Source organism: Lysobacter sp. Root983, from assembly GCF_001429345.1.
Classification (GTDB): Bacteria; Pseudomonadota; Gammaproteobacteria; order Xanthomonadales; family Xanthomonadaceae; genus Lysobacter.
The window spans coordinates 458,879-571,946 of record NZ_LMJO01000012.1 but is presented as its reverse complement, the minus strand read 5'-3'; the positions used below and the strand labels follow the sequence as shown (position 1 = coordinate 571,946).

Below are 113,068 nucleotides of genomic sequence, written 5' to 3'. Positions count from 1 at the left end.
CAAGGCCAGTCAGGGCTTCTACGAGGCCGTATTCAAGACGCTGGACATCCCCATCGGCGGTGCCGGCGACGATTTCTTCTGGGCCGACGAGCTATGCGTGTCCACCGCCGACAGCCCGATGGCGGACGGCAAGCTGACCGGTCGCCACCATCTGGCGTTTCAGGCCAGGGATCGCGCCAGCGTGGACGAGTTCCACAAGCAGGCGCTGGCCCATGGCGGCAGCGACAACGGCGCGCCCGGCGAACGCACCTACCACCCAGGCTATTACGCGGCCTTCGTGCTCGATCCGGACGGCAACAACATCGAAGCCGTGTACCACGGCGAAGGCCGACGCAGCGCCGCTTCGATCACGGTCGACTTCGAGGCTTAGGGATCGTCCGAATCGCGATGCGCACGCGGCGCCCGGCTCAGCTCTTGTAGTTCATCGCCCGGTTGATGCCCAGCGCGGCGAGCGTGCCGATCGCGCCCGACAACAGGTAGGCGCCCAGCCAAGCCAGGCCGAACTGCGAGCACAGGCCCAGCGCGACCAGCGGCGCGAAGGCCGCGCCGATCAGCCAGGCGAGGTCGGAGGTGAGCGCGGCGCCGGTGTAGCGGTAGCGGCGGCCGAAGTTGGCAGTGACCGCGCCCGCGGCCTGGCCGTAGGACAGGCCCAGCAGCGCGAAGCCGATCAGGATGAAGGCATCCTGGCCCAGCGAACCGGCGCCCATCAAGGTGGGCGCGAAGCCGCTGAACATCGCGATCACGATGGCCAGGCCGCCCAGGGTGCGGGCGCGGCCGACGCGGTCGGCGATCAGGCCCGACACGATGATGCCGCCGGCGGCGATGAAGCCGCCCAGGATCTGCACCATCAGGAAGCCGACGATGGACTGATCCGAGTACAGCTTGATCCACGACAGCGGAAAGATCGTGACGATGTGGAACAGGGCGTAGCTGGCGAGCGCGGCGAACGCGCCGACCACCACGTGCTGGCCCTTGGCGCTGAACAATTCGCGGATGGGGGTGGGCTCCAGTTCGAGCTCGCCCATCTTGTCCTGGTATTCCTCGGCCACGACCAGGCGCAGGCGCGCGAACAGCGCCACCACGTTGATCGCGAACGCGACGAAGAACGGATAACGCCAGCCCCAGGTCAGCAGATCCTGTTCGCCCAAACTCGCGTACAGGAAGGCGAACACGCCGGAAGCGACGATGAAGCCGACCGGCGCGCCCAGCTGCCCCAGCATCGCGTACCAGCCGCGACGTTCCTTTGGGGTATTGAGCGCCAGCAGTGACGGCAGGCCGTCCCAGGAACCGCCCAGGGCGATGCCCTGCAGTACGCGGAAGAACGCCAGCAGCGCGATCGAAACCCAGCCCAGCGTGGCGTAACCCGGCAGGAACGCGATGCCGGCGGTGGCGGTGCCGAGCAGGAACAGGGCCACGGTCAATTTGACGCCGCGGCTCCAGCGCGTCTGGATAGCCATGAACAGCATCGTGCCCAACGGGCGCGCCAGGAACGCGAGCGCGAAGATCGCGAAGGCGTACAGCGTGCCCTGCAAGCGATCCATGAACGGGAAGAACACCGACGGGAACACCAGCGCCGAAGCGATGCCGTAGACGAAGAAGTCGAAGTATTCCGAGGCGCGCCCCACCACGACGCCGACGGCGATTTCGCCCGGGGCGACGTCGGCATGCGCCTTGACGCCGTGGTCGTGCGTGGATGCGGTGGGGCCGTGAGCGGTAGCCATCTGGAGTGCGGGAGTCGACGTCGGGCAGGGAGTGTTCGAGCCTAGGCTGACAGAGCCGGGGGCCGGACGCGATAGGACAAAACGTCCAATACTCGGCGCGCGGCGTGGGGACTAAATTGTCGCCCAACATTTAGGACTCCGCCCTCCCCCATGTCCAACGTGCGCAGACTCCTGCGAACCGCCGCGCTGCTGGCCGCCCTCGGCCTGCTCTCCGGCTGCAACCTGGTGGTGCTAGACCCCGCCGGCGACATCGCCGCCCGCCAGGGCCAGCTGATCCTGGTGGCCACGGCGCTGATGCTGCTGGTGATCGTGCCGGTGATCGCGCTGACCTTCTGGTTCGCCTGGAAGTACCGCGCTTCCAACCGTAGCGCCAAGTACACCCCGGATTGGGACCACTCCACCCAGCTGGAGCTGGTGATCTGGGGCGTGCCGCTGCTGATCATCATCGCGCTGGGCGCTATCACCTGGATCAGCACCCATCTGCTCGATCCCTACCGCCCGCTGGACCGCATCGCAGCCGGCCGTCCGGTGCCGGCGCAACTGGAACCGCTGGACATCCAGGTGGTCGCGCTGGATTGGAAGTGGCTGTTCCTGTATCCGAAGGAAGGCGTGGCCTCGGTCAACGAAGTCGCGGTGCCGGTGGATCGTCCGGTGCGCTTCCACATCACCGCATCCTCGGTGATGAATACCTTCTATGTGCCGAATCTGGCCGGAATGATCTACGGCATGCCCGGCATGGAGACCAAGCTCAACGCCGTGATCAATGCGCCGGGCGAGTACGAGGGCTTCTCCGCCAACTACAGCGGCGCCGGCTTCTCGCACATGCGCTTCAAGTTCCACGGCATGTCCAACGCGGACTACGACCGCTGGATCGCGGGGCTGCGCGGCAGCAAGGACTCGCTCACGCGCGCGGCCTATCTGGAGCTGGAAAAACCCAGCGAGCGCGAGCCGGTGCGCCACTACGCCAACGTCGACGCCACCCTGTACAACGCCATCCTCAACCGCTGCGTCGACTCCGAGCGCCTGTGCATGGACCAGATGATGGCGCTGGACGCCGCCGGCGGTCTGGGCCTGGAAGGCCTGAACTCGCTGGCGATGCCGCGCCGCGGCGATCCACGCCTGGGCGCCTACGTATCGGCGGACGTGTGCACCGTCGATCAACCGCCGCTGTCGCCGATGCTGGCCGGCATGAAGTCGCCCTGACGCGCGCAAGCGACGACCCGAATCGTTTCTGGAAGTTCTCCGATGTCTCTCGAAAGCGGCACCATCCCGACCTCCCCGATCTTCGGTCGCATGACCTGGGACGCCGTGCCCATGCTGCACGAGCCCATCGTCGCGGCTACCTTCATCGGCACGGTCGTCCTGGGTCTCGCCCTGGTCGCGGCGATCACCAAGTACCGGCTGTGGGGCTACCTGTGGAAGGAGTGGTTCACCAGCATCGACCACAAGAAGATCGGCATCATGTACATCGTGCTGGGCCTGGTGATGCTGCTGCGCGGCTTCGCCGATGCCCTGATGATGCGCCTGCAGCAGGCGATGGCCTTCGGCGACAACCTGGGCTACCTGCCGCCGCACCACTACGACCAGATCTTCACCGCCCACGGCGTGATCATGATCTTCTTCGTGGCCATGCCGCTGGTCACCGGCCTGATGAACTATCTGGTGCCGCTGCAGATCGGCGCGCGCGACGTCGCCTTCCCCTTCCTCAACAACTTCAGCTTCTGGATGACCGTCAGCGGCGCCGTGCTGGTGATGATGTCGCTGTTCTTCGGCGAGTTCGCCGCCACCGGCTGGCTGGCTTATCCGCCGCTGTCGGGGGTGGCCTTCAGTCCCGGGGTAGGCGTCGACTACTACATATGGGCGCTGCAGATAGCCGGCGTGGGCACCCTGCTGTCGGGCGTGAACCTGCTGGTGACCATCATCAAGATGCGCGCCCCGGGCATGAGCCTGATGAAGATGCCGGTGTTCACCTGGACCTCGCTGTGCACCAACGTGCTGATCGTGGTGTCGTTCCCGGTGCTGACCGCGGTGCTGGCGCTGCTCGGCCTGGACCGCTACGCGGGCACCAACTTCTTCACCAGCGATCTGGGCGGCAACGCCATGATGTTCGTCAACCTGATCTGGATCTGGGGCCACCCGGAGGTCTACATCCTGATCCTGCCGCTGTTCGGCGTGTTCTCGGAGATCGTGTCCACCTATTCGGGCAAGCGCCTGTTCGGCTACTCGTCGATGGTCTACGCGACCGTCTGCATCACCGTGCTCTCCTATCTGGTGTGGCTGCACCACTTCTTCACCATGGGCTCGGGCGCCAGCGTCAACTCGTTCTTCGGCATCACCACGATGATCATCTCGATCCCGACGGGCGCGAAGATCTTCAACTGGTTGTTCACCATGTACCGCGGCCGCATCCGCTTCGAGGTGCCGATGCTGTGGACCATGGGCTTCATGGTCACCTTCGTCGTCGGCGGCATGACCGGCGTGCTGCTGGCGGTGCCGCCGGCCGACTTCGTGCTGCACAACAGCCTGTTCCTGGTCGCGCACTTCCATAACGTGATCATCGGCGGCGTGGTGTTCGGCCTGTTCGCGGCGATGACGCATTGGTTCCCCAAGGCCTTCGGCTTCAAGCTCGACGACTTCTGGGGCAAGGTCTCGTTCTGGTTCTGGCTGGCCGGCTACTGGTTCGCGTTCACGCCGCTGTACGTGCTGGGCCTGATGGGCGTGACCCGCCGCATGAGCCACTTCGACGATCCCTCGCTGCAGATCTGGTTCCAGATCGCCGCGTTCGGCGCGGTCCTGGTCGCCATCGGCATCGCCGCCTTCCTGATCTGCATCTACGTCAGCTTCCGCAAGCGCGCGCAGTTGCGCGACCTCAGCGGCGATCCCTGGAACGGCCGCACCCTGGAGTGGTCGACCTCGTCGCCGCCGCCGGACTACAACTTCGCCTTCACCCCGGTGGTGCACGACAACGACGCCTGGTGGGACATGAAGCAGCGCGGCTTCCAGCGCCCGACCTCCGGTTTCCTGGCGGTGCACATGCCCAAGAACACCCCGGCCGGCCTGGTCCTGGCGGCGGTGAGCACGGCTTGCGGCTTCGCCCTGATCTGGCACGTGTGGTGGCTGGCGATCGCCTCGTTGCTGGGCATCGTCGCCTACGCGATCTACCACAGCTTCAACTACGACCGCGATTTCCACATCCCCGCCGCCACGGTCGCCGCGACCGAGCAGGCGCGCAGCGAACAGCTGAAGGCCGCCCATGTCTGAGCCCATCGCCATGACCCGCCAGGACGGCTCGCCCGTGTTCCTGGACACCGCCGGGCGCCACCATCCGCAGAACGGCACGCTGTTCGGTTTCTGGCTGTACCTGCTCAGCGATCTGATGATCTTCGCCTGCCTGTTCGCCACCTACGGCGTGCTGGGCCGCAGCTACGCCGCCGGCCCGTCCGGCGCCGACCTGTTCGACCTGTGGCTGGTGGCGCTGAACACCGCGATCCTGCTGCTGTCGTCGATCACCTACGGCTTCGCGATGATCGCGATGCAGCGCCGCGACAAGCGCGCCATGCTGCGCTGGCTCGCCCTGACCGGCGTGCTCGGCCTGTCCTTCCTGGCGGTTGAAATCTACGAGTTCGCGCACCTGATCCATCTGGGCGCGGGCCCGCAGCGCAGCGCCTTCCTGTCCTCGTTCTTCGCCCTGGTCGGCACCCACGGCCTGCACGTGCTATTCGGCGTGATCTGGCTGGTGGTGCTGTGCGTGCAGGTGCAGCGCCACGGCCTGACCCGCGCCAACACCCGACGCGTGGCCTGCCTGTCGATGTTCTGGCACTTCCTCGACGTCGTCTGGATCGGCGTCTTCACCTTCGTTTACCTGATGGGAGTGCTGCCATGAGCCAGCACGACACGCACGATCACGACGACCACCTCGAGGACGGCATTCCGCACGTCTCGGCGCGCGAGTACCTCACCGGCTTCATGCTGTCGGTGGTGCTGACCGCGATTCCGTTCGGCCTGGTGATGGGCAAGGTGATCCCGAGTTCGGGCCTGGTCGCGATCGTGCTGCTGGCCTTCGCCGCGGTGCAGGTGGTCGTGCACATGATCTACTTCCTGCACATGAACACCCGCTCGGAAGGCGGCTGGAACGTGCTGGCCCTGATCTTCACCGTGGTGCTGGTGGTGATCGTGCTGACCGGTTCGCTGTGGGTGATGCACCACATGAACGCGAACATGATGCCCGGCGCGCACGACATGCAGGAAATGCTCAAGAACGCGCCATGAGCGATGAGCGCCACGCAGCGGCCGCAGCACCGGCGCGCGGCCGCCGTCCGCTATTGTTGGCCGTGTTCGCCGCGTCGTTGGCGGTGGCTTTGATCGGCTTCCTCGCGCTGGGCGTGTGGCAAGTGCAGCGCATGGGCTGGAAGCACGCGCTGATCGCGCGCGTCGAGGCCCGCCTCAAGGCCGCGCCGGTGGCGCCCCCCTCCCGCGCGCAGTGGGCGCAAGTCAGCGAAGCACGCGACGGCTATCGGCGCGTACGCCTGTCCGGGCGGTTCCTGCCCGACAAGCAAGCGCGCAGCCAGGCCGTGACGGCGCTGGGCGCGGGCACCTGGGTGCTGGTGCCGCTGCGCACCGACGCGGGCGACTACGTGCTGGTCAATCGCGGCTTCGTGCCCGCGCAGGCGCAGGCCGCGCCCGCACCCGCGGGACGCGTCGAGATCGAAGGGCTGCTGCGCATCAGCGAGCCCAAGGGCGGCTTCCTGCGCAGCAACGATCCGGCCCACGGGCGCTGGTACTCGCGCGACGTCGCCGCGATCCTGCGTGCGCAGGGCTTGCCCGCCGAGGCCAGCGCGCCCTACTTCATCGATGCCGCCCGGGACCCGTCCAGCGACGCCTGGCCGCGCGGCGGCATGACCGTGGTGGCGTTCCGCGATCATCATCTGTCCTATGCCCTGACCTGGTTCGGCCTGGCCGCGCTGACCCTGGTCGCGGGCTATTACCTGTTCGCATCGGAGCGTCGTTTGCGGCAAGATCGTGCGCAGCGAGGAGGCTCCCCCGGTCATGCAAGCCCGATCCAGCGCTCCTGAGGCCGCCGCGGACGTCGTGACCCGCCAATTGGGCGTGAGCGGTTCGCAGGACCGCACCGGGCTGCGCAACATGCAGCAGCTGATCCAGTTGCGATGGATCGCGGTGGTCGGGCAGATCGTCACCATCCTGGTCGTCCACTACGGCATCGGCATCGCCCTGCCTTTGGGCCCGATGGGCGCCGTCCTGGCCGGACTGGTCGCGTTCAATCTCGGCAGCCAGCTGTGGTGGAAACGGCGCGCGCAGGTGTCCAACCGGGCCATGCTGATCGGGCTGCTGGTGGACGTGGTCTCGCTGAGCCTGCAGCTCTACTACAGCGGCGGCATCACCAACCCCTTCGTCTTCCTCTACCTGCTGCAGGTGGTGCTGGGCACCGTGCTGCTGCGCTCGCCCGCCAACTGGATCATCGCCGCCGCCGCGGGTTTGTGCTTCACCGCCCTGGCGGTGTCGCCGACGCCGCTGCGGATCGCGGTCGAACCCGGCAAGGGCCTGGCCGATCACTACGTGCAGGGCTTGCTGATCTGCTTCCTGCTGGTGGCGGCCTTGCTGGTGGTGTTCATCACCCGCATCGGGCGCATCCTGCGCGAACGCGACGTGCGCCTGGCCCAATTGCGCCAGCGCGCCGCCGAGGAGGAACACATCGTGCGCATGGGCCTGCTCGCCTCCGGCGCCGCGCACGAACTGGGCACGCCGCTGTCGACGTTGTCGGTGATTCTCGGCGACTGGCAGCACCTGCCCACGATCGCCTCGGAAACCGAGCTGCACCACGATGTGGCCGAGATGCTGGCGCAGGTCGCGCGCTGCAAATCCATCGTCACCAATATCCTGCTGTCGGCCGGCGAAACCCGCGGCGAATCGCCGGTCGAAACCACCTTGCACGAGCTGCTCGACGATCTGGCCCAGGAGTGGCGCACCGCGCGCGCGCCGGAATCGTTCCGCTACCAGCGCCATTGCCAGGACGACCCCAGCATCGTTTCCGACGACGGCCTGCGCCAGATGGTGTTCAACGTGCTCGACAACGCCCTGGAGGCCTCGCCGGCCTGGGTGGCGCTGGACGCCGACTGCCGCGACGGCCAGCTCGTGATCGAGGTCAGCGACGTCGGCCCCGGTTTCGCCGCCGACGTCCTCGAGCGCCTGGGCACGCCCTACAACAGCAGCAAGGGCCGCCCCGGCGGCGGCCTGGGCCTGTTCCTTTCGGTCAACGTCGCCCGTACGCTGGGCGGCAGGCTCACGGCACGCAACCGGCCGCAGGGCGGCGCAGTGGTCACCCTGACCCTGCCGCTGTCGGCCATTGCCATCGAGGAGCACGGCGATGACGAGTGAACGCAGGTTGCTGATCGTCGAAGACGACACCACGTTCGCGCGCACCCTGGTGCGTTCGTTCGAACGCCGCGGTTACAGCGTGCGCCACCTGCCCGGCGAAGCCGGCTTGCCGGCGCTGCTGGAAGAATTCGCGCCCACGCACGCCGTGGTCGATCTCAAGCTCGCCGCCAACGCCTCCGGCCTGTCCTGCGTGAAGCACCTGCACGCCTTCGACCCGGACATGCTGATCGTGGTGCTGACCGGCTACGCCAGCATCGCCACCGCGGTCGAGGCGATCAAGCTGGGCGCGCGCCACTATCTGGCCAAACCCTCCAACACCGACGACATCGAAGCCGCGTTCCAGCGCGCCACCGGCGACGCCGAGGTCGAACTCACCGGCCGCACCACTTCGATCAAGACGCTGGAGTGGGAACACATCCACGAAGTGCTGGCCGAGAGCGACTTCAACATCTCCGAGGCCGCGCGCCGGCTGGGTCTGCACCGGCGCACCCTGGCGCGCAAGCTGGAGAAGCGGCGCATCAAGTAGGCGCGGCGCTTCGCCAGCCCGCTTACCTCGTCCTGCGGTGTCCTCGAACGCCCTGGGTGGCGCCATGCTTTCGCCCTGCGCAGCGCCCGCTTGACGGCCATGGACCGTCCCCACAACGATGGCGGGCCCAAGGAGACAGCGCCATGCCAGGTACGGCCCCGGACTCGCACACCCTGATCCAACGCTGGCGCGACGGCGACGCGGGCGCGCTGGAATCGCTGCTGCCGTTGATCTACGCCGACCTGCGCGCGATCGCCGCGCGCGAGCTGCGCGAGCACCGCGGGCACGACACGCTGCAACCGACCGCGCTGGTCAACGACGTGTTCGTACGCTTGCTGGGCCAGCAGAGCGTCGCGTTCGAGAACCCGGCGCATCTGTTCAATACGTCGGCGCGGATCATGCGCCAGATCCTCGTCGACCGTGCCCGCAAGGCGGCCAGCGAAAAGCACGGCGGCGCCTGGCGACGCGACGACTTCACCGAAGCCTTGCAACTGCCTATTCCGCAAGAGACCCATCTGCCCGAGCTCGACGCCGCGCTCGCGGCCCTGGAACAGCTCGATGCGCGCATGGCCCAGGTCGTGGAATTGCGCTACTTCGTCGGTTTGAGCGTGCCGGAGGTGGCTCGCGTCCTCGAACTGGACGAGCGCACCGTGTATCGCGACTGGGCCGCGGCCCGAGCCTGGCTGCGCGATCGCCTGCAGGCCTAGTGTCAGGAAACGGGACCGGATCCCGTACTCCCGCTGTGTGTTCCGATTCTCTGATCGAACGATCCCCGCCATGAATACTCTCGACCGTGCGGCGCTGCCTTTGCTGCGCCAGCTGCTGGACGCGTCTCCCGAGCAACGCGACACCCTGTTGCGGGACGCCTGCGCGACGCAGCCCGAGCTCGCCCAGCGCGTGCGCGCCCTGCTGTCGCATCTGGACGAAGGCGACACCGACGCGGACCCCCCCGTCGAAGAAGCGAGCGGCGCCATGGTCGGCCCCTACCGCCTGTTGCGGCGCATCGGCCAGGGCGGCATGGGCGAGGTGTTCCTCGCCGAACGCGCCGACGGCGCCTGGCAACGCCAGGTCGCGCTGAAGCGTATCTGGGGCGGGTTCTCGCCGCTGACCGAACGCTTTCTGCGCGAACGCAAAGTGCTGGCGCGCCTGCAGCATCCGCACATCGCCCAGCTCCTGGACGGCGGCCTGGCGACGGGCGGCCAACCGTGGTTCGCGATGGAGTATGTCCCCGGCGAATCCATCACCCAGTGGTGCGACCGCCGCAAGGCCACGCTCGAACAGCGCATCGCCCTGTTCCGCCAGGTCTGCGAGGCCGTGCAGTTCGCCCACGGCAACCTGGTCGTGCATCGCGACATCAAACCCGCCAACGTCCTGGTCGACCCGGCCGGCCAGGTCAAACTGCTGGATTTCGGCATCGCCAAACTACTGGACGAAGCCGACCCGACCCAAACCCAGACCCGCTCGATGACGCCCGCCTGGGCCGCACCGGAGCAACACCGCGGCGAACCGGTCACCACCGCCACCGACGTCTATCAACTGGGTCTGCTGCTACAGGCCTTGCTGCTGGGTTCGCCCGCACAGAGCGGGGAGTCGCCGCCGCGGCTGAGCGCGCGCTGGGCCGCCCTGCTGCGCGAGCATCCGGCGGCGGCCGCGGACATCGCCGCCACCCGCGCCATGAAGCCCTCGCGCCTGGCCGCGCGTTTGCGGGGCGACCTGGAGTGCATCGTCGCCCATGCCACCGCCACCGACCCGCGCGAACGCTACCCCAGCGCCGAGGCCCTGGCCGACGACCTGCTGCGCTGGTCGCAACACCTGCCGATCCGCGCGCGCCGCCACGAACGCGGTTACCGCCTGCGCCGCACGCTGCGCCGTCGCTGGCCCGTCTTCGCCACCGTCGCCGTCGGCATCGCGTTCGCCGCGTTTCATATCTACAGCCTGGACCGCCAGCTCGAACGCACCGAACGCGAGCGCGAGAAGGCGCTCGCCGTGGCCGACTACTTCGTCAGCCTGTTCCGCGCCAGCACGCCGAGGGCGACCGCCAGCGGCGAAGTCACCGCCCGCGAGCTGCTGGAGCGCGGGATGAAGCAGCTGCAGGACCAGCAGGGCCGCAGCCACTCCCCGCAGGCCCTGGCCGCCTTGCTGCACGCCCTGGGCCAGGTCCACACCGACCTGGGCATGCCCACGCAAGCGCGCGACGCCTACGCGCGCGCGGTCGCGGCCTTGCGCGATCAGGACGACCCCCTCGCTCTGGCCGACGCGCTGCGCGGCTTGGCGACCGCGCATTACGGGCTGGGCCAGCCGCGGCAGTTCCTGCGCTACAGCTCGCAGGCCGCCGAGGTGCTGGAGGGCGCCGGTGCAACCCAGGACCCGCTGTACCCGCGTCTGCTCGGCAACGTCGGCCTCGGCCACTTCGCGCTAGGCGACAAGGCCAAGGGCTGGACTTATTTGGACCGCAGCCTCGCGCTGCTCAAGGCCGGCGGCCCCGATACCCGCAAGGACTACGTCCGTGCGCTGGTGAACAGCGCAGGCATCGCGCTGACCGACGGCGACGCGGCCAAGGCCTATCCGCTGCTGCGCGAGGCGGACGCGCTGGTGCGCCAGCTGGTGCCGCGCAATCCGGACGAAGAGCTGCTGATCGGCCGCAACCTCGGCTTCGCCGCGCTGAAAACCCAACGCCTGGACGAGGCACTGCGGCAGTACGACCGCATGGTGGAGCGCTCACTGGAGTTCCACGGCGAAGAGCATCCGGCTGCGGTCTCGGCCTTGCTGGGGCGTGGCGAGACGCGGCTGGCGCGCGGCGAATGGGCCTTGGCCGAACGGGACCTGGAGCGGGCACGGCGCCTGTCGGCGCGGCGCAACGCGGAAGGCCATGGCCAGCTGCTGGACATCGATGGCTTGCGCGCCGTGGCCGGGCTGCAACGTGGCCGGGTCGCCGCCGCGGTCGCGATGCTGGAAGCCAATGCCGCCCGCCGCACCGGCGAAGTCGTCGTCGAATCGCAACCGCGCTTCGAACAGGTCGCGCTGGAGCGCGCGCGCTGCGAGGGCGCCGACCGTCGCCGCGAACTCGCCGCGGCGCTGCGGCAACTGGAGGCGATGCCCAACGCGTCCTCCTGGCAGCGCCAGCTCGGCCGGCGTTGGATGGCCGAATGCCAGCCCCGAGAAAAAACCCATAACTGAATGTCAGGGTTCCGCACCCTCTCTCGTACGGGAATAGGCACGGACGCTACAGGACGTGCGTGCGCCCCATACCACTAAGGAAGGATAGAGAACCCATGAATGCCACTCACACCGGCGCGGCGCTGGCCGTATCGCTGTGCGCGATGCTCGCACCCGCCATCGGCCACGCCGCCGAGCCGCAGACCAACCCGATACCGGCCGCCATGCGCCAGGCCTTGCAACGCGACCTCGGCCTGAAGCCCTCGCAACTTCAGGCCTATCTGGCCACCGAACATCGTGCGATGCGCTTGCAGGCCGAAGCACGGGCCGGGCTGGGCGCGCACTATGCCGGCAGCTGGCTGGAGCGCGACGCGGCCGGCGACTATCGATTGATCCTGGGCGTGACGGATCGCAAGGCCGTCAGCCGCATGCGCCAGAGCGGCGACGAAGTGCGCGTGTTCAAGCACAGCGCGGCCGAGCTGGACGCCGCCCAATCGCAGCTGGATCAGGCCCATCGCGGACTGACTGCCGGCCTCATGCGCAAGGACGGCCCCCGCGTGCAGGCCTGGAACGTCGATCTGCCCAACAACCGCATCATCCTGACCATCGACCCCAACGCGCAGGAAGCGGCGATCGAGCTGATCGCGCGCAGCGGCATCGATGCCAGGATGGTGCAGATCGTGACCTCCGCGCAGCGCCCCAAACCCCAGCACGACCTGCGCGGCGGCGATCGCTACCTGACGCCCGATAGCTGGTGCTCGACGGGGTTCTCGGCCTTTCGCGGCAACACGCCCGGCTTCGTGACGGCGGGTCATTGCGGAACGGTCAACATGGCGGTGCGCGGCACCAACCAATCCCCTATCGGCCATTTCGCGTACTCCACCTTCCCCAACGCCGACCATGCCTGGGTGCAGAACACGCAACCGAACCTCTGGCACATCCTGCCCTGGGTCTACAACTACGCCGGCGTCGATATCGACGTGCGCGGCGGCCTGGAGGCGCCGATCGGCGCGGCGGTGTGCCGGTCGGGGAACAAGACGGGTTACCACTGCGGCACCGTGCAGGCCAAGCAGGTGACGGTCGACTACGGCCCGCAGTACGGCGTCGTCAAAGGACTGACCCAGTCCAACGCCTGCGCCGGCTTCGGCGATTCGGGCGGCGCGGTGATCACCCCCAGCGCCGAGGCGCAGGGCGTGTACTCCGGCGGACATTTCTCCGAAGGCCGGGACGACAACTGCGGCGATCCGGCACCGCAGGGCTACTTCCAGCCGTTGCAACCCATCCTCAACGCCTACGACCTGGTGCTGCGCACCGTGCCGAGCTGCGGCCGCCTGAATCCGCGCGACTGGCGCGAGACCAACGGCACCCTGACCTCCTGCGACCAGCGATTCACGCTGGCGATCCAGGGCGACGGCAACCTGGTGCTGTACAAACAGAACGTAGGCGCGATCTGGGCCAACCACGTCTACGGCAGCGGCCACACCCTGCACATGCAGACCGACGGCAACCTGACCGTGCGCGACGGCGCGGGACAGACCCGATGGGCGAGCAACACCGGCGGCAAGCGCGGCGCGGTGCTGTTCGTGCAGAACGACGGCAACGTGGTGGTGTACGACCACGAACGTAAGCCGCTTTGGCAAACCAATACCGCCGGCCGCTGACGGCGACGCGGGCGGCGCTGGAAGGCGCCGCCCGTATTGAGCGGTGACCTATGTCGAAGCTCGGCAGGTCCAGAGGCGGGTATGTCGCGACACAGCGCCGATCAAGCGGGCTTTCCCGCCAGATAGACAACGCTGCGCTCGTATGCGGCATCGGCGTCGATGCGAGTGATCTCGGAGAGGCTGAGCCACAGCCTGCTCCGATCCCGACTGGAATAGGTTCCGAAGGTTTCCAGAAGCAAGGATTCCGCATCCAGCTCCGCGATTTCGCCGATGAACGTGACCGAATCGTCCATGCGCTCCGTGAGCACATTAACGTAGCCGAAGGTCGCCGACACCGACTCCAGCAGCGACTGCAGGGAGTCGAGGGACAGCGCAGGCGCGGTCGGCTTGGCTCCCGTGGCCTCAATCATCTGCGACAAGGCTTGACGCTCGTTGCCTTCCCAACGGATCCGGGTGATGTCGCTGCGGAAGCAGACCGCGATGCCGTTGGCCTGGCCTGCTTCGGTGAAGAGGCTGAGGTATACGAAGTCCTCGGAGTAGTCGGTGACTACACCGGACAGCGACTCGCTGGAAAGATGGTCCCGATACAGGTCCACCAGCGCCTGACGTTGCTTCAGTATTTGTAGCGTCTTCTGCATGACTCTCATGGGGCATCTCGATCGGTATCGGCTCACCTATCTTGCACCGATAGCCAAGCCTTGCGGATAGCCCCGATCCCTGATGCCGATCCTCCGGCCTGGGCACTGAATCGGATTGATCAGCGAGGCATCATTCGGCCACTGGGACGGTCCGTGCGACCGCCCCGGCTGGTGCCAGTGCCGGCGCGGGCTTAAGGTCTGCCTCGGCGGCATCGATGCCGCAAGCCTTCAGGAACGCCATGACCGTCGCGACCGTCCGCGCCAGCACCCAGCCCACGCCCTACGTGGTGACCTTCATCGACGACGTCGGCCATACCTGGCAGGCCGACGAACCGGCCGACCTGGGCGGCGGCGACACCGGCCCCACGCCCGAGTACCTGCTGCTGTCCAGCCTGGGCGCCTGCACCGCGATCACCGTGCGCATGTACGCCGCGCGCAAGCAATGGCCGCTGGCCGGCGTCGAAGTCGCGCTGCGCTTCAACCCGGACGGCAAGCCGGCGGCGGGCACCGACATCGAGCGCAAGATAACCTTGCAGGGCGAACTGAGCGACGAACAGCGCGAGCGCCTGCTGCAGATCGCGAACGCCTGCCCGATCCACAAGGTACTAACGGGCGAAGTACGGATCGCGACAACGTTGCAGGCCTAAGCCGCGCGACGCCCGTGCACGCAACGCCAGCGGTTGCGCCGCATCAGCCCCAGCACGGTGCGCCCCATGTCGAGAGCGTGTTTCGCAAGCTGGAGGCTGGCACGCGGGCGGCAGCTACGTTGAACGCGACTCAACTGGGGCTTATCTAGCTGGAGTCGCGCAAGCGACCGAGACGAGGTCCGTCATCGGCCGCATCTCGCCTAGGTGCTGTTACCGGCTCGAATCACAGGCGTCTCCGCTGTCGTGAGCCGCTCCGCGCGCATGCGACGCAAACGACGCGCGGTAAGCGTCAAGCCATCCACCGTGCCCGAAGGCGAGCGCGTGAAGGTCACCGTCCATGCGCCGCTGACGAAGCGATCGCCGCCGACGGCTTCAAGCACGAGATCGGTCTGGCGAGGCCATCGCATGGTCAGCTTTCCGTCCGCCATGAGCACCGTATAAGTCATATCGACCTCGTCGATGCGGTACCGCCCCGCGAACGATGCCAGCGCCGAAGCCGAGGGCACCGATGCGTTGACGCGGGTAAAAATTCTTGGCGTAGGCCAGGCATCCCAGATCCGCAGCTCGGGCGCTTTCAGCGCATCGTCCGCGGAGGCGTCGAATTGCCATCGCGCCGTCTCGCCCAAGCGGAATAGCCCGTTCCCGAGCGGTTCTAGCGGCGTCGATGCGCCAGTGGGGCGCAATGCACCGTCCTTCACCTCCACTCGTACCACTTCATCCGTCAGCGAACTCCAATAGACGCCGGCCAGCGCCGACAACGCCGGCTCCGGCACTTTCACCGCGGGCGCCATGGGCGTCATGCGATCACCCAGATACACGGCCGCGATCTTCTGCGTGAGCTCCGGCGGAGCAATCGTGGCGCCGTTGCACAAGGTCACGATAGCCAGCCGCTGATCGGGGAAGCTAACCGCGTCCGCACGATACCCGGCATGCACGCCGTCGTGCCCTACCGTGCGCAGGCCTCGGTAGCTGCGGACGAATACTCCGCCGCCGTAGCCGCTCGCCACGCCGTTGTCCGATATGGCCGATGTCTGCATGGACGCCACCAGCGCTTGTCCACCGACACGCGCGTGGATGAAGTTGTCCTGCCACTTCAGCAGGTCGCCCACCGTAGTGAACAGGCCGGTCGGTCCGTAGTAGTCGGACGCGGGGATGCTGATACGCCATCCGCCGTCCGGGTGCGCTTGATATCCTGCGGTTCGGCGCCGCACGATCTCGGTGTGGTCGTCCTGGAAATGCGTGTCGGTCATGCCCAGTGGCTGGAATATCCTCTCTTGGGCGAAGATCGTCAGCGGCTTGCCGGATACGCGCTTCACGATGATGGCCAGCAAGGTGTAGCCGAGGTTGTTGTAAAGCGTCTCGGTCCCCGGCGCGAAGTTCAGCCCTCGCTGCTTCGCAGCGACCGCCAGCATATCGGCCTCGGTCATCATGTCGTCGCCGCGCCATCCGGCCAGATACAGCAGCTGCCCCTGCTCGCGCAGGCCACTGCTGTGATGGATCAGGTGCGCGATGGTGATCGTCTTACCGAAGTCCGGCATCTCCGGCAGGTACTTGCGGATGTCGTCGTCCAGCGACAATTTTCCGTCCTGCGCCAGCAGTGCGATCGAGAAGGCGGTGAACTGCTTGGAGACGGAACCGACCTGGAAGATCGATTCCGGGGTGATGGCGATGTCGTACTCGAGATTCGACATCCCGTAGCCGCGCGTGTAGTCCAGCACGCCGTCGCGGGAAATTCCCACCGCGCAGCCTGGCGTATTGGTGCCGCTCCACGGCGCGAAGATCGCGTCCACTTGCTTGTGGCGTTCGGTGGCCGACGCACTCGCCGACTGCGCTCGCACGACGAAGGGCTGCGTGGCCCAGGCGGCGGCGATGATCGTTATCAAGAAAACGGATCGATTGACACTCACAAGGGCCTCTGGTTTTTTTGCACACGGCAGCGTGGGCCCGCGCAAGCTAACACCGTCCCCTTACGAACGGATATAGGCCAGAAGTGCTCTCCGGGGACGGCGACTCATCCGCCCATCGAAGGAGCATTTCCAGCACCCACCAGCCCACTGGCGCCAACCCTCCCTTTTTTTGCGCTAAGTTTGCCTCGCAGGCCGCGGACCTCTCCGCTGACAGGCTGCGTTGAAGACCACGCAGTGGGACTGACCCACAAGCGCATCGCGCAAACCTGTCGAAAAAATGGCTTGTGCGCATACGGTCGATCGCGGAAATGCGCATCCGCACTCAGGTATTTCACGCGCAAAAAACAAGGATTGGAGTGGACCTTCTAGAAAGTCCACTCTGACCCCTGCCCCCCCTGCGCTTGCATGTGGACTCCACTTGCTCCCGGATCCGTTCACAGCGAGCCGGGGCATCATGCGCCCGGTTTCGGGGTCAGGTCAGGCGGTGGAGAGGGTCCGGATTTGGACGGGGATATTAGCCGTCCCGGTGCGCTCCGGCTTCCCACTCGGTCCAGTACGCCTCGCTCGCGGCATCGAGTTCTTGCAGCGTGATCGGTGCGCCGCTGTCGACGAAGAGTTCGACCGAACGGTACTGGAGCGTGAGCGTGCCCCCCTCGCAAAAAATCTTGAGCGGCGGACCCGGCTCGGCGCTCAGGATCTCCGGCTTGATGTAGCGAATGTCAGCCAGCGCGATGACGCTACCGCCCCTCATCACAAGGGACAGCTTCGAGCACTCCGACAGCACCACGTCGAACCCGGCGCCCTTCCCTGGGAACTTCGCGCGCAGGTACGGGATATCGATGAACAGACGGACCTCTCCCGGCACGGCACCCTCGGCGCGCGTCAGCACACCGTCGTGGAAGAGGTTCCATAGCATCGGGTCCAAGGCAGTACTCCCGGCTTGATGAGCCATCGAGATGATGCCAGACCGGCGCAAGACCGGGCCGGCAGGCGCTCTCTGCAACGAATACACCCGGACACCACCTTGCGGCGATGCCCGGGCGCCTCCGCCTGTGCGGAGTCAGCTCATCCGGCGCGTCCGGCGCCGGGGTGTTGCGTTGCGCTTACTTCGACAGCCGCTGATAGACCGGATCGGCCAGAGGGCTGGCGACGCGCCTGGCCTCGCGGCCGTATTCCAGCGCGCCGCTGGTGCTGGGCAGGAACTCGCTGTCCTTGGCCGGCACGTACTCGGCGATCACGCTTAGGCCCTTGATGGCGCTTTCCGATACGGTCCAGTTGGCGCGGCCGGTCTTGTCCAGCCCGGCGGGCTCGGCGATGTCCTTGCCGTCGACCAGCAGGCGGGCGGCGCCGGTGGGCACTTCCTGGCCGCGCGCGAAACGCGCGACGGTGGCGGTCAAGATCAGGCTGTCGCCCTTGGCGTTGGCGCCCAGCGAGGTCTTGGTGCCGCCGCGCTGCACGTCCTGGCTGACCTTCGCGCTTTCGGCGAAGATCTCGTCGCCGGTGGTGCCGACGTCGAACTCGCAGTCGCCGCGGATCTTGCGGTCCTTCAGCGGTTCGCAGACGCGGCGCGCCAGCTCGACGTTCTCGGGCTTCATCGGCGGGATCTTGTCCTCCGGGAAGGGATCCTTGCGATAGTTGCCGGTCGAGTCTTCCTTGGCGTAATCGAACAGCGAGGTCTTGTCGGTCACGCGCCAGGAGTCGACGAAGCCCGGACGGGTCCATTCGTTGGCCGTCAGCACGCCCATGATGCCCTCGGTGGCGGGCGTGTGGTACGCGCGCACGTTGATGTACCACTGGCTCTGGTTCGACCACCAGTTCGAGGTCGCGATCAGCGTGGTGCCGTCGGGGAAGTCGATCTGGATGCCGTTGCTGCCGTACTTGCTGACGCGGCCGCCGACACCGAGGGCGATGCCGCCCGGACCGGGGCTGACGAGCGTACCGTTCACGCGCAACTGCAGCCCGCTGGGATCCGGCACGCCGCTCAGGTTGGGCACCCAGGTGACGCGATAGCTGCCCACGCGCGCGGCGATGGCGGTGTTGACGCTGACCCACGGTGCGCTGGGAACGACCGTCTGGCGGGTCTGGATCTCCATGCCCATACCGCCGAGCAGGGCCACGAACTCACCGCCCGGCTGGAAGTCGTAGTACAGGCCGTTGACGGTGGTGATGTGCGGGTCGCCGTCGTTGAAGCCGTCGTTGAGCGAGCCGTAGTGCAGTTGCTCGTTCGGCGAACCCACACCGCGATTGATGACGCCGGGCCAGCCCGGAGTCGCCGCGGTGTTGTCGGCGTTGTGGATCGCCGCCCAGACCGCCGCCGGCGTCGATGCCGGGTGGATCTGCAGATAGCGCGCGGCCACGCCGGCCACGTGCGGGGCCGCCATCGAGGTGCCCGACATCACCGCCGTCGAGGCATCGTTGGCGATACCGGCCGACAGGGTGCTCACGCCAGGTGCGAACAGATCGACGCAGGTGCCCCAGTTGGAGAAGCTGGCACGGGTGTCGTTGTTCGGATTGATCGCGCCCACCGTGATCGCCGTCGGCGCGCGCGCCGGCGAGATGTTGCAGGCGTCGCCATTGTTGTTGCCCGCCGCGACCGAGTAGGTGACGCCGGAGGCCACCGAGTTCGCGATCGCCGTGTCCAGGGTGGGACTGGGCGAGAAGCCGGAACTGAGGTTGGCGACCGCGGGCAGCACCCGGTTGGCCGTGACCCAGTCCACCGCCGCGATCACCGGCGCCAGATAGGTGTTGGCGCAGTCGCCGGCGCGTACCGGGTGCAGCAACGCCTGCTTGGCGATGCCGAAGGTGGTGCCGCCGATGGTGCCGGCGACGTGGGTGCCGTGACCGTGGCAGTCGTTGGTGCCGGCGGCCAGGTTCATGGTGTTGGTGCCGCCCGACACGCGTCCGACCATCTCGTTATGGGTCGGGCGGATGCCGGTGTCGATCACGTACACGTGCACGTTGTTGCCGGTTTCGCTGTAGGTGTAGCGCAGATCCAGCGGCAGCAGGCGCTCGCTGGTGCGGTCCAGGCCCGCGGGCGGGTTGTTCTGGACGACGTTGAGATCGCCGACCTGGTCGACCTCGATGTAGGCGACGTCCGGGTTCTGGCGCAGGCTGCGCACGGCGTTGTCCGGCAAGGTCGCGCTGAAACCGCGCAGCGCGCTGGTGTAGACGTAACCGATCTTGCCGCCTAGCGCGCGCACGCGCTCCTGCGAGGTTTGCAGCGACCTGCTGGCCACGCCCTGCTTGTAGACCACGATGTACTGGCCCGGGATGCGCTTGGGCGCGTTCTCGTTGATCAGCGGCGCCATCGGCGTCTGGGCCATGCTCGCGCCCAGCGGCAGCATCGCGGCGATCAAGCCGGAGGCCACCCATACCGCGGCCCGCACGCCGCGTCGCTGCGGCGGCGTTCCTGTCCGCCCTAGATTGTCGTTCGTCCTTTCCATGATCTCGTACTCTCCATGATGGTTCGGGTTTGCCTGGTGACAGGCGTCCATCGTCGGTACACGACGATTCGGCAGCGGGACGGCATGGCTTCGCCCATCCGGGCTTGAAGCCGGTCTCGGATGCATAGCGGGGGTTCGGTCTGACGACCCGATGCGTACTGCGGACGACACCGTCGACGAACGACGATGGCACTACGATAGGCGCGGTTACGTTGCGCTAGCCTCCATGGCTGATGCACGGTCCCTGTGTAACGTATTCAACGCGTAAGCCGACAGCGACAGGTCATCGCGGCGTTACGCGTGCGTGGAGCGCATGGAAAACGGTTGCTACATGAATTCGTTCGGCTTTGCGCGACTAGGACATTCTTGTCTCACCGTCGCCGGCCATGCGGCACGGCGTGGGCTGCGCACCGGAATAGCCGAGACGGCGCCCGAGTTCGCGTCGAACGAACGCGAACACGGCGGGCTCGTCATCTCCCTTTCCCTCATCGCGACGGGTGCTGCCAGCACTTGTAGACGAACTCCAGACTGTGCCCATCGGGATCCAACACATTCGCGGCGTAGTAGCGCGGATCGTAGTGCAATCGCGGGCCCGGTGCGCCCCGATCGGTCGCCCCTGCCGCGATCGCTGCCGCATAGGCCGCATCGACCTGCGCCTCACCCGCCGCCACGAAGCCGATATGCACCGCGTCCGGTTGCACGGATCCATGACGTAACCAGAAGAACACCCGGCCGTCGGCACCGAAGCCCTTGAGATCGGGATGCCCCGGAGGGCCATCCTTGCCGTCGTAGTCGTGTTTTCGCTCGATACCGAGCGGGGCCAAGGCGACCGTGTAAAAGGCGACCGAGCGGCCGACATCGCTTACCGACAGGAAGAGGTGATCCAGCATGGCGCGACTCCGTTCGGGGGCGTTCTTGCACTCTATTCCAGATCGCGCAAGGCAAGGCCTTGGGGACCAACGATAAGCCCGCCATCCATGCGACGTGGCCCGCGCTTTCCGGCACCGCAGCGCTGATCTTTGTGCAGGTCCGCCCCTCTTGGACTAAGCCTGCGACTTGGCTACCAAATCCCGAACATAGGCTTCGAGCGTGGTCGTGCCTCGCAGCGGGTCGTCCGACACGTCGAAGCCGCTATCGACGGCGACCGCAGTCATCCGCGCATAGGAGTCGGCCGCGGCGTCGGAGAATCCCAGCTTGAGGAAGGCCTGCTTCCATGCTTCGCGCGGTGTGACCACCACCTCCACCGGTCGGCCCAGGGCTTGCGAGAACGCGTGCGCGACGTCGTTGGACGAGTACAGGCGCGGACCTTCCACATAGCGCACGCCCGTGTCGTCCAGCGACGACAACAGCCTGGTAGCGGCCGCCCAACCCAGATCGTGCGGCGCGACCATGGGAAGCGCGAGATCGGCGGGAAACAAGGTTTGCAGCTTGCCGGTGGCGCGGACGGCATCGAGTTGCCCGTCCCAGTTGCTCATGTAGTAGGCCGCCCGGTTTATGGCCGCCGGGATGGTTTGTCCGCGCAGGCCTTCCTCGAGCTCCCACAACACGTTGAGATCGCCGATGCGATCGCCTGGCTGCGCGCCCCCGGTCGATTCCGCGACCACCTTCTCCAGGCCCGAGCCTTCGAGCGCGGCCAGAATCTTGGCGACGGTGTGCCTTTCGACCGCGTCGGTATCCGTGCTGGTATCGGCGGGCGGATTGAGTAGGAGAGCACGGTGTCCGCGTCGGAGGGCCGCATGCAGCGACGCCGTGTCCTCCACATCCGCCTCGACGATATCCGCGCCCTTCGCACGCCACTCGCCGGCGCGCTCGGCGGAACGGGTAACGATAGCGACCGCCTCTGCGCGCGCGAGCAGCGCCTCAGCGGTGGCCGACCCCACATGCCCCGTACCGCCCATGATCACGTACATGCACCGTCCTCTCCTTTGCCGCGTTGGCCTTGGTTTGATAACCAGTGGCAGATTAGTTGTCGGCTGGAAATCTCCGGTGAACGTCAGGTCTTCATGAGTTAACGTCTTGCGGTAGCCACGCCTTCACGCGACGAGTACGAAGTCACATCGACTTCATGGCGTCCAGCGGACACTGAAATGCGTAGGCAGATTGCGTCTCGGCTGCGCTGCCCCATAAGGAAGCCGCCATGCTCCGCATCACCCCGCTCGCACGCGCGACCGCGTACGCGCTGACGCTGTCGGTCGTCGTCGGTTGCGGCGGCTCCGCCCGCCTCGCCTCCAAGGCCGATACCGGGCCGAATCCGACGCTGCCTGAGCCCGCCTCTACGCTGATCCCCACCGTCAAAGTGGCCAAGGCCGTCGGCTGGCCGACGGGCGCGAAGCCGAGGCCGGCAGCGGGACTGGCGGTGAACGCGTTCGCGACCGGGCTGGATCATCCACGTTGGCTGTATGTGCTGCCCAACGGCGACGTGCTGGTCGCGGAAAGCAATCGTCCGCCGACGCCGGATCCCGCGTCGAATCCGATCCGCGGCATGTTCATGAAATCGGCTTTCGAGAAGGCCGGCGCCGCCGCGCCCAGCGCCAACCGCATCACCCTGCTGCGCGATGCCGACGGCGATGGCGTGGCGGAAGTCCGCGCGGTCTTCCTGCAGAACCTGATGTCGCCGTTCGGGATGGCGCTGATCGGCGACGAGTTTTACGTCGCCAACGCCGACGCGATCGTGCGCGTGCCGTACCGTCTTGGCGACCTGCGCATCGACGCCGTACCGACGAAGTTGGCGGATCTCCCCGGCGCGCCGCGCAATCATCATTGGACCAAGAGCCTGCTGGCCAGTCGCGACGGCGGCAAGCTGTACGTGGGCGTCGGTTCGAACAGCAACATCGGCGAGAACGGCATGGACATCGAAGCCGGCCGCGCCGCGATCCATGAGATCGACGTCAAGACCGGCCAGAGCCGCGTTTACGCCAGCGGCCTGCGTAACCCGGTGGGTCTGGCCTGGCAACCGCAAAGCGGCGCCCTGTGGACGGTGGCGAACGAGCGCGACGAGCTTGGCAGCGACCTGGTGCCCGACTACCTCACCTCGGTGCGCGACGGCGCGTTCTATGGATGGCCGTACAGCTACTACGGCACGCATGTCGATACGCGCGTGCAACCGCAGGACCCCGCAATGGTGGCCAAGGCGATCGCACCCGACTACGCGCTGGGCGCTCACGTCGCCGCCCTGGGGCTGGCGTTCTATGAAGGCAAGCTGCTTCCTGCGCGCTACGCCAACGGCGCCTTCATCGGCCTGCACGGTTCGTGGAACCGCAAGCCGCCTAGCGGCTACAAGCTGGTTTTCGTGCCGTTCGCGAACGGACGGCCCACCGGCCCGATCGAAGACGTGCTCACCGGCTTCCTGGACGAGCGTGGGCAGGCGCACGGGCGGCCGGTGGGCGTGGCGATCGACGGCCGCGGCGCGGTGCTGGTAGCCGACGATGTCGGCAATGTCGTCTGGCGCGTGACGCCGGCGCGCTAGCGCCCGATCTCAGTACCGCCCAGCCGAGCGCGGCTGGTCTGCCCATCGAACCGAGGATTACGACCATGCTGCAGACCGCGACTACCCTGTTGGCGATCACCGCGTTGGGCGGCTTGCTCATGGCGATCATCCGCTTCTCGCGCAAGCGCAATCCACCCGCCTGGCTGGCCATGCTGCATGGCTTGCTGGCCGCATCGGGCTTGACCTTGCTGGCTTATGCCGTTTGCATGCTGACCGTGCCGTCTTCCGCGATACTCGCGCTCGCGCTGTTCCTGCTGGCCGCCGCCGGCGGTGCGGTCATGAGCTTGGCTTACAAATGGCGCCAGCGCCTGCTTCCGGCCTGGCTGGTCGTCGGCCATGCGACCGCCGCCGTTACCGCACTCGCCCTGCTGTTCCTGGCGGCACTCGGCCCGGCCTGAGCGCGGCGCGTACGCTCAGGCACCGCGCCTGGACGGCTCGCTTTGGTGCAGGAACTTGGTGTACAGATCGCGCGGCGCATCGATCGAGATGGACTTGAGCGCCTCGCCGACATTGCCGCGGTGATAGCCGCCATGCGTGACGATGTGCAACAGCATCTCCTCGCGGGACATGCGGCCGCGGTCGCCGTCGGTGAACCGGAAATCCAGGACTTCGGCCAGGACCGGTTCGGCGAGCGTGGAGACGTAGTCCAGATACCAGGCATCCGTGGCCCGCACGTCGGCCCGCAGCTGCTGCAGGCCAGGTGTGTCCTGCGTATTCGTCGCATCGAACGGTCGCGGCCCGCCGCTCAGGTGCGCGCGGAAGATGCGGTCGGTGACGTAGACGTGGTTGAGCGTGCGGATACAGGAGTGCAGCGGACCGGCGTGCTCGGCGGGCACGGACTCCAGCAGCGCGAACAACTCGGCGTTGGCCCAGGCCTTGTAGCCGAACAACGATTTTAGCGTAGCAATAGTCATGACTTCCTCGGTACCCGAACCCTAGCGCTTGCACGCCTCCCGCCCCACATAGTCCGCCACCGATCGCGGCGCCACCGGCGCCATGTCCTGGTCCGGTTTCGAGCGCGCCATGTCGTCCAGCGTAGCGCCGTTGCCGAGGTACTTCATCGAGCCGTTGAGGCAGTCGTAGAAGCGCTTCGAATAATTCGTGCCATCGGCGCCCGTACGCTTGGTGATGACGGTGCGGCCCGGCCATTTGCCGCCGATTTCGAGGATGAAGTACTGGGACTTGGCGTCGCTGGGGATGCCCAACGGCCATTCGTAGGCATAGGTCGCGGCCGAGAACATGAGCAGTGCCGCGGCAAGAGCGAAACGTCGCATTGCAGCCTCCGGTAAACGCTGACGCGTGAGGGACCATGGCTAAGCGGACAGCTGTTGCACGCACGATTGTAGGCCCGGCGGCGCCTGGCTGCTGACGCGCCGCAGCAAGGCGGCACTACTATCGGGCGGTCAGGTCGCGGCTGGGGCGAAAGCGCCCCTGCATCGGAGGACTCGCAACCGGTACCCGCCCGAATAGCGTCTGGGCCGATGGCAGGCGCCCGCCGGCGCGCTGCCCTCGGGCCGCGTAGCGCGAACCCAAGATGGCCGGGCTGGCAGGGCGCCGGGAGAGGCGCTGGCCGAGGCGAACGCGTCGGCCGGTCGGACCGTACAGAAGGAGATGGTCGAAGCCGGGCGCTGCGCATAGGCGCAAGAGCCGCCGGTTCGCCTGGACCAGCGCCGATTGAGCCGGCCCGCCTCCGGCGCGGCGCGCGGAACTGTATAGTTTCGGCGTGCAAGGCGGGCACGGTGCCCGGCCAAGAAACGTGGGGAAGGTCATGGGTCTGGTGCAGGCGGTGGCGGGTGCGGTCGGCGGCGTGCTCGCCGACCAGTGGAAGGACTTCTATACGGTTCCCGATGGCCTGCCGCCGACCGCGGCGCTGTTCGCCGCGGTGCCGCGCGGTACCAATGCCGGTCGCGGTTCGAATACCAGCGGTTCCTCGAACATCATCAGCAACGGTTCGAAGATCGTGGTTCCCGAGGGCTACGGGCTGCTGCTGTTCCAGGACGGCGCGATCACCGGATTCGTCGCCGAGCCGGGCGGCTACGAATGGCGGTCGGACGACCTCAACTCCCAATCCATTTTCGCCGGCGACGGCCTGGTCAGCTCGCTGATCAAGCAAAGCTGGGAGCGTTTCAAGTTCGGCGGCCAGCCGGGCGCGCAGCAGGCCGCGTTCTTCGTCTCGCTGAAGGAACTGCCGGACAATCGCTTCGGCACGCAGTCCGAGATCTACTGGAACGACGGCTTCCTCAACACGCAGGTCGGCGCGCTGACGCGCGGCTCCTACACGCTGAAGATCGTCGATCCGATCCTGTTCGTGAAGAACTTCGTGCCGGCCACCTACCTGCGGCCCGGCCAGGTCTTCGATTTCACCGACGTCGACAACGCCGCCGCCAGCCAGCTCTTCAACGAAGTCGTCGGCTCGCTCGCGCCGGCCTTCAGCCTGTATACGAACGACGCGGACAAGGGCAACCGCATCACCAAGATCCAGCAGGACTCCCTGGGCTTCGCCAAGAGCCTGTCCGACGCGGTGGAAGCGGCCTATCAGTGGAAATCCGACCGCGGCCTGGCCATCGTCAAGACCGCCATCGTCTCCATCGAGTACGACGCGACCACTCGGGAACTGCTCAAGACCGTGCAGCGTGCCGACGCGCTGTCGGGTGCGCGCGGCAATTCCAACCTGCAAGCCAGCGTCGCGGCGGGCATCCAGTCGGCCGGCGAGAACGGCGGCGCGGCGGGCCTGATGGGCGTCGGCATGGCCACGGGCATGGTCGGCGCGGGCATCGGCGGCCTGCAGCAGCCGGTGGCGCCGGCCGCGGCCGCCGCCGACGATCCGATCGCCAAGTTGAAGAAGGCCAAGGAGATGCTGGACCTGGGCCTGATCACGCAGGCCGACTACGACGCGCTCAAGACCAAGACGCTGGGTCTGTAAACCGGAGCCGCATAGCCGCCATGTCGAACCCCACCCGTTCGTCGCCACCGCCGCTGCCGCCGTATACCGGCCCGGGGTCGCCGCAGGACGTACCGCCCTTGCCCGGCAGCTCGCCGCTGGATCCGGCCGCCTTGCCCGAGCCGATCCGCGACGAGCTGCTGGCGCCCGATCCGGTCGCCATCGACACGTCCTCGGACGAGCTCAAGGACGGCCTCAACCGCTGCCCGAAATGCGGTGCGTCCGACATTCGCCACAAGCCGGGCAGCGACTTGCTGATCTGTCTGTATTGCCGCAACGAGTGGCAAGGCGCGCGGGTGGAGGAGGAGTTCGGACTCGGCGAGGGCCTCGACCAGCTCAAAGGCACCATCATCGCCTCGGGCGCGCGCGACATCGCGGCCGACGCCGCCAGCCTGATGACCTTCAAGTGCACCGGTTGCGGCGCCGAGGTGACGGTCAACACCGACGCCGGGATGACCGCGCGTTGTCACTGGTGCCGGCACGTCTTCGGCGTCAACGAGCAGGTGGCCAACGGCGCGGTGCCCGACGCGGTGCTGCCGTTTCACATCCGCAAGGACGATGCCGTCGCCCGTATCCGTCAGTTCGTGGACAAGCGCCGCTTTTTCGCGTTGAAGGCCTTCAAGGAACAGTTCACCCCGGAGAACGTCGTCGGCGTCTATTTGCCGTACATGATCGTCGACGGCAAAGCCAGCGCCGACATCGCCGGCCAGGGCGAAATCCAGACGCGCCGCTACACCAGGGGCAGCGGCGACGACAAGAAGACTTACTACGACGCGGACGTCTATCGGGTGGAGCGGCACGTCGACTTCACCGTCGACGACCTGCCGCTGGAATCGTCCACCGAACGCGGCAATCTGGATATCCGGGTCAACACCAACAACATCATCAATACCATCCTGCCGTTCGACACCAAGAACGCGGTGAAGTGGAACGCGTCCTATCTGTCGGGCTTCAGCTCGGAGAAGCGCAATACCGACGTGCAGCACCTGCGCCCGCGCCTGGAAGACCAACTTCTGTCGATCGCCCGCGCGCAGGTCGAGGAGTCGGTCGAGCGCTACGGTCGCGGCGTGCGCTGGGAGCAGGAACGGCTCGATGTCCACGGCACTCGCTGGGTGTCGATGTACCTGCCGGTGTGGCTGTACTCCTATCATCAGCCGGGCAGCAACGGCGGCATGCTGCATTACATCGCCGTGAACGGCCGCACCGGCGAGACGATGGGCAGCGTGCCGGTGCAGCAGTGGAAGCTGCTCTTGACCGCCATCACCGTCGGCACCTTCCTCGAAGGCATCGCACTCTGGATCGTGGGGAACTCTTAATGAGCGACGACAGCGGACTATGGCTGCTCCTGCTCGGCCCGGCCGGCGCCACCGGCCTGTATTGGGGCCTGTATCGGTACTACCGCAACACCGACAAGTCGCACGCGTTCGAACGCGAAACGATCGTCGAGGCGCAGCCTGTGACCGGCTCGGACCAGAAGATCGGCGAGGTAACGGGAACGCGGGAGACGGAGATCGACGGCAACAACGTGCAGGCCTACCGCAAGCGCGTGAAACGCATCGAGGGCGACACGGGCTGAGTTCGGCCACGCGCTGTCGGCGGTCCCGAGGAAGGCCACTCGGGCCTTCCTATCCAAGCCGGCGCGTCACGGCTTTTTTTGGATTTCGGTGTTTTCGCCCGACAGCTTCGCGGGCACCGCGATCGTCTTCTCGATCCAGCCGCGGTAGTGCTCCACCCGCACGCCGTAATTCATCTGTCCGTACTTGCCCGGCCAGGTTTCCATCGGATTGCCCTGCACGCGCTTCCATGCGGTGATTCCGGCCACCTGCCATTCGTCGCCCACCGCGACGAGCATGGGGCTGCCGCTATCCCCGTTGCCCAACGACGCCTCCAGCGGTAGCGCCGCCGGCGGCGGATCGAAGGTGTATCCGATCCATCGGCCCTCCGAGAGGCTGATCTCGTTGTAGCCCTGGCGCAGATCGGTCCGGTTCGGGCCGTGCGGATGGTGCCCCCGCGTACCCGTCCCGGTGGCGCCCCGCCCCATGATCCGCACCACCTTCCCCAGCGCCGATTCGCTGTAGATGCGCACGGGAGCCACGTCGCGCACCGGCTCGACCAACTCGATCAGGGCGATGTCGTCGGAAGCGGCCATGAACGCCAGGAAGGCGGCCCAATCGCCCGACTTGATGGCTGCGTCGACCATGTCCTGAGGCGGCTTCTTGTAATCCGGGTGAACTACGACACGGCTTACGGCGTAGGGAGTGCCGCCGACGACGACCACCTCCACCCCTTGCTGCCAGCCGACCACGTGGGCGGCGGTCAGCACCCACCGCGGTGCGATCAGGACGCCATGGCCCTCGCCCGGCACGTCGGCCAATGCCGGGAATTCGGATATGGCCATCCGATAGCGCATGTCGGGGACGTCGTCCCGAATGACGACCGCACCGGCGCCGAACGATGCCAGCAGAAAAAACGAAAGGACCGCACGACGCATCGGGCACCTGGAAAGCGATGTTTCGGGAAAGGAAGGGGCTCGCGAGAGCCCCATTCGAGTATCGGCAATTCGTCGGCGCCGAGCCAGCGGCTCTGAGCCGATGCGCCCCTCTCGCCCATCCGTCGCATGCGCCGGCGGTCACGCCCCTCTTGCGAGCAACGCATCCAGCTGCGCGAACTGCTCCGGCAGACCTTCCGCCGAACCGGCAAGGGCTTCGTCGAGGGCCGCTTGCGTCGGGTAGAGTTCGCGCAAGGTGACCAGCGTGCTGCCGGCGTTTTCTTCGAACGTCACCGTGGTCACGGCGCCCTGATCGCTTTCTTCGTTCGTCCACACGATGCGCTGGTTCGGCGTCACCTCCGTGTAGGTGCCGAAGAACGCTATCGGTTGATCGGTGGCGGGGTGGCGGAACACGAGGCGATACCTACCGCCGGTGCGAACCTCCATCTCGCACGAGAGCAGCGACAGGCCGGCCGACTCCGGAACCCACCACTGCTTGAACAAATCGGGCCGGCTCCACGCTTCGAAGACGATATGCGCGGGCGCGTTGAACCGTCGCGTCGCGACGAATTCGCGGTCGGACGTGCGCTCCACGACGGTGCGATTGATGGCGTCGGGGCTAGCTTCGTTTCCTTTTGGCATCTGCCTTCTCCTCGCGTTTCAATTGTTCGACTAGCTGGTCGAGCGCGTCGAAGCGCGCACTCCAGAGTTGGCGGTGGCGTTCGATCCAGGCGGCCTCTTCCTCCAGCCGGCGCTGTCCGAGCTTGCAGGTGCGTACGCGCCCCACCTTCTGCGTGGTCACCAGCCCCGCCTGCTCCAATACGCTGACGTGCTTCTTCATGCCCGTGAGGGTCATGTCGAACTTTTGGGCAAGGTCGGTGATGGAAGCCTCCGAACCGCCCAGGTGTTCGAGCACGCCGCGCCGGGTGACGTCGGAGAGCGCGGCGAAGGTTGCGTCGAGGCGGGCCTGATACTGAACCATATGGTTCACTGTAGAGCGCGCACGGGCGATTTGCAAGCGGATGGCCGCAGCCGACGAATCGGGGCCGGCTCCCGTCTCGCGTTATGTGGCCCTGCTGCTTGAGTGCCGCCGCTCATTGCGCGCTTACTTCGCCTTCGGGCTGTCCTTCCGGGCACGGACTCGGTAAAAGAACCGGCACCCGCAGACGAAGCCGAAAAACCATGATCGACCGCGAACGACTCCATCGGGACGGCTATGCCCTGCTCCGCGGCGAAATTCCGGCGGAGTGGCTGGACGATCTGCGCCGCGCCTTCGATACGGGCGTGCAGCCGTCGGAGCGCTGGCCCGTACCGCGCGGCGCGGACTGGCGCCATTCGCAGCTGGACCTCGACCCGACCGTGCAGGCCGTCTGTCGGCTGCCACGCGTCCTGGCCGCGGCTGGCGCGCTGATCGGCGAGCGGTTCTTCCTGTCGCAGGTGGAGGGGCGCGAACCCTTGCCCGGACAAGGCCATCAGGGGCTGCACCGCGACCTGTCGGCGCAGCGGCCCGGCGATACCGTGAACGCGCTGGCGTTCCTGGACGACTATGGCCCGCACAACGGCGCGACCCGCCTGGTGCCCGGCAGCCATCGCCCTAGGCCGGACGCAGCGCCCCCCGGGGAGGACGACGAGTCCCGCAGCACGCAACTAACAGGCGCCGCGGGCGACATCCTGGTATTCGACGCCGACCTCGTCCACGCGGGCAGCCTGAATCCGGGCAACCTGCGCCGCCGCTCCCTGCTGATGGGCTACTTCGCCGAATCCAACTACGCACAGCACCTGAAAACGATGCGACTGCGCGGCGTCCGAATGGACACCAGCGGGCGTTTCGAACCGTAGGGTAAGTTGCGGGCGCCACGCTTCTTTCCCGATCGCGGCGGTGTCGGCGCGGAAGCGCACATGGCGCCTTCGGCCGAGAACGGTCGCCGGGCGCCGGAGCTGTGCCGAACCGAAGCACTAAACCGCGCCGCTCCGCTCGGCGGCCCGCTGGGCGAGAGCTCGAGTCGTTAGCCTGCATGGGCGCAAGTGGCCAGCGCACCCGCCACTCGTCGGCCCCCAAACTTTCAATCTGCCCCTACGGCGGAACCGCCTCCTGAAAGCTGCAACCGCTGTGATAGATCAGGCACTCCACGCCGGATGCCTCGTCGCACAGTTTCGTCGCCTCGCGAATCGCGGCCTTCTCGTTGACCGCGGACGCCGCCACGCCGTGCCCTCCGCCCCAGGCGTATGCGGCGCATTGGTTGTAGAACGACAGTTGCACGGAGCATTTGCTCGGCTCTTTCGCCACCTGCCTGCAGTCGAGTACCGCATCTTTCTCGGCGGCCGCTTTCGACGCTCGACCGTTCGCCACGCCCAGTCCGCTGGCCCCTTTTTCCGTGGCATACGCGCCCCATCGGTCGGCCCAGACCATCTCGATGGTCTCTTGCTGTTCTTCCTCGCCTCCCTCGCCATAGCCCGGAATCGGCGCACAGGCGATGAAGTCCCGGGATCCGGTTTCGAACATGCCGGCAGGACACCGGCCTTCCGCGAAGCCGCTCAGCGGGAGCCCTAGCAAGACGAGCCCCGCCAGACCAACGATCGCGGCTGGGCGGGCGTTACCCATTGCCGGCTTTCTCATTTCGTTTCCTTTTCGGGTCCGGCGGTGCAGGTGCGGGGCACCGCAGTGTCGGCCAGGTGGTTCATGGGCTCAAGGACCAGTTTACGGCGACAGTCCTCGGGCTTATGACTCCAGAAAATCCCGCCTCGCGCCCCAGCGTGGGACGAACGACCCTGTGGCGTATGTCAACGGCACCGACCGCAGCAGGGCCCGCCCTCATCCCGGCAGCAAGCCCTGCCCTCAGGCCGGCGATTCGAACCGCAGCTTATTGATACCGGGCAACCACGAAGGTCACTGGCGAGTTGCCATAGCCCACCACGACGATTTTGCCGTCGCTCTGTATGGCGAGCCCTTGAACAGCGGCATTCGCGCTGCCGACGGCGGTGGCGACAGGCCCGAAGCTGTAGTCCTGGTTGCCGTACGGGTCGTAGCGGTTCAAGGTCAACTGGCGGTAGCTGCCCGCACCGGAGTAGCCGCCGACAATGATGCCGCCGGTGGCATCGATGGCGACATCGCTGCCGATCGCATTGCCGCTACCGATGGCGGTAAGGACCTTGCCGGTGCCGGATCCAAAATAGCTGTCCAGCGCGCCGGCGCTGGTGTAACGAACGGCAGCCATTCGATAGTAGCCGCCACCCGCGCTGTTCGCGTAGCCAGCAGCGACGATGTTGCCATCGCTTTGAATCGCCAGCGAAGTGGCGACGGCGGAGTTGCCGGTGAAAGTGCCACCCACATTGGTCAGAACCTTACCGCCGGTACCGAACGTGGTGTCCAGCGCGCCTGTCGTGGTGTAGCGCGTCAACGCGAATACGGTGCCGCCGCTCGATGCGTAGCCGGCCAGCACGGGCTTGCCATCCGCCTGGATGGCCAGGCTGTTGGCGAGGGCCGAGCTGGTGCCGACCGTCGAAGTGACGGTGCCGGTACCGCTGCCGAAGCTGTAATCCAAGGTACCGCTGCCGGTAAGGCGCGCCAGCGCAAAGCCGGAGCCGGCATAGCCCGCAACCCAGATCGAGCCGCCCTGGATCGCAACGGCGTAGGCTTCCGACGCCCCCGCGTAGAAATTGACGGTCGCCTTGCCCGAGCTGCCGAAGCTGGTGTCCAGCGAACCGTCCGCGTTGTAGCGAACAATGGTGAAGTTGCGGGTGGCGGTGAAGTTCGGGCACGAGGCGCCTGCAACGACGATCTTGCCATCGGCCTGCAAGGCGAGTGCGCGCGCTTGTCCCGAGCAACTGCCGGACAGCGTGGTGGTGACCATGCCGGTGCCATTGAAGCTCGTGTCCAGCGCACCGCTGGTCGTATAACGGGCCAGTGCGAAGTCGCCGAGTGCGTTCTGGCCGGCGCTGACAATCCGTCCGTCCGGCTGGATAACCACCCGGGCGGCGGCACCGTAGCCGCCGAATGCGGTGGAGGTGGTGCCCGCCGAACCAAACGTGGGGTCCAGCGCCGCGGCCCCTGCCGGCGTTGCCACTACGCCGATGGCACCGATGGCCATGCCCAACGAAACCTTCATCGTATTGCTGATCATTGCTTGCTCTCCTTGAGCGTGGTTGAGTCCATTTGGTTTTCAATTCAACTCACCGTCGCTGCGCAGCGATGGTGTTCTGAATACGCAAGGCTTGAAGGCAGCTGTGAGGTGCGTCGCTTGCCCAAGGTATCCGTGCTTGATTACAGGTATCACGCAAGTAACGTGCAGCATGGCTTGAGTCGCAATGACGGTCCGCTCGCGGCGATACGCCTGCCGACCTCTTCGAGTACCTGCTTGAGGCCATGCGACGCTGCGGGCGAAGCCGGCGACATCGCGAGATGCTCTTCAGGCATTTCTGGTTCCTCAAGCTTACGAGTGCGGTCTGTCAGCGAGTCGGCAGTAACCTGTCGTTCCGAATAAGATTTGATGCTCGAAAGGCAACGCCGCAATTCCATCTGCGACACAGATCCAATCGATGGCCCGCGACAGGCCATCCACGTCAGCCGAGCGCTGTCTTGTTCGATGCCCTGCTCGCCAGATGAAGAAGCGAAGCTCCAGGAACTATGTATTCCAGTCGAATACGTCCTCGATGTCCGTCCCGTAGTTGCCCCCTGCCCTAGACCAGGGCCACCCACGGCCCTGCTTCTCGGCCCAGAACATGCCTATGTGTGCAATGGCGAGCAGCCCCCCGGTTCTGCGCCGACATTCAGCCCCTCTTTTGCTAAGTGTGCACTAGGCGAATCTCCGTCGTTGAGACGCTCCGGAGACAGAGGCTACGCAGCGCTCGAGAGCACCGAACCCAACCATTCCTAGCCAGCGCGGCAGGCTTGGGGCGGTAGTAGTTCGTCAAAACAAAATGGGGCTCCGGAGAGCCCCATTTGGGTAGCAGCAGCGTCCAGATGCCCGTACTGGCAACCCGGGCGCCCAACTAGCGGCTTCAAGGTGCGCGCGCACCTTTCGTCATTCAACGTTGGCGCGTACCGGCGCTCAACCGCACTTGCTGTAACCGCAGTTCAAGCAGGTGGCGCAGCCGTCCATGATGACCAAGGCCTTGGTGCTGCACTTGTGGCACAGGGTGGCCGAGGGCGGGAAGGACACGCCTTCGCCGGTGACTTCGATGTCTTCGGCGTGGCCGCTGCCTTCGGTCTGGACGGGCGCGGAGATGGCTACGTCAGAGTTTTTTTTTGAGCGCTGCTCGTAAGCGGAGCGCTTCTCGGCGATCAGGGCGCGCTGGGCGTCGCTCATGTCGGGGTCGTGCATCATGCCGATCGACTTGAGGTGGTCCTCGACGATGGCGCCCATCTCGGCGACCAGCGAGGGCATGTAGACGCCGCCGGGCTTGAAGTAGCCGCCGCGCGGGTCGAACACGGCCTTCATTTCGTCGACCAGGAAGGTGACGTCGCCGCCCTTGCGGAACACGGCGGACATGATGCGGGTCAGGGCCACGATCCACTGGAAGTGGTCCATGTTCTTCGAGTTGATGAAGATCTCGAAGGGACGGCGCAGTTCGTGCTCGGTGCCGGCGTTGAGGACGATGTCGTTGATCGTCACGTACAGCGCATGCTCGAACAGCGGCGATTTGATCTTGTAGGTGGAGCCGATCAGGATCTCGGGGCGCTCGATGCGTTCGTGCATCTGGATGACGTCGGCGGTCGGCAACTCGTCGACGGCCTTGCGCGCGGCGGCCTCGGACCTGGCGCTTTCTTTGGCCTTGTCTTCCGGGGTGACGACGCTGTAACCCTTGATTTTCTTTTCGATCTTGACGGCCATGGGCCAGGCTCCTGTTGCGGTGGCGCTTTTCTAGTTTTGGTCTGGATGCGCGGGTAAGGCGCGGCCCTCACCCCAGCCCTCTCCCGCACGCGGGAGAGGGAGGGCTTGAAGGCTTACTTCTTCTTCGCGGCCTTCTTGGCGGCCTTCTTGGCCGGCTGGCGCGGAACCTTCTTGGCGGCCTTGGCGGCCTTCTTCTTGGCCGGCTGCTTGACGACCTTCTTGGCCGCCTTCTTCACTGCTTTCTTGACGGCCTTCTTGGCTGCCGGCTTCTTGGCCGCCTTCTTCGCGGCCTTCTTGGCGGCCGGTTTCTTGGCGACCTTCTTCGCAGCCTTCTTGGCGGCGGGCTTCTTGGCGACCTTCTTCGCGGCCTTCTTGGCCGGCTTCTTGCCGGTGGCCTTGGCCTTCAGCGCGGACGCTTCCTTCTTGGCCTTGGCGCTGGCCGAAGCGAGCTTCTTCTTGGCGGTGCCGACGGCCTTCTTGGCGGCCTTGCGCGCCTTGGTGGCGGTCTTCTTGACCGACTTCACCGCGTCTTCGGCGCGGGTGGCGATGGCGCTACCGATGTTGGACGCGGTTTCTTTCACGTTCTCGGCGGCCTGGGTCAGGGTCGCCGTCACTCCATTTCCGTTGCTCATATGCCCTCCTCGTGGGCGCTTTCGTCGGCGTTACGTATTGGCTATGTGTAATCGGGGTGTTACCGGAGCGATCCTATACCCGGTGTGCGCGCAACACACTGAACCGCGTCGCGCGCGTCGGCCTGGCTGTGGTGCGCGGTGCCCGGCCGGGGCGCCGCGTGAGGCGTTTGAACGGTCGCCTCCGCCGGGAATTGGGGTTCTAGCGGCTCGGGTTTCGGCGTAAGCGAGTTCCGCGCAAATCCCACCCTAGCCCCCCCTCTGCAAAGGGGGGAAGGAGCAAAGGCCGGCTTAGAACTTGCCGTAGTAGCCTTCCTTGAGCGCGTCGAACAGGTTGGCGGCGGTGTGCATTTCGCCGTCGTATTCGATCTGTTCGTTGCCCTTGACCTCCAGCACGCTGCCGTCTTCGAGCTCGAAGCGATAGGTGGTGTTCTCCAGGTCGGCTTCCTTGACCAGCACGCCCTGGAAGGCGGCCGGGTTGAAGCGGAAGGTGGTGCAGCCCTTCAGACCCTGCTCGTGGGCGTAGCGGTAGATGTCCTTGAAGTCCTCGTACGGGTAATCCGTGGGGACGTTGGCGGTCTTGGAGATCGAGCTGTCGACCCACTTCTGGGCGGCGGCCTGGACGTCGACGTGCTCCTTGGGGGTGATGTCGTCGGCGGAGATGAAGTAGTCGGGCAGCTGGGTGCCTACCTCGTCGCTGAACGGCATGGCCTTGGCGTTGATGAGTTCGCGGTAGGCCAGCAGCTCGAACGAGTAGACGTCGACCTTTTCCTTGGACTTCTTGCCTTCGCGGATCACGTTGCGGCTGTAGTGATGGGCGAAGGAGGGCTCGATGCCGTTGGAGGCGTTGTTGGCCAGCGACAGCGAGATGGTGCCGGTGGGCGCGATCGAGCTGTGGTGGGTGAAGCGGGCGCCGGTTTCGGCCAGCTCGTCGACCAGCTCGGGCGCCACTTCGGCCACGCGCTGCATGTAGCGCGAGTAGCGCGCGTGCAGGAGCTTGCCGGGGATCTCCTGGCCGACCTTCCAGCCGTCCTTCTTCATCTCCGGGCGCTTGCGCAGCATCTCGGCGGTGACGGCGAAGCGCTCTTCCATGATTGGGGCGGCGCCCTTTTCCTTGGACAGCGACAGGCCCATTTCCCAGCCGGCCACGGCCATCTCGCGCGCGATGCGCTCGGTGAACTCGCAGGACTCGGCCGAGCCGTACTTCATCTTCAGCATGGTCACGGTGCTGCCCAGGCCGAGGAAGCCCATGCCGTGACGGCGCTTGCGCATGATCTCGGCGCGCTGCTGTTCCAGCGGCAGGCCGTTGACCTCGACCACGTTGTCGAGCATGCGGGTGAACACGCGCACGACTTCCTTGTATTCCTCCCAGTCGAATTCGGCCTGGTCGGTAAAGGCGTTGCGCACGAACTTGGTCAGGTTGACCGAACCCAGCAGGCAGGCGCCGTAGGGCGGCAGCGGCTGTTCGCCGCAGGGGTTGGTCGCGCGGATGGTCTCGCACCACCAGTTGTTGTTCATCTCGTTGACGCGGTCGATCAGGATGAAGCCCGGCTCGGCGTAGTCGTACGTCGAGACCATGATCATGTCCCACAAATGCCGCGCGCGGATGTGGCCGTAGATCTTGCAGGCGACCAGGCCGTCTTCGCGGGAGATGTAGTTCTTGTGGGTCGGCCACTCGCGCCAGACGACCTTGTCGGCGTCGTTGAGGTCGAGGTCGCCGCGCTCCTTGATGTTGACCGGGAACACCAGCGGCCAGTCGGCGTCGGTCTTGACCGCGTCCATGAAGCCGTCGGTGATCAGCAGCGACAGGTTGAACTGGCGCAGGCGGCCGTCTTCGCGCTTGGCGCGGATGAAGTCCTTCACGTCGGGGTGGCTGACGTCGAAGGTGCCCATCTGGGCGCCGCGGCGGCCGCCGGCCGAGGACACGGTGAAACACATCTTGTCGTAGATATCCATGAAGGACATCGGACCGGAGGTGTAGGCGCCGGCGCCGGCGACGAAGGCGCCGCGCGGACGCAGGGTGCTGAATTCGTAGCCGATGCCGCAGCCCGCCTTGAGGGTCAGGCCGGCTTCGTGGACCTTCTCGAGGATGCCGTCCATCGAGTCTTCGATGGTGCCCGAGACGGTGCAGTTGATCGTGGACGTGGCGGGCTTGTGCTCCAGGGCGCCGGCGTTGGAGGTGATGCGGCCGGCCGGGATCGCGCCGCGGCGCAGGGCCCAGACGAAGCGCTCGTACCAGTACTGCTGCTTCTCGGACGTGGGCTCGGCGTCGGCCAGGGCCTTGGCGACGCGCTGGTAGGTGGAGTCGATGTCGGCGTCCACCGCCTCTCCGGTCTTGGTCTTCAGCCGGTACTTCTTGTCCCAGATGTCCTGGGATGCGGGCTGCAGCGGGATGTCCTTGTCAACCGCTTCCGTCTTGACCGCCTCGAGGCGAACCGTACTCATGCCTGTCCTGTCTCCTTAACTGGGGCGGGCCGTTCGGTTGCGCCCGCCGCCGGGTGAGTCTTGTTGTGATTGCTGGTAACCGGGGTGTTGTCTGGATGTGTTGCCTGGATCGGGGTCTTGCTTACCGCACCTCTACCGCACTTGCTGCCGCGAACCGCGGTGGTGGCTGGCCACCGACGGCGACGCGCGCGATCGCGCTGTTACGCGCCGCGTGCGAGATTGTGTTGGTGGCATCGGGCCGAGCTTGCTCCTGTCATGCGCCGCCCCCCGTTGGCGCCTAACCGACCCAAGCCGAACCCCTAAGCTTGGGCTCCCGTCGCAAAGACAACCACTACATGTAGTGTCGAAGCGAGGACTCAAGCTACGCCCGGCCCTGGGCGGTGTCAACGGTTTTTTTGATGGCAGTCACGTGTCGGGATGGGGTCAAACGTCACACGCGCGCCTTACGTAAACGCTTTGGGAATGCGGCCACAATTTGTGTGTACGCCGTGCATGCAAACCCTCAGGCGGGACACTTCATCGCATATTTAGCGCGGTTGACCGACACTTCGTTCAGCTGCGCGCCCGTCGCCGGCGCCGGGCCCCTGGCCGGGCCGCCGCGACGTCCGCCCTCCCCCACACGACTCTTATCGGAACGGTTCCACGATGCGTCCTCGTCCCCTGCCGACCCTGTTCGCCCTGACCCTGGCCGCCGCGTTCGGCGGTTTCGCCGCCACCGCGATCCGCGACGGCCTGGAAGCGCCGGCCCAGGCCTCGCCGGCCGCGGCCGCGCTGCCGGCGGTGTCGGCGCTGCCGACCGCGGTCGGCGGCCAGCCGGTGCCCTCGCTGGCGCCGATGCTGGCGCGGGTGACGCCGGCGGTGGTCAGCGTGCACACCAAGCAGACCATCCGCATCCGCAACCCCTTCGCCAACGATCCGATGTTCCGGCGCATGTTCCCGAACATCCCGCAGGAGCGCATCAACGAGTCGCTGGGCTCGGGCGTGATCATCGACGCTAAGAACGGCTACGTGCTGACCAACCACCACGTGATCGAGGGCGCCGACGAAGTCTCGGTGACGCTCAGCGACGGGCGCACGCTCAAGGCCGAGTTCACCGGCTCCGATCCGGACACCGACATCGCGGTGATGAAGATTCCGGCCGAGAACCTGAGTTCGCTGACCCTGGCCGACTCCGACGCGCTTAAGGTCGGCGACTTCGTGGTGGCGGTGGGCAACCCGTTCGGCATCGGCCAGACCGTGACCTCGGGCATCGTCTCGGCGGTGGGCCGCAGCGGCCTGCGCGGGCTGGGCTATCAGAACTTCATCCAGACCGACGCCTCGATCAATCCGGGCAATTCCGGCGGCGCGCTGGTCAATCTCAACGGCGAGCTGGTCGGCATCAACACCGCCAGCTTCAACCCGCAGGGCAGCATGGCCGGCAACATCGGCCTGGGCTTCGCGATCCCGGCCAACCTGGCGCGCAACATCAAGGACCAGCTGATCGCCAACGACGGCGTGGTGCGGCGCGGTTCGCTGGGCCTGGAATCGCAGGACGTGGACGCGCGCCTGGCGCAGGCGCTGAAGCTGGACGAGCCGCGCGGCGCGGTGGTCACGCGGGTGTTCGCCGGCAGCGCGGCGGCGGCGGCGGGCCTGAAGGCCGGCGACGTGATCCTGGCCGCGAACGGCCAGCGCATCGACAACCGCGACGCCTTGCGCAACTTCGAGGGTCTGCAGGCGATCGGCGGGCGCGTCTCGCTGGAGGTGCGCCGCGAAGGCAAGCCGCTGCAACTGGCGGCGACCCTGCGCGAGCAGCCCAAGGCCTATGCGGGCAAGGACCTGGACGAACGACTGGGCGGCGCCAGCTTCGCCGAGCTGCCCGAGCGCCTGCGCCAGTCCGGCGCCTCGGGTGTGCTGATCGAGTCGGTGGCGCGCGGCAGCCGCGCCGAGCGCAACGGTTTGCGCTCGGGCGACGTGGTGGTGGCCGCCAATGCCGGCGATTTCGAGGATTTGCCTGGCTTCCGCGCGAGCTTCACACGGCCTCCGGCACAGTTGGTCCTGCGCGTGATGCGCGGCAACGCGATCGCCAACCTGTTGATGCAGTAATGCGGACCCGGGGATGAGCGATCATCGCGGGACGCGCAGCGCAGACGAGTTCCGCCCTTTTCCCAGGAGAATGCAATGAGCCCTACCTCGACCGACGCCATGAAGGCCAACCTCGGTGAAGCCGGATCGCACCTCAAACAAGCCGCGGCCGACGCCGGCGTGGCGATCCGCGGCGCCGCCGGCGCGGCGGGCGACGAACTGAAGATCGGCAAGGCCAACGTCAAGGCCGACCTGGCCGACGGCGCGCTGGCCGGCATCGCCGCGGCCGAGCATGCGGGCGGCGCCGCGCGCGAGCAGGTCGATGTGCTGATGGACAAGGGCCGCGATCTGATCGAAAGCGCGGCCGAGCTGGTGCGCGAGCGTCCGCTGGCCTCGTTCGGCGTGGCTTTCGCGGCCGGCTTCATCATCGCCAAGCTCGCCCGCGGCAGCGACAAGTAAGCCCAGGCATGCAGGCCATGGGGGACGAGCGCCCGCCGCAGCCGCCTGGCGGCGGCGACGCGGGCGCGGGCGAGGAGGACGCCGCGGCCCAGGCCGCGCCGGATCTGCTGGAATCGCTGCGCCAGCTCGGCGACACCGGTCGCGCCGGATTGGGCGCGGCCGGCGATACCGCCAAGGCCTTGCGCAGTCTGGTCGCGGCGGATATCTCGCTGGCGCGCAGCGCGCTGGGACGGGCGCTGGCGCTGATGGGCGTGGCGATCGCGTTCGGCGGTTCGGCCTGGTTGCTGCTGATGGCGACCTTGATCGTGTTCCTGAGCCGCACCCTGGGCGTGCCGTGGTCGCTGGCGCTGCTGTTGACCGCACTGCTGAGTCTGGCGGTGACGGCCTGGGCGGGCTGGCAGGCGGTGCGCTATTTCGAGCACACCCGCATGCAGGCCACGCGTCGGCAGCTGGCGCGGCTGGGCATCGGCGAGTTGGCCGACGTCACGCCCACGCCGGGCTCGCCGGAATCGGCGCGCGAAGCCGCGCGGCGCTGGCCGCCGGAAGGCCCCGGCGCCGGCAAGGACGAACGCGGCGTCGACCTGACGCCGCCTTGATCGCACTCAGGTTTTCCGATCCATCGCATTGCGAGGCCCGACGCCCGTGAGTTTCGAACAGCTGATCGCCAAGGTGCACCAGGCCGAAGACGTGGTCGAAGCGCAGGAGCGCCGACTGGTGGCGAACCTGCGCCAGGTCCAGCATTCCTGGCGCGAAGCCTGGACACCCGGACGCATCGTGATCGCCGGCCTGGTCAGCGGCTTCGCAGTCGGTCGCGCCGAACCGCTGCGGGTGGCGGCCAAGAGCGGCGGCATGATGCAGATGGTGTCGATGCTGTCCAGCCTGTTCGCCGGCGGCAGCGCCGGCGTCGCCGCGAGTCAGGCCGAGCGCGCGGCCGATAACACCGAGACCGTCGCGGCGGCGGTCGAGGAAGGCGAGGACGCGGTCGTGGCGCGCGCCGAGGCGACCGTGCAAGCTGTGCGTTCCGCCGCCGATCCCATCGACTTTTGAACGCGTCCGCCGAGCACGAATCCACCGCCTCACCCGACGCGCCCGCGCCGGCCGACGACGAAGCGCAGACCCCGACGACGCCGCGCCCACGCGCGCCCGTGTCGGTGGTGGTGCTGGCGGCGCTGGCGGTGGGCGCGACCCTGTGGGCGGCGCAGGCGCTGATCCTACCGGTGCTGTTGGCGGCCTTCTTCGCCCTGATCGGCAACCCCATCATCCGCGGCCTGCGCAAGCTGTGGCTGCCGCGCTTCGCCGCGGCCCTGCTGGTGTTGATCGGCGGACTGGCGGCGGCCGGGCTGCTGGCCAACCAGTTGATCGAACCGGCCGGCGAGTGGGTGCGGCAGGTGCCGCGCGAGATGAAGCAGCTCGCGCCCAAGCTGCGCGAGATGACCAAGCCGATGCAGGAAGCCAACCGCGCCGCGCAGAACATCGCGCGCGCCGCCGGCGGCGAGAGCACGGCCAAGCCGGTGCAGGTGGTCAAGACCGAGCTCAACGACCCCTACAAATCACTGACCTCCACGCCCAAGTACGTGGCCTCGGTGCTGGCGGTGGTGCTGCTGACGTTCTTCTTCATGGTCTACGGCGAAAGCCTGCAACGCAACGCGATCGGCCTGCTGCCCGGCCTGCGCGAACGCAAGATCACCGTCGACATCCTGCAATCGATCGAGCGCGAGATTTCGCGCTATGTGCTCACCATCAGCGTGATCAACACCGCGCTGGGCCTGGCCCTGGCCGGCACGCTGTTCTGGCTGGGCGTGCCGCTGCCGGAGGCGCTGCTGTGGGGCACGATGGCGGCCATCCTCAACTTCGCGCCCTATGTGGGCCCGCTGATCGGCATGGTGACCATGCTGCTGATGGGCTTCGTCGCCTTCGACGAGGCCTGGCGCGCGCTGCTGCCGGCCGGCCTCTACCTGCTGCTGCACACCATCGAGGGCCAGATCGTGACCCCGATCGTGCTGGGCCGGCGCATGCGGCTGTCGCCGCTGATCCTGATCCTGGCGCTGATGTTCTTCGGCTGGCTGTGGGGCATCGTCGGCCTGCTGCTGGCCGTGCCGATGCTGGTCTGCGTGAAGTTGGTGCTGGCGCGGATCGAGGGTTTGGAGAAGTGGTCCAAGCTGCTGGAGTGAGGCCCCGCCGCCTGAGTGAAAACCCCTAGGTGTTTCGCGCGGGAATGCCGCGGTAGCGTGGGCTTTACGCGCTAAAATAGTGCGATGACTTTCCCCGTCCGCGCCATCACCCTCGACCTAGACGACACCCTCTGGCCGATCGCTCCGGTCATGATCCGCGCCGAACGCGCGCTGGGCGAATGGCTGCGCGAGCATGCGCCGCGCACCGCGCAGCGTTGGCCGGCCGAGGCCATGCGCCGCCTGCGCGACCAGATCGCCGCCGAGCATCCGCACTTGGCGCACGACTTCACCCATCAGCGCAAACTCACCCTGGAACGCATGCTGCGCGATTCCGGCGACGACCTGGGCCTGGTCGCGCCCGCGTTCGAGGTGTTCTTCAACGCGCGCTGCGAGGTGGAGCATTACGACGATTCGGTGGACGCGCTGGAACGCCTGGCCGCGCGCGTGCCGCTGGCCGCGCTCAGCAACGGCAATGCCGACCTGCAGCGGATCGGCCTGATGCATCTGTTCCGCTTCCAGCTGGGCGCGCGCGAACACGGCGAAGCCAAGCCGGCGGCGAGCATCTTCCACGCCGCCTGCGCGCGCCTGGACTGCGAACCGCAGGCCGTGCTGCACGTGGGCGACGACATCGAAATGGACGTGGTCGGCGCGCATCACGCCGGACTGCGCAGCTGCTGGATCAACCGCGTCGACGACGCCGGACAACGGCGCGAGTGGCCGCACGCCGGCCTGCGCCCCGACCTCGAATTCGACACCCTCGCCGCGCTCGCCGATTGGCTGGACGCGGCCCAGACTCCGGATACCGCCGCCGCATGAACCTGCCCCTGGGTTTTACCGATTCCGCCGCCGATGCGCTGCCGCTGCATCTGGTGACGCGCGCCGACTTCGCCGCCTGGCGCGCGACCCTGCCGGCGGGCAGCGCGGCCTGGGTGACGGCACAGGGCTACGAAGCCGCGGCCGGCACCTTGCTCGTCCTGCCGGGCGCCGACGGTGGCCTGGGCGGCGCGGTGCTGGGCATCGGCGATGCGCTGGATCCGTATTCCTACGGCCACGCGCCGTTCGGCTTGCCGGCGCAGGCCTGGCGCGTCGTCGGCGCGCACGACGACGCCACCCTGGCCGCGCTGCGCCTGGGCTGGGGCTTGGGCAGCTACCGCTTCAGCCGCTACAAGCAGCCGCCGCGCGCGCCGGCGCAGTTGCTGATCGAGCAGGCCGACGGCGAGACCGACGCTGTGATCGCCGCCTGCCTGCGCGTGCGCGATCTGATCAACACCCCGACCGAGCACATGGGCCCGGAGCAGTTGGAAGCGATCGCGCGCGAGATCGCGCAGCGCCACGGCGCCAAGATCGACGCGGTGGTCGGCGACGAGCTGCTCAGCCAGAACTTCCCCGCGATCCACGCGGTCGGCCGCGCTTCGCACCGCGCGCCTCGCCTGATCCGCTTGAGCTGGGGCGACGCGGCGCATCCGCACATCGCCCTGGTCGGCAAGGGCGTGTGCTTCGACACCGGCGGTCTCGACCTCAAGCCGGCCGACGGCATGCGCAACATGAAGAAGGACATGGGCGGCGCCGCGCACGCGATCGCCCTGGCCGAGCTGGTGATGGCGCGCAAGCTGCCGCTGCGCATCACCCTGTTGGTGCCGGCGGTGGAGAACGCGATCGGCCCGGACGCGTTCCGCCCGGGCGAAGTCATCGCCACCCGCCAGGGCATCAGCGTGGAGATCGACAACACCGACGCCGAAGGCCGGGTGGTGCTGTGCGACGCGCTGACCCACGCCGGCGAACTGTCGCCTGCGCTGGTGCTGGACTTCGCCACCCTGACCGGCGCGGCGCGGATCGCGCTGGGCCCGGACCTGCCCGCGCTCTACAGCAACAACGACGCCCTGGCCCAGCGCTGGCTCGACGCCGCCCAACAGCAGCGCGACCCGCTGTGGCGCATGCCGCTGTGGCGCCCCTACCTGCGCTACCTCACCAGCGCGATCGCCGACATCGCCAACGGCGGGCCCTCGAAGATGGCCGGCTCGGTCACCGCGGCGCTGTATCTGGAGCGCTTCGTGCCGGCCGCCCTGCCCTGGGCGCACCTGGACGTATACAGCTGGAACGACGCCGATCGCGCCGGCCGGCCCGCCGGCGGCGAGGCGCAGGGTTTGCGCGCGGCCTATGCGCTGCTCAAGGGCTACGCCCAACCTGGCACATAACTGGCACACTAAAAACGCTTTCAGGCACACAAAATACCCGTTACAGTGCGAACCTGAACGGGCCTTGTGACCAGCGTCACTAAGCGCTAAGCCGGCTTAACCGCCCGCCGAGGCGCTTTAGGGTCCGTCCGCATCCATCGGGGACCCTCTTGAACGCGATACGCCTGGCTACCACGCTGGCGCTGGCCTGCGCCGCGCTGCTCCCGCATTACGCCCACGCCCAGTTCGCCAGCGGCGGCAGCGGCCTGCACCGCTCGCGCATCTTCTGGGTCGACTGGGGCAACAACGGCCAGGACGTCTACAACGGCGCCACCATCACCCGCGGCTTCAACATCGGCTCGCCGGCGACCGCGGCCAACCGGCTCGACATCACCTGCACCCTCTCCAACGCGGCCACGACCGCCGGCACCCCGGGCCTGTTCGTGTACACGCCCGGCAGCTGGCAGGGCGACGGCCTGGACGAGCTGTACAACATCGGCGGCAACCAGCCCGGCACCGGCGCCAATCCCAATACCTTGTCGGTGGGCCTGCGCGTCAACAACAGCGCCACGGTCGAGTTCAACTTCAACTGCTCGGCGACCCTGGGCGGCGCCCCCTTCGCGCTGACCGGCCTGGTGTTCGCCGACGCCGAAGCCAGCGGCGGCAACGAGTACGTAGCCGCGCGCCTGACCAGCGGCGGCACCTTGCGCGTGATCGACCAGATCTCGCAATGCGGCAGCGCCAGCACGGTCAACGTGATCGCCGGCACCCCGCAGGAAGTGCGCTTCAACGGCCCGACCGCGCCGCAAGCCAGTTGCGAAAGCAACGCCACCGCCAGCCTGCGCGGCGGCCCGTCGCTGGTCGGCTTCGTCGACGGCGCCACCGGCGCGCGCGTGATCGCGCGCGGCGGCGGCATCTCGGCGGTCGCGGTGGGCGCGGTGCTGGAACTGGAATTCTCCGAGGCGATCCCGGCCAGCTACGGCATCGCCGCGCACGTGCTCAATTCGGCCTGGACCGGCGGCGTCGCCAGCAACGGCGTCAACTTCAACAACCCAGCCAACCTCGCGACCCTGATCTACAGCGCGCGCCTGGGCGCGACGGTGCAGCCCGACGCCGACGCCACCGGCGCGATCGGCGGCAGCGACGTCGATGCCCTGCCCAAGACCACCGGCCCGCTGGGCGCGGGCTACGCCAACGTGGCCGCGCCCAATGCCTTGCCGGGCGGCACCTACAGCATCGCCAACGTCGCCTGCGTCGGCCCGGCGCGCGTGCGCGGCTGGATCGACTTCAACGGCAACGGCAGCTTCGACGCCGGCGAAGCCTCCAATGCCGCGACCTGCGCGGCCGGCAGCAACACGGTCGCCCTGACCTGGACCCTGCCCAGCGGCTACGTCGCCCAGACCACCAGCTATCTGCGCCTGCGCCTGGCACCGACCCTGGCCGCGGTCGCCGACCCCACCGGCGTGTCGACCGACGGCGAAGTCGAGGACTACCGCATCGTCCTGCCGGCGCTGATCCCCACCGTGCGCGTGGGCAAAATCAGCCAGACCCGCACGGGCACCTTCAACTTCACCGCGACCAACCTGGGCAGCGCGGCGTTCTCGGTGACCACCACCGCGTCGGCGACGCTGGCGACCTCGGCCACCGCCAACGTCAGCTCGACCGCGAGCGCGGTCACCATCACCGAGACCGTGCCGGCCGGCTGGCTGCTGACCGGCGCCAGCTGCAGCGACGCCAATGCCGCGGTCACCGGCAACCCGGCCAGCTTCGGCAGCCTCGCCGGCGCGGTGCTGACCGTGCCGAGCAGCGCGTTGCGCGCGCGCGCCGACATCACCTGCACCTACAACAACCGCCCGATCGTCACCGACCTGGCGATCAGCAAGTCCGAAGTCGGCGGCGCCACCGCGTTCACCCCGGGCGCCAGCAGCACCTACACCCTGCAGGCCTGCAACAACGCCGGCCCGGACGCCGCCAGCGGCGCCAGCATCAGCGATCCGCTGCCCAGCGGCGTGCGCCTGACCGGGCCCTGGAGCTGCAGCGGCAGCGGCGGCGGGGCCTGTCCGGCCGGCGGCGGCGCGGTCAACGACAGCGCGGTGAACGTGGCCGGGGTCAACCTGCCGGTCGGCGCCTGCGTGACGGTCAGCGTGCCGGTCCGTTTCAGCCCGAATGCGAGCGAGTACTGAGCACCCAGACACGGTTTACACGCGATCCACCACTCCCCTTGAACAAGAAATGCGTAAATTGCGTTGAGGCAGTACGCTACGGAACGGCGGCCGTGGATGGCCGTGCCGTGGCCGCAGCCGCGTAATCCCCGAGAGCGCCCCGCGCACCGGGGCTGACGACGGCCGCTGCAGATTCGCATGCCGGCACCAGCGCCTTGGCGCCGGGCTCAAGGAGGAAGGGGAATGCTGGATCACGCAACGCGCCGGCTCGGCGCATTGGGCTTGGCCGTGGCCGCGGCGGCGTTCGCACCCGACGCCAGCGCGCAGGTCCAGCGCACCTTCGTCAATCTGGGGTTCGAGCAGCCGGTGCTGACCGGCAGCAGCTGCTTCCTGATCCTGCCGGTCGGCCTGGTCCCGGGCTGGGCCACCGACCACCCCAGCAACCTCGCCACCGGCAGTTGCTCCCTGGCCGGCGTCACCAACGGCGCCACCATCAACGGCCCGGTCGAGATCTGGCGCGGGCCCGCCTTCAGCGGCGTGCCGCCGCGCGCGGGCAATCAGCATGCCGAGCTCAACGCCTACACCGCCTCACGCCTGTCGCAGACCATCTGCCTCACCAACGGCGAGCGCGTGGATTGGCGACTCAGTCACCGTGGTCGCAACAGCAACGTCACTCCGGACGTCATGAACTTCAACATCGACAGCACGACCAATACGGTCGCGGTGCTGTCGAGCACGACCCTGGCCGGCGGCGTTCCGGTCTGCCTGGACAGCGGCAGCGTCGACAACATCAGCTGCACCGTGGCCGCCGGCGGCAACGGCTGGGCCGACTACTCGGGCAGCTTCAACTGGAACGGCACCAGCGGTAACCACAACTTCGGCTTTCAGGCGGTCGGCGGCACCGGTTCGGGCAACTTCCTCGACGACATCCAGGTCACCTTGCGCCCGTATCTGGAATTCGATCCGGTCAGCTACACCACCCGCGAAGCCCAGGCCGTGCCCTCGCTGCCGACCATCCGCATCACCGGCACCGTGCCGGCCGGCGGCATCACCGTGCTGGTCAACGTCACCGGCGGCACCGCGACCGCGGGCGGCGATTACCTCATCAACGGCGGCAACGTGAACGTGACGATTCCCGCCGGCACCTACGACGACAACCGCTTCCCGATCCCGATCACCATCATCGACGACGGCGTCATCGAGAATAACGAGACCGTGCTGGTGCAGGTGCTGCCCAACGCCGCCGCCTACACCCTGGCCTCGACCACCTCCTGCGGCAGCGCCACGGTGCAGAACACCGCCACGCTCACCATCCTCGACAACGACGTCGACCTGCGCACCACCAAGACCAACAGCGGCAACGCCACCCCGCCCGCGGGCGGCACCACCCAATTCACCGTCGCTTACACCAACAACACCGCCAAGCCCACGGTCGGCGATACCACCGCGCACGATGCGATCGCGACGATCACCGATGCCGTGCCGGCGGGCCTGACCTTCACCAGTTGGACCTGCGCGGGCAGCAACGGCGGCGTGTGCTCGGCCGCCAGCGGCAGCGGCGCGATCTCCGGCAGCGCGACGCTGCCGGCCGGCACCGGCGGCGTCGCGGGCGGCACGGTTACCTACACCATCAACGCGACCCTGGGCGCGGCCCAATGCGCCGTGATCACCAACAACGCCTCGATCGCGACCAATGCGCCGCTGGGCGAAGGCGTGGCGGCACAGGCAGGTTTCACCACTCCCGTGCCGGGCGGCAGCGCCAACAACAGCGCCAGCGCCACGGTCGATCCGATGTGCGCCGATCTCACCATCACCAAGACCCAGCCCGGCAACGTCACCACCTACACGCCCGGCGATATCGCCACGTACACGATCCAGGCCTGCAACCCGACCGGGCCCGACGGCGCCAACGGCGCCACCATCAGCGATCCGCTGCCCAGCGGCGTGACCCTGACCGGGCCGTGGGCCTGCGTGGGCTCGGGCGGCGGCAGCTGCCCGGCCACCGGCGGCAACCTGGGCGACACCTCGGTGGCGATCGCGGGAGTGAACCTGCCGGTCAACGCCTGCGTGGACGTGACCGTCAACGTGCGTTTCAGTCCGAACGCCAACGCCTACTGATACTGAGCCCGCATTCGGGCCTGCGCCGACGCTCCTCTCCAGCGGCGTTGGCCTCGGTTGCTTTACTCTGAATTTCAGAGTACTTTGCAACCACCTGCCCACTGGCCCCACCGCCATGACCCAAGACGAGCTGCAGAGCAACCTGGACTACGTCGCCCGCGCCGTGCGCCACCACGAGCGTCCGCCCGGCGTGCCGGCGATCTATTTCCTGTGGGCGCTGCTGGTGCTGATCGGCTTCTGCCTGCCGGACTGGGCGCCGCGGATCGCCGCGCCCTACTGGTTCTTCGCCGGCATCGGCGGCGGCCTGCTCAGCGTTTGGCTGGGGATGCGCCACGGCCGCCGCAACGGCGTGATCGACAAGGAAAGCGGGCGGCGCTACGGCTATCACTGGCTGGTGGCCGGCGTGGCGTTTCTGCTGACCGGGCTGCCGATCGCCCTGGGCCGCGTCGAGATCCATGCCGGCGTCGCCAACTTCCTGCTGATCGGCGGCACCGCCTATGCGCTGGCGGGCGTGCATCTGGATCGTCCGATCCTGTGGAGCGGATTGATCATGTACGTCGCCTACGCCGCGATGATGCTGTTCTCGCCGCCCTATGCCTGGACTTTCGCCGGCGTCGCCACCGCGGCGGCGCTGACCTGGGCCGGTCTGTCGGCGATGCGGCGCGGGAGCGGAGCGCCGCGATGAAGGCGCTCGCGGCTCTCGATCCCGAATTCGAGCACCGCGTGCGCTTGGCGATCGCGGTGTTGCTGATGCGCCACGACGAGATCAGCTTCGCCGCCTTCAAGCAGCAGCTGCAGCTCACCGACGGCAACCTCGGCGCGCAGCTGCGGCGCCTGGAGGAGGCCGGCTATCTCGCCTTGCGCCGCGACTTCGTCGAACGCAAACCCGTGACCTGGTACCGCATGACCGCGGCCGGCCGCGCCGCGCTGGAACGTCACCTGGGGGCGCTGCAGTCGATGATCGCCGCCGCCGGCAGCGCCGCGACCTAGCGCCGCGGCGCCCGCCTGCTGACAGATTCTGACTTCCGGCAGGTTGGCGCTCGAACAGCCTAGGGTCACACTAGGCAAACTTTTTCGTCTGGTTGGGATATGTCGACCTCTGCCGATCTGCTCAAGGAACTCCGCATCGACCGCAGCGCTCCGCCGCCGCCGTCCGGCTCAGGACGCGGGCTGTGGATCGCGCTGGGCGCGGTCGGCCTGATCGCGGTGCTGGGCGTCGCCGGCTGGGCGGTGTTCGGCCGCGGCAACGCGCCGGAAGTCAAAACCGCCACCGCGGTGGCGATCGGCAACGGCGGCGGCAGCACCTCGGTGCTGGACGCCACCGGCTACGTGGTCGCGCGCCGCATGGCCACGGTCTCGGCCAAGATCACCGGCAAGGTGCGCGAGGTGATGATCGAGGAAGGCCAACGCGTCGAAGCCGGCCAAATCATGGCCACGCTGGATCCGATCGACGCCGACGCCGAACGCTCGCTGGCCGATGCGCAACTCGGCGCCGCGCAGAGCGACACCGTGCGCGTGCAGGCTCAGCTCAAGGAAGCCGAGATCAACGCCACCCGCCTGTCCACCCTGGTCAAGCAGCAATTGGTGTCGCGCTCGCAATACGATCAGGCCGTGGCGCAGCGCGATTCGCTGCGCGCGCAGCTGATGACCGCGCAGCGCAACGCCAAGGTCGCCGGCGGCCGCCTGCGCATCGCCGACCTGGGCGTGGACAACACCGTGGTGCGCGCGCCGTTCGCCGGCGTGGTCACCGCCAAAGCGGCGCAGCCGGGCGAGATCGTGTCGCCGCTGTCGGCCGGCGGCGGCTTCACCCGCACCGGCATCGGCACCATCGTCGACATGGACTCGCTGGAAGTCGAAGTCGACGTCGGCGAGGCCTTCATCGGCCGCGTGCAGCCGAAGATGCCGGTCGAGGCCACGCTCAACGCCTATCAGGACTGGAAGATCCCGGCCGAAGTGATCGCGATCATTCCGGCCGCCGACCGCGGCAAGGCCACGGTCAAGGTGCGCATCGCGCTGAAGACCAAGGACCCGCGCATCGTGCCCGACATGGGCGTGCGCGTGAGCTTCCTGGAAGCGGCCAAGCCGGTCGCGGCCAATCAGCCCAAGCCCGGCGTGCTGGTGCCGAGCGCCGCGATCGTGCAGCGCGACGGCGGCGACGTCGCCTTCGTGGTCGAAGAAGACAAGGTCCGGCAGCGCGCGCTCAAGCTCGGCCGCAGCCTGGGCGACGACCGCGAGGTCACCCAGGGCGTGGCCGGCGGCGAGACCGTGGTGCTGAGCCCGCCGGACGATTTGAAAGACGGCGCGCGCGTGCGCGTGGCCGTGGAATCCGCCGGTGACGATTCCGCCTCAAGCAGCGAATAAGGTTTAAAGCGGGGATTCGAGATTCGGGATTCGGGATGGGTTGAAGCCGATGCCGCTTTTGCGAATCCCCAATCCCGACTCCCGAATCCCGGTTTCACAATTGCGAGGAAGTCCAAGATGGATACGCTGGTTTCGATCCGCAACCTCAAGAAGACCTATCAGCGCGGCCCCGAAAAGGTCGAAGTGCTGCATGGCATCAACCTCGACATTCCCAAGGGCGACTTCGTCGCGCTGATGGGCCCATCGGGTTCGGGCAAGACCACCCTGCTCAATCTGATCGGCGGCCTGGACAACCCCAGCGACGGCGAGATCGAGATCGAGAACCAGCGCATCGACCGCATGAGCGCCGGCCAGCTCTCGCAGTGGCGCAGCAACAACGTCGGCTTCGTGTTCCAGTTCTACAACCTGATGCCGACCCTGACCGCGCAGAAGAACGTCGAGCTGCCCTTGCTGCTGACCAAGCTCAACGCCGCCCAGCGCAAGCGCAACGCCGAGATCGCGCTGCAGCTGGTCGGCCTGGCCGAACGCGGCAAGCACCGCCCGAACGAATTGTCCGGCGGCCAGCAGCAGCGCGTGGCGATCGCGCGCGCGATCGTGTCCGACCCGACCCTGCTGATCTGCGACGAACCCACCGGCGACCTCGACCGTCAGGCGGCCGAGGAGATCCTGGCCCTGCTGCAATCGCTCAATCGCGACCACGGCAAGACCATCGTCATGGTCACCCACGACCCCAAGGCCGCCGATCACGCGCGCCGCACGATCCATCTCGACAAGGGCACCCTCGCGGCCGACGGCGGCGCGCATTGAGATCCGCGCGCCCTCTCCGTTCGAGAGGGACAGGTCGACGGCCGGCGCGCAGCGCGGCCCGCGCCTCGCACCGGATCTCATCCGCTCCTTGAGCCACTTCTCCCGCGCGGAGAAGGAAACACCTAAAGGAAAGCAGACATGAAATACCTGCACCTGATCTGGGCCGCATTGTTCCGCAGCAAGACCCGCACCCTGCTGACCCTGTTGTCGGTGGTGGCCGCGTTCCTGCTGTTCGGCATGCTCGACTCGGTCCGCGTCGCCTTCAACTCCGGCGGCAGCGTGGCCGGCGCCGACCGCCTGGTCGTGGCCTCGCGCCTGTCGATCACGCAGATGCTGCCCTACAACCTGCTCACCCAGATCGAGTCCCAGCCGGGGGTGAAGAAGGTCGCCTACGCGGCCTGGTTCGGCGGCATCTATCAGGACCCGAAGAACTTCTTCCCGAACTTCTCGGTCAGCCCCGACTACCTCGACCTGTATCCGGAATACGTGGTGTCCGCCGACCAGGTCAAAGCCTGGAAGGCCGATCGCCAAGGCGCGATCGTCGGCGCCTCGCTGGCCAAGCGCCACGGCTGGAAGGTCGGCGACACCATCCCGCTGCAGGCCACGATCTTCCCGACCAAGGGCAGCAACGACTGGCCGCTCAAGCTGCGCGCGATCTTCGAGATCAAGGACAGCAAGCGCAAGGGCGAAGAGAACCAGTTGCTGTTCCACTGGAAATACTTCGACGAGTCCAACGACTACGTCAAAAGCCGGGTCGGCTGGTACATGGTCAAGCTCAGCGATGTGAATCAGGCCACCCGCGTGGCCAAGGGCATCGACGCGCTGTCGGAGAACTCCGACCACGAGACCAAGACCCAGACCGAACAGGCCTTCAACCAGTCCTTCGCCAAGCAGTTCGCCGACATCGGCCTGATCGTGACCGCGATCATGGGCGCGGTGTTCTTCACCCTGCTGCTGCTGACCGGCAACACCATGGCCCAGGCGGTGCGCGAGCGCATCCCGGAGCTGGCGGTGCTCAAGACCATCGGCTTCAGCGACCGCAGCGTGCTGGCGCTGGTGCTGACCGAATCGATCCTGCTGATCGTGATCGGCGGCACCCTCGGCCTGGGCATCGCCGCCCTGCTGATGCCGGGCGTGAGCGCGGCCAGCGGCGGCATCATCCAGCTGCCGACCGTGCTGCCGCAGACCTGGTTGGTCGGACTGGGGCTCATGATCGCGATCGGCGTGGCGGTCGGCTTGATGCCGGCGCTGCGCGGTATGCGCTTGAAGATCGTCGATGCATTGGCCGGCCGCTAAGGAGAAATCACGATGATTAAGTTCCTGATCAATGCCGGAATCGTGGTTCTGCTGCTCGCCGCGCTCGGCGTGTGGGTGTTCCTGCCCTGGTACGCCGTGCTCGCCATCGTCGCGGCACTGCTGCTGTGGCTGTTCCTGAGCAAGCGCGGCCAACAGACGCTGGCCGTGGCGGGCGTGGGCATCTCCAGCCTGCCGCAGCGCTGGGGTGCGTCCTCGGTGATCGTGATCGGCATCGCCGGCGTGGTCGGCGTGCTGGTGGCGATGCTGGCGATGGGCGAAGGCTTCCAGAACACGCTCAAGCAGACCGGCAGCGACGACACCGCGATCATCCTGCGCGGCGGTTCGCAGGCCGAGACCAACTCGGTCATCACCCGCGACCAGGTCCCGCTGATCTCGGCCCTGGCCGGCATCGCCAAGGACGGCAACGGCCGCGCCCAGGTCTCGCCGGAGCTGTCGCAGGTGATCAACCTGCCCACCGTCAGCGACGGCAGCGACGCCAATGCGCAGCTGCGCGGCGTCGGCAGCGAAGCCTGGTCGCTGCGGCCCAACGTCAAGATGGTGAAGGGCCGCAAGTTCGGCGCGGGCTTGCGCGAGCTGATCGCGGGCCAGGGCGCGGCCAAACAGTTCCGCGGCCTGGAAGTCGGCAAACAGATCGAGCTGGCCAACCAGAACTGGACCGTGGTCGGCATCTTCGCCGCCGGCGATTCGCACGACTCCGAACTGTGGGCGGACGGCGAAGTGCTGGCTTCGACCTACCAACGCACCGCGTTCCAATCGGTGACCGTAAAGTTGGCCGGCAAGGACGGCTTCAAGCAGCTCAAGGCCGCGCTGGCCGCCGATCCGCGCCTGAAGCTGGACGTGCAGACCACCCACGATTACTACGCCAAGCAATCCGAAGGCCTGACCAAGCTGATCAAGATCCTGGGTACGGTGATCGGCACCATCATGGCGATCGGCGCGGTGTTCGGCGCGCTCAACACCATGTACGCCGCCGTCGCCGGACGCGCGCGCGAGATCGCGACCCTGCGCGCGCTGGGCTTCCGCGGCGTTCCGGTGGTGATCGCGGTGATGCTGGAAACCATGCTGCTGGCGCTGCTGGGCGGCCTACTCGGCGCGGCCCTGGCCTGGCTGATCTTCAATGGCTATCAGGTGTCCACCCTGGGCGCCAACTTCAGCCAGGTGGTGTTCCAGTTCAAAGTCTCGCCGGAGCTGCTGTGGAGCGGCCTGAAGTGGGCGTTGGGCATCGGCCTGGTCGGCGGCCTGTTCCCGGCCCTGCGCGCGGCGCGACTGCCGGTGACCACGGCCTTGCGCGCGGCCTGAGCGCGGCGCCGATGCGTTACACGACGAGGCGCCGTTCGCGGCGCCTTGTTCGTTTTTGTGGGTCAGGTTCGCCGTTCCGCAGGCGCTTGCGCCGGGCCGGTATCGGCGGCGGCGGGAGGATCGGCTAGGCTGGCGCCACTCGATACACCCCGGGACCGCCGCGCATGGAAGCCGATCGCGAACTCACCCACGCGCTGCGCGTCCGACAGCTGCGCGGCCGGTTTCGACGCGGACCGTTTCTGGTCGGCACGATTCTTATCCTGGCCATGCTGGTCTTGTTCGTACCCGAACTGCTGAAAGGCCATTGGCGCACCGGCTGGCCGGCTCTGGTGTTCGCGTCGATCGGACTGTCGTTCCTGCCCCTGCTGCGCGCCAGCCTGCGGCCCGCCCCCCATCTGACACTGAACGAACACGGCCTGAGCACGGTGTTCACCGGCGCGATCGTCTGGTCCGACATCGTCGGCCTGCACTTGTACACCTACTACTCGCGGGCGAACTTCACACTGAGGCCGCGCTACCACCTGCAGCTGTGCCTGCGCCGCCCGGAGCGCTATCGCGCCCCGTTCTGGATGAGACCGCCGATGCGCTCCACGCGCTCCGACTTCGGCCTGGTCTGGGTGCCGTTGAGCCTGTTCGACGTGGAGGCGCGAACGCTCTACACGCTGGCGGTGACCTTGCGCCGCGCCGATCCGGCGCCCTTCGTGGAAGGCTGGAACCCCGACATGCCGCTGGACGAGGTCGCCGCGCATCTGCGCGATCGCGGCGCCACGCCGGCCGCGCCCCGTGCAGCGGCGCATGTCGACGTGGCCGTACCCGCCGGGCGCGACGCGGCGCTCTACGCGCAACGCCTGCGCGAATCGCAGGATGCGGGCGAACGCCGTGCCTCATCCTACGAGCGCCAACGTGTCCAGGGCCTGCGTCGCGAGCGGTCCTGGCGCGCCGACGACCTCGCGCGTCGGCGCTCGCTGACCTGGAGTCTCGTCGTCGCCTATCTGCTGCTGATCGTGGCCGGCTACTTCCTGATCGACTACGTCGAATGAGCCCACGCGCCCGACGCCGCGTCGGCCCGGCTCGCGTGCGCTAAGCCGGCAGCGCCTGCCGCCGCGAGCGCCACACGCCCTCGCCGGCGAAGATCAGCAAACCGATCCAGATGAACACGAAGCCGATCAGGCGCGAGCGGTCGAAAGGCTCGTGCAGCACCAGCACGCCGATCAGGAACTGCAGGGTCGGCGCGATGTACTGCATCAGGCCGACCACCGACAGCGGCACCCGCCGCACCGCATAGGCGAAGCCGATCAGCGGTAGCGCGGTAAGCGCGCCGGCCAGCACCAGCATCAAGCCGATGCCCAGGCCCCAGCCGTCGAGGAAACCGCCTTGGCCATGGCTTTCGCCCCACAGCAACACCGCCAACGCGGGCAGGAACAGATAGACGCTTTCGATACCAAGGCCGGTCACCGCTTCCACCGCGACCAGTTTGCGGATCAATCCGTAGGCGGCGAACGACAGCGCCAATCCGATCGCGATCCACGGCGCCTGTCCGTACTGCCAGGTCAACCAGCCCACGCCGGCCGCGGCCATCGCCACCGACAGCCACTGCACGCGGTTCATGCGCTCGTGCAGCAGGGCCACGCCCAGCACCACGTTGACCAAGGGATTGATGAAATAGCCCAGGCTGGTTTCGATCACGTGGCCGGCGTTGACCGCCCAGATGTACAGGCCCCAGTTGAATGCGATCAGCACGCCGCTGAGCGCCAGCATCGCCGCTTTGCGCGGTTGCGCGAGCACATCGCGCAGCCAGGCGCCGCCCTGCTTCCACGACAGCCAGGCCGCGACCATGACCGCGCTCCAGACGATGCGGTGGCCGACGATTTGCAGCGAGGGCACCGCCTTGAGCAGGTGCCAGTACAGCGGCATCAGCCCCCACAGCACGAACGAGGCGGCCGCGATCCAGAGCCCGCGCCGCCCTTCCGCCTGCGCGGCGTTCATGCCGGCGGCTCGTTCGGCGCCGGCGCGACCGGCGTGCGCGCGGCGCGCGCCTTGGCCAGGGTGATGATGACCACGCCGACCAGGATCACCGCCATCGCGCCCAGATCGTGCGAGCTGAAACGCTCGCCCGCGAGCAGCGCGCCGAACAGCACCGCGATCGGCGGATTGACGTAGGCGTAGCTGGTGGCCAGCGCCGGACGCACGTGGTGCAGCAGCCAGATGTAGGCGGTGAAGCCGAAGATCGAACCGGCCACCACCAGGTACAGCAGGGCCCCGGTCGCGCCGGCGCTGGGCATCGCGCTCATGCGTTCGCCGGTGACCGCGGCCGCGCCCAGCATCCACACGCTGCCGGTCAGCATCTGCGCGCTGGCGGCCATGAACGGCGACGGCAGGTCCTGGTCGCGGCTCCAGATCGAGCCCCAGGCCCAGGCGATCGGCGCGACGATCAGGCAGACCAGCCCCAGGGTGGAACCCGACAGCGCGCTGCCGGCGTTGAGCCAGATCACGCCGAGGAAACCGATCACCAGGCCGATCCATTCGATCCTGGACGGATGCCGGCCGCGCAGCATCGCGAACACGCCCGCGAACAGCGGCATCGACGCCACCGCGATCGCGGCCAGGCCCGAGCCGACCTCGGTCTCGGCCAGGTTCACCAGGCCGTTGGACAGCAGCACCATCCAGATCGACAGCACCCACAGCGTGCGCCATTGCTTGCGCGTGGGCGGGGTCGCGCCGCGCCAACGCAGCACGGCGTACATCAGCGCGCCGGCGATGAACATGCGCAGCGCGCCGAGGATGAAGGGCGGGTAGCTCTCCAAGGCGAAACGAATGGCGAGATAAGTCGAGCCCCACAGGATGTAGACCGAGGCCAGGGCCAGCGCGACCGCTATCGCGCCCGGGGCCAGTCTTGCTGCGGTGGGTGATGCGACGCTCATGCGGTGGTGATTCCGAGGGAAGGAAGGGAGAGGGGCGTATCGGTGGCGGGCGAGAAGCGGCGTCAGTCGGATCGGTGCACGCAGACCGCGGTGCGGCAGCTGCCGACGTTGCGGCGCACGGGGTCGTGGAAGGTGTCGACGACGACGAAGCCGGCCTTGCGCATCATGCCAGCCGACCCCGCGTTCTCTTCGTGTCGTTCGGCATAGCACTCGCGCAGACCGCGCGCGCGCAACTGCGCCATCGCCTCGCGCAGCAGGCGCGCGCCGAGGCCGGCGCCGCGATGGTCGCGATGCACGACCGCCTCGCCGATGCAGCCGTGGCGCGCGCGTTCGCGGCCGGCGCTTTGGTAGCAGGCGAAGTCGTCGCTGTCGGCGTAGGTGATCGCCGCCACCAGCGCCCCGTCCAGACGGGCCAGCACCGCGTCCACGCCGTCGCCGATCGCGCGCAGGTGCTGGGACAGCGCCGGCTCGGCGAGGTAGTTCCACGAATTGGGACCGTGCTCGCGGATCAGGGCATGGATGGCGGCGATATCCGCGCGCGCGGCCACGCTTACGGCGTAGCGCTCGAGGCCGGCGCGGACTGGGGGCAAGTGGGGGGCGAGGCGCTGCATGCGGCTCTTCGGGTGATTCGACCCATTCAGACTAGCCGCGGGCGCAGACAGGCGATTGAAAATTCGCCCGCTTGAACGCAAAATTTTTGCATGGCCCGCGCCCCCCTCGCGCTCGACGAACTCGACCACAAATTGCTGGGGCTGTTGCAGCGCGACGCCTCGGCCACCCTGACCGCGCTCGGCGACGAGATCGGCCTGTCGCCCAGCGCGGTGCAGCGCCGCCTCACCCGCTATCGCAAACACGGTCTGTTGCGCCAGGTCGCGCTGCTGGACCCGATCGCCCTGGGCAGCACCCTGGCCGCGGTGTGGGTGACGATGGAGCGCGAATCGGCGAGCCGCCACGCCGCGTTCTACGCGCGCATGCGCGCCGCCCCCGAAGTGCAGCAGTGCTACGTGCTGGCCGGGCAGTGGGACTATCTGGTGATCCTGGCCACCACCGGCGTCGCCCATTGCCGCCAGGTCGCCGACCGGCTGTTCCTGGACGAGGGCAACATCCGGCGTTACGAAACCCATCTGGTGTTCGATGTGGTCAAGCATGGTCTGGAGCTGCCGACGCGCGATGCGCCGAAGGCGACGCGTCGGCGCAAGTAGGCTGGGGATGCGCAGGACGCGGTAGCCGGGTGGCTAGCAGTTGCGGTGTCTGCGGCGGCGAGCGGGGGACGCCATCGCGGCTCACGCCGCTCCCACAGAAGGCCCAAGCAGGGTTGGACGCGTCGTACTTGCTCCCTGTGGGAGCGGCGTGAACCGCGATCGCCCTGCCCGCGCCAGTCCGGCTACGCCGCGCGTTCGCGCTGCAACAGCTTTTCCTTGAGCGGCAGACCCCAGCGGTAGCCGCCCAGCGAGCCGTCGCCGCGCACCACCCGATGGCAGGGCACCACCACAGCGACACGGTTGCCGGCGCAGGCGCGCGCCACCGCGCGCGCGCTGCCGGGCGCGCCGATCGCCTCGGCGACCTGCGCGTAACTGCGGGTCTGCCCGGCCGGGATCTTCATCAGCGCGTCCCACACCTTCTTCTGGAACGCCGTGCCCAGCAGGTCCACCGACACCGCATGGGCCTGACCTTCGAGGGTGTCGGCGACCGCACGCAGGCGCGGCGCCAGGAACTCGTCGCGGCCGGCATCGACACGCTCGAGTTGGGCCTGCGGGAACTCGGCGCGCAGCTTGGTTTCCAGCGCCGCCGCATCGTCGCCCAGCTCCACCATGCACACGCCGCGTTCGGTGGTCGCCACCAGGGCCGTGCCCAGCGCGGTACGCGCCAGGCTCCAGCGAATCTGCTCGCCGGCGCCGCCGGCGCGGTAGCGCGCGGGGGTCATGCCCAGGCGCGCCGCGCCGCCCTCGTACACGCGCGAGGGCGAGCCGTAACCGGCGTCGTAGAGCGCGGCGCTGACGTCGCTGCCTTCGCGCAACGCCGACTTCAGCGTGCCCAGCTTGCGTTGGGCCAGGTACTCGGCCGGGCTTATGCCGAAGCGCGCGCTGAAGCGGCGCTGCAGGTGCGAGGCGCTGATGCCGACGGCGCTGGCCAGATCGGCCAGGGTCGGCTCGCCAGCGTCGAGCAAGGCGCGGGCCTGGTCCAGCTTGTCCAGGGGCGTGAGATCGCGGATCGGGGTCATGGCGTTCATGGCCTGCAGGTTAGGGCCGCCGGCACGGGCGCGATATCCGATTCTTGCACCCCGCCCGCATCCGCGTCAGTGCGGGTTTCGCGGCCGTTCACCGACCCCGAAACGACGAAGGCGCGCCCTTGCGGGGCGCGCCTTCGCGATGCATCGCCGTCGCGGCGGGCTCAGTCGGCCCAGTGCCCCGGCTTGTTCGCGGTCGGCAGCACCTGCGCCGACAGCTGACGGTCGTCGTTGAGCAGACGCACCGCGTCGGCCAGGATCGTCGCGGACTCGCGCAGCAGCGGGTCAGGACGCTTCTCGGCGGCCTTCTCGCGCGCCACTTCCTGGGCCAGGTTGCGCTCGCTCGACTGCAGGCCGTCGTCGCCGTTGTCGTCGGCCAGCGGATCCAGGTCCAGGCCCATGGTCTTGCGCTCGGCCTGACGCTGCCGGCGCTTGGCGTCGTCGCGGTCGCGCTCGGCGCGGCGCTCGGCCTCGTTGAGCGTGATCGACTTCTTGGCGCGCTCGGTGCGGAACTCGGTCACGTCCTGCGACCACCACTGGAATTCCTTGTCGGCGGCGACGCGGCTGTCGTGCAGCGCCGACAGCTTGGGCAGCAGCGGCGCGAAGTTGCCGTAGCGCACGTGCGGCACCGGCGCGATCTTGGTCCAGGGCAGCGCGTTGTCGTAGGTGCTCTCGCCGTACTCGCTGGCGTCGACCGAGGCCGGGAAGGCCAGGTCGGGCACCACGCCCTTGTTCTGGGTCGAGCCGCCGCTGACGCGGAAGAACTGGGCGATGGTCAGCTTGACCTGACCGAAGCGCGGGCCTTCGTTGGCCGGCCAACGGTCCAGGTCCAGCATGTTCTGCACGGTGCCCTTGCCGAAGGTGGTCTCGCCGATGACCAGGCCGCGGCCGTAGTCCTGGATCGCGCCGGCGAAGATTTCCGAAGCCGAGGCCGAGCCGCGGTTGATCAGCACCGCTAGCGGACCTTCCCAGGCGATGCCGGAATCGTCGTCGCCGTTGACCTCGATGCGGCCGCCCGACTGGCGCACCTGCACCACCGGACCGCGGTCGATGAACAGACCGGTGAGCTCGATCGCTTCGTCCAGCGAACCGCCGCCGTTGTAGCGCAGGTCTAGGACCACGCCGTCGACCTTGTCGGCGCGCAGCTTGGTCAGCAGCTTGCTGACGTCGCGCGTGGCCGAGGCGTAGTCGGCGTTGTTCTTGCGACGGCCTTCGAAATCCTGATAGAAGCCCGGCAGCTTGATCACGCCGATGCGCTTGGCCGGAGCGTCGCCCGCGGCCGGAATGGTGATGATCTCGGACTTGGCGGCCTGGTCTTCCAGACGCACCTTGTCGCGCACCAGCACCAGACGGTTGGGCTTGCTGTCCAGGCCGGCCTCGGCCGGGATCACGTCCAGGCGCACCTTGGTGCCCTTGGCGCCGCGGATCTTGGCGACCACGTCGTCGATGCGCCAGCCGATCACGTCTTCCATCGCGCCGCTGTCGCCCTGGCCGACCGCGACCACGCGGTCGCCGGCCTTGATCTTGCCGGAATTGCCGGCCGGACCGCCGGGCACGATCTCGCGGATCGCGACCACGTCGTCCTGCTTCTGCAGCACCGCGCCGATGCCTTCCAGCGACAACGACATGGTCATGTTGAAGTTGTCGGCCGACTTCGGAGTGAAGTAGTCGGTATGCGGATCGATCGCGTTGGCGTAGCTGTTGACGAAGGTCTGGAACACGTCCTCGCTCTTGAGCTCGGAGAAGCCCTTGGCGAGATTCTGGTAACGCTTGTCCAGGGTCTTGCGGATGTCCTCGGGCTTCTTGCCGGCCAGCTTCAGGCGCAGCCAGTCGTTGCGCACCGACTGCCGCCACAGCGTGTCCAGCGCGGCGGTGTCGGCGGCCCAGGGCGCCTTCTCGCGGTCGTATTCGAAGCGGTCGCTGCCGTCGAAGCTGAAGATGTCCTGCTTGAGCAGCGCGCGTGCGTAGTTCACGCGTTCGTCGACGCGCTGCTTGAAGGTGGCGAAGATCGCGTACGCCGGGCTCAGGTCGCCGCCGCGGATGGCGTCGTCCAGCTTGGTCTTGTAGGCGTCGAACTTGGCGATGTCCTGGGCGGTGAAGTACTGCTTGCCCGCGTCCAGCGATTCCAGATAGCGCTTGTGCATGTCCGCCGACAGCGCATCGTCTAGCGCGCGCGGACGGTAGGCGTAGCGACTGTCGGACAACACGCCGTAGACCAGCTTGGCGGCGGTGGCCTGGTCGGCGGTCGGCGCGTTGGTCAGGGCGTTCGGGGCGCCGCCCGCATCGGCACGCGCGAGCAGCGCGAGCGGGGCGGTCAGCATGAAGGCGAACAAAGTGGTCTTGGCGGTCATCGCGGGTGTCTTCATGGCCGAGCTTGGCCTAGGCGTCGAGGATGTAGCGGAATTGGACAAGCCCACAGTGCCGAAAGTTGCCGTGCCTGTCACGCGCGGCGGTAACGGTTTCGGGCATCCGGGGGCGGATGGCGTTCAGGTTCGCGGGCAGAAGCGTTAGACGACCGTTACGAGGCCGCGCCGGCGCTCATCGAAATGAACGCAGGACGGGCTGGAATGGGGCTGACGGTCAGCGCGCGGCAGCGTCGTCGGCCAGCACCGCGGCCGCCTCGGCCAGCTCGGCATCGGCCTGCGGCGGCGGCCCCAGGCGCGCCAGTTCGGCGCGGCGCGCGGCCAGGTTCAGCGACACCGGACCGCGCGCGTGCGCGGCCAGGGCCTGCTGACGCTGCTGCCAACGTCGGAAGTCGCCGTCGGCTGCGGCACGCGTTTGGTGCGCCGACAGCAGGTTTTGGCGCGAAGCCGCGGGCGCCGGCCGGTAGCCGGGTATGGCGACGCCCTATCGTCGCCGGCGATCATACCCGGCGCGCCGAGCGCCGGACCGCGCGATCAGGCGGCGGCGAAGCCGGCTTCGATGGCCTGACGGTCGGCGTGGTAGGACGAGCGCACCAACGGGCCGGAGGCGACATGGGTGAAGCCCAGCGCCATGCCGTAGAGCTCGAGTTCCTTGAACTCTTCCGGGGTCCAGTAACGCAGCACCGGGTGGTGGTGCGGAGTCGGCTGCAGGTACTGGCCGATGGTGATCATGTCGACGTCGTGCGCGCGCAGGTCGCGCAGCGTGGCCTGGACCTGCTCCATGGTCTCGCCCAGGCCCAGCATGATGCCGGACTTGGTCGCGACCTCGGGGTGCTGGGCCTTGAACTTCTGCAGCAGGGTCAGCGACCACTGGTAGTCGGCGCCCGGACGCACGTTGCCGTACAGGTCCGGCACGGTCTCGACGTTGTGATTGAACACGTCCGGCGGATTGCTGTTGAGGATCTCCAGCGCGCGCTCCATGCGGCCCTTGCCGCGGAAGTCGGGCGTGAGGATCTCGATCTTGGTGCGCGGGCTTTCGCTGCGCACCGCTTTGATGCAGTCGACGAAGTGCTGGGCGCCGCCGTCGCGCAGGTCGTCGCGGTCGACGCTGGTGATGACCACGTACTTCAGGCCCATGTCGGCGACGGTGCGGGCCAGGTTGGCCGGCTCGCTCGCATCCGGCGGCTTGGGGCGGCCGTGGGCGACGTCGCAGAACGAGCAACGCCGCGTGCAGACCTCGCCCAGGATCATGAAGGTCGCGGTGCCGTGGCTGAAGCACTCGTGGATGTTCGGGCAGCTGGCCTCTTCGCAGACCGTGACCAGGCGGTTCTCGCGCAGCTTGGCCTTGAGCTGGGCGACCGAATTGCCGGAGGGAATGCGCACCCGGATCCAGGACGGCTTGCGCAGCACCGGCGCGTCGACGAACTGCACCGGCGAGCGCTGGATCTTGTCGCCGCCCAACTGCTTGGCGCCCGGGGTCATGGTGGTGGACTGCAGCACCGCCGGCGCGTCGGGCGCGCCACCGCTGACGACCGTGAGCGGGATGGTCTTGGAGGCGGGATCGGTCATGGCGCTGCGTTAACTCTTGTCGTTTAGCCCCCTCTTCCTGGGGGAAGAGGGCTGAGGTGAGGGCAGGCACCGCGACGATCGCGGCGGCTGGCGGATTCGCGCGCCCTCATCCGCCCTTCGGGCACCTTCTCCCGCATGCGGGAGAAGGGAAATCAAGCATTGGTTCCACTAGCGGAACTAATGACGTAAAGCGTGCTCCCGCGAACGGAAGCAGGGAAATCAGAAGCTCAACGGCTCGGCGGTTTCCACCGTCAGGCCGAATTGCCGGGCCAGCTGGTCCACCAGCACCGGCTTGACCGCGTCCAGCCCGGACGGGCCACCCAAGTCTACCACCGAGGTCACCTGCAACCCCTGGTAACCGCAGGGATTGATGCGCTGATACGGCGACAGGTCCATGGCGATATTGAAGGCCAGGCCGTGGAAAGTGCAGCCGCGCCGGACCCGGATGCCCAGGGCCATGACCTTGGCCCCGGCCACGTAGACACCCGGCGCGCCGTCCTTGCGGGCGCCCTCGATGTTCCACTCGGCCAGGGTGTCGATCACCGCCTGCTCGATCCGGTCCACGTACTCGCGCACCCCGACCTTGAGCCGGCGCAGGTCCAGCAGCGGGTACAGCACGATCTGGCCGGGGCCGTGGTAGGTCACCTGGCCGCCGCGGTCGACGTGGATCACCGGGATATCGCCCGGCATCAGCACGTGCTCGTCCTTGCCGGCCTGGCCCAGGGTGAACACCGGGTCGTGCTCGACCAGCCACAGCTCGTCGGGGGTGTCGGCATCGCGGGCGTCGGTGAAGGCCTGCATCGCGCGCCAGACCGGCTCGTAGGGCTGACGGCCCAGGTCGCGCAGCTGCGCCACCGGTGGGCCGCGATCGCCGCCCAGCACCGCCGCCACCGCGTCGATTACAGCGTCCACTTCACTTCCGGATGATCGCGCAGCACCTGATGAGCCAGGTCGTACTGGGCGCGGTCGGCGGCGCGGAAGCTGATCCGCACCGACACGTATTTACCGCTGCTGGAGTGCTTCCACTGGATGGTTTCGGCCTCGACCTCGATGCCGGCGTCCATCAGCAGACGCGGCAGTTCGCGCTCCAGCCCGGCCTCGGCCGTGCCCATGGCGCTGAGCTCGAAGGTGCCGGGGAACTGGAAGCCGTGATCGGGATTGTCGGAATGAATGTCCATGCGCGAATTATGGGTCCGTAGGGGGCCGAACCCAAGCAGGCGTAGGATGCCCTTTGAGGCCGGTTCCGGGAGGCTCGTCGGATGAATACAGCGTCGCTGTGGTGGGGCTTGCTGTTCGGCTCGATAGGCCTGGGCTATTTCATGTACGGCAAGCGCCAGGGCGCCCCGGTGCCGCTGCTGTGCGGGCTGGGCCTGATGGCCTTTCCGTACTTCGTCTCCAACAACTGGGCGATGGTGCTGATCGGGGCGGTACTGGCGGCGATTCCGTATTTCCTGCGGTTCTGACGATCGGGCCAAGCGCCGCATCGCGCACTCGGATACCCAGATTCCCAGCGGCATGGTCATTGCGCTCGCGCCGGCTGCCGGCCGCCGCGCTCCTGTGCTTGCGGCAAGCGCGCATGAGGCTTGTTAGGCTGGCGCCGACCCTTCTGGACCTGCGCATGGACCCGATCGAACAAGCTTATGCCGCCCCACGCAGCGCCATCGTCGTACCGGGCGCGCTGCAGCGGCCCAGCACCGCATGGTGGCTGCTCTTCGCGCTGGTGGCGCTGACGGCGCTGGTGCTGGGATCGCTGGCGCTGCGGCTGGTGCTGACGGGTTCGACCACCTCGCCTTACCGGCTGGTCGCGTTCACGTTTCCGTTGCTGCTGGGCTTGGGCGCGGTGGGCATGTACGGCTATATCCGCGTGCGGCGCATCGGGCCACGCTGGCTATGGATCAGCCATCTGGCGGTGTCATGGCCCCTGATGCTGATCACGGCCGGCTTGCAATTAACGATCCTGGTGGGCCAGGTCAGGGTGGGGGCCGTCTCCGGACTCTGGTCGGCCCTACCGCAACTGGTTTGGATCGTCGGCACGCTATCGCTCGGGTTGCCCTTGTTGGTCGCACTCGGCCGCTACATCTCGCGTTTCCCGCATCTGTGGGCACGCCGACCGATCGATTGACCGTTTCGGCATCGTTGCGGCGCCGGAGGGCCGACCAGGCTGGGTAGCGCGCGCCGCGGTTTGCTAGGCTCGCCTGAACCGCCTGATACGTCGCCCATCGCGGGCGGCTCCTCAATGACGCCTGCCCATCTGCTCGTGTTGGACCTCGACGAAACGCTGCTCCACGCCAGCGCGACCGAGCTCGATCGCGCGGCCGATTTTCGCGCCTGCGGCTATCACATCTACCGTCGTCCACATCTGGCGGAGTTCATCGCCTATGCCCTGGCCCGCTTCGAGGTGGGTGTGTGGACCTCGTCCGGGCGCCGCTACGCCGATGCGATCGTGGCCGAACTGTTCCCGGCCCAGTCGCTGAGCTTCGTCTGGGCCCGCGAACGTTGCTCGATCACGCGCGACTGGACCACCGGCGAATACCTCAGCCGCAAACGCCTGAAGAAGCTCAAGCGCCGCGGCTATCGTCTGGAACGCATCATCGCGCTGGACGACACGCCGACCAAGCATGCGTACAACTACGGCAATCTGATCCGCGTCGAGGAGTACCTGGGTCGCAACGACGGCGACGACGAGTTGCTGTGGCTGATGCGCTACCTAGATCGGCTGTCCCTGGAGCCGAATGTGCGCCGGATCGAGAAGCGACGTTGGCGGGAGCGGCTGCGGCAGGAAATGCCGGGCGGCGACGACTCCGGTCCGCAGCCGCATCGCGACGCTGGGATCGCGATCGCGGCTCACGCCGCTGCTGCAGAAAGCGGCTGAGCGCAGCACGGCAAGCCTCCGGTCCCGCTGCCGTGCGGGCTCAGCCCGATCGCCTTCCCCTACTTCGTCTCCAACACCCGGGCGACGATGCCGATCGGGCCGACGCTGGCGACGATTCCGTACTTTCCGCGGTTCTAGGATCGGACCGAGCACCGGCCGGCCGTAGGATGCGGTGAGCGTAACGAACCGCATCGCGACGCACCCGCGCAAACGACGACGGTACGGGATTCGGTCGCCACCGTGCTCCCTCCGTAGGATGCGGTGAGCGTAGCGAACCGCATCGCACGCAACTCCACCTCAGATTTCCCCCACGATCGATCGCGCACTTTCCCGATACCGCGATCCCGCCGCCACGGCTACCCTGGGCTCACCCACACAGCGCCCCGACCATGACCGGCTACTGTCGACCTCCCGCACCCGGCGCCACGTGGTTCTTCACCGCCAACCTCGCACAACGCGGCGCCAACGCCCTGTTGATCGAGCGAATCGACCTGCTCCGCAAAACCGTCGCGGCGGTCAAGGCACGCCACCCTTTCCGGATCGTGGCCATGGTGGTGCTGCCCGACCATCTACATGCAGTCTGGACCTTGCCGCCCGGCGACTTGGACATCGGCAAGCGCTGGGGCTTGATCAAAGCCGGTTTCGCGCGGCGCCTGCCGCGCGGCGAACCGCGCTCAGCGAGCCGCAATCTACGCGGGGAGCGCGGAATCTCGCAACGACGATTCTGGGATCACCTGATTCGCGACGAGGCCGATCTGGCGGCGCATTGCGACTATGTGCACTACAACCCGGTGAAGCACGGCTTGGTCGCGGCGGCGCGGGATTGGCCGTATTCGAGCTTTCACCGCTGCGTGCGCAATGGAATCTACGCGGACGGCTGGGGCATTGCGCGCGATCTTGGGGTGCGCGCTTTCGGGGAGCAACGCGGGTGATGCGGTTCGCTGCGCTCACCACATCCTACGGTGCGGTAACGAAAAAGCCGGCTTGCGCCGGCCTTTTCGTTACGTTGCGGTGCGCGAGTCGATCACTCCGACTCCCACCACATCCAGAATTCGTCCCACAGGCGCTTGAAGAAGCCGCCCTCTTCGACCGCGCTGAGCGCGACCAGCGGGCGCTGGGCGATGACCTTGCCGTCCAGTACGACCTTGACGGTGCCCACGGCCTGACCCTGCTTGATCGGGGCGACCAGGGTCTTGTTGACGTCCATGCTGGGCTTGAGCTGGGCGTACTTGCCGCGCGGCACGGTCACCAGCAGCGGCTCGGCGACGCCGAGCTGGGCTTCGTCGGCGGTGCCCTTCCAGACCTTCTGCTTGGCGATGGACTTGCCGGCATCGTAGAGGCGGTGGGTTTCGTAGAAGCGGAAGCCCCAGTTCAGCAGCGCCTGGCTGTCGACGGTGCGCTGGTCGTCGGAGGTCGAACCCATCACCACCGAGATCAGGCGCTGGTCGCCGCGCAGGGCCGAGCCCATCAGGCAGTAGCCGGCGCCGGAATGGTGGCCGGTCTTGATGCCGTCGACCGACGGGTCGCGCCACAGCAGGCGGTTGCGGTTGGACTGCAGGATCGGACCGACCTTGAGTTCCTTGATCTTGTTGTACGAGTACGCGACCGGGAAATCGTGGATCAGCGCGCGCCCGAGCAGGGCCAGGTCGCGCGCGCTGGAGTAGTGGTTTTCCTGCGACAGGCCGTGCGGATTCATGAAGTGCGAGTTCTTCATGCCGATGCGCGCGGCGTACTGGTTCATCAGCGCGGCGAAGGCGTCCTCGCTGCCGGCGACGTGCTCGGCCAGGGCGATCGCGGCATCGTTGCCGGACTGCACCACCATGCCCTTTTCCATGTCCACCAGGGGCGCGGTCTTGTTCACCTCGAAGCCCGAGTAGCTGCCGTCTGTGGCCGCGCCGCCCTTGCGCCAGGCGTTCTCGGTCATCATCACCTGGTCGCTGTCCTTGATCTTGCCGCCCTTGAGCTCGGCGGCGATCACGTAGCTGGTCATGACCTTGGTGATGCTGGCCGGCTCGACGCGGGTGTCGATGTTCTCGCCGGCCAGCACGTTGCCGCTGGCCGCGTCCATCAGCACCCAGGCGCTGGCCTTGATCGCCGGCGGCGGCGGCACGGGCAGCGAATCGCTGGCCGGCGGCAGGGCCGCGGCGGGCTTCGGGACGGGCGACTGCGCGAAGACCAGGCCGGCGGTCGTGGTGACCAGGCAGGCCGCGGCGAACGCGGCAAGCGCGGCGGCGCGAGGGGTGAAGCGGGCTTTCATCGTTCAACTACTCCGGGGAGCCGGTCTCGTGCCGGCTTGGGCTGGGAATTCTAGGCTGGAGCCGCGCGTCCGGGGCGCTCCAGTTCGGCGGGGCCGGGCCTGCGCCCTCCCCGTGCGTTCGATGCGGCCGTCCCGGGCCGCGATCGACGGCGGGACGTCCTGCCCCGCGCCACTCCGGACCAGTCCGAAGCGAGGTGTAGCTCCTGGCGCGCTCAGTCGCGCACGCGCTGCGGCTGTCCGAAACCCAGACCGACGATGCGCGCGGCAAGTTCCGGCGCGGCGGCGGCCTGCAGCGGACCCACGCGCAAGCGCCAGACCTTCTGGCCGTTGGCATTGCCGTCGAGCAGACGGGCCTCGTCGATGCCGGCGCTCTTGAGCATGCCCAGCGCGCGGTCGGCGTTGCTGCGCGCGCTGAAACTGGCGACCTGCAAGGTCACGTCTTGGCCGCGCGGCACCTCGTTGCGCTCGATCGCGGCGGCGACCACGGTCGCGGCCTTGTCCGGGCTCGGCGGCGGTGGCGCCTTAGGCGGCGCCGGCAACGCGGCGGCGGCGACCGCCTCGGCCTTCTGGCGCTTTTCCAATGCGCGCCGCTCGGCGCGGCTGAGCTTGCGCGGCGGCGCGTTCTCGATGCGCACGGCCTCGCCGGTGGCGACCCGGACCTGACGCGACTTCATCCAGACCTCGAACTCGTCGGCGGTCATGGTCTTGCCGTTTTGCAGCATGTCGAAGCGGTAGTCGCCGCCCGGCGCGGGCTTGCCCGCGGCCGCGGCCGGCTTGGCGGCCACCGGCGCCGGCTTGCCGGTGGCGATGCGCGTACCCGGCGGCAGTTCGCCGGCGCTGGCGCTGGCGACCGGGATCGCCGACACCAGACGGTCCATCGCGCTGGGCGCGGGCGGTTTGGCGGCGGCGAGCGGCGGCGGATTGTTGGCCGCGCTGGCGTACACCGGCGGCGGCGCTTCGCCCGGATGCAGCGCGCGCACCTCGACCCGGCCGGTGCCGCGCTGGGTGATGCCCAGCTTGACCGCGGCGGCGTAGCTGAGATCGATCACGCGACCGTCGTGGAACGGGCCGCGGTCGTTCACCCGCACCGTCACCGACTTGCCGTTGTCCAGGTTGGTCACGCGCGCGAAGCTGGGCAGCGGCAGCGACTTGTGGGCGGCGGTGAAGGCGTACATGTCGTACACCTCCAGGTTGGAGGTGCGGCGGCCGTGGAATTTCTGGCCGTAGTAGGAGGCGGTGCCGGTCTCGACGTAGTCGTCGTGGTTGTCGAGCACGCGGTAGGTCTTGCCCAGCACGCTGTAGGGCGAGCGGTTGCCGAAGCGCGAGCGCGGCTCGGCCACGATCTCCGGTTCCGGGATCGAATCGACGTCGGGCACGTGGTCCGGCGTGCTGTCGCTCACGCCCGGCGCGTACAGGCCGCCAGCGGTGTAGTTGCCGCGCGTGCGCGGATCTTCCTGTGCCGGGGCGTAAGGCGATTTCTTGCGTCCGCCCGCCGACGGCAGGCCGGCGCGGTGGATGCCGTCGCGGTCGGGCAAGGCGACCGACTGGGAAGCGGGTTTCCTGGGGGCGCTAGCGCAGGCCACCAGGGCCAGGGGCAGGATCGCGGCGATCAGCCGCTTCATGCCGGAGGCTGTCCGTTGCTGTTCGTGGCCAAGGGGTTCTCCCGTCCGGCGATCGCCTCGGACAACTGGTACACCGCCATCGCGTAGTGGGCGGAGATGTTGTAGCGGGTGATCGCATAGAAGTTGCGGAAGCCAAGCCAATACTCCGGCCCGGCGACGCCTTCCAGGTTCAACAGCGTCGCCGTTTCGGTCGGCGCGACCGCGCCCAGCGGACGGTAGCCGCGCACGGCCAGGTCGCTGAGCGGAATGATCGGATCCAGATTCTCGGGCTTGAAGTCCAACGCGTTGGCGTCGCGGTTGGCGCGCACCACGATCGGGCCGCCGCGCACCCAGCCGCCCTTCTTGACGAAGTAGTTGGCGACCGAGGCGAACACGTCGTCGAGATCGGTGAACAGATCCTTCTTGCCGTCGCCGTCGCCGTCGACCGCGTACTGGCGATAGCTGGACGGCATGAACTGGCCCCAGCCCATCGCGCCGGCGTAGCTGCCGGTCAGGGTGGCCACGTCCATCCCGTTTTCCTTGCCCATCGCGAACAACTGGCCCAGCTCGTCGCGGAAGAAGGCCTCGCGGCGGTTCTCGCGTTCGGCCTTGGCCGGATCGCCGGTGCGCGGATACGCGAATGCCAAGGTGTACAGGGCGTCTATCACCGGATAGCTGCCGGTGTTGCCGCCGAAGCTGGTCTCGACGCCGAGGATGGAGACGATGATCTCCGCCGGCACGCCGGTCTGGGCCTCGACCCGCGCCAACTGCTCGCGGTGCTCGGCCAGGAAGGCGCGGCCGCCGTCGATGCGCTTTTGGGTGATGAAGATCGGGCGGTAATCGCGCCAGGGCTTGGCCTCGGCCGGCCGCGACATCGCCGCGACGATGCCGTCGCGGATCTGCGCCTTGGCCAGTACCGACTCGATGTAGGCCGGGTCGATCGAATACTTGGCGGCGGTGTCGCGCACGAACGCGGCGCGGGCCTGCTCGATCGGCATCGGCACCACCGGCGGCGGCAGGTGCGCGAGCGGATCGGGCTTGGCCGCCGGCGGGGCCGGGGCTGGCGCGGGCACCGAGGGCTGGGCGGCGGTCGGGGGCGGCGCCTGGGTGGCGCAGGCCGCCAGAGCGAGCGTGAGCGCGCAAATCGCGGCGCGGCGTACGGTGTTGGGGCGTCGAGTCATCGCCGCGAGGTTAGCACGCGAAAACAGCGGCCAAAACCGTGAATACGTGAAGATCGCGGCCGATAGTCAGGTTTTGTTGCTTAATCGGCGCGAGGACGCGATGGCATTGCTGTCCCTGCTCCCGCCTGCGGCGACCGAAGGGAGTGCAAGGCTGAGAAGGTGCCCGCAGGGCGGATGAGGGCGACGGGTGAGGTTGGCGTTTGTCGCTCGCGTCGGCCCTCACCCCAACCCCTCTCCCGCCAGCGGGAGAGGGGCTAAAGCATGCAGGTCGATGAATTTTGCTGTCCCTTCTCCCGCATGCGGGAGAAGGTGCCCGCAGGGCGGATGAGGGCCGCTCTGCCGGCGCTAGCGCCCGCCATGCACCGGGCGATGCGCGCGCACCGCCATCACCACGCCCAGGCCCGCCAGCAGCGAGACGGCCGAGGTGCCGCCGTAGCTCAGCAGCGGCATCGGCACGCCCACCACCGGCAACAGGCCGGCGATCATGCCGCCGTTGACGATCACGTAGACGAAGAAGGCCAACCCCAGCGCGCCCGCGATCAGGCGCGAATAGCCGTCGCGCGCGTCCGCCGCGATCCACAGGCAGCGCCCGACCACGAACAGGTACAGGCTCAGCACCACCGCCACGCCCAGCCAACCGAACTCTTCGCTGAGCACGGCGAAGATGAAGTCGGTGGTGTGTTCGGGCAGGTAGTTCAGATGCGACTGCGAACCCTGCAGCCAGCCCTTGCCGGTCATGCCGCCGGCGCCGATCGCGATCTTGGACTGGATGATGTTCCAGCCCGTGCCCAATGGATCGGACTCGGGGTTGAGGAAGGTCAGGATGCGGTCCTTCTGGTACGGACGCAGCAGCCAGAACCAGGCCACCGGCGCGATCGCGGCGATGCCGCCGAAGGCCGCGCCGAACCACCACCAGGGCAGCCCGGCCAGATACAGCGCGAACGCGCCGCTGATGCCGACCAGCATCGCGGTGCCGAAGTCGGGTTGGAGCAGGATCAGCAGGGTCGGTACCGCGATCGTCACGCCCGCCACCAGCACCGACATGAACTTCGGCGGCAGCGCCTGGCGGTTGAGGTACCAGGCCACCATCATCGGCAGGCTCAGCTTGAGCAGCTCGGCCGGCTGGAAATAGAAGACCTTGAGGTCGATCCAGTGGCGGCCGTGCTTGCCGGTGCCGATCGCCAGCACCAGCAACAACGGCAGCAGCGAAGCGCCGTAGATCAGCGGCGTCCAGTTGCGCAGCTGCGAGGTCGGCATCCGCGACAGCGCCCACATCGCGACCAGGCCGGCGCCGAAGCGCGAACCCTGCGCCAGCACCATGCGCATGGAATGGTCGCCCGCGCTGTACAGCACCGCCAGGCCGATCGCCATCAGCGCCAACAGGGCGCCCAGCAGCGGCAGATCGACGGTGCGCAGCGCGCGCGCGATCAGATCGAACAGCCAACGCAGGATCACTCTCACCGGCGCGGCTCCGGCGGCGTAGCGCCGTTGCGACCCGGCGGCGTCGCGCCGTTCCGATTCGGTTGGGTCGCACCGTTCTGACGCGACGGCGGCGCGGCGCCATTGGCGGGCACTGCGGCGGCCTGCGCGGCACGCGGCGGCAAGCCCGCGGATGCCGCAGGCGCCGGCGTGAGGGCCGCCCTGCCCCGCTGCGCGCTCACCGTAGGCGCATTCGCATGCCCCTTGGCCGCTTCGGCGGCCAAGGCCTGCGGGCTCAACTCACCCACCGCGAACGCGGGCGACACCGGCGCCGGCGTATTGGCGACCACGCCCTCTTCCGCAGCGGCCGCGGCCAACACCGCCTGCGCGGCCTGCGCGGGGCTCACCGCGACCGGCACGCTCAGCGGCGCAATCGCGTTGTGCTCGGCGGGCTCCGGTTCCGGCATCTTGCCCAGCAGCCAGGCGTCGAAAATCTTGCGCGCGATCGGGCCGGCCGAACTGGCGCCGTAGCCGCCGTGCTCCACCACCACCGCGACCGCGATGGTCGGGTTCTGCGCCGGCGCATAGCCCACGAACAGCGCCTGATGGCGCAGGTGGTAGGGCAGCGAATGCGGGTTCATGCTGACGTTGCCGCGTCGGCTGATCTTCTGCGCGGTACCGGTCTTGCCCGCGCTCTGATACGGCGCGCCGCGCACCAGGCTGGCGCCGGTGCCGCCGGGCAGCATGGTCCCGACCATGCCTTCCTGGACCGCGCGCAAATGCGCGGGGTTGTCGGTGATGCGGCTGGGCGCCGGCTGTTCCACCGCCGTCCACGGCGATTCGTAACCGTCGCGGCGCTCGCGCACCAGGTGCAGGCGGCGCAGATCGCCGCCGTTGGCGATCGCGGCGGTGCCGCGCACCAGCTGCAGCGCGGTCGCCACCCAATAGCCCTGGCCGATGCCCGCGATCACGGTCTCGCCCGGGTACCAGCCTTCCTTGCTGCGCTTGGCCTTCCACGCCGCCGACGGCACCACGCCGCTGTTCTCGCCGGCCAGGTCGATGCCGGTCGGCCCGCCGAAACCGTACTTGCGCATGTACTGCTCGAAACGGGCGATGCCCATCTCGTAGGCGAGCTTGTAGTAGTAATAGTTCACCGACTGCGAGATCGACTTGCGCAGATCGGTCCAGCCGGCGCCGCCGTGAGCGTCGCGGTAACCGCGCTTCTGGCCCGGGATGTGGAACTCGCCGGTCGAGAACACCTTGTCGTCGGCGGTGCGCAGGCCGCTGTCCAGGCCGGCCAGGCCGATCAGGGGCTTCACCGTCGAGCCCGGCGGACCGCCGCCGAGCACGTTGCGGTTGAACATCGGCCGCGAGGGGTTGTCCATCAGCGCGCGGTAGTCGGCGCTGGAGATGCCGTTGACGAACAAATTGGTGTCGTAGCCCGGCAGGCTGACCATGGCCAGGACTTCGCCGGTGCGCGGATCCACCGCCACCGCCGAACCGTCGAAATCGCCGAACGCGGCCACCATCGCGCGTTGCAGGTCCAGGTCGATGCTCAGGCGCAGGTCCGCGCCCGGCTGCGCCGGCACGTGCCCGACCTGGCCCATCGGGCGGCCGTCGACGTTGGTCTCGATCTTTTCGTAGCCGACCTTGCCGCGCAGCGCTTCCTCGTAATAGCGCTCCAGGCCGGTCTTGCCGACGTGGGTGAGAGCGGCGTTGCCCTCGGCCATCGTTTCCAGGTCCTTGGTGTCGATGCGGCCGACGTAGCCGATCACATGCGACAGCACCTCGCCGTAGGGATAGCGCCGGTTGAGGTAGGACACCAGCTCCACGCCGGGGTAGCGCCAGCGGTCGACCGAGAAGCGCGCCGCCTCCTCGTCGCTCACGCGCAGCTTGAGCGTGATCGGCTTGAAGCCGCGGGTGGCCTTGCGCTCGTTCTCGAAGCGCTGGATGTCATCCGGCGACAGCGCGATCAGCTTGGCCAGCGACGGCATCCAGGTCTCGGTCTTGCCGGCCTCGCTGGGCGTCACGTCGATGCGGAACGCCGGCACGTTGTCGGCCAGGATCCGGCCCTTGCGGTCGTAGATCAGCCCGCGCCCCGGCACCACCGGCCGCAGCTTGATGCGGTTGGCATCGGAACGGGTGACGTAGTCGGCGTGCTGCAGCACCTGCAGGCGGTAGTACCAGAAGCCCAGGCCGATCACGCCCAGCAGCACGAACGCGAACGCGACCGCGGCGCGGCGGCGGAACTGGTCCGCCTCGGCCGCGGCGTTCTTCAAGGTCCGCTTCTTCAGCGGGTGCGGGCCGAACCAGCGGCGGCGCGGGCCCACGGCTCAGCGCCTCCGCCAGGTGCCCAGGCGCAGCGCGTCGAGCAGCAGGAAGATCAGCGGCCACAACAGCAGGCCCGACAGCGGCGCCAGCCAGAACGTCGCCGGCAGGGTCGGTTCGCCCAGGGCGACATGGATCGCGGCGGTGACGATGCGGTCGTTGAGCATCAACCCGCCCACCCACAAGGCCTGCTGCCACAGCGGGAAGAAGCGCAGGCGCGCGCGGAAGCGCTGCAGGATGAAGGTCATCACCACCAGGCGCAGCGCCTGCTCGCCGAACAGGCCGCCATAGACCAGATCGCCGAGCAGGCCGATCGCGAAGGCGAAGCCCAGGCCGGCGCGGTCGGGATCCTCGATCACCCAGTAGGCCAGCACCAGCGCCAGCCAGTACGGGCGCAGCGGCTGCAGCGCCAGCGGCAGCGGCAGCAACCCCAGCAGCAGCGCGACGATCAGGCTGACCGGCAGCACCCAGTGTTGGCGGGTGCGGGTCATCGGCGCGGCTCGCTGGGCGGGGTGGCGGCAGGCGTGCGATTCGCGGGCGCGGTGGTAGCCGGTGCGCGATTCGGGCCGGCGGGCGCCGACGATGCCGGCGCGGTCGTGGCGGGCGCGGTAGCGGGCGGGCTCCCAACCGGCGCGGCATTGGCCGGCGCCGAAGCGCCAGCGCCCGTCGTCGTGCCTGCGGCGGTCGTACCCGTCGCCGCGGGCGCAGCATCCGGCGCGGCCGCGCTATCGAATTCCTCCGCGTTCACCGGCGGCGGCATCGACAGCAGCACCAGCACTTCGCGGCCGCGGTCCAGCTTGGCCGCCGGCTTGACGTCGCCGATCAGGAAGGCGCGGCTGTCGTCGGGGCGCAGCGCGGCGATGGTGCCGACCGGGAAGCCCGGCGGGAAACGCCCGCCCAGGCCCGAGGTCACCAGTTGGTCGCCGACCTTGACGTCGCTGGACAGCGGCACGCTGGCCAGGCGCAGGATGTCGCTGCGGCCGTCGCCGTAGACCACCAGGCGCACGCCGTTGCGCGCCACCGCCACCGGCACCGCATGCGAGGGGTCGGTGATCAGCAGCACGTTGGCGTGCATGGGATTGACGCCGATGATCTGGCCGAGCAAACCGCCGGCATCGATCACGCTCTGGCCGGTGCGCACGCGGTCGCGGCTGCCGGCGTCCAGCACCAGGCGCTGGCGGGTGGGGTCCAAGTCGATGTCGAGGATGGGCGCCAGCACCACGTCCAGGTTGCCGCGCTCGGCCGCTTCCAGCAGGCCGCGCAGGCGGGTGTTGTCGGCCACCAGGGTCTGCAGCCGCGCCATGCGCGCCTGGTTCACCAGCAATTCGTTGCGCAGGCGGCGGTTGTCTTCGGTGAGTTGGCTCAGGGTGCCGGCATCGTCGTGGATGCGTTCGGCCACGCGCCCGGGCCAGCCGGCCACGGCCCACAGCGGCGCCACCATCACCCCGGCCTGGCGGCGCGCCTGGGTCAACCAGCCGCCTCGGTGGTCCAGCACGATCAACACCACGGCCAGCGCCAGATAGGCGAGCAGGCGCAAGGTCCCTGCGACATCACCAATGCGGGCGGTGGTGGGAGGACCGGCGTAAGAGGGCATTGAGGCCGGGAATCGGGAATAGGGAATAGGGGATCGGAAAAGCGCGACGGAGCGATCTGGCGCCGTCGCCATCGTCCAAAGGGCTACTCAACCATCGAGCCGTCGATCGAGAACCGAGCCGACGGGAGCCGCTGTGCGATTCCCGAGTCCCGATTCCCGATTCCCGGCCTTACTCGGGAGCGAAGAACTCGTTGCCGTGCATGTCGACCAGCTCCAGCGCGCGGCCGCCGCCACGGGCGACGCAGGTCAGCGGATCGTCGGCCACCTGCACGTGCAGGCCGGTCTCCTCGCTGATCAGGCGGTCCAGGTCGCGCAGCAGGGCGCCGCCGCCGGTGAGCACGATGCCGCGCTCGGCGACGTCGGCGCACAGTTCCGGCGGGGTCTGCTCCAGCGCCAGCTTGATCGCCGAGACGATCCCGGCCAGCGGCTCGCGCAGCGCTTCCAGCACTTCGTTGGAATTGATCAGGATCATCTTCGGCACGCCCTCGGCGAGGTTGCGGCCGGAGACTTCGATCGTGGCCGCCTTCTGCTGCGGGTAGGCGCAACCGATCTCGAGCTTGATGCGCTCGGCGGTGGCTTCGCCGATCAGGGTGCCGTAGGTACGACGCACGTAATTGATGATGGACTCGTCGAAACGGTCGCCGCCGATCCGCACCGAGGCCGAATAGACGATGCCGTTGAGCGCGATCACCGCGACTTCGGTGGTGCCGCCGCCGACGTCGACCACCATCGAGCCGCGCGCCTCGGTCACCGGCATGCCGGCGCCGATCGCCGCGGCCATCGGTTCCTCGATCAGGTAGACCTCGCGCGCACCGGCCTCTTCGGCCGATTCCTTGATCGCGCGGCGCTCGACCTGGGTGGAGCCGCAGGGCACGCACACCAGCACGCGCGGGCTCGGACGCAGGAAGCGCGACTTGTGCACCTTGCGGATGAAGTGCTTGAGCATCTCTTCGGTGTAGGTGAAGTCGGCGATCACGCCGTCCTTCATCGGACGGATCGTGGTGATGTGGCCCGGGGTACGGCCCAGCATCTGCTTGGCCTCGCCGCCGACCGCCGCCACCGTACGGTTGCCGCCGATCAGACGGTCCTGGCGCACCGCGACCACCGAAGGCTCGTTCAGGACTATCCCTTGTCCACGCACATAAATGAGGGTGTTGGCCGTGCCCAGGTCGATGGACAGGTCATTGGAGAACATGCCGCGAAACTTCTTGAACATCGGGGGATAGGCCGTCAAAAGGGAGGCAAGAAGAGGTTCGCTAGCCTAACGCCCGCCCCCCCTGCGAGCAAGGAAAAACAACGCTTTCCGACGCTTTTCGCCGTTAAGGGTCATCTGCCGGGGCGGTCCCGGTGCGGGGTCGGTCCGAGCCTGAATAGGGGCCCCTCGCCGGGACCGGGCCGAATCCTGATTGCCGTCACAAACTGGCCGGACGGCCCCGCAGCGGCTACCCTACGCCGCCGGGCGGCAAAGGGCCGCCGTTTTTATGGCCGCTCCGCGCCCACCGGCGCTGCACCGAGCGGCTCTCAACATTGGGGTTTCAGCGATGTCTGCACTGATCTGCGGTTCTCTGGCTTACGACACCATCATGGTGTTTCCCGACCAGTTCAAGAACCACATCCTGCCGGACAAGGTCCACATCTTGAATGTGTCCTTCCTGGTTCCGCGCATGCGTCGCGAGTTCGGCGGCTGCGCCGGCAACATCGCCTACAACCTCAAGCTGCTCGGCGGCGATCCGATTCCGATGGCCACCGTCGGCCAGGATTTCGGCCCCTACCGCGAGTGGTTCGAAGAGCAGAACATCCGCCTCGACCAGGTCAAGGTGATCGACGAGCTGTTCACGCCGCAGGCCTTCATCACCACCGACCACGACAACAACCAGATCACCGCCTTCCATCCGGGCGCGATGATGCGCTCGTACGAGAACCACGTGCGCGACGTCGCCGGCGTCAGCTTCGGCATCGTCAGCCCCGACGGCCGCGAAGGCATGCTGCAGAACGCCACCGAGTTCGCCGAAGCCAACATTCCCTTCATCTTCGATCCGGGCCAGGCCATGCCGCTGTTCAACGGCGAAGAGCTGCGCCACTTCATCGAACAGGCCGACTACGTCACCGTCAACGATTACGAATCCAACCTGCTGCAGGAACGCACCGGCTGGAGCGAGAAGCAGATCGTCGAACGCGTCAAGGCCTACATCACCACGCGCGGCCCGCACGGCTCGCTGATCCACACCGCCGAGAAGACCTACGACATCCCGCCGGCGCACGAGCGCCGCGTGACCGATCCCACCGGCTGCGGCGACGCCTTCCGCGCCGGCCTGATCTTCGGCATCGAGAAGGGCTACGACTGGCTGACCATCGGCCGCATGGGCAACCTGATGGGCGCGCTCAAGGTCGAGCACCCGGGCACCCAGAACCAGCGTTTCGACTACGACGAATTCGCCGAGCAGTTCCGCCAGCAGTTCGGCTACGCGCTGTAACACCGCGCGACATCGCGCGCGCACCACGCGCGCGCCAGGGCTCGCATCGCCTCCGCAACAGCGGGGAGCGCTGCGGGCCCTTTCGTTTGTGCGCGTACAAAGCCGCTTCGGTGCAGGGCGCGTACCGCGGCGAGCCACGCGGTGCCCGCCCACGCCCGCGCTGTCCTGTCCCCGCGGCGAACTGCGATCTCCAAACAGTGCATCGGCGCAATAAGGCCGGTCAGCGGCGCAAGCCGACAGGCGCCCGCCACCTCAAAGCGGTGTGGCGACGCACCATTGGATGCATGCGATGCACCAGGCAGGGACCGCCATCACTTCCAGAGCAGCAGGGCGCGAGGGCGGTATGAGTTCCAGTTACAAAGGCGGCGCGTCTCAGGCGCCGTGGTGGCGCGCAGCGCGCGGCAATGCCTTCGTCCAGTGGCGGCTGCGGCAATGCCGGCGGCGGACATGGTCCAGCTTGCTCGCCGTGCTCCTGCTCGCCGGCGCGGTTGCGCTGCCGGCGGCGGCGCATCAGCGCACGACCCTCAACGGCAATGTCATCCACTGGCAGAACAGCGCCAACGCGACGCTCTCGACGGACTGCAGCACCGGCGCTAACGACGTAGCGCAGAACGTCTACGGGTACGCGTACTCGCATCCGAAGCAGTTAAACGAAGCGCGTCGCGTCACCTCTCGCAACCCGCAACCTGCCTTGGGTTAGCAATCATCCACGATCGCTAGCGCCGCTCCGGAATTTTGCAGAACCCAGGGGCCCTTATTGTTGTCACGCGCTCTGCGATACAGACGCTTAGGCATGATCTAAAGGCACAAAAATATGTGCGGAACTGACCCATGTTTGCGACTAAGAAGTGCCTTGATGTGTCCTATTTTATCGCGGCTGCGCGAACTACCCTATGAAGCTTGCGTGCATGCCCCAGAAGAACGTCCAGATGGCGCGCGCCGCGCTCCGGACCCGCCTGGATCGGCCGCCCTCGCCACGCTGGGCCGACGCATCGCGCGGCGATCCGTGAGCGCCGAATCGAGCATCTAGGCAGGGCGACCGCGCGTCCGACGAGTTGAGCGACCATCAGGGGGCATCATGTTCGGCAATAGTTTCTGGAGTTTCGTATTCGAAGGGCCTTGTGCGACGGCCGCCGGCGCGCGCGAACGCGAAACGGCACGCTCGCCGAGTGACATCCACGCGCAGGCTTCGACCGGCCGTATCGCCGATGACTGCCTGGATCTACCTGTGCGCAACACATCGCGTAGCAGCGGCGTTCGCAAACGTATCTGGTTGGCCTGCCTGTGCTCGGCCGGCCTGCTACTGTCCGGCCAAGCCAGCGCGCAAACCTGCACTGCCTTGACGCCGGTAATCGCCCCCACCCTGCCCAGCGGCGTGGCGGCTCCCTGGAGCGAGACCATCGTGGCCGGAACGGGCTGGGGAAATGCCGGCGGCGGCGGCGTGACCCATACCGAGAATTTCGGCGGCAACGCCGGCAGCCTGAATGTGTTCAATTCCATGCAGCAAACCGTGGCCGGCGGCGTGACCGGTGGCAGCGATATCGTTTTTTCGGTGTCCTGGGCCAACGCCAGCGGCTCCAACGGGGTCAATGGCAATCAGGCCCGATTGGAAGTGCGCTACAACAACGTGGTCTATGCAACCTTCAACACATCGACGTATCGAGCGGCGGGCCCCCTCGCCCCGCCGGCGCCGTTCGCGAGCAACGGCGCCGTGCTGACCCTCGTTTCCGGCGACTGGAACGTTTCGGGTTTGCCCAGCATGAAGGTCTACCGGATCACCCTTCCCGCGGGCGTTGCGTCCGGCGCGGTATTGCAATTCCGCACCAGCCGCACGCAAAACGGCACCTCCGACGGCGCCACCGACGACTTCACCGTTCGCCTAGCCAATATCGAGACGCCCACGGTATGCCTGGTCAAGCAGACCAACCGCCAGGAGAGCGCCAAGGGATTCGTCTACACCACGGTAAATCTCGACGCCGACTTGATAACCGCGGGTACACAGGGCAATCCAACCGTCGTTACCTTGGCAGCCAATACGCCATCGACTTTCGACTCATGGGCCGACAATGGAACGGTCACGGCTTCGCTCGGTATACAACCGATGGTGGTGGCCAATCGGTTCCTGGATACCGGAATCACCGAAAGCGCATTCGGCGTGTACAGGGTCACCGCCATCAATTGCACGGGCTGGGCCATTGCGCCGACATATGACGTGGCAACGGGTGCCGTGCTCCTGCCGGCCAACAGCGTCATACCAGCCAGCCCGGTGACCTGCACCTACACCAACAGCCGGCCGCGCGTTCGACTGCAAAAGCAATTGCCGAACGGACGTATTGCCCCCGCCGACCAATTCTCGCTCAGCGTCGCGGGAACGGAGACCGCGATCGCGGCGACCAGGACGGCCAGCACCACAGGCAGCGGCAGCACGGCCAACGGCACCGCCGATTTCGCCAATGCCGATACGGCTACCAACTACACCTTGTCCGAAGCCATGGCGGCGGGCAGCGCCAGCACGATAGGCGCTTACACCACCAGCTACAGCTGCACCAACGCCACCGCCGGCACCGGTACCGTTATGCCCAGCGGCAACGGCAGCAGTTTCAGCTTGTCCAACTTGGCCGCGCTGGACGACATCACCTGCGTCTTCAGCAACCAAACCAGCTCCGCCGACCTGAGCATCACCAAGACCAACACACCGGGCGTGAACGGAGAAGTGGACCAGGCCAACGACAGCGTCACTGCGGGCGGGACGACCGGCTATACCCTGCGCGTTACCAATAGCGGCCCTACGTCTATCACCGGCGCGGTGGTCCGGGATACGCCCGGAACCGGCATCACCTGCCCCGGCGGCAACGCGGTCACGATTACCGGCGACGGCGTGCCAGTAGGCACCTTCACGATCGCCGACCTGACCGGGACCGGCATTACCCTCGGCAGGCTCACGACCGGGCAAACCACGGTGCTGAGCTTCAGCTGCAACGTGCAATAAGCGATCGCTACGGACAAGACGGAGAGGGCGCAGGCGACTGCGCCCTCTTCGTTTGTGGCCACCATCAGAGCGGGCCCTTGGCACCGTTTCCGTGAAACTCGTCTGTAGCGGGCCGGTCGCGGCACCGCCTATGGCGCGTCGCCCGCGTCGCTCAGGTGGCAGCGGTGATCACCACGCGCTCGCGAGGTCAGAAGCTGCGCATGGTGCGGTCCGCCATGGCCCACCCCGCGTATCGATGATGAGGCCGCGCTCCAAGCCCGCGCCTGATGGCGACCTGGGCATGTCCTGTCTCCCTACCGTTGCACGAATTCGGTAGTGGGGCCGCTGACCCCGCGATCTCGAACAGCCGCTGCACGACGGATGCCGGTCCGGTTCGCGTCTCCGTTCAAGCGCCCGTACCAACAATCCCTTCAAGAATCCCTTACGGAGCCGCATGGACACGAATCGCGTCGCGCGTGAAACCCGTACATCGCTCCGGCACGTACGCGCAATCGCCATCCGCAGTCGATCGCCGCAACGGTCACGTAGACGGGCATCCCTCTGGGCGCTCCCGCTGATGGCGGTCTGCATCCTGCTGGTAGCGCCTGCGCACGCGCAAACCCTCGTCTATGAAGAGACGTTCGACAGCGGCAATGGGTCGATGGCGACGCCGCGGCTGGTCAATACCTATGTCGGGCCCGCGCCCAACAGCATCACCTATACGGCCGATGCTTCCTGGCTGACCGCTTGCAACGGCTGGGTGGCCGGATGGAATTCGCCTGTGGCGGCGGCAGTGCCGATCAGCGCGGCGCACTGCCAAAACCAGACCAACTGGAACTATGGCATGTCCATAGCGCAGGCGCTGGGTATGTACCGGGGGCAGACCGCAGCGGTTGCGCGCAACAATTTGGCGGTCACGGCCTATACAGCCGTTAATCCAATCAACGGCACCGTGATCCTGCGCAATACGGTGCCGATCCCGTTCCCGGCTGTCCCGCCCGGCGGCAGCGGTCGTTTTGCCACGCTGCGCCTCACCGGTGCAGCCGTCAATTGCTTCGCCAACGCCCCGATCATGCAATTCCAGTATGTCAACGGCCTCAGCGAAACCGCGCTAGGCGCCTTCAACCTGTGCACCGACGGACAAAATCCGCAGACGATCATCACCGAGGCGCGGGGTGTGGCGCCGGCTCAATCCGCTCGTGTGGCGGACTATCTCCCCAATGGGGCCGGCGCCAACATATTGGTCGCCGGCACCTCCATGACCTTCAGCGTCCGTAATTTTCAGCCATCAGGCATAGGCAACGACTGGGCGTTCGACAATTTCACCGTGCTCGATGTCAGCCCGACGTTGAGCAAGTCGGTGTCCGGTGTTCGCTATGTCGGCGTGGCGATGCCGCTGACCTTCACCATCACCAATACCACCGGGGACAATCAGGCCAAGATCGGCTGGGGCTTTACCGACACCCTGCCTGCGGGTGTCACGGTCGCAGCGACGCCGGGTGTAACGAATACATGCGGCGGCACGGTGACGGCCACCGCGGGCGCGGGGACGATTTCGATCGCCAATGGCACGCTTGCTGCAGGAACAGCGGGCGGCACCGCCACCACCTGTACGCTCACGGTCAATGTGGTCAGCAATACCGCCGGCGTCTACAACAATGTGGTCAACAACGGTGACGCCACCGCGGACAACATCTCAAGCTCGACCGGCCTCAACCTGGCGCTGCAGACCGTTGCGATGGAATGGGTGGTCAACCGGCTGACGATTACCAAAATTTCTGTTGGCAACACCGCCAGCTTCGATTTCAGCGGCAACAACGGCATCGCCAACCACTCGATCACGACGACGGCCGCAGGCGCGCCAGGGACGGCGGGAGCGCAGCAGACGCTGACCGTCGCCAGCACGACGGCGAACACCACGATTACCGAAACCCTGCCGGCCGGATGGGTGCTGACCAGCGTCGACTGCACCGGGCTGGCGGCTGGACAGAGTGCTTCGTCGGCGGGTGCCGTTGTCACTATTCCCTTTGCCGGTCTGGCGCTGCAATCCGGCGGCCGCGTCGTGCAATGCACGATCACCAATACCCCGCCTCAGGCCGACCTGAGCATCACCAAGACCAACACGCCGGGCTTGAACGGAGAAGTCGATCAATCGACCGATACGCTGACCTCGGGCGCCAGCACCACCTATACGCTGCGGGTCACCAACAACGGCCCCACCACCATCACCGGTGCGGTGGTCCGCGACGCACCCGGTGCGGGCATTACCTGCCCGGCCGGCAATGCGGTGACGATTACCGGTGCTGGCACGCCGGCAGGCGGGCCGTTCACCATCTCCAATCTGACCGGGGCAGGCATCACGCTGACTGCATTGGCAAGCGGCCAGACGGCCATCCTCAGCTTCGTTTGCAACGTGCAATAGGCGACCGATCGAGATCAGGCCCGCATCGCCGCCGGAATTTCCGGACGGCGTTGCGGGCCGCTTCGTTTGTGGCGCGCGCTCAGCGATACAGGCTTGTGGACCAAGACTGACAGGCATCGATTTCTCTACGACTGCGCAAGCTGCTTTTGAAGCCACACCCTACGACGGTGGGTGGCTTTTGAAGGGTCTGTATCCCCCTGGATCCGCTTCTGCTGAGCCTCCGCGGCGCGATCGTCGCTGCGCCTGTCGCACAGCGGCGGCGTGTCCGCATCACTCGTAGGGTGCGGCGATAACCGCGCCGTCGCGAGGGTCGGAGCGGCGCAGCGGTGCGGCTCGCTCACCACATCCTGGGCGCATGACCTTTGAAGGGCCTGCCTTACCCCGGCACCGCGCTTGCTGAGCCCCTAGCGACGCCCCCCACTCCATATCGTCAGCCCGGGCTTCGGCCCTGCTGGCTAAACGTGTGCCCGTCCGCAGGCGCTAGGCACGTCGAATTTTGACCACAGACACCCTAAATCAATCAATAAAGCGTCTAAATGACGTCCTATTTCCCCGTCGAGCGGAGATTTATCCGGTTGCAGAGGGCTAGAGGCCGGGTTTTCGCCCCCCCTTCCGCACTGCCATAGCGGCCGCATGGGGACATGCGTGCCGTTCACGAGGGCAGGGCGGGAGCGTAGCGACCCGGTTTCCGGCGCCACCGACGTAAAGGGGGACCACCATGTTCGACCAGGGATGCTGGAGCTTCGTACTCGAAAGCCGCCTCGCAGCGGCCGTTGACGCCTGCTGGCGAGGCGTGGCGCGCCCGCCGCTTGGAGCCGCCCATTCGGGGGCCATGGCCGGGAATAAGCTCCATGCCCACCGTCCGGCAATCGCCGCGTTATGGCTGCTGGCGGCCATCGCATTCCTGCCATCCCCTGCAAAGGCGCAGTTCGCGACCGGAGGGGCGGGGGTTTACCGCAACCAGATCGTCTGGTTCAGCTGGGGCATCGATGGCGGGGCGATCCCGCAAGCGGGCGGATCCGTTACCAATTCCACGGCCATAGGCGGGCAGTTCCTGCGCACGACCTGCACGATCAGCGCAATCGGCGGCAACAAGGCGGACCCCGATCTGATCGCTTACCGTCCCGGCAACTGGACGGGCGATATTTTTGACGACATGTACTTCACTGGATTAGGCGCGGGAACCTTGAACACCCTGGTGGTCGGCCTGGCCAACCGGACCAACGGCGGCGGGCCCTCGGGTGTCACCACGGTTAACGGTCTGGTGTCGTGTTCGGCCACCTTTGGCCCGACCAACAGCGCGGCCGATCCGGCCTACCCGCTCGGCGGTTTGGTCATCGCGGATGCGGAACAGTCGTCCGGTGCCCAGGGCGAGAACATCTCGATGCAGGGCACCCCGGGTACGACTTGGCGCTTGATCGAACGTGCCTCGACCTGCGGCGAGTTCGGGGCGACCACCACGCATGTTCCTGCCTCCAGTCTGCTGGCATTTAATGGCGCCGCGGGATCAGGTTGCTCCGGCGTAGGTGCGGCGGGCCCGGCCGGCATCGCCTTTCTCGACGGCGGCACAGTGGTGAGCTTTGCCATGGTGGGAGGCGGCCGTTCGGCGCTCGCGCTGGGCGTGATGGTGTACGTCGCCGACCTCGGCGATGCGCCTGCCTCATATGGGCAGGCTCTGCACTTGCCGCGGTTCCAGTTTACGGGCGGCGTGCCGACGGCTGGTGTGGCGGGTCTGTTCAGTTACCCGCTTGCGCAGTTCAATTTCCCGAGTTTGCGCTTGGGGCCGTTCGTCGATACCGAGTTGGTGAACCAGTCGAACGCCGGCGCGACCGGGGACGATATCGCCTTGCTCGACGACGAGGACAGCGTCATCCCACCGGCCAGCATCACCTTGGTTCCGGCGAGCAGCTATACGCTGAACAATGTCCAGTGCGCGGGCACGGGCACGGTCTACGGTTACATCGATTTCAATCGCGACGGCGATTTCGCCGATAGCGACGAACGTTCCGCGGCCGCCACTTGCCCCGGAACCGGCCCGATCGCCGTGACCTGGACCATGCCCGCGGCAAGCGGCCTGTCCAGGGGCGCCAGCTACTTGCGCCTGCGTATCGCCTCGAGCGCGACCGAAGCCGGTGCGCCGACCGGCAACGCCGTCGACGGCGAAGTAGAGGATTACGCCATCGCCCTGGCGGAAGTGGCCGACCTGTCCGTAACGAAGACCAACACGCCCGGTCTTAATAACGAAGTGGATCAAGCGACCGATACCCTGCAAAGCGGCACGGCCACCACCTACACACTGCGTGCCACCAATAGCGGGCCCAGCACGATCACCGGCGCCGTCGTTCGGGATACGCCCGGCGCGGGCATTACCTGCCCCGCCGGCAATACCGTGACCATCAGCGGCGACGGCGTCCCATTGGGCGGTCCGTTCACGGTCGCCAACCTGACCGCGGGCATCTCGCTGGGCGCCTTGGCCGCTGGACAGACCGCCGTTCTGAGTTTCACCTGCAACGTGCAGTAAGCGCGATACGCATCGCTGGCCGCTTCATGGCGCAGCGATGCGTATGCGCGTGCGCCCTACATCGACCGCGGCGCGATCGCCTGCTGCTGCGGATCGGCCACGGGCGCGGCGGGCGTGCGCGATTCCTGCTCGCGTTTCTCGCCCAAGGCGGCGGTCGCTTCGACCGACAAGCCGCGACGCGCGTCGCTGGCGCCGACGCTGATCAGTTCGGCGCCGGGCTGACGATCGCGCGGACTAGCTTCGGCACCCAGGAACAGGCGGCGCTCGCCGTCGGCACCGGGATTGCCTAGCTCGACATAGCCGATGCGCGGCAGCCCGCGCAGTTCCGCGGTGCCGGCCAGGCTTTGCGCGGTCTCGTTCACGGGCAGGCGCGCGTTCTCGGGCAAGCCTTCGTTGATGCGGCGGATGTGCGCTTCGGCTTGCGTGCGCAGGGTGGGATCGACCGCGACCGAGGCCGCACTCGCGGAGGATGGGCCCAGGCCGGGCACGCGACCGGCGTGCACATCCGCCGCCATGCCGGTGGGCTGGTCCGGTCGGTTGAGGTCGGGATTGCCTCGGAAGGATTCTTCGGCCGGACGATAAGGGCGCAGTGGCTCGGTTAGGGGCGGCGTCGGTAACTGGCCCGCGGGCGGCACCAGAGGGGTGTGCACATCGCGCTGGCCGTCGCTATAGCCCGAACCTCGTGGGCCGCCGAGGGGGATGGACACATTGAAGCTGGGCCGTCCCGACGAAGCATCCACCCCCATGCGGACGCCGTTATCGAATTGAACACCCGTCCCCACCCCAATGCCGTCCACACGACCATTGGGATGCAACGTCCCTCGCCCTTCGACATAGACGTTGCCCTCGCCGTACCGCACGCCGCCTGTTATCGAGTTCGCTCCCAGATCGCCATCCACATCCACATAAGAATCGCGCGTTGCGCCCGGCGCCGGCCCCAAGGGACGCAGGCGATGTTCGCTGTCTTGCTGCGGTTCCGCCGGCGGATGTTGCGGCGGTCCCTGGACCTCGGGTTGAGCGGGCGTCAGGCGAAACCCATCGACCTCCGGATTTCCGTTGATGCCTTCGCCTCTGCGCGCGGGATCCTGCGCGGAATCTTCGTTCTCATTGCGAGTAGCCATGACGCCTCCATGCCATTGTGGTGCGTCCCACCGGATAGCACAGGCGTTTAGGCGGTTCTAGACATACTGAGAGCGCATGTTTTCCGCAGTTTTATGCTGCGGCGAGGTCGAATTTTGGCTGTCCGGTCCGGGAGATCGGCTAGTAGTCGGCATTAAAACTGTGCCGGCTCTGTCGGTGGCGGCGCAATTGGATTTGCGCAGGGGTTCGCTTTTTCGCGATCGCGGCTGACGCCGCTCCCACAGGAAGCGGGGAGAGGCGCGAAGACGTGTGGCAGAACCGCTCGATTGGGATGGCGTCGTGAGTCGTGGGGGCGCGGTCGCGGCTTACGCCGCTCCTACCCCAAGGCGGTTCGCGGGAGGATGCGGGGTGCGTTTCGGCCCGTCATTGCCATCTGCATGAGCACACCGATGCCGTCAGCGTGAGCACGGCGAGTCGATACCGCTTTTACTCATCGCTCCCGCTTAGCGCGCTAGCGCGCGAACGCCGCGGCGTCGGTGTCGAATACGTTCAAGTCCACCGGTCCATCGATGCCGCGCACGCGGCCGCGGTTGTGGTATTGCCACACCACCCAGTCGGCGCTGGCATCGGGCTTGCGCACGATCGCGCGCCGCCACAGCGCGCGCGGCGGCAGGTCGCGCTGATGCGCGGCAAGGAATTCCGGTGTGACGTAGAGCAAAGCCGGCTGGCCGTACGCGGCCTCGACCTGGCTCAGATAAGCGTCGAGCTCGCGCCGCAGTTGGGTGCCGTCTGGATTGCGCCCGCAATTGCCGCCGAACTCCAGATCCAGCGCCGGCGGCAGATCGTGCGCGGCCGGTGCGGCGGCCGCAAGGAAGTTGCGCGCCTGTTCGGCGCCCGGCTTGCACCAGGTGAAGAAGTGGTAAGCGCCGACCGCGAGCCCGGCCGCGCGCGCGTCGCGGCGGTTGCGTTCGAAACGGCGGTCGCGGTGGTCGCCGCCTTCGCTGGCCTTGAGATAAGCGAAGGCGACATCGTCGGCGGCGACCGCGCGCCAGTCGATCGCGCCCTGGTGGTGGGACACGTCGATGCCGCGCAGCGGATAACGGGCGCGATCGGGTTGCCAATGCAGGAACCACTGCCAGCCCAAAGCCGCGCCTAGCAGCGCGATGGCGGCCAGGCCGACCAGGGCGGCGGCGATGCGCCAGCCGCGGTCGCTCACTTCCAGCCCGGCATCTGGCTGGCGTCCAGGCCGCCGACTTCGAACACCGCGGTGCGGGTGCCGCCGGCCTTGACCGGGAACTCGATCGCGATGGTCTTGGCGCCGCGCACGGTGCGCCACAGCATGCGCTCGTCCTCGATGAACATCGCGGTGGCCTCGTCGGTCTTGGGACGGCTCGCGGCCACCGGCTTGGGCGCGGCGTCGTCGACCTTGAGCTTGACCTTGCAGCCGCCGTAGCAATCGAAATCGCCGGCCTGCAGCACCAGATAGCTGCTGCGGCCCCACTCCGGATGATCGCGGAAGATCAGCCGCACTTCGCGCGGACCGCCGCCGTCGGTGTCGATGTGGTCCTTGGCGTAGAGCGCGGCCGAGCGCTGCTCGCCGCCCGACAGTACCGGCTGGGTCTGGTAGGACCACAGCGCGGCCAGGCGGCGCGTCTCCAACGCCTTGACCGCTTCGACCTTGGCCACTTCGTACTGCGCCTTGATGCGCGCGGCGGCCTGGCTGTTCGGGTACTGCGCGGTCAGCACGTCGCCGTGCGCGCGCGCCACGTCCCACTTGTTCAAGGCCACGGCGGCCTCGAAGGATTTGGCCATTTCCTCGGCCGCCTTCTCGTCGGTCGCGGCCTTGGCCGCGGCGGCGGCCTTGGGGTCTTCGGCCGGCTTGCAGGCGGCGAGCGCGAGCGTGGCGGCGAGCAGCAGCATCGGAGTCCTGGCGTTCATCGGCGTGTCCCGTGTCGGTTCTTCGGATTCGTAGGGATGGCGGCTCAGTGCGGCCCGGCCAGCTGCGCGACCGCTTGCGCGACCGCGTCGGGCCGCTCCACCGGCGACATGTGGCCGCAGCCGTCCAGCAGCACCTGTCGCGCCTGCGGCATGCGCGCGGCGTACAGCGCCATCGCGCTGGCGTCGATCACCGCGTCCTGGCGGCACCATAGCAGCAGGGTCGGCTGGCGGATCCTGGCGGCTTCTTCGCCAGGCAGGAAGCGTTCGGGCCCGCGGCCGATGCGGTTGAGCACGGTCTGTTCGAACGCGGCATCGCGCTTGCGGCGCGCGATGTAGATCTCGTCGGCCGGCCACGGGATCGTCGGCTTGGCGGCGGCGTCGTAGAACACGGTGTCGAGGTAGCGTTGCAGGCCGGCGCCGTCGGCGACCGCGAAGGGATTGTGGCCGGCCAGCACCTCGACGCCGAAGCGGTTGTCGCGGAAGCGCACACCGGCCGCGTCGAACAGGCCAAGGCGATCGACCGCGCGCGGATAGTGCGCCGCGGTCAGGGCGGCGATGCCGCCGCCCATGGAATGGCCCAGCAGCACCACCTCGCCGCCGCGCGGGCGCGCGACCTGTTCGATGAAACGCGCCAGGCGCGCGCTCTGGGCGACGAAGCCGTAGTCGCCGCCGTCGCGGCGCTGGCTCTCGCCCCAGCCCGGCAGATCGGGAATCAGCAGCCGGTAGCGGCCGCGCAGCCGCTGCGCCAGCGGATACCAGTTTTCCTTGCTGCCGGTGAAACCGTGGACCATCACCACGACAGGCGCGCCGGCCGGTGCCTCGTCGTTGTAGGCGTAGACCCAGCGATGGTCGTCGAGCTTGAGGCTGTCGCGCGACAGGCCGGCGACGATGCGCTGGCGGTTGTAGTCGGCCAGCACCACGCGATAGGGATCGCGCCACAGCAGCGCGGCAACGGTCGCAAACAACGCGGCCGCCACGAGGGCGGCCGCGAGTTTGGCGCGACGCCAACGCATGGCGTCGCTTACTTGGCCGCCTGCGGCGCGGCCTTGGCCTTGGCGATCACCGCTTCGACCGATTCGGTCGTGATCGGGTGATAGCCGGGCTTGGCCTTGGCGAAGGTGTCCTCGGCCAGTTTCAGGCCGGCGGGCGTTTTCACCAGTTCGCTGTAGGTCGGCATGATCAGCTTGCGGCGGCCGATGCGCTGCAGGAAGGCGGCAATGGCGGCGTCGGCCTGGGTGTAGCCGCTACGCACGGTCAGCGGATACCAGCGCTGCGCGATCTCGCCGTTGGGCGTACCGGTGAGCTTGTAGGCGGCGTCCAGGGCCTTGAGCTGATCGACGCTGAGCGTGTCCGGCATGCCTTCGACGAAGTGCACCCATTCCTGGGTCGACCACTTGGCGGTCGCGGCCTTGTCCGGCAGGGTGCCGGCGTCCAGCCAGGCCTTGCGCGCGGCGTCGATGGCGTCGAAGCGCGCCGACGGCGTCTGCGGCGCGTTGCTCGGGATGCCCGGCTCGTACAACCAGGCGTCGAACTCGGCCTGCGTGACCTTGCCCGGGTACTTGTCGAGCAGATTGGCCTTGGCGTAGTCGACGAACTGCTGGGTCGAGATGCTCTGGAACGCGAAGTGGTCGAAGTAGCCGCGCAGGAAGGCGTCGAAGTTGTCGCGGCCGAAACGCTGCTCCAGGAACTGCAGGAACCAGGCGCCCTTGGTGTAGACGGTGCCGGTGAGGTTGTTGTCCGGGTCGTCCAGCGCGCCGGGCTTGATCGCCAGCGCCTGCAGCGGCTTGTTGGCGTCGGTGAACTCGCTGCGCAGTTCGTTGCGCGAGATCAGGCTCTCCATGTCGGCACGCTCCTTGCCGTAGAGCACTTCGACGATGCGGTTCTCGACGTAGCTGGTGAAGCCTTCGTTGAGCCAGGCGTCGTTGGAAGTGGAGAAGGTCACCAGGTTGCCGGACCAGCTGTGCGCGAGCTCGTGCGCGATCAGCGACACCAGCGACTTGTCGCCGACGATCGCGGTCGGGGTGGCGAAGGTCAGGCGCGGGTTCTCCATGCCGCCGTACGGGAACGACGGCGGCAGCACCAGGATGTCGTAGCGGTCCCAGCGGTAGGGGCCGTACAGCTTCTCGGCGGTCTCCATCATCTTCTCGGTGTCGGAGAACTCGGCCACCGCCTTGGGCGCCATCGCCGGCTCGGCCCACACGCCGCTGCGCTGCGAGATCGGCTGGAACACCAGGTCGCCGGCCGCGATCGCGAGCAGGTAGGACGGGATCTTCTGCGGCATCTTGAATTCGTAGTCGCCGTCGCGCGCCGCCTTGGGATCGTTGTCGGCGCTCATCAGCACCATCGCGTCCTTGGGCGCGGTCACGTGCGCGGTGTAGGTGAAGCGCACGCTCGGCGTATCCTGCAGCGGCACCCACGAACGCGCGTGGATCTGCTGCGACTGGCTGAACATGAAGGGCGTCTTCTTGCCCTCGGTCATCGCCGGGGTCAGCCACTGCAGGCCCGACGCGTCCGGCGAGGTCTTGTAGGTCACGCGCACGCGCGCGTTGCGCTCCGGCGTTTCGATGGTCAGCTTGCTGCCGAACAGCTTGTCGGCCGGCGCCAGCGCGAACTTGAGGTCGTCCCACTTGCCGTCGCTGCGCTCGCCGACGATCTTCTCGATGTTCAGGCCGCGCGTGTCCAGCACCAACTGGGTCGCGGCCTTGTCCACCCAGTTCAGGGTGTAGGTGGCCGAGCCGCTGAGCTGCTTGTGCTCGAAGTCGACCGCCAGCTGCAAGGCGAGGTCGTCGATCCGGACCTTGTCCGGCTGGGCGTAGGAATGCGCGTCGACCACGGCAGGACTGGTCACGGCGGTCTCCGTCTTGGCGGCGGCGGGAGGGGCGGCGCCGTCGGCGGGCGTCGCGGCCTCGCGCGAACAGCCCAGGGCGAGCGCGGCGGCGAGGCAAACGGTGAGGATCGAATAACGCATGGAAGGCCCACGGCAAGGGATCGAGCATTCGAGTTTAGCGCCTAGTCCGCGCCGGGGGCACCGCACAGCATGGCGGTTCGCCAGGGCCCGGTCAGCGCCGGCCCCGCAACGCTGCTTTCCGCCCTGAGCCGCTGCAACAGTCAGTCCCGCGCGCCCGGCTGCGCGGGCGCGCGCAGGCGCCTAGCATCGGCGTCCTCCCTCCTACGGAACAAGACGATGACCCCTCTGGCAGGCAAAGTGGCGCTGGTGACCGGCGGCAGCCGCGGTATCGGCGCGGCCACCGCGCAGCGCCTGGCGCGCGACGGCGCCGACGTGGTGCTGACCTACGCCGCCTCGCAGGAGCGGGCGCTGGCCGTGGTCGCGGCGATCGAAGCCGGCGGCCGGCGCGCGCTCGCGATCCGCGCCGACAGCGCCGATCCCGACGCGGTGGTCGCCGCGGTCGAACGCACCGTGGCCGAGTTCGGCCGCATCGACATCCTGGTCAACAACGCCGGCATCTTCATGTACGGCCCGTTCGAGGACGAGTCGCGCGAGAGCTTCGAGCGCGCGATCGCGATCAACGTACAGGCGCCGTTCGCGGCCGCCCAGGCCGCGTCCAAGCACATGGGCGAAGGCGGCCGCATCATCACCATCGGCAGCTGCCTGGGCGAACGCGTGGGCGCGCCGGGCATGACCCTGTACTCGCTGACCAAGTTCGCCACCGTCGGCCTGAGCAAGGGCCTGGCCCAGGATCTGGGCGCGCGCGGCATCACCGCCAACGTGGTCCAGCCCGGTCCTATCGACACCGAGATGAATCCTGCCGACGGCGAAGGCGCCGAGCACCAGCGCGCCGGCCTGCCGCTGGGCCGTTACGGCGAAGCCGAGGACGTGGCCGACACGGTCGCGCACCTGGCCGGTCCGGGCGGGCGTTTCATCACCGGCGCCGCGATCTCGGTCGACGGCGGCTTCTCGGCCTGAGCCGGCGATGACGCGTGCGGCGATGCTGGCCTGGGCGCTGCTGGTCGGCGCCGGGCTGCTCGAGATCGTGTGGGCGATCGCGCTCAAGCAAAGCGAAGGCTTCGCGCGTCTATGGCCCAGCGTGATCGGGCTGACGTCCGCGGTCGCGAGCTTCGCGATGCTGGCGCTGGCCCTGAAGTGGCTGCCGGTGGGTACCGCTTACGCGGTCTGGGTCGGTATCGGCACGGTCGGCGTGGCGATCGCGGGGATCGTCGCGTTCGGCGAACCCGCGACCGCGGCGCGGCTGCTGTGTTTGAGTCTGATCGTGGGCGGCGTGATCGGCTTGAAGCTGGTGCACTGAGCGCGCTGCGCCTGGGCGCGCTCGCGCGCTCAGGCTGGGCCGCTGCGCTTGAGGTAATAACCCGAGGCGGCAAAGGCTTCGTTGCCGGCGAGCTTGCCTTCCACCGTGCGCTGCACGTCGAATCCCTCCGAGCGGTACAGCGCTAACGCGGCTTCGTTGCCCACCAGCACTTCGGTGTAGAGGTCGCCCGCGCAGGCGGCCACGGCATGGCGCAGCAGCGCGCGGCTGATGCCCTGTCGATACGCGGCCGGGTCGCAGTACAGCCAGGTCAGCTCTTCATCCGAGTACGCGGCGAAACCCAGCACGCGGCCGTCGACCTCGGCGACGACCACACGGGCGTCGAACAGGCCCTCGTTGTCGGCGGTCTGGTCCAGGCTCAGGTACGCGTCCATCAGGCCGCTGGCGCCCAGTTCGTCGCGACGCGCGGCGTCGTGGATCTCGCACAGTCGCGGCCAGTCACTGTCGCGGTAGTCGCGGAGGTTCATGTCGGCGTTCCTGTCCTACGCGGCGACGCGGCGCGTTACCAAAAGATCACCCATAGCACGAAGGCGATCGCCAGCGAGGCGATAAACACCAGCGCGCCGATCAGGTTGAAACCGCCGGCGCAATCGCTGCAGTACTTTCCGCGCGACGGCGACGGTATCCACAGCCAAATCAAGGGCAGGAACAGCCACCACTGCACCGCCGATGCGGGGTCGGCGGGTTGTTCGTCGCACCACTTGCACAGGGCCATCGCCCCGCCTCCGGCGCCGGATTCAGACCTTGTAGCCGGTGTGGATGGCGACGATGCCGGCCGACAGGTTCTTGTAGTCGCAGCGAGCGAAACCGGCCTCGCCCATCATGCGCTTGAGCTCGTCCTGCGGCGGGTGCTTGCGGATGCTCTCGGCCAGGTACTGGTAGCTGTCGCTGTCGTTGGCGAACAGCTTGCCCAGCTTGGGCAGAATGTTGAACGAGTGGAAGTCGTAGATCGGCTTGAACCACTCGGCCTTCACTTCCGAGAACTCCAGCACCCGCGCCTGGCCGCCGACCTTGAGCACGCGCTGCATCTCGCGCAGGGCGGCGTCCTTGTCGGTGACGTTGCGCAGGCCGAAGGCGATGGTGACCAGGTCGAAGCTGGCATCCGGGAACGGCAGCTTCTCGGCGTTCATTTGCACGTACTCGAAGCCGCCGACCTTGCCCATGTCGGTCATGCGGTCGCGGCCCACGCGCAGCATGGCGCCGTTGATGTCGCCCAGCACGATGCTGCCGCTGTCGCCGACGCGGTCGCGCAGCAGCAGGGCGATGTCGCCGGTGCCGCCGGCCAGGTCGAGCACGCGGTCGCCGCGCTTGACCTGCGCGGTGGACACGAAATAGCGCTTCCAGACCCGATGCACGCCCAGGCTCATCAGGTCGTTCATCAGGTCGTACTTGCCGGCGACCGAGGAGAACACCTCGCCGACCAGCTTCTGCTTCTCGCCCTTGGGCACGTCGCGGAAACCGAAATGGGTGGTGTCGTCGGGTTTTTGGGTCTGTTCGCTCATGGGCGGGATTATCGCATGGCGTTCGTGGGGCTTCCGGAAATGACGGGCCTGGCCCCAACCGCGCCCCAGCCCTCTCCCGTGCACGGAGGCAGCGCTTGCGAGCCACTGCCTCGCGCTGCACCGGGCGCCCGACCGCCATGCGGGCGGGCCGGGGCGTGGCTGGAGTAAGGCAGCGCAAGCCCGCCTGCTGCGGCATCATCCTTCCATGAGCCATCCCCCTACCCTGCACTGGCAAGCCAAGCCCTACGCCGAACTCGAACGCGACGAGCTCTACGAACTGCTGCGCCTGCGCGCGGAAGTGTTCGTGATCGAGCAGAACTGCGTGTATCTGGACCCGGACGGCAAGGACCGCCACCCCGAGGCCCTGCACCTGCTCGGGCGCGCGCCCGACGGCGCGCTCGCGGCCTATCTGCGGATCCTGCCGGCCGGGCTCAGCTACCCACAGGTCAGTTTCGGACGCGTGCTGACCGCGCCGGCGTTCCGCGGCCAGGGCCTGGGCGATCCCATGATCGAGGCCGCGCTGGCGGCGATCGCCGCGCGCTGGCCCGGCGCCGACATCCAGATCGGCGCCCAAGCCCATCTGCAGGGCTACTACGGCCGCCACGGCTTCGCGCCTTCGTCCGAGCCCTACGTCGAAGACGGCATCCCGCACATCGACCTGCTGCGCCCGGGCCGCGCCTGAGCCCGGGCGGCCGATTCCGCCGTTCAGGACGTACGAATCCGCCGGTTCGGACGACCCACGAGGCCGCCACGGCCACCCTGCAGCCTCCTGAATCCTGTGGAGGTGGCTTATGTCGGCTGGGACGGTCTGGTTGCGTCGGGGGGCGGCGCTGATCTTCGGCCTGGGCTGCCTGGCGGTGGCGCTGTACGCGTTCACCTTCTTCTCCCGCGACAGCAACATCGGCAATCCCTTCGACGCGCGCTTCGCGGTCTCCGGCTGGGACGTGCCCGGGCATATCTTCGGCGCCGGGCTGGCCCTGCTGCTGGTGCCGTTGCAGCTGCTGGGCGGGATCCGCCGGCGCTGGCCGCGTTTGCACCGGCTCGGCGGCGGTCTCTATGCGGGCGCGATCCTGATCGCCGCGATCTCGGCGCTGTCGCTGGCGCGCCACTCCCAAGGCGGCGCGGCCAGCGGCTCGGCCTTCGCGCTGCTGGCGCTGGTGTGGGTGGCCTGCACCGCGGTCGGCATCCGCTACGCCCTCGTCCGCGACTTCGAACGCCACCGTCGCTGGATGTACCGCAGCGCCGCCCTGACCGCCTCGGCGGTGACCCTGCGGATCATGCTGGGGGTCGGCGCGGGCGCGATGCAGTGGCCGTTCCTGCCGGTCTACATCGCCGCAGCCTGGGGCTGCTGGACGTTCAACCTGGCGCTGTGCGAACTGCTGCTGCGCTGGCCGGCGATACGCGCGCGACTGGGCGCGCGGCGCGGCTACTCAAGCGGGGCCGCTCGCGGCTGAGCCCGCGTGGCGTTGGCGATAGGCGCTGGGCGTCTGGCCGAGCTGGCGCTTGAAGGCGGCGTTGAAGGTGGACTTGGAGGTGTAGCCGCAGGCGTAGGCGATGTCGAGGATGGTGCGCGCTTCGTCCGGATCGGCCAGGCAGGCGCGCGCGGCTTCGACGCGCTGGCGGTTGATGTAATCCCAGAAGTGGCCCTCGAAGCGTCGGTTGATCACCGCCGACACCAGGTATTCGGGGTAGCCGCTGCGCTTGGCCAGATGGCCGATGGTCAAGGCCGGCTCGCGGTACAGCTGTTCCTGCGCCATCAGCTGCGCCAGTCGCGCCTCGACCGCGGGGAAGCGCGGATCGTCGGCCGCGGGCTCTTCCGCCCTCGCCTCCTCGACGGACGCGGGCGCGGGTTCGGCCGCTACCGCGACCTGGCGCAGGCTCAGATAGCCGACCACGAACACCCAGCCCACCACCGCGCCGTAGATCAGCGGGTAGTCGATCCAGGGAATGCGCGCGAGCCACTGCACCACCGCGATGCACCAGATCACGATCTGCGAGACCGCCATCGCGTCGATCCAATGCAGCGACATGCGATCGGCATCCGAGCGCCGCCGCAACAGCCCGCGCCGGTAGCGGCGCACGCGCACCAGACCGGCGATCACATAGCTCAGGCTGTAGACGAACAGCCCGATGTCCAGCCAGGGCCGGCCCGGCCAGTAGCCGCCCTGACGCAGGTGCTCGAAGAACGCGCGCTGCTGCGCCGCGTCCTGCAGGAACACGCCGAGGTTGGGCAGCAGCGACACCGCGAAGCCGGCCAGGTGCACGAGGTCGCGGCGATCCAGGCCGCGCGCCTCGGTCAGCGCGCGCACGTACAGATAGAACAGGCTGCCGTACAGGAACGGGAACAGGCCGACCAGGCGGTAGGCCTTCAGCAACTCCGGCGCCGGGCCGTGGAAGTACGCGGCCTTCACCGCCAGATCGACGCCGATCAGCGCCACCCAGCCCGCCAGCACCCGATTGGCCTGCGCGTTCACCGGCCGCCGCCATAGGGCGAGCGCCAGCAGCGCGGCCTGGCCGGCGCCGATCGCGAACACAAGGCTCCAGAAGATCATGCGGCGCGGAGGGTCGGCGTGGCGGCGGAGGCGTCGATTATGCCCGCGCCGCGGCTCTCGACCGCGTCGCGTGCGCGCGCCAGACTGCGCCTCTGTCTTCAGGAGCTCCGCATGATCGCCACCCCCGACTACCGCGCTCTGCTCGCCACCGCCGTCGCCGAGGCCCGCCAGGGCCTGGCCGAGGGCGGCATCCCGATCGGCGCGGCGCTGTACCACAACGACGGCCGCCTGCTCGGCTGCGGCCACAACCGCCGCATCCAGGAAGGCGACCCCTCCGTGCACGGCGAGACCGACGCCTTCCGCAAGGCCGGCCGCCAGCGCCGTTACCGCGACACCATCATGGTCACCACGCTGGCGCCGTGCTGGTACTGCAGCGGCCTGGTGCGCCAGTTCAACATCGGCACGGTGGTGGTCGGCGAATCGGTCAACTTCCAGGGCGGCGTCGACTGGCTGCGCGAAAGCGGCGTGGAAGTGATCGACCTCAACGATGGCGAATGCATCGACCTGCTCGGCGGTTACATCGCCGCGCATCCGGAGGTCTGGAACGAAGACATCGGCGAAGACTGAACGCGCTGCGCGAGCGCGACGCCTGTGCGCGTCGCGCTCGCGTATCGAAGTGGCTTGAGACCGCGATCCGCCGTCATGCGACGGTGCTACCCTTGGCCGTGCAGGGGTGATCAATGGAATGGTGCGTCCATCCATGCAGCGGTACTCAAGGAGATTGAATGAACGTAATGCGTAAGCGCGCGCTGATCTTCGGCGCCATCGCCGCCGCCGGCCTGTGCGCGGCCCCGGCCTGGGCCGGCAGTTATCAGTGCGACAACGACCGCTCCGCCGGCCAATACCCCAATTGCAGCAATATGGGCGGCCACAACTACGTCTACCGCAGCGGCCAGGCCGGCGACTGGAACGGCGACGATCGGCTCAATTCCACCAACAGCGGCTGGTACGGCTACTTCTTCCCCGGCACCGACCGCTATTACAGCTTCTACGCCTGGCTCAACAACGCCGCCTTCACCGACGCCTACGCGCGCTACAACGTGATCAACACCGCCAACGGCTCGCAGCAGACCGCGGCCATCAACCAGAACACCGCGCCCGGTGGCTGGAATTACGTCGGCTACGGCTACGGCTATTTGTTCACCGTCACCCCCAGCGGCAACGGCCGCAACGGCGCCGACATCGTGCAGCTGTATTTCAACGGCCTGGCCGCGGCCGACGCCGCTCCGCGCGTGACCGAAGCCGATCGCGATCTGAGCGGCCGCTGCGCCGCCGTGGCGCCGCAGGACGCGCGCGTCGCCGCCTTGCAGCAACGCATGCTCGACGCCGTCGACCGCTACCGCGACGCCGCCGGCTCGGTGGACGTGCGCTTCGGCAACAACGGCCAGGACGAAGCGATCGATTTCGAGGTCTCGCAATCCGCGCGCACCAGCTTCGTGCGCATCGCGCGCGACCGCGGCCGCGTCGAAGAGCATGTGAGCCGCGCCGGCACCACCCTCAGCCTGTATCCGCAGACCGCGTCCTATAGCGAAACCCGCACCCTGGACGCGCCCGCGCCCAGCGGCGCGCGCCAGTACCGCAACGCGCGCTGCGAGCCGGTGTTCGTGCACCGTCCCGATCCGGCCGGCGCGGTCGGCGCCGACGCGGTGCTGTCGCCGCAGAACTACGCGTTCTGGCTGTCCACCGAAGACGTGCGCATCGCCGGCCACCAACGCCTGCTCGGCCGCGACGCGACCGTGGTCGCCGGCAAGCACGGCGACTACCTGGGCCGCAAACTCGGCGCCGAGCGCTTCCGCATGTGGGTCGACAGCGATACCGGCGTGCTGCTGAAGCTGGTCGGCAGCGACCGTCAGGGCAAGGCGGCGTATTCGATCGTGGTGCGCGACCTGCGCCTGGACAGCGGCCTCAAGCTCACGCCCTCGCTGGCCGCGCCGCAAGGCTGGACCCGGGTCGGCGAAGATTGATCGCCAGGCGGCACGCGGGCGCCCGCCCGCGTGCCGCTACACCGGCTTGAGCACCATCAGCCAGAAGATCGCGAGCACGCTGAGGAAGGCCGGCCAACCCAACCAGAACCACCAGCGCATGGTGCGGTGGTAGGCCGGCGGCAAGGGCGTGCCGTCGCGCGCCGCGACCCGCGCCAAGTCGCGCGCGCGCAACTGCAGCCACAGCACCGGCAGCCAGCAGGCGCCGATCACGAAGAACAGCAGCAGCGCCGTCTTCAACCAGAACAACTCGAACGGCAGGCCCAGGGTATGCGCCAGCCACAGGCCGCTGAAGAACTGCACGACCACCGCCGGCGCGGTGAAACAGGCGTCGGCGATCACCACGGTGCGCGCGGTCTCGGCGATCACGCGCGCGTCGCCGCGCCGATGCGCGAGCCAGAAGAAGAACGCGATGCCCAGGCCGGTGCCGAACAATAGCGTCGAGGACAGGATGTGCAGCCACTTCACCCACAGATAGGCCATGCTCATCTCCGCTCCGCCAGCACCCAGGCCACCGCCAGCGCCGGCAGCACCAGCAGATTCTTGGCCAGTCCGCCCAGCGGATCCAGCCACAGCCCCGGTAAGGCCAAGCCGAACGCCAGGGTGTAGGCGGCCACGCTGAGCCCCATCAGGCCCAGGGCCCAACGCGGTCGCCAGCCGCTCGCAAGCCATACGGCCAGCACCAGGTCCAGCGTCGCGGTGATGCGCGCCAGCGCGACCGGCGCCAGATGCTGCAAGACCGAGCCCGATGCGAGCACGTCGATATCCGCCGCCGGCGCGGCCCATCCGGCCCAGGCCGACAGCAACCACAGCGCGACGATGGCCACGCGCAAGGTCGGCGCGAGGAAATACAGCTGCGCCTGCCAACGGTCCTGCACCTGGCTGGGATGCGCGGCCAGCACTTCGGACAGGGCGCGCGGCGCGAAGCCGAAGGTCTCACGCAGCCGCGCGGACGCCTGCGGCGCGGTCACGTTGCCGCGCCGGAGCATGCGCCACATGGTCTCGCCGACCGGACCGCGCCCCAGCCATTCGCCGACCCGCACCTGCAGCGAGACCAGGGCCTGCGGCACCTGCCAGACGCGCTGGCCATCGATACGCAGCCAGCGCCGCCACTGGCGCTGGTAGTCGCGCAGGCTGGTCGGCTGCGGGCCACCGACTTCGTATACGCCACGCGTGCCTGTATCGAGCGCACGCGCGACCAACTCGCCCAGGTCCTCGGCCGCGAGCGGCTGGATCGGCCAATGCCCGTCGCCCGGCAGCACCTGCGCGCCGGGGAACGCAGCCAAGGCGCGCAGCAGCGAAGTACCGCCGTACGAACCCGAGGTGGCGTAGACCACCGACGGGCGCAGCACGATCGCGTCCAGGGGCAAGGCCAGCAGCACCTCGTCGAAACGATGTTTGGAGGCGATGAATTCGCCATCCTCGGGGCGGCCCAGCGCCGACACCTGCACGTAGCGCGCGACGCCGGCGCTCGCGCAGGCGCGTGCCAGCGCGAACGGCGCGTCGACATGGATGCAGTCGAAACGCTGGCGGCCGACTTCGCGCAGGATGCCCGACGCATTGACCACCGCGTCGACGCCGGTCAGCAGCGGCTGCCAGTCCTGCTCGCGGGTCAAACGGGTGAGGTCGCAATAGCGCTCGTCCTCGCCCAGGACACCGCCGCGACGCACGCCGCGCAGCACGCGCCAGCCCGCGCGCCGCAACGCGGCGAGGATGTAACCGGCAAGGAAACCGTCGGCACCGATCACCAGGACAGTGCGCGCGGTCGCTGCGGAGTGGATGGCTGCGGACATGCGCCACAGGCTAACCGAGCGCGGCCAGGTGCGCGCAAGCGGCCACCGCGTCGCCGTCCGCGACGCGGTGGAGCGGTTAGGCGCCGCCGTCGTTCAACTGCGCCTGCAGTTCGCGCAGATAGGCCAGGCGGCTGCGCGCGGCGCGGTGCTTGAACCAGGACGTGGCCGCCGAGACCAGCACGCCGAGGCCGCCGCCGATCGCGCCGCCGATCATGCCGCCGGTGTGCATCGGGTTGGCGTGGTTCAGGCCGGCCAATGCGACGGCATAGACGCCCAGCAACAGCAGTACGCCGTACCAGGTGCCGTGGCGCCAGTAGCGCAGACCGCTGTGCACCCGGCCGATCTCCAGCTCCAGCATGGCCGCGGCGTCCAGGCCGTCGTCGCGCAACTGGCGACGGCGCAGCCATAGCGACCACAGCTGGAAACCGATCGAGGTCGGAATCAGCAGAGCGAACACCAGCATCATCGGATCGGAAGCGTCGGTCTTGAGCATCAGCCAGACCAGCGTGGCCAGGCACGCCAGCGTGAGCGCCACTTCAGCGAGCAGAGCCCGGCGCAGGGCGCGGCCGCGCTTGCGGACCTCGGCGCGCAGGCGATCGACTTCGATCCCCGCGCTGGGCTGCGCGCGCCACTCGTCGCCCAGACTGCCCCAGTCGAAATTCGGGTCGCTCATGCCGATGCTCCCAGGCTGTCGCGCAGGTCCCGGCGCGCGCGGCTGAGCCGTTGCGCGACGGTGTTTTCTTCCAAGCCCAGCGAGTCGCCGATCTCGCGCAGGGAAAAACCTTCCAGGGCCAGCACGACCACCTGGCGCTGGCCCAGCGGCAGCTGCCGCACGGCCTCCAGCAGGTTGCGACGACGCTGTTGCGTCTCGGCGTGGCGCAAGGGGTCGTCGCCCGGATCGGGATGGCTTTCGTCGAGCTCGTCCTCGACCCGGCGGTGGCGGGCGAGGTAATCGATGGCACGGTTGTGGGCGACCCGGGCGATGAAGGTGCGCAGCGAAGCTTCGCCGCGCCAGCCCGGCAGGGCACGCCACAGCGCCAGGCTGATTTCCTGCAGCAGGTCCTCGCGGCGGCCGGGCTCGGACTGGTAGCTGCCGGCGATGCGGCTGAGCATGGGCCCGTGTTCGCGCAGCACGCCGTCGAAATCCGGCGCCTCGGCCGCACCGACGCGCGCGGGCGCGTCGGCGTCGCTGCCCTGCCTCGTTACCGCTTCCGCGGTGTTGTCCATACCGGTCTTCCTGGGTCCCCTGCCTGCATAGTCTGCCCGGGGCCGGAAAACCTGACACGGCGGCCGCAAGTCGCGGCCGCCGCGGTTCGGATCAGAGGATGTAGCGGCTCAGATCCGGGTCCTGGACCAGCTCGCCCAGGTGGGCGTCGACGTAGGCGCGGTCGATCGCCACGGCTTGACCACCGCGGTCGGGCGCCTCGTAGCTGAGGGTATCGAGCAGGCGTTCGAGCACGGTGTGCAGGCGGCGCGCGCCGATGTTCTCCTGGCGCTCGTTGACCTGGGCGGCGATCTCGGCCAGGCGATCGACGGCGTCGGCGCTGAAGGACAGCGTCACGCCCTCGGTGCGCAGCAGTTCGACGTACTGGGTGGTCAGCGCGGCCTTGGGCTCGGTCAGGATGCGCACGAAGTCGTCCTTGCTCAGCGCGCTCAGCTCGACCCGGATCGGGAAGCGGCCCTGCAACTCGGGGATCAGGTCGCTGGGCTTGGCCAGATGGAAGGCGCCGGAGGCGATGAACAGGATGTGGTCGGTCTTGACCGCGCCGTACTTGGTGCTCACGGTCGAACCCTCGACCAGCGGCAGCAGGTCGCGCTGCACGCCCTCGCGGCTGACGTCGCCGCCGCCTACGTTCTCGGAACGCTTGGCGACCTTGTCGATCTCGTCGATGAAGACGATGCCGTGCTGTTCGCAGGCTTCGATCGCGGCCTCGCGCACTTCGTCCTCGTTGACCAGTTTGCCGGCCTCTTCCTCGATCAGCTGCGGGCGCGCGGCCTTGATCGTGAGCTGGCGCTTGTGGGTCTTGCCGCCCGACACCTGCGAGAACATCTGGCGCAGCTGCTGGCCCATCTCTTCCATGCCCGGAGGAGCCATGATGTCGACGCCGAGATTGACCGCGGTTTCGATCTCGATCTCGCGCTCGTCGAGCTCGCCGGCACGCAGCTGCTTGCGCAGCTTGGCGCGGGTGTCGTTGTCGGGGGCCTGATGGTCCTGCGCCGGGGTGTCGGCGCCGAAGCCGAAGCCGCCGGGAATGCGCTTGGGCAGCAGGGCGTCGAGGATGCGGTCTTCGGCGCGCTCCTCGGCCTGGGTGCGCACGCGCTGCTTGGCCTGCTCGCGGTACAGCTTGACCGCGGTGTCGGCCAGGTCGCGCACGATCTGCTCCACGTCCTTGCCGACGTAGCCGACCTCGGTGAAGCGGGTGGCTTCGACCTTGACGAAGGGCGCGTTGGCCAGCGTCGCCAGGCGACGCGCGATCTCGGTCTTGCCGACGCCGGTCGGGCCGATCATCAGGATGTTCTTGGGCATCACCTCGTTGCGCAGATCCGGCGCGAGCTGCATGCGCCGCCAGCGGTTGCGCAGCGCGATCGCGACCGCGCGCTTGGCCGCTTGCTGGCCGATGATGTGACGGTCCAACTCCTGCACGATTTCGCGCGGAGTCATGGTGGCGTGGCTGTTGTCGGGTTTCATAAGGCGAGTAGTGAGTCCAGAGAAGTGAGTAGCGAGCGAAGGCCTGGGCGGGCGGAACAACGATGAGGACGCGGCGTTAGCTCACGCCTCACTCCTGTCCGCTCACTCCTAGCTCCTCCACCACCACGTTCCGATTGGTGTAGATGCAGACGTCGCCGGCGATGCCGATCGCCTCGGTGGCGATGGTGCGGGCGTCGAGTTGGGTGTGCGCCATCAGCGCGCGCGCGGCCGATAGGGCGTACATGCCGCCGGACCCGATCGCGATGATGCCGTCCTCGGGTTCGATCACGTCGCCGGTGCCGCTGATGATCAGCGAAGTTTCCCTGTCGGCGACCGCGAGCAAGGCCTCGAGCTTGCCCAGGCGGCGCTCGGTGCGCCAATCCTTGGCCAGTTCGACCGCGGCGCGGGTGAGCTGACCGTGCTTCTCGAGCTTGGCTTCGAACAATTCGAACAGGGTGAAGGCATCGGCGGCGGCGCCGGCGAAGCCGGCCAGCACCTGGCCGTCGCGACCGAGGCGGCGCACCTTGCGCGCGTTGGACTTCATTACGGTATGCCCCAAGGTCACCTGTCCATCGCCGGCTACGGCCACGCGACCGTTGCGGCGCACCGAGACGATCGTGGTGGCGTGGAAGGTGTTGGGGTTCTGGCTGGGGTCCATACGGCCTCCGGGATACGAATTCCCTTGATGGGGCCGGCCGGCGCCGGCGCAAGGGGCGCAGGCGGCCACGGTCGCGTGCGCTTCGGTGCCCGGACGGCGCGCGGACTGCCGCTACTATGGGCCGCACGCCCACGATGCAAGCCCTCCCCGCCAGGACCTTCGCATGCGCTTCAGCACCCGTTTTTGTTCGACAACCGCGTCCCGCTCGCGCGGCGTCGGCGCTTGTTTCTTGCTCGCCGCGCTGGGCCTGTTCGCGGCGCAAGCCGCGAGCGCCGAGCGCGCCTTGGCGCCGGTCGAGGTGCGCAATCCCTGGGCGCCCGCGCCGGTGGTCGGCGGCGATGGCCGCACGCATCTGGCCTACGAACTGCATGTGACGAATTTCTACCGCGATACCGGCGTGCTGCGCTTGCGCCGCATCGAGGTGTTCGCCGACGGCGACACCCGGCCCTTGGCGAGCTACGAGGGTCAGGCGTTGGTCCAGATCGTGCAGCCCCGCCCCGCCGACGACGCCGCGGCGAGCGACAGCGTGCCGGTCGCCGCAGGCATGCGCGCGATCGCGTTCCTATGGCTGACCCTGCCGACCGATCGACCGGCGCCGCGCGTGTTGCGCCATCGCCTCGAATTCGTCGACGCCAAGGGCGCCCTCAACCTGGTCGACGGCGCGCGCGTCGTGGTCGACACCAAGCCGCCGGTGAAGCTGGGGCCGCCGCTACGCGCAGGACTGTGGCTGGCCGGCGAAGGCCCGGGCAATTCGCGCTCGCACCATTGGGGCAGCCTGGTCGCGGCCAACGGCCAGGTCACCATTCCGCAGCGCTATGCCTTGGATGTGTTCGGCCTGGACGGCAATGGCCGTGTGCTGCGCGATGGCGCCATGGATCTGACCAAGAGCAAACGCGAGGACTGGATCGGCTACGGCACCGAGGTGCTCGCGGTCGCCGACGGCGTGGTGCGCGATGTCCGCGACGGCACGCCCGATCACGCGCCCCTGGAAGCGCAAGCCGAACCCGAGTCGCTGACCGCCCACGGCCTGTACGGCAACTACGTGGTGCTGCAGATCGCCCCGGACGTGTTCGTGCATTACGCGCATCTGCAGCCCGGCAGCGTGGCGGTGAAGGCGGGACAGAAGCTGCACCGCGGCCAGGTATTGGGACGGCTCGGACAATCGGGTAACACCAACGGTCCGCACCTGCATATCCACGTGTCCAACGCCGCGACCTTCGAGGGCTCGGAAGGCCTGCCGTTCGTGTTCGATGCCTATGCATCGCCGGGTACCTGGACGCTGACCAACGCGATCGATCCAGACGCGAAGTTCAGCCCCGAGCGCGTCGAGCATCGCAAGCAGATGCCGCTGGACGGCGAGGTACTCGGGTTCTAGAGCGCCATCGCGCCCGCCACTGAGTCTGCGGGCGCTGGCGGCCCGGCGATACAGGCGCGCCAAGCCTCGGCTTGCAGACGGTCGGCGATCACGCCCGGATCGTCTTTCGGTCTGCCGGTTCGGCGGGTCCGGATTTGCCCGGGCCCGTAGCGCTTACGCGCCTTCTTTGTCGGCCTTGCGCTTGGCGCGCGGATGCGCGGCGTCGTAGACCTTGGCCAGGTGCTGGAAATCCAAGTGGGTGTAGATCTGCGTGGTGGCGATGTCGGCGTGCCCCAGCAGTTCCTGCACGCCGCGCAGGTCGCCGGAGGATTCGAGGATGTGGCTGGCGAAGGAATGCCGCAGCAAATGCGGATGCACGCGCTTGAACAGGCCCTGGCGCTGGGCGAGCTGACGCAGGCGCAGTTGCACCGCGCGCGGGGTGATCGGCGTGCCGCCGCGCCCCGGAAACACCGGCGCCTCGTTGACCGCGCCGGTGGACGCGCGCCATTCGCCCAGCGCCGTGCGCGCGTGCGAACCCAGCGGCACGCTGCGTTGTTTGTTGCCCTTGCCGAGCACGCTGACCAGGCCGTCGGACAGATCCAGGTCGCGCCAACGCAGGCCGCACAGTTCGCTCAATCGCAGGCCGGAGGAATAGAACAATTCCAGCAGGGCGCGGTCGCGCAAACCCAGCGGCACGTCGGTCGGCACTTCGACCAGGGCCTTGGCTTCATCGGGATCCAAGACCTGCGGCAGTTTGCGCGGCGCCTTGGGCGCGCGGATCGCGGCGGCCGGGCTGGTGTCGATGCGGCCTTGCTTGAGCAGCCATCCGTAGAAACTGCGGCAGGCGGAGAGACGACGTTGCAGGCTCTTGGGCGTAAGCCCGCGTCGGTGTTCGGCGGCGATGAAGGCGCGCAGTTGTTCGGTGTGCAGGGCCAGCGGATCGGCACCCTGGGTCTGCGACCAGTCGGCGAGCGTAGTCAGATCGCGGCGGTACGCGTCGAGCGTATGCGCGGACATGCGCCGCTCGACTTGCAGATGGGCGAGGAAATCTTCGATCGGTCCTGGGGACACGGGACACGGGCTCCGGGGTTCCGACGTGTGCATCGGAATCGTGGGCATCTTGCGATGCGGGGTGGAGGATGTCGAGGGAGGCTTGCGCGCGCGGTCGGGTCAGCCTGTCGAACCGCGAAGGACAGGCCTGCGCGACCGACGGGGCTTCGGACGCTACGCAGTCGGGCGTCGCTTGGCGCTTAAGTCACTGGATCCCCGCTTGCGCGGGGATGACGAGCTAAAAGCACCCAGGAGCGGGAGGAGCAAATCCCCCTCGATCCCCCTTTTCCAAAGGGGGAGGAAGAGCAGTGTTGCGGCGACGCGCTTAGTAGCGCTTCAAGGCCACCGTCAGCGACTCGCCCATCATGCGCAGGAACAGCGTGCCCATGCCGGGGAAGAAGCGGTTGGGGTCGCGGCTGCCGACCGCGACCAGGCCGATGCCGGGCAGCGGCAGCAAGGCGGTCGATTGGACTTCGTCGGCCTGCGCGCCATACAGCAGGGCATGCTTTTCCGGTTGCAGGCGGCCGCACAGCGGTTCGCCGTCGGCCAGGCAGTCGCGGAACGGCTGCAGACGCGCGTCGTCGGCGGCGATCACCTGCAACCACTCGGGCGCGTCCAGGCCCTCGACCGGCTGGAACATCACCAGGCGCACGCGGTCGCCGTTGAAATCCTCGGCCAGGGTCGCGGCCATCGCGCGCAGGGTGTCGCCGGCGCTGTTCTGGCGCATCAGGGCCAGGGTGAGCTGGTGCGTGCGCACCGACAGACGCTCGTTCTCCTGAGCGTTGCCGAACAGCTCCTGCAGACGCCGCGAGAGTTCGCGGTTCTTGTCGCGCAGCACTTCCAGCTGATAGCTCGCCAGCGAGGCGGCCGAGCCTTCCTCGCGCGGCACGATCAGGCTCAGGGCCAGATCGGGGAACTGCTGCAGGAAGCGCGGGTGACGACGCAGCCAGGCCGCGACCTCGTGCGCGCCCAGCTTGTCCAGGGTTTCGTTCATTGCGCCCATTCCCCCTCGTAGACGAAAGCGGCCGGTCCCGACATCGACAGCGGGGCGTCGTCGGACGGCCATACGATGCGCAGTTCGCCGCCGGGCAGGACCACGGCGACGTCGCGATCGACGCGGCCGCGCCGCATCAACACCGCAGCCGCGGCGCAGGCGCCGCTGCCGCAGGCCAGGGTTTCGCCGGCGCCGCGCTCGTACACGCGCAGGCGGATGCGCCCGCGCGACTCGACCTGGGCGAAACCGACATTGACCGACTCGGGAAACGCCTCATGCGATTGCAGCAGCGAGGCGATGCTGTCCACCGGCGCGGCATCGACGTCGTCGACCTCGATCACCGCATGCGGATTGCCCATCGACACCGCGCCGAAACCGATCACGGTGTCGTGGATGTCGAGCACGTATTGGTCGCGCGCGCCCGGAAAGCCGCGCAGCGGGATCGCGTCGGGGTCGAAGCGCGGCTCGCCCATGCCGATGCGGTAATGCTGCTCGGACAGGCGTTCGACCTGGTGGGTGTCGAGCGGGCTGTCCAAGGCGAAGTTGTCCTCGCCCGCGGCGCCGTCGCGGACCAGCCAGGCGGCGATGCAGCGCGCGCCGTTGCCGCACTGTTGCGAAGAGGAGCCGTCGGAATTCCAGATCCGGTAGCTGGCGACCGAGCCCGATTCGCGCGGATCCTCGACGGTGAGGATCTGGTCGCAGCCGGCGCCGAAATGGCGGTCGGCGAGCAGGCGGCAGTGCGCGGCGGCGGGCGGCGCCAGGCCGCCGCGTAGGTCGAGCACGACGAAGTCGTTGCCCGCGCCATGCATCTTGCTGAAACGCCGCATCTTCCGCTCCGCGCCGGGGCTCATCGGCCGCCGTCGGCCGGCGGGGTCGGATCGTCCTTGCCGTCGTCGGTCGAGCCGTCCGTGGGCGTGTCGGTGGCGGGTTCGGCGGCCGGCGGCTCGGCCGCCTTTTGCGGCTGCGACGGCGGCGTGGCCTCGGGGGCCATCTGCACCGGCACCTCGCCCGCGGGCTGGGCCGGGGCGGTCACCGGAACCGGCTTGGTGGGCAGGACCAGGGGGCCCTTGTTGCCGCAGGCCGAGACGGCCAGCGACAGCGCGATCAGACTCAGGACGATGCGTGCATTCATGGCCGCAGTGTAGCCCGCGAGCGCGACCGAACGAAGCTCAGCGCGACGGCGGTTCAGGTCGCGCCCACAGCCAGATTGCGACCACGGTCATGAAGCCGGTGCCGGTGGCCGCCATCCACCATTTCGGGGCGGTCAGGAACATGATCGCGGCGCAGGCCGACATCATGCTCACCGCCAGCCATTTGGCGCGCCGGCTGACCGCGCCGTGCGCCTGCCAGTCGCGGATCATCGGCCCGAACTGGCGGTGCGCGAGCAGCCAGGCGTGCAGGCGCTGAGAGCCGCGCGCGGCCGCGAACGCCGACAGCAGTACGAAGGGAACGGTGGGCAGGCCGGGCACCACGATGCCGACGATGCCCAGGCCCAGGCTGGCGTAGGCCAGCAGCCACCAGGCCCAGCGGAAGCGGCTGGGACGGACCGGCGTGGGCTCCTCGGGCGGGGGCGGGATCGACATGCCGCCAGTATGCGACCGCGGCGCGTGCCGCGGCCGCACCGGCGATGCGTCAGTGCGTTGCGGTGGCGGCACCGCCGCCGGCCAGACCGAGCTGGCCGAGCATGAAGGCGAACATCTCGGAACGCTCGCGATACTGCTGGAAGCGGCCGGACTTGCCGCCGTGACCGGCTTCCATATTGGTGCGGAACAGCAGCGGGTAAGCGCCGGTGTTCAGATCGCGCAGGCGCGCCACGTACTTGGCCGGCTCGAAATACTGCACCTGCGAATCCCACAGGCCGGTGCCGACGAACATCGCCGGGTAGGCCTGCTTGGACAGGTTGTCGTAGGGCGAGTACGAAAGCATGTAGTCGTAGTACTTCTTCTGCTCCGGGTTGCCCCACTCGTCGTATTCGTTGGTGGTCAGCGGGATGCTGGCGTCCAGCATGGTGGTGACCACGTCGACGAAGGGCACCTGCGACAGGATCACGCGGTACTTGTCCGGCGCCATGTTGGAGATCGCGCCCATCAGCAGGCCGCCGGCGCTGCCGCCGTAGGCCGCGACGCGGTCGGGCGCGGCGTAGCCGGCCTTGACCAGGTAATCGGTGACGTCGATGAAGTCGGTGAAGGTGTTCTTCTTCTTCAGCAGCTTGCCGTCCTCGTACCACTTGCGGCCCATTTCCTCGCCGCCGCGGATGTGCGCGATCGCATAGACCATGCCGCGGTCGAGCAGGCTGACGTTGACGACGCTGAAGCTGGGATCCATCGAGGCGCCGTAGCTGCCGTAGCCGTACTGCAGCAGGGCGGCCTTGCCGTTCTTCTCGAAGCCGCGCTTGTAGACCAGCGAGACCGGGATGCGGGCGCCGTCGCGCGCCGGCACCCAGACGCGCTCGGTCACGTACTGGGCGGCGTCGAAGCCGCCCAGTACGGGCTGGCGCTTGAGCAGGCGGCGCTCGCCGGTGTCCACGTTCAATTCGTAGACCGTGGCCGGCGTGGTCAGCGAGGTGTAGCTGTAGCGCAGCCACGGGGTATCGGCTTCGGGGTTGGACGACAGGCCCATCGAATACGCCGGCTCATCGGCCTTCACGAATTCCGATTCGCCGTTGGCCTTGAGGATGCGCACGCGCTCCAGCGCGTCGGAGCGCTCGGCCACGGCGGTGTAGCCCTGGAACAGTTCGATGCCCTCGATGTAGACGTCGTCGCGGTGCGCGATCCAGTCCTTCCAGTCCTTGCGCGAAGTCGAGCCGCTGGGCGCGGTGACGACCTTGAAATTGGTGGCGCCGTCGGCGTTGGTGCGGATCACCCAGCGGTCGCCGAAGTGGTCGGCGTCGTACTCGACGTCGCGCGCGCGCGGCGCCAGCACGGCGAACGCGCTGGGGTCGGCGGCGGGGGCGTAGCGCAGTTCGTCGGACACCGTGCTGCTGACGCCGATCACGATGTAGCGGTCGTCGCGGGTGCGGTCGATGCCCATGTAGAAGCTGTCGTCCTTCTCCTCGTAGACCACCGCGTCCTGCGCGACCGGGGTGCCGAGCACGTGCTTCTTGACGCGCTTGGTCAGCAGCGTCTCGGGATCGTTCTCGACGTAGAACAGGGTCTTGTTGTCGTCGGCCCAGACCAGGTTGGCGGACACGCCCTTGATCTCGTCGGCATAGGTCTCGCCGGTGCTCAGATTCTTGAAGCGCACCGTGTACTGGCGGCGGCCGTTGGTGTCGTCGGCATAGGCCAGCAGCTGGTTGTCCTGGCTGATCTCGTAGTCGCCGACCTGGTAGTACTTCTGGTCCTTGGCCATGGCATTGACGTTCAGCAGCACGGTCTCGCCAGCGAAATCGCCATCGGCGTTGGCCTTCTGGATCGAGGCGGCGTCCACGCCGGGGCCGTCCTTGCGGCGGGCGTAGATCGGGTAGTCCTGGCCGGTCTCGAAGCGGCTGTAGTACCAGTAACCGCGATCGCGGCTGGGCACCGAGCTGTCGTCCTGCTTGATGCGGGCGACGATCTCGTCGTACAGCGTGTTCTCCAGCGGCTTCAGCGCCGTCATCTGCGCGGTGGCGTAGGCGTTCTCGGCCTCCAGATAGGCC

The 113,068-nt window shown here is 67.9% G+C and carries 104 protein-coding genes and 1 pseudogene (2 of these 105 cut by a window edge); 51 read left to right on the top strand and 54 right to left on the bottom strand.

The annotated features are described in order from the left end of the window. Positions 1–370, top strand: partial view of a VOC family protein gene (locus ASE43_RS09860; protein WP_056178432.1) — the 3' portion only. It extends 65 nt beyond the left edge of the window; 370 of the gene's 435 nt are visible here — the last part of the coding sequence; its start codon lies off the left edge, out of view; it ends in the stop codon at positions 368–370. A gap of 37 nt (positions 371–407) precedes the next feature. On the opposite strand, the gene ASE43_RS09855 is transcribed toward ASE43_RS09860, so the two are convergent. Then, the gene (locus tag ASE43_RS09855; protein WP_056178429.1) at positions 408–1,721 is read right to left on the bottom strand and encodes an MFS transporter; all 1,314 of its coding nucleotides are present in this window, start codon (positions 1,719–1,721) and stop codon (positions 408–410) included. Between the two features lie 150 nt (positions 1,722–1,871). Here ASE43_RS09855 and cyoA point away from each other — a divergent pair, with 150 nt between their 5' ends. The 10 genes from cyoA (at position 1,872) to ASE43_RS09805 (ending at position 13,457) form a co-directional block, all read left to right on the top strand. Then, positions 1,872–2,924 (top strand): ubiquinol oxidase subunit II, encoded by a 1,053-nt coding sequence (cyoA, locus tag ASE43_RS09850; RefSeq protein ID WP_057160329.1) that lies wholly within the window; start codon positions 1,872–1,874, stop codon positions 2,922–2,924. Between the two features lie 78 nt (positions 2,925–3,002). Further along, on the top strand, positions 3,003–4,982 hold the full coding sequence (gene cyoB, locus ASE43_RS09845) for a cytochrome o ubiquinol oxidase subunit I (protein WP_200944009.1): 1,980 nt from the start codon (positions 3,003–3,005) through the stop codon (positions 4,980–4,982). Further along, positions 4,975–5,604, top strand: a complete 630-nt coding sequence (cyoC, locus tag ASE43_RS09840; RefSeq protein WP_057160328.1) for a cytochrome o ubiquinol oxidase subunit III — start codon at positions 4,975–4,977, stop codon at positions 5,602–5,604. Before cyoB ends, cyoC begins: the two co-directional genes overlap by 8 nt. After that, the gene (cyoD, locus tag ASE43_RS09835) at positions 5,601–5,990 is read left to right on the top strand and encodes a cytochrome o ubiquinol oxidase subunit IV (RefSeq protein ID WP_056178416.1); all 390 of its coding nucleotides are present in this window, start codon (positions 5,601–5,603) and stop codon (positions 5,988–5,990) included. The genes cyoC and cyoD overlap by 4 nt, the downstream gene beginning before the upstream one ends. Continuing rightward, on the top strand, positions 5,987–6,793 hold the full coding sequence (locus ASE43_RS09830; protein WP_057160327.1) for an SURF1 family protein: 807 nt from the start codon (positions 5,987–5,989) through the stop codon (positions 6,791–6,793). Before cyoD ends, ASE43_RS09830 begins: the two co-directional genes overlap by 4 nt. Next, positions 6,768–8,114 (top strand): ATP-binding protein, encoded by a 1,347-nt coding sequence (locus ASE43_RS09825; protein ID WP_056178412.1) that lies wholly within the window; start codon positions 6,768–6,770, stop codon positions 8,112–8,114. Before ASE43_RS09830 ends, ASE43_RS09825 begins: the two co-directional genes overlap by 26 nt. Further along, entirely contained in the window at positions 8,104–8,640 is a 537-nt protein-coding gene (locus ASE43_RS09820) for a response regulator transcription factor (protein WP_056178411.1), read from the top strand. The genes ASE43_RS09825 and ASE43_RS09820 overlap by 11 nt, the downstream gene beginning before the upstream one ends. Positions 8,641–8,783: 143 nt before the next feature. Beyond that, entirely contained in the window at positions 8,784–9,347 is a 564-nt protein-coding gene (locus tag ASE43_RS09815; RefSeq protein ID WP_057160326.1) for an ECF-type sigma factor, read from the top strand. Positions 9,348–9,417: 70 nt separating this feature from the next. After that, positions 9,418–11,817 (top strand): serine/threonine-protein kinase, encoded by a 2,400-nt coding sequence (locus tag ASE43_RS09810; protein WP_057160325.1) that lies wholly within the window; start codon positions 9,418–9,420, stop codon positions 11,815–11,817. 95 nt (positions 11,818–11,912) lie between these two features. Beyond that, positions 11,913–13,457 carry an alpha-lytic protease prodomain-containing protein gene (locus ASE43_RS09805; RefSeq protein ID WP_057160324.1) on the top strand — a complete coding sequence of 515 codons (1,545 nt, stop codon included), beginning with the start codon at positions 11,913–11,915 and terminating at the stop codon, positions 13,455–13,457. 101 nt (positions 13,458–13,558) lie between these two features. On the opposite strand, the gene ASE43_RS09800 is transcribed toward ASE43_RS09805, so the two are convergent. Then, positions 13,559–14,095, bottom strand: coding sequence for a hypothetical protein (locus ASE43_RS09800; protein ID WP_157499816.1), 537 nt, complete (start codon positions 14,093–14,095; stop codon positions 13,559–13,561). Between the two features lie 239 nt (positions 14,096–14,334). Between ASE43_RS09800 and ASE43_RS09795 the strand changes: the two genes are divergently transcribed. Beyond that, on the top strand, positions 14,335–14,742 hold the full coding sequence (locus ASE43_RS09795; RefSeq protein ID WP_057160322.1) for an OsmC family protein: 408 nt from the start codon (positions 14,335–14,337) through the stop codon (positions 14,740–14,742). 200 nt (positions 14,743–14,942) lie between these two features. Here the strand turns inward: ASE43_RS09795 and ASE43_RS09790 are convergent, their stop codons facing one another. The 5 genes from ASE43_RS09790 to ASE43_RS09770 form a co-directional block, all read right to left on the bottom strand. Next, positions 14,943–16,625 (bottom strand): serine hydrolase, encoded by a 1,683-nt coding sequence (locus ASE43_RS09790; protein ID WP_157499814.1) that lies wholly within the window; start codon positions 16,623–16,625, stop codon positions 14,943–14,945. Positions 16,626–17,163: 538 nt separating this feature from the next. After that, positions 17,164–17,574, bottom strand: a complete 411-nt coding sequence (locus ASE43_RS09785) for a hypothetical protein (protein ID WP_157499812.1) — start codon at positions 17,572–17,574, stop codon at positions 17,164–17,166. Positions 17,575–17,752: 178 nt separating this feature from the next. Next, positions 17,753–20,035, bottom strand: a complete 2,283-nt coding sequence (locus ASE43_RS09780; protein ID WP_082607212.1) for a S8 family serine peptidase — start codon at positions 20,033–20,035, stop codon at positions 17,753–17,755. A gap of 542 nt (positions 20,036–20,577) precedes the next feature. Further along, on the bottom strand, positions 20,578–20,982 hold the full coding sequence (locus ASE43_RS09775; protein WP_057160318.1) for a VOC family protein: 405 nt from the start codon (positions 20,980–20,982) through the stop codon (positions 20,578–20,580). A gap of 153 nt (positions 20,983–21,135) precedes the next feature. Then, positions 21,136–22,002 (bottom strand): NAD(P)H-binding protein, encoded by an 867-nt coding sequence (locus ASE43_RS09770; RefSeq protein WP_057160317.1) that lies wholly within the window; start codon positions 22,000–22,002, stop codon positions 21,136–21,138. Positions 22,003–22,229: 227 nt separating this feature from the next. Between ASE43_RS09770 and ASE43_RS09765 the strand changes: the two genes are divergently transcribed. Next, entirely contained in the window at positions 22,230–23,558 is a 1,329-nt protein-coding gene (locus ASE43_RS09765) for a sorbosone dehydrogenase family protein (RefSeq protein ID WP_057160316.1), read from the top strand. A gap of 65 nt (positions 23,559–23,623) precedes the next feature. Then, positions 23,624–23,977, top strand: coding sequence for a hypothetical protein (locus ASE43_RS09760; RefSeq protein WP_157499808.1), 354 nt, complete (start codon positions 23,624–23,626; stop codon positions 23,975–23,977). A 15-nt stretch (positions 23,978–23,992) separates the two neighbouring features. Here the strand turns inward: ASE43_RS09760 and ASE43_RS09755 are convergent, their stop codons facing one another. Continuing rightward, the gene (locus tag ASE43_RS09755) at positions 23,993–24,493 is read right to left on the bottom strand and encodes a DinB family protein (RefSeq protein ID WP_057160314.1); all 501 of its coding nucleotides are present in this window, start codon (positions 24,491–24,493) and stop codon (positions 23,993–23,995) included. 21 nt (positions 24,494–24,514) lie between these two features. Next, positions 24,515–24,853, bottom strand: a complete 339-nt coding sequence (locus ASE43_RS09750; protein WP_057160313.1) for a hypothetical protein — start codon at positions 24,851–24,853, stop codon at positions 24,515–24,517. A gap of 494 nt (positions 24,854–25,347) precedes the next feature. On the opposite strand from ASE43_RS09750, the gene ASE43_RS09745 reads away from it, so the two are divergent. Genes ASE43_RS09745 through ASE43_RS09735 form a run of 3 tightly spaced genes read left to right on the top strand, consistent with a single transcriptional unit; the run spans position 25,348 to position 28,096 of the window. Beyond that, positions 25,348–26,502 (top strand): SPFH domain-containing protein, encoded by a 1,155-nt coding sequence (locus ASE43_RS09745; RefSeq protein ID WP_056178370.1) that lies wholly within the window; start codon positions 25,348–25,350, stop codon positions 26,500–26,502. A gap of 20 nt (positions 26,503–26,522) precedes the next feature. Continuing rightward, the gene (locus tag ASE43_RS09740) at positions 26,523–27,836 is read left to right on the top strand and encodes a hypothetical protein (RefSeq protein WP_057160312.1); all 1,314 of its coding nucleotides are present in this window, start codon (positions 26,523–26,525) and stop codon (positions 27,834–27,836) included. Beyond that, on the top strand, positions 27,836–28,096 hold the full coding sequence (locus ASE43_RS09735) for a hypothetical protein (RefSeq protein WP_057160311.1): 261 nt from the start codon (positions 27,836–27,838) through the stop codon (positions 28,094–28,096). Before ASE43_RS09740 ends, ASE43_RS09735 begins: the two co-directional genes overlap by 1 nt. Positions 28,097–28,162: 66 nt before the next feature. Here the strand turns inward: ASE43_RS09735 and ASE43_RS09730 are convergent, their stop codons facing one another. The 3 genes from ASE43_RS09730 to ASE43_RS09720 form a co-directional block, all read right to left on the bottom strand. Next, positions 28,163–29,011 (bottom strand): trypsin-like serine protease, encoded by an 849-nt coding sequence (locus ASE43_RS09730; protein ID WP_082607211.1) that lies wholly within the window; start codon positions 29,009–29,011, stop codon positions 28,163–28,165. 138 nt (positions 29,012–29,149) lie between these two features. Beyond that, a complete protein-coding gene (locus ASE43_RS09725; RefSeq protein ID WP_057160310.1) occupies positions 29,150–29,650 on the bottom strand; it encodes an SRPBCC family protein in 501 nt (166 codons plus the stop codon). Continuing rightward, positions 29,628–29,990, bottom strand: coding sequence for a metalloregulator ArsR/SmtB family transcription factor (locus ASE43_RS09720; protein ID WP_056178362.1), 363 nt, complete (start codon positions 29,988–29,990; stop codon positions 29,628–29,630). Before ASE43_RS09720 ends, ASE43_RS09725 begins: the two co-directional genes overlap by 23 nt. Positions 29,991–30,190: 200 nt before the next feature. Between ASE43_RS09720 and ASE43_RS09715 the strand changes: the two genes are divergently transcribed. Continuing rightward, on the top strand, positions 30,191–30,847 hold the full coding sequence (locus ASE43_RS09715; protein ID WP_057160309.1) for a phytanoyl-CoA dioxygenase family protein: 657 nt from the start codon (positions 30,191–30,193) through the stop codon (positions 30,845–30,847). 235 nt (positions 30,848–31,082) lie between these two features. Here ASE43_RS09715 and ASE43_RS09710 read toward each other — a convergent pair whose 3' ends face one another. The 5 genes from ASE43_RS09710 to ASE43_RS09690 form a co-directional block, all read right to left on the bottom strand. Beyond that, positions 31,083–31,625 (bottom strand): DUF4189 domain-containing protein, encoded by a 543-nt coding sequence (locus ASE43_RS09710; protein WP_082607210.1) that lies wholly within the window; start codon positions 31,623–31,625, stop codon positions 31,083–31,085. Positions 31,626–31,869: 244 nt separating this feature from the next. Then, a complete protein-coding gene (locus tag ASE43_RS09705) occupies positions 31,870–33,129 on the bottom strand; it encodes a delta-60 repeat domain-containing protein (RefSeq protein ID WP_057160307.1) in 1,260 nt (419 codons plus the stop codon). A gap of 927 nt (positions 33,130–34,056) precedes the next feature. After that, the gene (locus ASE43_RS09700; protein ID WP_056178347.1) at positions 34,057–34,839 is read right to left on the bottom strand and encodes an NrdJb; all 783 of its coding nucleotides are present in this window, start codon (positions 34,837–34,839) and stop codon (positions 34,057–34,059) included. 113 nt (positions 34,840–34,952) lie between these two features. Continuing rightward, positions 34,953–35,471: a hypothetical protein gene (locus ASE43_RS09695; RefSeq protein ID WP_057160306.1), complete on the bottom strand. Its 519-nt coding sequence runs from the start codon at positions 35,469–35,471 to the stop codon at positions 34,953–34,955. A gap of 288 nt (positions 35,472–35,759) precedes the next feature. Beyond that, positions 35,760–37,913, bottom strand: coding sequence for an adenosylcobalamin-dependent ribonucleoside-diphosphate reductase (locus ASE43_RS09690; protein ID WP_056178343.1), 2,154 nt, complete (start codon positions 37,911–37,913; stop codon positions 35,760–35,762). Between the two features lie 645 nt (positions 37,914–38,558). Between ASE43_RS09690 and ASE43_RS09685 the strand changes: the two genes are divergently transcribed. The 16 genes from ASE43_RS09685 (at position 38,559) to ASE43_RS09610 (ending at position 55,882) form a co-directional block, all read left to right on the top strand. After that, the gene (locus ASE43_RS09685) at positions 38,559–39,995 is read left to right on the top strand and encodes a Do family serine endopeptidase (RefSeq protein ID WP_056178341.1); all 1,437 of its coding nucleotides are present in this window, start codon (positions 38,559–38,561) and stop codon (positions 39,993–39,995) included. 75 nt (positions 39,996–40,070) lie between these two features. After that, positions 40,071–40,433, top strand: coding sequence for a hypothetical protein (locus ASE43_RS09680; RefSeq protein WP_056178339.1), 363 nt, complete (start codon positions 40,071–40,073; stop codon positions 40,431–40,433). A 17-nt stretch (positions 40,434–40,450) separates the two neighbouring features. Continuing rightward, on the top strand, positions 40,451–41,029 hold the full coding sequence (locus ASE43_RS22565; protein WP_235567206.1) for a phage holin family protein: 579 nt from the start codon (positions 40,451–40,453) through the stop codon (positions 41,027–41,029). Between the two features lie 46 nt (positions 41,030–41,075). Beyond that, complete coding sequence (locus ASE43_RS09670) at positions 41,076–41,480, top strand: hypothetical protein (protein ID WP_056178337.1); 405 nt, start codon at positions 41,076–41,078, stop codon at positions 41,478–41,480. 98 nt (positions 41,481–41,578) lie between these two features. Next, positions 41,579–42,604 (top strand): AI-2E family transporter, encoded by a 1,026-nt coding sequence (locus tag ASE43_RS09665; RefSeq protein WP_235567230.1) that lies wholly within the window; start codon positions 41,579–41,581, stop codon positions 42,602–42,604. Between the two features lie 84 nt (positions 42,605–42,688). Further along, positions 42,689–43,420 carry an HAD-IA family hydrolase gene (locus tag ASE43_RS09660; RefSeq protein WP_057160304.1) on the top strand — a complete coding sequence of 244 codons (732 nt, stop codon included), beginning with the start codon at positions 42,689–42,691 and terminating at the stop codon, positions 43,418–43,420. After that, entirely contained in the window at positions 43,417–44,799 is a 1,383-nt protein-coding gene (locus tag ASE43_RS09655; protein ID WP_057160303.1) for a leucyl aminopeptidase family protein, read from the top strand. The genes ASE43_RS09660 and ASE43_RS09655 overlap by 4 nt, the downstream gene beginning before the upstream one ends. A 149-nt stretch (positions 44,800–44,948) precedes the next feature. Then, positions 44,949–46,961, top strand: coding sequence for a CshA/CshB family fibrillar adhesin-related protein (locus ASE43_RS09650; protein ID WP_057160302.1), 2,013 nt, complete (start codon positions 44,949–44,951; stop codon positions 46,959–46,961). A 222-nt stretch (positions 46,962–47,183) separates the two neighbouring features. Then, positions 47,184–49,058: a Calx-beta domain-containing protein gene (locus tag ASE43_RS09645; RefSeq protein ID WP_162258779.1), complete on the top strand. Its 1,875-nt coding sequence runs from the start codon at positions 47,184–47,186 to the stop codon at positions 49,056–49,058. A gap of 115 nt (positions 49,059–49,173) precedes the next feature. Further along, entirely contained in the window at positions 49,174–49,743 is a 570-nt protein-coding gene (locus tag ASE43_RS09640; RefSeq protein WP_056178324.1) for a hypothetical protein, read from the top strand. Next, complete coding sequence (locus tag ASE43_RS09635; protein WP_057160300.1) at positions 49,740–50,048, top strand: transcriptional regulator; 309 nt, start codon at positions 49,740–49,742, stop codon at positions 50,046–50,048. Before ASE43_RS09640 ends, ASE43_RS09635 begins: the two co-directional genes overlap by 4 nt. A 99-nt stretch (positions 50,049–50,147) precedes the next feature. After that, positions 50,148–51,419, top strand: coding sequence for an efflux RND transporter periplasmic adaptor subunit (locus tag ASE43_RS09630; protein WP_057160299.1), 1,272 nt, complete (start codon positions 50,148–50,150; stop codon positions 51,417–51,419). A 117-nt stretch (positions 51,420–51,536) separates the two neighbouring features. Beyond that, the gene (locus ASE43_RS09625) at positions 51,537–52,226 is read left to right on the top strand and encodes an ABC transporter ATP-binding protein (RefSeq protein ID WP_057160298.1); all 690 of its coding nucleotides are present in this window, start codon (positions 51,537–51,539) and stop codon (positions 52,224–52,226) included. A 138-nt stretch (positions 52,227–52,364) separates the two neighbouring features. Further along, positions 52,365–53,522 carry an FtsX-like permease family protein gene (locus ASE43_RS09620; protein ID WP_056178315.1) on the top strand — a complete coding sequence of 386 codons (1,158 nt, stop codon included), beginning with the start codon at positions 52,365–52,367 and terminating at the stop codon, positions 53,520–53,522. A gap of 12 nt (positions 53,523–53,534) precedes the next feature. Further along, entirely contained in the window at positions 53,535–54,842 is a 1,308-nt protein-coding gene (locus ASE43_RS09615; RefSeq protein WP_056178313.1) for an ABC transporter permease, read from the top strand. Between the two features lie 164 nt (positions 54,843–55,006). Further along, positions 55,007–55,882, top strand: coding sequence for a hypothetical protein (locus ASE43_RS09610; protein WP_057160297.1), 876 nt, complete (start codon positions 55,007–55,009; stop codon positions 55,880–55,882). A 40-nt stretch (positions 55,883–55,922) separates the two neighbouring features. On the opposite strand, the gene rarD is transcribed toward ASE43_RS09610, so the two are convergent. From rarD to ASE43_RS09595, 3 genes are all read right to left on the bottom strand, one after another. Continuing rightward, on the bottom strand, positions 55,923–56,828 hold the full coding sequence (gene rarD, locus ASE43_RS09605) for an EamA family transporter RarD (protein ID WP_057160296.1): 906 nt from the start codon (positions 56,826–56,828) through the stop codon (positions 55,923–55,925). Continuing rightward, positions 56,825–57,763: a drug/metabolite exporter YedA gene (gene yedA, locus ASE43_RS09600; RefSeq protein WP_057160295.1), complete on the bottom strand. Its 939-nt coding sequence runs from the start codon at positions 57,761–57,763 to the stop codon at positions 56,825–56,827. The genes rarD and yedA overlap by 4 nt, the downstream gene beginning before the upstream one ends. Positions 57,764–57,825: 62 nt before the next feature. Continuing rightward, a complete protein-coding gene (locus ASE43_RS09595) occupies positions 57,826–58,374 on the bottom strand; it encodes a GNAT family N-acetyltransferase (RefSeq protein ID WP_082607209.1) in 549 nt (182 codons plus the stop codon). A 90-nt stretch (positions 58,375–58,464) separates the two neighbouring features. Between ASE43_RS09595 and ASE43_RS09590 the strand changes: the two genes are divergently transcribed. Beyond that, positions 58,465–58,965 (top strand): Lrp/AsnC family transcriptional regulator, encoded by a 501-nt coding sequence (locus tag ASE43_RS09590; RefSeq protein WP_056178304.1) that lies wholly within the window; start codon positions 58,465–58,467, stop codon positions 58,963–58,965. Positions 58,966–59,147: 182 nt separating this feature from the next. Here the strand turns inward: ASE43_RS09590 and ASE43_RS09585 are convergent, their stop codons facing one another. The 5 genes from ASE43_RS09585 to ASE43_RS09565 all read right to left on the bottom strand — a co-directional run bounded on the left by ASE43_RS09585 (position 59,148) and on the right by ASE43_RS09565 (position 65,100). After that, on the bottom strand, positions 59,148–59,993 hold the full coding sequence (locus ASE43_RS09585) for a methylated-DNA--[protein]-cysteine S-methyltransferase (protein ID WP_235568682.1): 846 nt from the start codon (positions 59,991–59,993) through the stop codon (positions 59,148–59,150). A 161-nt stretch (positions 59,994–60,154) separates the two neighbouring features. Then, complete coding sequence (locus ASE43_RS09580; protein ID WP_157489391.1) at positions 60,155–62,341, bottom strand: carboxy terminal-processing peptidase; 2,187 nt, start codon at positions 62,339–62,341, stop codon at positions 60,155–60,157. Between the two features lie 546 nt (positions 62,342–62,887). Further along, the gene (gene lipA / locus ASE43_RS09575; protein WP_056178299.1) at positions 62,888–63,922 is read right to left on the bottom strand and encodes a lipoyl synthase; all 1,035 of its coding nucleotides are present in this window, start codon (positions 63,920–63,922) and stop codon (positions 62,888–62,890) included. Between the two features lie 219 nt (positions 63,923–64,141). Next, on the bottom strand, positions 64,142–64,822 hold the full coding sequence (gene lipB, locus ASE43_RS09570; protein ID WP_157489390.1) for a lipoyl(octanoyl) transferase LipB: 681 nt from the start codon (positions 64,820–64,822) through the stop codon (positions 64,142–64,144). Beyond that, the gene (locus tag ASE43_RS09565; RefSeq protein ID WP_056178294.1) at positions 64,822–65,100 is read right to left on the bottom strand and encodes a DUF493 family protein; all 279 of its coding nucleotides are present in this window, start codon (positions 65,098–65,100) and stop codon (positions 64,822–64,824) included. Before ASE43_RS09565 ends, lipB begins: the two co-directional genes overlap by 1 nt. A gap of 81 nt (positions 65,101–65,181) precedes the next feature. Between ASE43_RS09565 and ASE43_RS09560 the strand changes: the two genes are divergently transcribed. The 4 genes from ASE43_RS09560 to ASE43_RS09545 all read left to right on the top strand — a co-directional run bounded on the left by ASE43_RS09560 (position 65,182) and on the right by ASE43_RS09545 (position 67,726). Continuing rightward, on the top strand, positions 65,182–65,385 hold the full coding sequence (locus ASE43_RS09560; protein WP_056178292.1) for a hypothetical protein: 204 nt from the start codon (positions 65,182–65,184) through the stop codon (positions 65,383–65,385). Positions 65,386–65,540: 155 nt separating this feature from the next. Further along, positions 65,541–66,044, top strand: a complete 504-nt coding sequence (locus tag ASE43_RS09555) for a hypothetical protein (protein ID WP_057160293.1) — start codon at positions 65,541–65,543, stop codon at positions 66,042–66,044. 114 nt (positions 66,045–66,158) lie between these two features. Then, on the top strand, positions 66,159–66,794 hold the full coding sequence (locus ASE43_RS09550; protein ID WP_082607208.1) for an HAD family hydrolase: 636 nt from the start codon (positions 66,159–66,161) through the stop codon (positions 66,792–66,794). A 389-nt stretch (positions 66,795–67,183) separates the two neighbouring features. Then, a complete protein-coding gene (locus ASE43_RS09545) occupies positions 67,184–67,726 on the top strand; it encodes a transposase (RefSeq protein WP_057160292.1) in 543 nt (180 codons plus the stop codon). Between the two features lie 92 nt (positions 67,727–67,818). Here ASE43_RS09545 and ASE43_RS09540 read toward each other — a convergent pair whose 3' ends face one another. From ASE43_RS09540 to ASE43_RS09505, 8 genes and pseudogenes are all read right to left on the bottom strand, one after another. Next, positions 67,819–69,051, bottom strand: a complete 1,233-nt coding sequence (locus ASE43_RS09540; protein WP_056178286.1) for a D-alanyl-D-alanine carboxypeptidase family protein — start codon at positions 69,049–69,051, stop codon at positions 67,819–67,821. Positions 69,052–69,263: 212 nt separating this feature from the next. Further along, a complete protein-coding gene (locus ASE43_RS09535; RefSeq protein WP_057160291.1) occupies positions 69,264–70,673 on the bottom strand; it encodes a septal ring lytic transglycosylase RlpA family protein in 1,410 nt (469 codons plus the stop codon). Continuing rightward, on the bottom strand, positions 70,670–71,833 hold the full coding sequence (gene mltB / locus ASE43_RS09530; protein WP_057160290.1) for a lytic murein transglycosylase B: 1,164 nt from the start codon (positions 71,831–71,833) through the stop codon (positions 70,670–70,672). Before mltB ends, ASE43_RS09535 begins: the two co-directional genes overlap by 4 nt. A gap of 345 nt (positions 71,834–72,178) precedes the next feature. Next, entirely contained in the window at positions 72,179–73,294 is a 1,116-nt protein-coding gene (rodA, locus tag ASE43_RS09525) for a rod shape-determining protein RodA (RefSeq protein WP_057160289.1), read from the bottom strand. Positions 73,295–73,713: 419 nt separating this feature from the next. After that, positions 73,714–75,546 (bottom strand): annotated as a pseudogene (gene mrdA / locus ASE43_RS09520) (penicillin-binding protein 2); the annotation flags it as partial. A gap of 39 nt (positions 75,547–75,585) precedes the next feature. Then, a complete protein-coding gene (gene mreD, locus ASE43_RS09515; RefSeq protein ID WP_056178279.1) occupies positions 75,586–76,071 on the bottom strand; it encodes a rod shape-determining protein MreD in 486 nt (161 codons plus the stop codon). Then, positions 76,068–77,117, bottom strand: coding sequence for a rod shape-determining protein MreC (gene mreC / locus ASE43_RS09510; protein ID WP_235567204.1), 1,050 nt, complete (start codon positions 77,115–77,117; stop codon positions 76,068–76,070). Before mreC ends, mreD begins: the two co-directional genes overlap by 4 nt. A 226-nt stretch (positions 77,118–77,343) precedes the next feature. Further along, positions 77,344–78,390 (bottom strand): rod shape-determining protein, encoded by a 1,047-nt coding sequence (locus tag ASE43_RS09505; RefSeq protein ID WP_055908252.1) that lies wholly within the window; start codon positions 78,388–78,390, stop codon positions 77,344–77,346. 325 nt (positions 78,391–78,715) lie between these two features. Between ASE43_RS09505 and ASE43_RS09500 the strand changes: the two genes are divergently transcribed. From ASE43_RS09500 to ASE43_RS09480, 5 genes are all read left to right on the top strand, one after another. Further along, entirely contained in the window at positions 78,716–79,648 is a 933-nt protein-coding gene (locus ASE43_RS09500; protein WP_056178275.1) for a carbohydrate kinase family protein, read from the top strand. Positions 79,649–79,991: 343 nt separating this feature from the next. Next, positions 79,992–80,348 carry a hypothetical protein gene (locus tag ASE43_RS09495; RefSeq protein WP_157499804.1) on the top strand — a complete coding sequence of 119 codons (357 nt, stop codon included), beginning with the start codon at positions 79,992–79,994 and terminating at the stop codon, positions 80,346–80,348. Between the two features lie 378 nt (positions 80,349–80,726). Further along, positions 80,727–82,637, top strand: coding sequence for a DUF11 domain-containing protein (locus ASE43_RS09490; RefSeq protein WP_057160287.1), 1,911 nt, complete (start codon positions 80,727–80,729; stop codon positions 82,635–82,637). A 556-nt stretch (positions 82,638–83,193) separates the two neighbouring features. After that, positions 83,194–85,038 carry a DUF11 domain-containing protein gene (locus tag ASE43_RS09485; RefSeq protein ID WP_057160286.1) on the top strand — a complete coding sequence of 615 codons (1,845 nt, stop codon included), beginning with the start codon at positions 83,194–83,196 and terminating at the stop codon, positions 85,036–85,038. Positions 85,039–85,756: 718 nt separating this feature from the next. Beyond that, entirely contained in the window at positions 85,757–87,559 is a 1,803-nt protein-coding gene (locus ASE43_RS09480; RefSeq protein ID WP_082607207.1) for a CshA/CshB family fibrillar adhesin-related protein, read from the top strand. A gap of 56 nt (positions 87,560–87,615) precedes the next feature. Here the strand turns inward: ASE43_RS09480 and ASE43_RS21825 are convergent, their stop codons facing one another. From ASE43_RS21825 to ASE43_RS09450, 5 genes are all read right to left on the bottom strand, one after another. After that, a complete protein-coding gene (locus tag ASE43_RS21825) occupies positions 87,616–88,464 on the bottom strand; it encodes a hypothetical protein (RefSeq protein WP_157499800.1) in 849 nt (282 codons plus the stop codon). Between the two features lie 686 nt (positions 88,465–89,150). Further along, positions 89,151–89,855, bottom strand: a complete 705-nt coding sequence (locus ASE43_RS09465; protein WP_200956252.1) for a GH25 family lysozyme — start codon at positions 89,853–89,855, stop codon at positions 89,151–89,153. Next, positions 89,852–90,559: a hypothetical protein gene (locus ASE43_RS09460; RefSeq protein ID WP_057160645.1), complete on the bottom strand. Its 708-nt coding sequence runs from the start codon at positions 90,557–90,559 to the stop codon at positions 89,852–89,854. The genes ASE43_RS09465 and ASE43_RS09460 overlap by 4 nt, the downstream gene beginning before the upstream one ends. A 62-nt stretch (positions 90,560–90,621) precedes the next feature. Next, positions 90,622–91,590 carry an alpha/beta hydrolase gene (locus ASE43_RS09455; protein ID WP_057160282.1) on the bottom strand — a complete coding sequence of 323 codons (969 nt, stop codon included), beginning with the start codon at positions 91,588–91,590 and terminating at the stop codon, positions 90,622–90,624. An 8-nt stretch (positions 91,591–91,598) separates the two neighbouring features. Continuing rightward, complete coding sequence (locus tag ASE43_RS09450) at positions 91,599–93,545, bottom strand: M1 family metallopeptidase (RefSeq protein ID WP_057160281.1); 1,947 nt, start codon at positions 93,543–93,545, stop codon at positions 91,599–91,601. Positions 93,546–93,761: 216 nt separating this feature from the next. Between ASE43_RS09450 and ASE43_RS09445 the strand changes: the two genes are divergently transcribed. Next, positions 93,762–94,502: a 3-oxoacyl-ACP reductase family protein gene (locus tag ASE43_RS09445; RefSeq protein ID WP_056178255.1), complete on the top strand. Its 741-nt coding sequence runs from the start codon at positions 93,762–93,764 to the stop codon at positions 94,500–94,502. 25 nt (positions 94,503–94,527) lie between these two features. Next, complete coding sequence (locus tag ASE43_RS09440) at positions 94,528–94,842, top strand: multidrug efflux SMR transporter (protein ID WP_056179893.1); 315 nt, start codon at positions 94,528–94,530, stop codon at positions 94,840–94,842. 29 nt (positions 94,843–94,871) lie between these two features. Here ASE43_RS09440 and ASE43_RS09435 read toward each other — a convergent pair whose 3' ends face one another. The 3 genes from ASE43_RS09435 to ubiE are packed head-to-tail and all read right to left on the bottom strand — an operon-like array spanning position 94,872 to position 96,362. Beyond that, positions 94,872–95,327, bottom strand: a complete 456-nt coding sequence (locus ASE43_RS09435) for a GNAT family N-acetyltransferase (RefSeq protein ID WP_057160280.1) — start codon at positions 95,325–95,327, stop codon at positions 94,872–94,874. Between the two features lie 35 nt (positions 95,328–95,362). Then, positions 95,363–95,575 carry a hypothetical protein gene (locus ASE43_RS09430; RefSeq protein ID WP_056178250.1) on the bottom strand — a complete coding sequence of 71 codons (213 nt, stop codon included), beginning with the start codon at positions 95,573–95,575 and terminating at the stop codon, positions 95,363–95,365. Positions 95,576–95,597: 22 nt separating this feature from the next. Continuing rightward, on the bottom strand, positions 95,598–96,362 hold the full coding sequence (gene ubiE / locus ASE43_RS09425) for a bifunctional demethylmenaquinone methyltransferase/2-methoxy-6-polyprenyl-1,4-benzoquinol methylase UbiE (protein WP_057160279.1): 765 nt from the start codon (positions 96,360–96,362) through the stop codon (positions 95,598–95,600). 205 nt (positions 96,363–96,567) lie between these two features. Between ubiE and ASE43_RS09420 the strand changes: the two genes are divergently transcribed. Both ASE43_RS09420 and ASE43_RS09415 read left to right on the top strand, forming a co-directional pair. Further along, the gene (locus tag ASE43_RS09420; RefSeq protein WP_056178246.1) at positions 96,568–97,044 is read left to right on the top strand and encodes a GNAT family N-acetyltransferase; all 477 of its coding nucleotides are present in this window, start codon (positions 96,568–96,570) and stop codon (positions 97,042–97,044) included. 109 nt (positions 97,045–97,153) lie between these two features. Further along, positions 97,154–97,816, top strand: coding sequence for a DUF2306 domain-containing protein (locus tag ASE43_RS09415; protein ID WP_057160278.1), 663 nt, complete (start codon positions 97,154–97,156; stop codon positions 97,814–97,816). On the opposite strand, the gene ASE43_RS09410 is transcribed toward ASE43_RS09415, so the two are convergent. After that, positions 97,793–98,914, bottom strand: coding sequence for a helix-turn-helix transcriptional regulator (locus ASE43_RS09410; protein ID WP_057160277.1), 1,122 nt, complete (start codon positions 98,912–98,914; stop codon positions 97,793–97,795). The genes ASE43_RS09415 and ASE43_RS09410 overlap by 24 nt on opposite strands. 111 nt (positions 98,915–99,025) lie before the next feature. Here ASE43_RS09410 and ASE43_RS09405 point away from each other — a divergent pair, with 111 nt between their 5' ends. Continuing rightward, positions 99,026–99,481 (top strand): nucleoside deaminase, encoded by a 456-nt coding sequence (locus ASE43_RS09405; RefSeq protein ID WP_056178240.1) that lies wholly within the window; start codon positions 99,026–99,028, stop codon positions 99,479–99,481. Positions 99,482–99,639: 158 nt separating this feature from the next. After that, the gene (locus ASE43_RS09400) at positions 99,640–100,878 is read left to right on the top strand and encodes a hypothetical protein (RefSeq protein ID WP_157499798.1); all 1,239 of its coding nucleotides are present in this window, start codon (positions 99,640–99,642) and stop codon (positions 100,876–100,878) included. A gap of 36 nt (positions 100,879–100,914) precedes the next feature. Here the strand turns inward: ASE43_RS09400 and ASE43_RS09395 are convergent, their stop codons facing one another. From ASE43_RS09395 to hslV, 6 genes are all read right to left on the bottom strand, one after another. Next, on the bottom strand, positions 100,915–101,385 hold the full coding sequence (locus tag ASE43_RS09395) for a DUF2269 domain-containing protein (RefSeq protein WP_057160275.1): 471 nt from the start codon (positions 101,383–101,385) through the stop codon (positions 100,915–100,917). Then, the gene (locus tag ASE43_RS09390) at positions 101,382–102,689 is read right to left on the bottom strand and encodes an SDR family oxidoreductase (protein WP_057160274.1); all 1,308 of its coding nucleotides are present in this window, start codon (positions 102,687–102,689) and stop codon (positions 101,382–101,384) included. The genes ASE43_RS09395 and ASE43_RS09390 overlap by 4 nt, the downstream gene beginning before the upstream one ends. A 76-nt stretch (positions 102,690–102,765) precedes the next feature. Continuing rightward, the gene (locus ASE43_RS09385; RefSeq protein ID WP_057160273.1) at positions 102,766–103,362 is read right to left on the bottom strand and encodes a hypothetical protein; all 597 of its coding nucleotides are present in this window, start codon (positions 103,360–103,362) and stop codon (positions 102,766–102,768) included. After that, on the bottom strand, positions 103,359–103,916 hold the full coding sequence (locus tag ASE43_RS09380) for a sigma-70 family RNA polymerase sigma factor (RefSeq protein ID WP_082607206.1): 558 nt from the start codon (positions 103,914–103,916) through the stop codon (positions 103,359–103,361). Before ASE43_RS09380 ends, ASE43_RS09385 begins: the two co-directional genes overlap by 4 nt. A gap of 91 nt (positions 103,917–104,007) precedes the next feature. Continuing rightward, positions 104,008–105,351 carry an ATP-dependent protease ATPase subunit HslU gene (gene hslU / locus ASE43_RS09375; protein ID WP_056179887.1) on the bottom strand — a complete coding sequence of 448 codons (1,344 nt, stop codon included), beginning with the start codon at positions 105,349–105,351 and terminating at the stop codon, positions 104,008–104,010. Positions 105,352–105,466: 115 nt separating this feature from the next. Next, a complete protein-coding gene (hslV, locus tag ASE43_RS09370) occupies positions 105,467–106,036 on the bottom strand; it encodes an ATP-dependent protease subunit HslV (protein ID WP_056178231.1) in 570 nt (189 codons plus the stop codon). Between the two features lie 229 nt (positions 106,037–106,265). Here hslV and ASE43_RS09365 point away from each other — a divergent pair, with 229 nt between their 5' ends. Beyond that, the gene (locus ASE43_RS09365; protein WP_162258778.1) at positions 106,266–107,411 is read left to right on the top strand and encodes a M23 family metallopeptidase; all 1,146 of its coding nucleotides are present in this window, start codon (positions 106,266–106,268) and stop codon (positions 107,409–107,411) included. Positions 107,412–107,564: 153 nt separating this feature from the next. Here the strand turns inward: ASE43_RS09365 and xerC are convergent, their stop codons facing one another. From xerC to ASE43_RS09335, 6 genes are all read right to left on the bottom strand, one after another. Further along, positions 107,565–108,494: a tyrosine recombinase XerC gene (xerC, locus tag ASE43_RS09360; protein WP_200956259.1), complete on the bottom strand. Its 930-nt coding sequence runs from the start codon at positions 108,492–108,494 to the stop codon at positions 107,565–107,567. Positions 108,495–108,765: 271 nt separating this feature from the next. Beyond that, on the bottom strand, positions 108,766–109,434 hold the full coding sequence (locus tag ASE43_RS09355; protein WP_056178225.1) for a DUF484 family protein: 669 nt from the start codon (positions 109,432–109,434) through the stop codon (positions 108,766–108,768). After that, complete coding sequence (gene dapF, locus ASE43_RS09350; RefSeq protein ID WP_057160270.1) at positions 109,431–110,285, bottom strand: diaminopimelate epimerase; 855 nt, start codon at positions 110,283–110,285, stop codon at positions 109,431–109,433. The genes ASE43_RS09355 and dapF overlap by 4 nt, the downstream gene beginning before the upstream one ends. After that, positions 110,282–110,566: a lipoprotein gene (locus ASE43_RS09345; protein WP_056178221.1), complete on the bottom strand. Its 285-nt coding sequence runs from the start codon at positions 110,564–110,566 to the stop codon at positions 110,282–110,284. Before ASE43_RS09345 ends, dapF begins: the two co-directional genes overlap by 4 nt. A gap of 37 nt (positions 110,567–110,603) precedes the next feature. Continuing rightward, positions 110,604–111,017: a YbaN family protein gene (locus ASE43_RS09340; RefSeq protein ID WP_056178219.1), complete on the bottom strand. Its 414-nt coding sequence runs from the start codon at positions 111,015–111,017 to the stop codon at positions 110,604–110,606. Between the two features lie 49 nt (positions 111,018–111,066). Further along, on the bottom strand, positions 111,067–113,068 hold the 3' portion of the coding sequence (locus tag ASE43_RS09335) for a S9 family peptidase (protein ID WP_057160269.1). The gene runs 191 nt beyond the window's last position; only the last 2,002 of its 2,193 coding nucleotides appear in the window; the start codon falls outside the window, past its right edge; the stop codon is at positions 111,067–111,069.

Bases quoted from the DNA above. Each gene is read 5' to 3' on its own strand.
- ASE43_RS09345 (WP_056178221.1), bottom strand. From the start codon at position 110,566: ATGAATGCACGCATCGTCCTGAGTCTGATCGCGCTGTCGCTGGCCGTC.
- ASE43_RS09735 (WP_057160311.1), top strand. From the start codon at position 27,836: ATGAGCGACGACAGCGGACTATGGCTGCTCCTGCTCGGCCCGGCCGGC.
- ASE43_RS09355 (WP_056178225.1), bottom strand. From the start codon at position 109,434: ATGAACGAAACCCTGGACAAGCTGGGCGCGCACGAGGTCGCGGCCTGG.
- ASE43_RS09595 (WP_082607209.1), bottom strand. From the start codon at position 58,374: ATGCAGCGCCTCGCCCCCCACTTGCCCCCAGTCCGCGCCGGCCTCGAG.
- ASE43_RS09820 (WP_056178411.1), top strand. From the start codon at position 8,104: ATGACGAGTGAACGCAGGTTGCTGATCGTCGAAGACGACACCACGTTC.
- ASE43_RS09640 (WP_056178324.1), top strand. From the start codon at position 49,174: ATGACCCAAGACGAGCTGCAGAGCAACCTGGACTACGTCGCCCGCGCC.
- ASE43_RS09770 (WP_057160317.1), bottom strand. From the start codon at position 22,002: ATGTACGTGATCATGGGCGGTACGGGGCATGTGGGGTCGGCCACCGCT.
- ASE43_RS09685 (WP_056178341.1), top strand. From the start codon at position 38,559: ATGCGTCCTCGTCCCCTGCCGACCCTGTTCGCCCTGACCCTGGCCGCC.
- ASE43_RS09700 (WP_056178347.1), bottom strand. From the start codon at position 34,839: ATGGCCGTCAAGATCGAAAAGAAAATCAAGGGTTACAGCGTCGTCACC.
- hslV (WP_056178231.1), bottom strand. From the start codon at position 106,036: ATGGACCCCAGCCAGAACCCCAACACCTTCCACGCCACCACGATCGTC.
- ASE43_RS09500 (WP_056178275.1), top strand. From the start codon at position 78,716: ATGTCTGCACTGATCTGCGGTTCTCTGGCTTACGACACCATCATGGTG.
- ASE43_RS09420 (WP_056178246.1), top strand. From the start codon at position 96,568: ATGAGCCATCCCCCTACCCTGCACTGGCAAGCCAAGCCCTACGCCGAA.
- ASE43_RS09740 (WP_057160312.1), top strand. From the start codon at position 26,523: ATGTCGAACCCCACCCGTTCGTCGCCACCGCCGCTGCCGCCGTATACC.
- ASE43_RS09535 (WP_057160291.1), bottom strand. From the start codon at position 70,673: ATGAAGCGGCTGATCGCCGCGATCCTGCCCCTGGCCCTGGTGGCCTGC.
- ASE43_RS09645 (WP_162258779.1), top strand. From the start codon at position 47,184: ATGCTGGATCACGCAACGCGCCGGCTCGGCGCATTGGGCTTGGCCGTG.
- lipA (WP_056178299.1), bottom strand. From the start codon at position 63,922: ATGACCGATCCCGCCTCCAAGACCATCCCGCTCACGGTCGTCAGCGGT.
- ASE43_RS09445 (WP_056178255.1), top strand. From the start codon at position 93,762: ATGACCCCTCTGGCAGGCAAAGTGGCGCTGGTGACCGGCGGCAGCCGC.
- ASE43_RS09725 (WP_057160310.1), bottom strand. From the start codon at position 29,650: ATGCCAAAAGGAAACGAAGCTAGCCCCGACGCCATCAATCGCACCGTC.
- ASE43_RS09430 (WP_056178250.1), bottom strand. From the start codon at position 95,575: ATGGCCCTGTGCAAGTGGTGCGACGAACAACCCGCCGACCCCGCATCG.
- ASE43_RS09660 (WP_057160304.1), top strand. From the start codon at position 42,689: ATGACTTTCCCCGTCCGCGCCATCACCCTCGACCTAGACGACACCCTC.
- ASE43_RS09395 (WP_057160275.1), bottom strand. From the start codon at position 101,385: ATGAGCATGGCCTATCTGTGGGTGAAGTGGCTGCACATCCTGTCCTCG.
- ASE43_RS09655 (WP_057160303.1), top strand. From the start codon at position 43,417: ATGAACCTGCCCCTGGGTTTTACCGATTCCGCCGCCGATGCGCTGCCG.
- ASE43_RS09550 (WP_082607208.1), top strand. From the start codon at position 66,159: ATGACGCCTGCCCATCTGCTCGTGTTGGACCTCGACGAAACGCTGCTC.
- ASE43_RS09390 (WP_057160274.1), bottom strand. From the start codon at position 102,689: ATGTCCGCAGCCATCCACTCCGCAGCGACCGCGCGCACTGTCCTGGTG.
- ASE43_RS09590 (WP_056178304.1), top strand. From the start codon at position 58,465: ATGGCCCGCGCCCCCCTCGCGCTCGACGAACTCGACCACAAATTGCTG.
- ASE43_RS09760 (WP_157499808.1), top strand. From the start codon at position 23,624: ATGCTGCAGACCGCGACTACCCTGTTGGCGATCACCGCGTTGGGCGGC.
- ASE43_RS09410 (WP_057160277.1), bottom strand. From the start codon at position 98,914: ATGATCTTCTGGAGCCTTGTGTTCGCGATCGGCGCCGGCCAGGCCGCG.
- ASE43_RS09690 (WP_056178343.1), bottom strand. From the start codon at position 37,913: ATGAGTACGGTTCGCCTCGAGGCGGTCAAGACGGAAGCGGTTGACAAG.
- ASE43_RS09805 (WP_057160324.1), top strand. From the start codon at position 11,913: ATGAATGCCACTCACACCGGCGCGGCGCTGGCCGTATCGCTGTGCGCG.
- ASE43_RS09540 (WP_056178286.1), bottom strand. From the start codon at position 69,051: ATGAAAGCCCGCTTCACCCCTCGCGCCGCCGCGCTTGCCGCGTTCGCC.
- ASE43_RS09630 (WP_057160299.1), top strand. From the start codon at position 50,148: ATGTCGACCTCTGCCGATCTGCTCAAGGAACTCCGCATCGACCGCAGC.
- cyoC (WP_057160328.1), top strand. From the start codon at position 4,975: ATGTCTGAGCCCATCGCCATGACCCGCCAGGACGGCTCGCCCGTGTTC.
- ASE43_RS09855 (WP_056178429.1), bottom strand. From the start codon at position 1,721: ATGGCTACCGCTCACGGCCCCACCGCATCCACGCACGACCACGGCGTC.
- ASE43_RS09450 (WP_057160281.1), bottom strand. From the start codon at position 93,545: ATGCGTTATTCGATCCTCACCGTTTGCCTCGCCGCCGCGCTCGCCCTG.
- mreD (WP_056178279.1), bottom strand. From the start codon at position 76,071: ATGACCCGCACCCGCCAACACTGGGTGCTGCCGGTCAGCCTGATCGTC.
- ASE43_RS09480 (WP_082607207.1), top strand. From the start codon at position 85,757: ATGTTCGACCAGGGATGCTGGAGCTTCGTACTCGAAAGCCGCCTCGCA.
- ASE43_RS09710 (WP_082607210.1), bottom strand. From the start codon at position 31,625: ATGAGAAAGCCGGCAATGGGTAACGCCCGCCCAGCCGCGATCGTTGGT.
- ASE43_RS09455 (WP_057160282.1), bottom strand. From the start codon at position 91,590: ATGCGTTGGCGTCGCGCCAAACTCGCGGCCGCCCTCGTGGCGGCCGCG.
- ASE43_RS09810 (WP_057160325.1), top strand. From the start codon at position 9,418: ATGAATACTCTCGACCGTGCGGCGCTGCCTTTGCTGCGCCAGCTGCTG.
- yedA (WP_057160295.1), bottom strand. From the start codon at position 57,763: ATGAGCGTCGCATCACCCACCGCAGCAAGACTGGCCCCGGGCGCGATA.
- ASE43_RS09610 (WP_057160297.1), top strand. From the start codon at position 55,007: ATGGAAGCCGATCGCGAACTCACCCACGCGCTGCGCGTCCGACAGCTG.
- ASE43_RS09720 (WP_056178362.1), bottom strand. From the start codon at position 29,990: ATGGTTCAGTATCAGGCCCGCCTCGACGCAACCTTCGCCGCGCTCTCC.
- ASE43_RS09545 (WP_057160292.1), top strand. From the start codon at position 67,184: ATGACCGGCTACTGTCGACCTCCCGCACCCGGCGCCACGTGGTTCTTC.
- ASE43_RS09435 (WP_057160280.1), bottom strand. From the start codon at position 95,327: ATGAACCTCCGCGACTACCGCGACAGTGACTGGCCGCGACTGTGCGAG.
- ASE43_RS09490 (WP_057160287.1), top strand. From the start codon at position 80,727: ATGTTCGGCAATAGTTTCTGGAGTTTCGTATTCGAAGGGCCTTGTGCG.
- ASE43_RS09795 (WP_057160322.1), top strand. From the start codon at position 14,335: ATGACCGTCGCGACCGTCCGCGCCAGCACCCAGCCCACGCCCTACGTG.
- ASE43_RS09340 (WP_056178219.1), bottom strand. From the start codon at position 111,017: ATGTCGATCCCGCCCCCGCCCGAGGAGCCCACGCCGGTCCGTCCCAGC.
- ASE43_RS09620 (WP_056178315.1), top strand. From the start codon at position 52,365: ATGAAATACCTGCACCTGATCTGGGCCGCATTGTTCCGCAGCAAGACC.
- xerC (WP_200956259.1), bottom strand. From the start codon at position 108,494: ATGCACACGTCGGAACCCCGGAGCCCGTGTCCCGTGTCCCCAGGACCG.
- ASE43_RS09415 (WP_057160278.1), top strand. From the start codon at position 97,154: ATGTCGGCTGGGACGGTCTGGTTGCGTCGGGGGGCGGCGCTGATCTTC.
- ubiE (WP_057160279.1), bottom strand. From the start codon at position 96,362: ATGAGCGAACAGACCCAAAAACCCGACGACACCACCCATTTCGGTTTC.
- mltB (WP_057160290.1), bottom strand. From the start codon at position 71,833: ATGACTCGACGCCCCAACACCGTACGCCGCGCCGCGATTTGCGCGCTC.
- ASE43_RS09585 (WP_235568682.1), bottom strand. From the start codon at position 59,993: ATGAACGCCATGACCCCGATCCGCGATCTCACGCCCCTGGACAAGCTG.
- ASE43_RS09405 (WP_056178240.1), top strand. From the start codon at position 99,026: ATGATCGCCACCCCCGACTACCGCGCTCTGCTCGCCACCGCCGTCGCC.
- ASE43_RS09695 (WP_057160306.1), bottom strand. From the start codon at position 35,471: ATGAGCAACGGAAATGGAGTGACGGCGACCCTGACCCAGGCCGCCGAG.
- ASE43_RS09505 (WP_055908252.1), bottom strand. From the start codon at position 78,390: ATGTTCAAGAAGTTTCGCGGCATGTTCTCCAATGACCTGTCCATCGAC.
- hslU (WP_056179887.1), bottom strand. From the start codon at position 105,351: ATGACTCCGCGCGAAATCGTGCAGGAGTTGGACCGTCACATCATCGGC.
- rarD (WP_057160296.1), bottom strand. From the start codon at position 56,828: ATGAACGCCGCGCAGGCGGAAGGGCGGCGCGGGCTCTGGATCGCGGCC.
- ASE43_RS09560 (WP_056178292.1), top strand. From the start codon at position 65,182: ATGAATACAGCGTCGCTGTGGTGGGGCTTGCTGTTCGGCTCGATAGGC.
- ASE43_RS22565 (WP_235567206.1), top strand. From the start codon at position 40,451: ATGGGGGACGAGCGCCCGCCGCAGCCGCCTGGCGGCGGCGACGCGGGC.
- ASE43_RS09815 (WP_057160326.1), top strand. From the start codon at position 8,784: ATGCCAGGTACGGCCCCGGACTCGCACACCCTGATCCAACGCTGGCGC.
- ASE43_RS09385 (WP_057160273.1), bottom strand. From the start codon at position 103,362: ATGAGCGACCCGAATTTCGACTGGGGCAGTCTGGGCGACGAGTGGCGC.
- ASE43_RS09765 (WP_057160316.1), top strand. From the start codon at position 22,230: ATGCTCCGCATCACCCCGCTCGCACGCGCGACCGCGTACGCGCTGACG.
- ASE43_RS09775 (WP_057160318.1), bottom strand. From the start codon at position 20,982: ATGCTGGATCACCTCTTCCTGTCGGTAAGCGATGTCGGCCGCTCGGTC.
- ASE43_RS09380 (WP_082607206.1), bottom strand. From the start codon at position 103,916: ATGGACAACACCGCGGAAGCGGTAACGAGGCAGGGCAGCGACGCCGAC.
- ASE43_RS09495 (WP_157499804.1), top strand. From the start codon at position 79,992: ATGAGTTCCAGTTACAAAGGCGGCGCGTCTCAGGCGCCGTGGTGGCGC.
- ASE43_RS09800 (WP_157499816.1), bottom strand. From the start codon at position 14,095: ATGCAGAAGACGCTACAAATACTGAAGCAACGTCAGGCGCTGGTGGAC.
- ASE43_RS09830 (WP_057160327.1), top strand. From the start codon at position 5,987: ATGAGCGATGAGCGCCACGCAGCGGCCGCAGCACCGGCGCGCGGCCGC.
- ASE43_RS09730 (WP_082607211.1), bottom strand. From the start codon at position 29,011: ATGCGTCGTGCGGTCCTTTCGTTTTTTCTGCTGGCATCGTTCGGCGCC.
- ASE43_RS09755 (WP_057160314.1), bottom strand. From the start codon at position 24,493: ATGACTATTGCTACGCTAAAATCGTTGTTCGGCTACAAGGCCTGGGCC.
- ASE43_RS09565 (WP_056178294.1), bottom strand. From the start codon at position 65,100: ATGGACATTCATTCCGACAATCCCGATCACGGCTTCCAGTTCCCCGGC.
- ASE43_RS09715 (WP_057160309.1), top strand. From the start codon at position 30,191: ATGATCGACCGCGAACGACTCCATCGGGACGGCTATGCCCTGCTCCGC.
- ASE43_RS09580 (WP_157489391.1), bottom strand. From the start codon at position 62,341: ATGACCGCCAAGACCACTTTGTTCGCCTTCATGCTGACCGCCCCGCTC.
- ASE43_RS09745 (WP_056178370.1), top strand. From the start codon at position 25,348: ATGGGTCTGGTGCAGGCGGTGGCGGGTGCGGTCGGCGGCGTGCTCGCC.
- ASE43_RS09750 (WP_057160313.1), bottom strand. From the start codon at position 24,853: ATGCGACGTTTCGCTCTTGCCGCGGCACTGCTCATGTTCTCGGCCGCG.
- ASE43_RS09625 (WP_057160298.1), top strand. From the start codon at position 51,537: ATGGATACGCTGGTTTCGATCCGCAACCTCAAGAAGACCTATCAGCGC.
- cyoA (WP_057160329.1), top strand. From the start codon at position 1,872: ATGTCCAACGTGCGCAGACTCCTGCGAACCGCCGCGCTGCTGGCCGCC.
- ASE43_RS09555 (WP_057160293.1), top strand. From the start codon at position 65,541: ATGGACCCGATCGAACAAGCTTATGCCGCCCCACGCAGCGCCATCGTC.
- ASE43_RS09635 (WP_057160300.1), top strand. From the start codon at position 49,740: ATGAAGGCGCTCGCGGCTCTCGATCCCGAATTCGAGCACCGCGTGCGC.
- ASE43_RS09400 (WP_157499798.1), top strand. From the start codon at position 99,640: ATGAACGTAATGCGTAAGCGCGCGCTGATCTTCGGCGCCATCGCCGCC.
- ASE43_RS09485 (WP_057160286.1), top strand. From the start codon at position 83,194: ATGGCGGTCTGCATCCTGCTGGTAGCGCCTGCGCACGCGCAAACCCTC.
- ASE43_RS09825 (WP_056178412.1), top strand. From the start codon at position 6,768: ATGCAAGCCCGATCCAGCGCTCCTGAGGCCGCCGCGGACGTCGTGACC.
- cyoD (WP_056178416.1), top strand. From the start codon at position 5,601: ATGAGCCAGCACGACACGCACGATCACGACGACCACCTCGAGGACGGC.
- ASE43_RS09705 (WP_057160307.1), bottom strand. From the start codon at position 33,129: ATGATCAGCAATACGATGAAGGTTTCGTTGGGCATGGCCATCGGTGCC.
- dapF (WP_057160270.1), bottom strand. From the start codon at position 110,285: ATGAGCCCCGGCGCGGAGCGGAAGATGCGGCGTTTCAGCAAGATGCAT.
- ASE43_RS09680 (WP_056178339.1), top strand. From the start codon at position 40,071: ATGAGCCCTACCTCGACCGACGCCATGAAGGCCAACCTCGGTGAAGCC.
- ASE43_RS09615 (WP_056178313.1), top strand. From the start codon at position 53,535: ATGATTAAGTTCCTGATCAATGCCGGAATCGTGGTTCTGCTGCTCGCC.
- ASE43_RS09460 (WP_057160645.1), bottom strand. From the start codon at position 90,559: ATGCTGCTGCTCGCCGCCACGCTCGCGCTCGCCGCCTGCAAGCCGGCC.